This window comes from Sulfitobacter sp. D7, from assembly GCF_003611275.1.
GTDB lineage: Bacteria > Pseudomonadota > Alphaproteobacteria > Rhodobacterales > Rhodobacteraceae > Sulfitobacter > Sulfitobacter profundi.
The window spans coordinates 1-115,343 of sequence record NZ_CP020694.1 but is presented as its reverse complement, the minus strand read 5'-3'; the positions used below and the strand labels follow the sequence as shown (position 1 = coordinate 115,343).

Annotated in this window: 97 protein-coding genes (1 of these 97 running past the window's edge); 56 read left to right on the top strand and 41 right to left on the bottom strand. The window is 59.1% G+C overall.

The window, feature by feature from the left end; translation table 11 throughout:
* The 4 genes in view from mnmG to B5M07_RS00470 are tightly spaced (at most 12 nt apart) and all read left to right on the top strand, a layout consistent with a single transcriptional unit that may run on beyond the window.
* A protein-coding gene (gene mnmG, locus B5M07_RS00485; RefSeq protein WP_120352104.1) for a tRNA uridine-5-carboxymethylaminomethyl(34) synthesis enzyme MnmG crosses the window boundary here: on the top strand, positions 1 to 1,848 show its 3' portion. The gene continues 15 nt to the left of window position 1, outside the view; 1,848 of the gene's 1,863 nt are visible here — the last part of the coding sequence; the start codon falls outside the window, past its left edge; it ends in the stop codon at positions 1,846 to 1,848.
* The gene (rsmG, locus tag B5M07_RS00480) at positions 1,845 to 2,450 is read left to right on the top strand and encodes a 16S rRNA (guanine(527)-N(7))-methyltransferase RsmG (protein WP_120349798.1); all 606 of its coding nucleotides are present in this window, start codon (positions 1,845 to 1,847) and stop codon (positions 2,448 to 2,450) included. Before mnmG ends, rsmG begins: the two co-directional genes overlap by 4 nt.
* The gene (locus B5M07_RS00475; RefSeq protein ID WP_120349797.1) at positions 2,443 to 3,240 is read left to right on the top strand and encodes a ParA family protein; all 798 of its coding nucleotides are present in this window, start codon (positions 2,443 to 2,445) and stop codon (positions 3,238 to 3,240) included. Before rsmG ends, B5M07_RS00475 begins: the two co-directional genes overlap by 8 nt.
* A 12-nt stretch (positions 3,241 to 3,252) precedes the next feature.
* A complete protein-coding gene (locus B5M07_RS00470; protein WP_120349796.1) occupies positions 3,253 to 4,152 on the top strand; it encodes a ParB/RepB/Spo0J family partition protein in 900 nt (299 codons plus the stop codon).
* Here the strand turns inward: B5M07_RS00470 and hemW are convergent.
* From hemW to rph, 3 genes are read right to left on the bottom strand one after another with little or no spacing between them, the layout of a single operon-like run.
* Positions 4,149 to 5,303 (bottom strand): radical SAM family heme chaperone HemW, encoded by a 1,155-nt coding sequence (gene hemW, locus B5M07_RS00465; protein WP_120349795.1) that lies wholly within the window; start codon positions 5,301 to 5,303, stop codon positions 4,149 to 4,151. The genes B5M07_RS00470 and hemW overlap by 4 nt on opposite strands.
* Positions 5,296 to 5,907, bottom strand: a complete 612-nt coding sequence (gene rdgB, locus B5M07_RS00460; protein WP_120349794.1) for an RdgB/HAM1 family non-canonical purine NTP pyrophosphatase — start codon at positions 5,905 to 5,907, stop codon at positions 5,296 to 5,298. The genes hemW and rdgB overlap by 8 nt, the downstream gene beginning before the upstream one ends.
* Complete coding sequence (gene rph / locus B5M07_RS00455) at positions 5,904 to 6,617, bottom strand: ribonuclease PH (RefSeq protein WP_067630810.1); 714 nt, start codon at positions 6,615 to 6,617, stop codon at positions 5,904 to 5,906. The genes rdgB and rph overlap by 4 nt, the downstream gene beginning before the upstream one ends.
* Positions 6,618 to 6,727: 110 nt before the next feature.
* On the opposite strand from rph, the gene hrcA reads away from it, so the two are divergent.
* Both hrcA and B5M07_RS00445 read left to right on the top strand, forming a co-directional pair.
* Positions 6,728 to 7,792, top strand: coding sequence for a heat-inducible transcriptional repressor HrcA (gene hrcA, locus B5M07_RS00450; protein WP_120349793.1), 1,065 nt, complete (start codon positions 6,728 to 6,730; stop codon positions 7,790 to 7,792).
* Positions 7,793 to 7,801: 9 nt separating this feature from the next.
* The gene (locus B5M07_RS00445) at positions 7,802 to 8,365 is read left to right on the top strand and encodes a nucleotide exchange factor GrpE (protein WP_067630818.1); all 564 of its coding nucleotides are present in this window, start codon (positions 7,802 to 7,804) and stop codon (positions 8,363 to 8,365) included.
* Positions 8,366 to 8,394: 29 nt separating this feature from the next.
* Here B5M07_RS00445 and mutS read toward each other — a convergent pair whose 3' ends face one another.
* The gene (gene mutS, locus B5M07_RS00440; RefSeq protein ID WP_120349792.1) at positions 8,395 to 11,016 is read right to left on the bottom strand and encodes a DNA mismatch repair protein MutS; all 2,622 of its coding nucleotides are present in this window, start codon (positions 11,014 to 11,016) and stop codon (positions 8,395 to 8,397) included.
* 194 nt (positions 11,017 to 11,210) lie between these two features.
* Between mutS and B5M07_RS00435 the strand changes: the two genes are divergently transcribed.
* Together B5M07_RS00435 and B5M07_RS00430 are read left to right on the top strand one after the other, a co-directional pair.
* Positions 11,211 to 13,469 (top strand): NADP-dependent malic enzyme, encoded by a 2,259-nt coding sequence (locus B5M07_RS00435; protein ID WP_120349791.1) that lies wholly within the window; start codon positions 11,211 to 11,213, stop codon positions 13,467 to 13,469.
* Entirely contained in the window at positions 13,469 to 14,344 is an 876-nt protein-coding gene (locus B5M07_RS00430; RefSeq protein ID WP_120349790.1) for a ribokinase, read from the top strand. Before B5M07_RS00435 ends, B5M07_RS00430 begins: the two co-directional genes overlap by 1 nt.
* 16 nt (positions 14,345 to 14,360) lie before the next feature.
* Here B5M07_RS00430 and msrA read toward each other — a convergent pair whose 3' ends face one another.
* Positions 14,361 to 15,026: a peptide-methionine (S)-S-oxide reductase MsrA gene (gene msrA, locus B5M07_RS00425; RefSeq protein ID WP_120349789.1), complete on the bottom strand. Its 666-nt coding sequence runs from the start codon at positions 15,024 to 15,026 to the stop codon at positions 14,361 to 14,363.
* A 155-nt stretch (positions 15,027 to 15,181) separates the two neighbouring features.
* On the opposite strand from msrA, the gene B5M07_RS00420 reads away from it, so the two are divergent.
* Positions 15,182 to 15,880, top strand: a complete 699-nt coding sequence (locus tag B5M07_RS00420) for an HAD family hydrolase (protein WP_120349788.1) — start codon at positions 15,182 to 15,184, stop codon at positions 15,878 to 15,880.
* Between the two features lie 67 nt (positions 15,881 to 15,947).
* Entirely contained in the window at positions 15,948 to 16,361 is a 414-nt protein-coding gene (locus tag B5M07_RS00415; RefSeq protein WP_067622268.1) for a DUF7282 domain-containing protein, read from the top strand.
* A 145-nt stretch (positions 16,362 to 16,506) separates the two neighbouring features.
* On the opposite strand, the gene B5M07_RS00410 is transcribed toward B5M07_RS00415, so the two are convergent.
* Positions 16,507 to 17,733 carry an argininosuccinate synthase gene (locus tag B5M07_RS00410; protein ID WP_120349787.1) on the bottom strand — a complete coding sequence of 409 codons (1,227 nt, stop codon included), beginning with the start codon at positions 17,731 to 17,733 and terminating at the stop codon, positions 16,507 to 16,509.
* Positions 17,734 to 17,857: 124 nt separating this feature from the next.
* Between B5M07_RS00410 and ilvA the strand changes: the two genes are divergently transcribed.
* Together ilvA and B5M07_RS00400 are read left to right on the top strand one after the other, a co-directional pair.
* The gene (ilvA, locus tag B5M07_RS00405) at positions 17,858 to 19,090 is read left to right on the top strand and encodes a threonine ammonia-lyase IlvA (RefSeq protein ID WP_205570886.1); all 1,233 of its coding nucleotides are present in this window, start codon (positions 17,858 to 17,860) and stop codon (positions 19,088 to 19,090) included.
* Positions 19,091 to 19,179: 89 nt separating this feature from the next.
* Positions 19,180 to 20,448 (top strand): PP2C family protein-serine/threonine phosphatase, encoded by a 1,269-nt coding sequence (locus B5M07_RS00400; protein WP_120349785.1) that lies wholly within the window; start codon positions 19,180 to 19,182, stop codon positions 20,446 to 20,448.
* Here B5M07_RS00400 and B5M07_RS00395 read toward each other — a convergent pair.
* Positions 20,445 to 20,882, bottom strand: coding sequence for an NUDIX domain-containing protein (locus tag B5M07_RS00395; protein ID WP_120349784.1), 438 nt, complete (start codon positions 20,880 to 20,882; stop codon positions 20,445 to 20,447). The two genes, B5M07_RS00400 and B5M07_RS00395, sit on opposite strands and share 4 nt — an antisense overlap.
* A 76-nt stretch (positions 20,883 to 20,958) precedes the next feature.
* On the opposite strand from B5M07_RS00395, the gene hslO reads away from it, so the two are divergent.
* The 7 genes from hslO to B5M07_RS00360 all read left to right on the top strand — a co-directional run bounded on the left by hslO (position 20,959) and on the right by B5M07_RS00360 (position 29,394).
* Positions 20,959 to 21,933, top strand: coding sequence for an Hsp33 family molecular chaperone HslO (gene hslO / locus B5M07_RS00390; RefSeq protein ID WP_120349783.1), 975 nt, complete (start codon positions 20,959 to 20,961; stop codon positions 21,931 to 21,933).
* 1 nt (position 21,934) lies between these two features.
* Positions 21,935 to 22,531: a CoA pyrophosphatase gene (locus B5M07_RS00385; protein ID WP_067622284.1), complete on the top strand. Its 597-nt coding sequence runs from the start codon at positions 21,935 to 21,937 to the stop codon at positions 22,529 to 22,531.
* Positions 22,528 to 23,688 carry a CCA tRNA nucleotidyltransferase gene (locus tag B5M07_RS00380; RefSeq protein WP_120349782.1) on the top strand — a complete coding sequence of 387 codons (1,161 nt, stop codon included), beginning with the start codon at positions 22,528 to 22,530 and terminating at the stop codon, positions 23,686 to 23,688. Before B5M07_RS00385 ends, B5M07_RS00380 begins: the two co-directional genes overlap by 4 nt.
* 165 nt (positions 23,689 to 23,853) lie before the next feature.
* The gene (locus tag B5M07_RS00375; RefSeq protein ID WP_120349781.1) at positions 23,854 to 25,692 is read left to right on the top strand and encodes an ABC transporter ATP-binding protein; all 1,839 of its coding nucleotides are present in this window, start codon (positions 23,854 to 23,856) and stop codon (positions 25,690 to 25,692) included.
* Entirely contained in the window at positions 25,689 to 27,521 is a 1,833-nt protein-coding gene (locus B5M07_RS00370; RefSeq protein WP_120349780.1) for an ABC transporter ATP-binding protein, read from the top strand. The genes B5M07_RS00375 and B5M07_RS00370 overlap by 4 nt, the downstream gene beginning before the upstream one ends.
* A 37-nt stretch (positions 27,522 to 27,558) precedes the next feature.
* Positions 27,559 to 28,782, top strand: a complete 1,224-nt coding sequence (locus B5M07_RS00365; RefSeq protein ID WP_120349779.1) for a class I SAM-dependent RNA methyltransferase — start codon at positions 27,559 to 27,561, stop codon at positions 28,780 to 28,782.
* A 114-nt stretch (positions 28,783 to 28,896) separates the two neighbouring features.
* Positions 28,897 to 29,394 carry a L,D-transpeptidase family protein gene (locus B5M07_RS00360; protein ID WP_067936483.1) on the top strand — a complete coding sequence of 166 codons (498 nt, stop codon included), beginning with the start codon at positions 28,897 to 28,899 and terminating at the stop codon, positions 29,392 to 29,394.
* Between the two features lie 67 nt (positions 29,395 to 29,461).
* Here the strand turns inward: B5M07_RS00360 and B5M07_RS00355 are convergent, their stop codons facing one another.
* Complete coding sequence (locus B5M07_RS00355) at positions 29,462 to 29,959, bottom strand: CAP domain-containing protein (RefSeq protein WP_067627909.1); 498 nt, start codon at positions 29,957 to 29,959, stop codon at positions 29,462 to 29,464.
* Positions 29,960 to 30,126: 167 nt separating this feature from the next.
* Here B5M07_RS00355 and B5M07_RS00350 point away from each other — a divergent pair, with 167 nt between their 5' ends.
* Together B5M07_RS00350 and B5M07_RS00345 are read left to right on the top strand one after the other, a co-directional pair.
* A complete protein-coding gene (locus B5M07_RS00350) occupies positions 30,127 to 30,738 on the top strand; it encodes a L,D-transpeptidase (protein ID WP_067627906.1) in 612 nt (203 codons plus the stop codon).
* A gap of 141 nt (positions 30,739 to 30,879) precedes the next feature.
* Positions 30,880 to 31,062: a hypothetical protein gene (locus B5M07_RS00345; RefSeq protein WP_067261136.1), complete on the top strand. Its 183-nt coding sequence runs from the start codon at positions 30,880 to 30,882 to the stop codon at positions 31,060 to 31,062.
* A 104-nt stretch (positions 31,063 to 31,166) separates the two neighbouring features.
* Here B5M07_RS00345 and hemH read toward each other — a convergent pair whose 3' ends face one another.
* Both hemH and B5M07_RS00335 read right to left on the bottom strand, forming a co-directional pair.
* Positions 31,167 to 32,240 carry a ferrochelatase gene (gene hemH / locus B5M07_RS00340; RefSeq protein WP_120349778.1) on the bottom strand — a complete coding sequence of 358 codons (1,074 nt, stop codon included), beginning with the start codon at positions 32,238 to 32,240 and terminating at the stop codon, positions 31,167 to 31,169.
* Between the two features lie 51 nt (positions 32,241 to 32,291).
* Positions 32,292 to 33,110 (bottom strand): SAM-dependent methyltransferase, encoded by an 819-nt coding sequence (locus B5M07_RS00335; protein ID WP_120352103.1) that lies wholly within the window; start codon positions 33,108 to 33,110, stop codon positions 32,292 to 32,294.
* Between the two features lie 14 nt (positions 33,111 to 33,124).
* Between B5M07_RS00335 and B5M07_RS00330 the strand changes: the two genes are divergently transcribed.
* Genes B5M07_RS00330 through B5M07_RS00315 form a run of 4 tightly spaced genes read left to right on the top strand, consistent with a single transcriptional unit; the run spans position 33,125 to position 35,433 of the window.
* Entirely contained in the window at positions 33,125 to 33,856 is a 732-nt protein-coding gene (locus B5M07_RS00330) for a ComF family protein (protein ID WP_120349777.1), read from the top strand.
* A gap of 37 nt (positions 33,857 to 33,893) precedes the next feature.
* Positions 33,894 to 34,154, top strand: a complete 261-nt coding sequence (gene grxC / locus B5M07_RS00325) for a glutaredoxin 3 (protein WP_067627897.1) — start codon at positions 33,894 to 33,896, stop codon at positions 34,152 to 34,154.
* The gene (locus tag B5M07_RS00320) at positions 34,151 to 34,981 is read left to right on the top strand and encodes a carbon-nitrogen hydrolase family protein (protein WP_120349776.1); all 831 of its coding nucleotides are present in this window, start codon (positions 34,151 to 34,153) and stop codon (positions 34,979 to 34,981) included. The genes grxC and B5M07_RS00320 overlap by 4 nt, the downstream gene beginning before the upstream one ends.
* Before the next feature lie 11 nt (positions 34,982 to 34,992).
* Positions 34,993 to 35,433: a MarR family winged helix-turn-helix transcriptional regulator gene (locus tag B5M07_RS00315; RefSeq protein WP_067627893.1), complete on the top strand. Its 441-nt coding sequence runs from the start codon at positions 34,993 to 34,995 to the stop codon at positions 35,431 to 35,433.
* On the opposite strand, the gene ubiG is transcribed toward B5M07_RS00315, so the two are convergent.
* The gene (ubiG, locus tag B5M07_RS00310; protein ID WP_120349775.1) at positions 35,408 to 36,178 is read right to left on the bottom strand and encodes a bifunctional 2-polyprenyl-6-hydroxyphenol methylase/3-demethylubiquinol 3-O-methyltransferase UbiG; all 771 of its coding nucleotides are present in this window, start codon (positions 36,176 to 36,178) and stop codon (positions 35,408 to 35,410) included. The two genes, B5M07_RS00315 and ubiG, sit on opposite strands and share 26 nt — an antisense overlap.
* Before the next feature lie 48 nt (positions 36,179 to 36,226).
* On the opposite strand from ubiG, the gene pip reads away from it, so the two are divergent.
* From pip to infB, 6 genes are all read left to right on the top strand, one after another.
* Entirely contained in the window at positions 36,227 to 37,195 is a 969-nt protein-coding gene (gene pip, locus B5M07_RS00305; RefSeq protein WP_120349774.1) for a prolyl aminopeptidase, read from the top strand.
* Positions 37,192 to 38,058: an ABC transporter substrate-binding protein gene (locus B5M07_RS00300; RefSeq protein WP_120349773.1), complete on the top strand. Its 867-nt coding sequence runs from the start codon at positions 37,192 to 37,194 to the stop codon at positions 38,056 to 38,058. Before pip ends, B5M07_RS00300 begins: the two co-directional genes overlap by 4 nt.
* Positions 38,059 to 38,210: 152 nt before the next feature.
* Complete coding sequence (gene rimP, locus B5M07_RS00295; protein WP_067627882.1) at positions 38,211 to 38,789, top strand: ribosome maturation factor RimP; 579 nt, start codon at positions 38,211 to 38,213, stop codon at positions 38,787 to 38,789.
* Entirely contained in the window at positions 38,789 to 40,417 is a 1,629-nt protein-coding gene (gene nusA, locus B5M07_RS00290) for a transcription termination factor NusA (RefSeq protein ID WP_120349772.1), read from the top strand. The genes rimP and nusA overlap by 1 nt, the downstream gene beginning before the upstream one ends.
* 20 nt (positions 40,418 to 40,437) lie before the next feature.
* Complete coding sequence (locus B5M07_RS00285) at positions 40,438 to 41,058, top strand: RNA-binding protein (protein WP_120349771.1); 621 nt, start codon at positions 40,438 to 40,440, stop codon at positions 41,056 to 41,058.
* A gap of 9 nt (positions 41,059 to 41,067) precedes the next feature.
* Complete coding sequence (gene infB / locus B5M07_RS00280) at positions 41,068 to 43,536, top strand: translation initiation factor IF-2 (RefSeq protein ID WP_120349770.1); 2,469 nt, start codon at positions 41,068 to 41,070, stop codon at positions 43,534 to 43,536.
* A 9-nt stretch (positions 43,537 to 43,545) separates the two neighbouring features.
* On the opposite strand, the gene B5M07_RS00275 is transcribed toward infB, so the two are convergent.
* The 5 genes from B5M07_RS00275 to B5M07_RS00255 form a co-directional block, all read right to left on the bottom strand.
* Positions 43,546 to 44,352 carry a metallophosphoesterase family protein gene (locus B5M07_RS00275; protein ID WP_067627869.1) on the bottom strand — a complete coding sequence of 269 codons (807 nt, stop codon included), beginning with the start codon at positions 44,350 to 44,352 and terminating at the stop codon, positions 43,546 to 43,548.
* Positions 44,349 to 45,266 (bottom strand): diacylglycerol/lipid kinase family protein, encoded by a 918-nt coding sequence (locus B5M07_RS00270; protein WP_120349769.1) that lies wholly within the window; start codon positions 45,264 to 45,266, stop codon positions 44,349 to 44,351. Before B5M07_RS00270 ends, B5M07_RS00275 begins: the two co-directional genes overlap by 4 nt.
* Positions 45,267 to 45,586: 320 nt before the next feature.
* Entirely contained in the window at positions 45,587 to 45,985 is a 399-nt protein-coding gene (locus tag B5M07_RS00265) for a (deoxy)nucleoside triphosphate pyrophosphohydrolase (protein ID WP_067627863.1), read from the bottom strand.
* A gap of 4 nt (positions 45,986 to 45,989) precedes the next feature.
* Entirely contained in the window at positions 45,990 to 47,216 is a 1,227-nt protein-coding gene (gene argJ, locus B5M07_RS00260; RefSeq protein ID WP_120349768.1) for a bifunctional glutamate N-acetyltransferase/amino-acid acetyltransferase ArgJ, read from the bottom strand.
* Between the two features lie 3 nt (positions 47,217 to 47,219).
* Positions 47,220 to 48,068: a peptidylprolyl isomerase gene (locus B5M07_RS00255; protein ID WP_120349767.1), complete on the bottom strand. Its 849-nt coding sequence runs from the start codon at positions 48,066 to 48,068 to the stop codon at positions 47,220 to 47,222.
* Positions 48,069 to 48,241: 173 nt separating this feature from the next.
* Between B5M07_RS00255 and secA the strand changes: the two genes are divergently transcribed.
* From secA to B5M07_RS00240, 3 genes are all read left to right on the top strand, one after another.
* Positions 48,242 to 50,944, top strand: coding sequence for a preprotein translocase subunit SecA (secA, locus tag B5M07_RS00250; protein WP_120349766.1), 2,703 nt, complete (start codon positions 48,242 to 48,244; stop codon positions 50,942 to 50,944).
* Between the two features lie 102 nt (positions 50,945 to 51,046).
* The gene (locus B5M07_RS00245; protein WP_120349765.1) at positions 51,047 to 52,018 is read left to right on the top strand and encodes a hypothetical protein; all 972 of its coding nucleotides are present in this window, start codon (positions 51,047 to 51,049) and stop codon (positions 52,016 to 52,018) included.
* Between the two features lie 19 nt (positions 52,019 to 52,037).
* Positions 52,038 to 53,597, top strand: coding sequence for a phosphate ABC transporter substrate-binding/OmpA family protein (locus B5M07_RS00240; protein WP_067939590.1), 1,560 nt, complete (start codon positions 52,038 to 52,040; stop codon positions 53,595 to 53,597).
* Between the two features lie 12 nt (positions 53,598 to 53,609).
* Here the strand turns inward: B5M07_RS00240 and radC are convergent, their stop codons facing one another.
* The 3 genes from radC to dnaK all read right to left on the bottom strand — a co-directional run bounded on the left by radC (position 53,610) and on the right by dnaK (position 57,636).
* Positions 53,610 to 54,323: a RadC family protein gene (gene radC, locus B5M07_RS00235; RefSeq protein ID WP_240791566.1), complete on the bottom strand. Its 714-nt coding sequence runs from the start codon at positions 54,321 to 54,323 to the stop codon at positions 53,610 to 53,612.
* A gap of 164 nt (positions 54,324 to 54,487) precedes the next feature.
* Positions 54,488 to 55,636: a molecular chaperone DnaJ gene (dnaJ, locus tag B5M07_RS00230; RefSeq protein WP_120349763.1), complete on the bottom strand. Its 1,149-nt coding sequence runs from the start codon at positions 55,634 to 55,636 to the stop codon at positions 54,488 to 54,490.
* Positions 55,637 to 55,716: 80 nt separating this feature from the next.
* On the bottom strand, positions 55,717 to 57,636 hold the full coding sequence (gene dnaK / locus B5M07_RS00225) for a molecular chaperone DnaK (RefSeq protein ID WP_067939593.1): 1,920 nt from the start codon (positions 57,634 to 57,636) through the stop codon (positions 55,717 to 55,719).
* Between the two features lie 207 nt (positions 57,637 to 57,843).
* On the opposite strand from dnaK, the gene B5M07_RS00220 reads away from it, so the two are divergent.
* Entirely contained in the window at positions 57,844 to 58,446 is a 603-nt protein-coding gene (locus tag B5M07_RS00220) for an alpha-ketoglutarate-dependent dioxygenase AlkB family protein (protein ID WP_120349762.1), read from the top strand.
* 51 nt (positions 58,447 to 58,497) lie between these two features.
* On the opposite strand, the gene B5M07_RS00215 is transcribed toward B5M07_RS00220, so the two are convergent.
* Both B5M07_RS00215 and B5M07_RS00210 read right to left on the bottom strand, forming a co-directional pair.
* Complete coding sequence (locus B5M07_RS00215; RefSeq protein ID WP_120349761.1) at positions 58,498 to 59,106, bottom strand: SH3 domain-containing protein; 609 nt, start codon at positions 59,104 to 59,106, stop codon at positions 58,498 to 58,500.
* Positions 59,103 to 59,927, bottom strand: coding sequence for an ABC transporter permease (locus tag B5M07_RS00210; protein WP_120349760.1), 825 nt, complete (start codon positions 59,925 to 59,927; stop codon positions 59,103 to 59,105). The genes B5M07_RS00215 and B5M07_RS00210 overlap by 4 nt, the downstream gene beginning before the upstream one ends.
* Before the next feature lie 116 nt (positions 59,928 to 60,043).
* On the opposite strand from B5M07_RS00210, the gene cysQ reads away from it, so the two are divergent.
* From cysQ to B5M07_RS00155, 11 genes are all read left to right on the top strand, one after another.
* On the top strand, positions 60,044 to 60,841 hold the full coding sequence (gene cysQ, locus B5M07_RS00205) for a 3'(2'),5'-bisphosphate nucleotidase CysQ (RefSeq protein WP_120349759.1): 798 nt from the start codon (positions 60,044 to 60,046) through the stop codon (positions 60,839 to 60,841).
* Positions 60,841 to 61,641, top strand: a complete 801-nt coding sequence (locus B5M07_RS00200; RefSeq protein ID WP_120349758.1) for a 3-deoxy-manno-octulosonate cytidylyltransferase — start codon at positions 60,841 to 60,843, stop codon at positions 61,639 to 61,641. The genes cysQ and B5M07_RS00200 overlap by 1 nt, the downstream gene beginning before the upstream one ends.
* Positions 61,638 to 62,915, top strand: coding sequence for a glycosyltransferase family 2 protein (locus B5M07_RS00195; protein WP_120349757.1), 1,278 nt, complete (start codon positions 61,638 to 61,640; stop codon positions 62,913 to 62,915). The genes B5M07_RS00200 and B5M07_RS00195 overlap by 4 nt, the downstream gene beginning before the upstream one ends.
* 61 nt (positions 62,916 to 62,976) lie before the next feature.
* The gene (gene galU / locus B5M07_RS00190; protein ID WP_067916371.1) at positions 62,977 to 63,870 is read left to right on the top strand and encodes a UTP--glucose-1-phosphate uridylyltransferase GalU; all 894 of its coding nucleotides are present in this window, start codon (positions 62,977 to 62,979) and stop codon (positions 63,868 to 63,870) included.
* A 17-nt stretch (positions 63,871 to 63,887) separates the two neighbouring features.
* Positions 63,888 to 64,871 (top strand): UDP-glucose 4-epimerase GalE, encoded by a 984-nt coding sequence (galE, locus tag B5M07_RS00185; protein WP_120349756.1) that lies wholly within the window; start codon positions 63,888 to 63,890, stop codon positions 64,869 to 64,871.
* Positions 64,864 to 66,060, top strand: coding sequence for a glycosyltransferase family 4 protein (locus B5M07_RS00180; RefSeq protein ID WP_120349755.1), 1,197 nt, complete (start codon positions 64,864 to 64,866; stop codon positions 66,058 to 66,060). The genes galE and B5M07_RS00180 overlap by 8 nt, the downstream gene beginning before the upstream one ends.
* 68 nt (positions 66,061 to 66,128) lie before the next feature.
* Positions 66,129 to 67,115, top strand: coding sequence for a glycosyltransferase family 2 protein (locus B5M07_RS00175; RefSeq protein ID WP_205570885.1), 987 nt, complete (start codon positions 66,129 to 66,131; stop codon positions 67,113 to 67,115).
* Positions 67,112 to 68,809, top strand: coding sequence for a DUF5927 domain-containing protein (locus B5M07_RS00170; RefSeq protein WP_120349753.1), 1,698 nt, complete (start codon positions 67,112 to 67,114; stop codon positions 68,807 to 68,809). Before B5M07_RS00175 ends, B5M07_RS00170 begins: the two co-directional genes overlap by 4 nt.
* 3 nt (positions 68,810 to 68,812) lie before the next feature.
* On the top strand, positions 68,813 to 70,240 hold the full coding sequence (locus tag B5M07_RS00165) for a nodulation protein NodH (RefSeq protein ID WP_120349752.1): 1,428 nt from the start codon (positions 68,813 to 68,815) through the stop codon (positions 70,238 to 70,240).
* 85 nt (positions 70,241 to 70,325) lie between these two features.
* Positions 70,326 to 70,982 carry a membrane protein YczE gene (gene yczE, locus B5M07_RS00160; protein WP_120349751.1) on the top strand — a complete coding sequence of 219 codons (657 nt, stop codon included), beginning with the start codon at positions 70,326 to 70,328 and terminating at the stop codon, positions 70,980 to 70,982.
* A gap of 172 nt (positions 70,983 to 71,154) precedes the next feature.
* Positions 71,155 to 73,344: an NADP-dependent isocitrate dehydrogenase gene (locus B5M07_RS00155; RefSeq protein WP_120352102.1), complete on the top strand. Its 2,190-nt coding sequence runs from the start codon at positions 71,155 to 71,157 to the stop codon at positions 73,342 to 73,344.
* A 574-nt stretch (positions 73,345 to 73,918) separates the two neighbouring features.
* Here the strand turns inward: B5M07_RS00155 and B5M07_RS00150 are convergent.
* The 7 genes from B5M07_RS00150 to B5M07_RS00120 form a co-directional block, all read right to left on the bottom strand.
* Positions 73,919 to 79,828, bottom strand: a complete 5,910-nt coding sequence (locus tag B5M07_RS00150) for a DUF3320 domain-containing protein (protein ID WP_120349750.1) — start codon at positions 79,826 to 79,828, stop codon at positions 73,919 to 73,921.
* A gap of 358 nt (positions 79,829 to 80,186) precedes the next feature.
* Positions 80,187 to 80,405 carry a DUF433 domain-containing protein gene (locus tag B5M07_RS19695; protein WP_368073832.1) on the bottom strand — a complete coding sequence of 73 codons (219 nt, stop codon included), beginning with the start codon at positions 80,403 to 80,405 and terminating at the stop codon, positions 80,187 to 80,189.
* 120 nt (positions 80,406 to 80,525) lie between these two features.
* Positions 80,526 to 80,789 carry a hypothetical protein gene (locus tag B5M07_RS00140; protein WP_120349748.1) on the bottom strand — a complete coding sequence of 88 codons (264 nt, stop codon included), beginning with the start codon at positions 80,787 to 80,789 and terminating at the stop codon, positions 80,526 to 80,528.
* Positions 80,786 to 82,576 (bottom strand): TniQ family protein, encoded by a 1,791-nt coding sequence (locus tag B5M07_RS00135; protein ID WP_120349747.1) that lies wholly within the window; start codon positions 82,574 to 82,576, stop codon positions 80,786 to 80,788. The genes B5M07_RS00140 and B5M07_RS00135 overlap by 4 nt, the downstream gene beginning before the upstream one ends.
* Positions 82,573 to 83,547 (bottom strand): ATP-binding protein, encoded by a 975-nt coding sequence (locus B5M07_RS00130; RefSeq protein ID WP_120349746.1) that lies wholly within the window; start codon positions 83,545 to 83,547, stop codon positions 82,573 to 82,575. Before B5M07_RS00130 ends, B5M07_RS00135 begins: the two co-directional genes overlap by 4 nt.
* A gap of 3 nt (positions 83,548 to 83,550) precedes the next feature.
* Complete coding sequence (locus B5M07_RS00125) at positions 83,551 to 85,515, bottom strand: Mu transposase C-terminal domain-containing protein (RefSeq protein ID WP_162931773.1); 1,965 nt, start codon at positions 85,513 to 85,515, stop codon at positions 83,551 to 83,553.
* On the bottom strand, positions 85,502 to 86,212 hold the full coding sequence (locus tag B5M07_RS00120; protein ID WP_120349744.1) for a hypothetical protein: 711 nt from the start codon (positions 86,210 to 86,212) through the stop codon (positions 85,502 to 85,504). Before B5M07_RS00120 ends, B5M07_RS00125 begins: the two co-directional genes overlap by 14 nt.
* 77 nt (positions 86,213 to 86,289) lie before the next feature.
* Here B5M07_RS00120 and B5M07_RS00115 point away from each other — a divergent pair, with 77 nt between their 5' ends.
* Positions 86,290 to 87,117 (top strand): hypothetical protein, encoded by an 828-nt coding sequence (locus B5M07_RS00115; RefSeq protein ID WP_120349743.1) that lies wholly within the window; start codon positions 86,290 to 86,292, stop codon positions 87,115 to 87,117.
* Positions 87,118 to 88,904: 1,787 nt separating this feature from the next.
* Here B5M07_RS00115 and B5M07_RS00110 read toward each other — a convergent pair.
* Genes B5M07_RS00110 through B5M07_RS00090 form a run of 5 tightly spaced genes read right to left on the bottom strand, consistent with a single transcriptional unit; the run spans position 88,905 to position 93,871 of the window.
* The gene (locus B5M07_RS00110) at positions 88,905 to 90,191 is read right to left on the bottom strand and encodes a TRAP transporter large permease (protein ID WP_120349742.1); all 1,287 of its coding nucleotides are present in this window, start codon (positions 90,189 to 90,191) and stop codon (positions 88,905 to 88,907) included.
* A complete protein-coding gene (locus B5M07_RS00105; RefSeq protein WP_120349741.1) occupies positions 90,188 to 90,712 on the bottom strand; it encodes a TRAP transporter small permease in 525 nt (174 codons plus the stop codon). The genes B5M07_RS00110 and B5M07_RS00105 overlap by 4 nt, the downstream gene beginning before the upstream one ends.
* Before the next feature lie 12 nt (positions 90,713 to 90,724).
* Positions 90,725 to 91,711: a TRAP transporter substrate-binding protein DctP gene (dctP, locus tag B5M07_RS00100; protein ID WP_120349740.1), complete on the bottom strand. Its 987-nt coding sequence runs from the start codon at positions 91,709 to 91,711 to the stop codon at positions 90,725 to 90,727.
* Between the two features lie 25 nt (positions 91,712 to 91,736).
* Complete coding sequence (locus tag B5M07_RS00095; RefSeq protein WP_120349739.1) at positions 91,737 to 92,690, bottom strand: hydroxymethylglutaryl-CoA lyase; 954 nt, start codon at positions 92,688 to 92,690, stop codon at positions 91,737 to 91,739.
* Positions 92,687 to 93,871: a CaiB/BaiF CoA transferase family protein gene (locus tag B5M07_RS00090; protein WP_120349738.1), complete on the bottom strand. Its 1,185-nt coding sequence runs from the start codon at positions 93,869 to 93,871 to the stop codon at positions 92,687 to 92,689. Before B5M07_RS00090 ends, B5M07_RS00095 begins: the two co-directional genes overlap by 4 nt.
* A gap of 84 nt (positions 93,872 to 93,955) precedes the next feature.
* Between B5M07_RS00090 and B5M07_RS00085 the strand changes: the two genes are divergently transcribed.
* The gene (locus B5M07_RS00085; RefSeq protein ID WP_120349737.1) at positions 93,956 to 94,891 is read left to right on the top strand and encodes a LysR family transcriptional regulator; all 936 of its coding nucleotides are present in this window, start codon (positions 93,956 to 93,958) and stop codon (positions 94,889 to 94,891) included.
* 474 nt (positions 94,892 to 95,365) lie between these two features.
* Here the strand turns inward: B5M07_RS00085 and B5M07_RS00080 are convergent, their stop codons facing one another.
* On the bottom strand, positions 95,366 to 96,043 hold the full coding sequence (locus B5M07_RS00080) for a TetR/AcrR family transcriptional regulator (protein WP_120349736.1): 678 nt from the start codon (positions 96,041 to 96,043) through the stop codon (positions 95,366 to 95,368).
* Positions 96,044 to 96,136: 93 nt separating this feature from the next.
* Between B5M07_RS00080 and dctP (B5M07_RS00075) the strand changes: the two genes are divergently transcribed.
* Positions 96,137 to 97,183, top strand: a complete 1,047-nt coding sequence (gene dctP, locus B5M07_RS00075; protein ID WP_205570884.1) for a TRAP transporter substrate-binding protein DctP — start codon at positions 96,137 to 96,139, stop codon at positions 97,181 to 97,183.
* A 320-nt stretch (positions 97,184 to 97,503) separates the two neighbouring features.
* On the opposite strand, the gene B5M07_RS00070 is transcribed toward dctP (B5M07_RS00075), so the two are convergent.
* Together B5M07_RS00070 and B5M07_RS00065 are read right to left on the bottom strand one after the other, a co-directional pair.
* The gene (locus tag B5M07_RS00070) at positions 97,504 to 98,178 is read right to left on the bottom strand and encodes an RES family NAD+ phosphorylase (RefSeq protein ID WP_205570883.1); all 675 of its coding nucleotides are present in this window, start codon (positions 98,176 to 98,178) and stop codon (positions 97,504 to 97,506) included.
* The gene (locus B5M07_RS00065) at positions 98,175 to 98,690 is read right to left on the bottom strand and encodes an MbcA/ParS/Xre antitoxin family protein (protein ID WP_162931772.1); all 516 of its coding nucleotides are present in this window, start codon (positions 98,688 to 98,690) and stop codon (positions 98,175 to 98,177) included. Before B5M07_RS00065 ends, B5M07_RS00070 begins: the two co-directional genes overlap by 4 nt.
* Before the next feature lie 131 nt (positions 98,691 to 98,821).
* Here B5M07_RS00065 and B5M07_RS00060 point away from each other — a divergent pair, with 131 nt between their 5' ends.
* The 7 genes from B5M07_RS00060 (at position 98,822) to B5M07_RS00030 (ending at position 107,920) form a co-directional block, all read left to right on the top strand.
* On the top strand, positions 98,822 to 99,130 hold the full coding sequence (locus B5M07_RS00060) for a helix-turn-helix domain-containing protein (protein ID WP_120349733.1): 309 nt from the start codon (positions 98,822 to 98,824) through the stop codon (positions 99,128 to 99,130).
* Positions 99,131 to 100,207: 1,077 nt separating this feature from the next.
* Positions 100,208 to 100,603 carry a hypothetical protein gene (locus tag B5M07_RS00055; protein WP_120349732.1) on the top strand — a complete coding sequence of 132 codons (396 nt, stop codon included), beginning with the start codon at positions 100,208 to 100,210 and terminating at the stop codon, positions 100,601 to 100,603.
* 13 nt (positions 100,604 to 100,616) lie between these two features.
* Positions 100,617 to 101,879, top strand: a complete 1,263-nt coding sequence (locus B5M07_RS00050) for a hypothetical protein (RefSeq protein WP_120349731.1) — start codon at positions 100,617 to 100,619, stop codon at positions 101,877 to 101,879.
* Positions 101,880 to 101,882: 3 nt separating this feature from the next.
* Entirely contained in the window at positions 101,883 to 102,848 is a 966-nt protein-coding gene (locus tag B5M07_RS00045) for a hypothetical protein (RefSeq protein ID WP_120349730.1), read from the top strand.
* A 711-nt stretch (positions 102,849 to 103,559) separates the two neighbouring features.
* Complete coding sequence (locus tag B5M07_RS00040) at positions 103,560 to 104,558, top strand: AAA family ATPase (RefSeq protein WP_120349729.1); 999 nt, start codon at positions 103,560 to 103,562, stop codon at positions 104,556 to 104,558.
* Between the two features lie 9 nt (positions 104,559 to 104,567).
* Complete coding sequence (locus B5M07_RS00035) at positions 104,568 to 106,922, top strand: S8 family peptidase (RefSeq protein ID WP_254693942.1); 2,355 nt, start codon at positions 104,568 to 104,570, stop codon at positions 106,920 to 106,922.
* A 308-nt stretch (positions 106,923 to 107,230) separates the two neighbouring features.
* On the top strand, positions 107,231 to 107,920 hold the full coding sequence (locus tag B5M07_RS00030) for a hypothetical protein (RefSeq protein WP_120349728.1): 690 nt from the start codon (positions 107,231 to 107,233) through the stop codon (positions 107,918 to 107,920).
* Positions 107,921 to 108,331: 411 nt separating this feature from the next.
* Here B5M07_RS00030 and gyrB read toward each other — a convergent pair whose 3' ends face one another.
* The 5 genes from gyrB to dnaA form a co-directional block, all read right to left on the bottom strand.
* On the bottom strand, positions 108,332 to 110,746 hold the full coding sequence (gene gyrB / locus B5M07_RS00025; RefSeq protein WP_120349727.1) for a DNA topoisomerase (ATP-hydrolyzing) subunit B: 2,415 nt from the start codon (positions 110,744 to 110,746) through the stop codon (positions 108,332 to 108,334).
* A gap of 79 nt (positions 110,747 to 110,825) precedes the next feature.
* Positions 110,826 to 111,446, bottom strand: a complete 621-nt coding sequence (locus tag B5M07_RS00020; protein ID WP_067940379.1) for a LysE family translocator — start codon at positions 111,444 to 111,446, stop codon at positions 110,826 to 110,828.
* Positions 111,443 to 112,540 carry a DNA replication/repair protein RecF gene (gene recF, locus B5M07_RS00015; protein ID WP_120349726.1) on the bottom strand — a complete coding sequence of 366 codons (1,098 nt, stop codon included), beginning with the start codon at positions 112,538 to 112,540 and terminating at the stop codon, positions 111,443 to 111,445. Before recF ends, B5M07_RS00020 begins: the two co-directional genes overlap by 4 nt.
* Positions 112,541 to 112,599: 59 nt before the next feature.
* A complete protein-coding gene (gene dnaN, locus B5M07_RS00010; protein WP_120349725.1) occupies positions 112,600 to 113,718 on the bottom strand; it encodes a DNA polymerase III subunit beta in 1,119 nt (372 codons plus the stop codon).
* 163 nt (positions 113,719 to 113,881) lie between these two features.
* The gene (dnaA, locus tag B5M07_RS00005; RefSeq protein ID WP_067622961.1) at positions 113,882 to 115,243 is read right to left on the bottom strand and encodes a chromosomal replication initiator protein DnaA; all 1,362 of its coding nucleotides are present in this window, start codon (positions 115,241 to 115,243) and stop codon (positions 113,882 to 113,884) included.
* Between the last annotated feature and the right edge of the window lie 100 nt (positions 115,244 to 115,343).

Here is a 115,343-nt window from a genome sequence, read left to right as displayed (position 1 = left end):
GTGATCGTGATCGGCGGCGGCCATGCGGGCGCGGAAGCGGCTCACGCTTCGGCGCGCCTCGGAGCTCATACCGCTCTTGTGACGATGGACCGGAGCGGCATCGGTGTGATGTCGTGCAATCCTGCGATTGGTGGATTGGGTAAAGGTCACCTCGTCCGCGAGATTGATGCGATGGACGGCGTTATGGGTCGGGTGGCAGATAAAGCTGGCATTCAGTTCCGTCTGCTGAACCGTCGCAAAGGCCCCGCGGTGCAAGGCCCGCGAGCCCAGGCAGACCGCAAAATCTACCGTACCGAGATGCTCAAAGAGATTGAAGGCCAAGAAAACCTCGATATTGTCGAAGGCGAAGTCGTGGATTTCGCGATGGATGGCGACACGGTGGCCGGGGTGGTACTGGCCGACGGCGCTACTATCCGAGCGACCTCTGTGGTGCTGACCACTGGAACCTTTTTGCGGGGCGTCATTCACATCGGCGACGTATCGCACCAGGGTGGACGAATGGGCGACAAAGCCTCCGTTCGGCTCGCTGAACGGATCGGTTCCTTTGGCCTTCCTATGGGACGGTTGAAGACAGGGACGCCGCCGCGCTTGGATGGCCGGACCATTAACTGGGATATTTTAGAAAAACAGCCAGGCGACGAGGAGCCTGTCGTATTTTCATTCCTCTCCAGAGAAGTATCTGCACCGCAGGTTGCCTGCGGGATAACGCACACCAACCGGAAAACTCATCAGATCATTCGCGAGAACCTAGATAGGTCCGCCATGTACGGAGGGCATATCGATGGTGTGGGCCCGCGGTACTGCCCATCTATTGAAGACAAGGTGGTTCGATTTGCGGATAAAGACTCGCATCAGGTTTTCTTGGAGCCTGAGGGCGTAGACGACCACACTGTATACCCGAACGGAATTTCAACGTCCCTGCCGGAAGACGTGCAAGAGGCCTACGTACGGAGTATGGTCGGGCTCGAAAATGCAATAATCCTCCAGCCCGGCTATGCCATTGAGTATGATTACATAGACCCCCGTGCTCTGTCTTCGACCCTCGACGTGCGTACCGTGCCGGGCCTCTATTTGGCGGGTCAAATCAATGGCACCACGGGTTATGAGGAAGCCGCTGCTCAGGGTCTCGTCGCAGGACTAAATGCTGCTTTGATGTCGCAGGGTAGGGACGCTGTGGCATTTGGACGTGCTGAGAGCTATATCGGCGTCATGATTGATGACCTGACGACCCGAGGTGTGAGTGAGCCATATCGCATGTTTACGTCCCGGGCGGAGTTCCGGCTGTCCCTACGCGCAGACAACGCTGACCAGCGCCTGACGCCCCTGGCAATCGAGCTCGGCTGCGTATCGGAAGCTCGCGGTAAGCTCTTTCAGCGTAAGCTGGCTTCTTTGGAGGCCTTTAAGGAGCAATTGCAGGCAAAAGATTGGACCCCGAAGGAACTCCTGGCAGGTGGTATTGCCGTCAATCAAGACGGTACTAAACGGAATGGTTTTCAGGTCCTCGCGTTTCCTGACGTTAAGTTCGAGGATCTTCTGTCGCTCGATAGTAGCTTAGAGATAGCCCCAAAAGAGGTACGACGCCAGATCGAGCGCGATGCGCTTTACGCGACTTATATTTCCCGTCAGCAGAAAGAGATCGATCTTCTCAAAAAGGACGAGGGCCTTCGGATCCCGCCTGATTTCATGTTCGACGAGCTTGCTGGGCTCTCCAATGAATTGAAGTCGAAGATCGCGGCGGCCCGGCCGGAGACGATGGCACAGGCGGCCCGTATCGACGGGATGACGCCAGCTGCCCTAACCTTAATACTCGCGCGGGTGAAAAGAGGAACGGGTAAGAGGTCTGCATGACGATAGAGAACGCCCTGAATGTTTCACGTGAAACATTTGACAAGCTGGCAGCTTTCGCTGAGCTAGTGCGAAAATGGAATCCGAAGATCAATTTGGTTTCCAAAAACAGCTTGGATGATCTCTGGCAACGTCATATCCTCGATTCCGTACAGGTTTTCGAACTTGCTGAGGGCGAGGGCCATTGGGTTGATCTTGGCAGCGGCGGAGGGTTTCCGGGAATCGTGGTTGCGATTCTCAATCAAGAAGCGCAGAATTTTCAAGTGACCATGGTCGAGAGTGATCAACGAAAATGCGCGTTTCTCCGTACCGCAATACGGGAACTTGGCCTGACCGCTTTAGTCAAAACCGAGAGAATCGAACAGTTGGATGGCCTTGGAGCCGATATATTGTCGGCACGGGCTCTTGCTGATTTGACGCAGCTTCTGGACTTCACTGAACTTCATCTGAATTCTGACGGTACCGCGCTCTTTCCCAAGGGACAGAATTGGCGAAGTGAAGACAGTGATGCTAAGCAAGTCTGGGCCTACGCGCTCGAAGCCGTAGAGAGCAAAACCAATCCGACTGCCGCTATTTTGAAGATTAAGGATATCACTCGTGTCTGACCTATCTCGTCCGGCTGGACCGAAAATTGTTGCTATTGCGAACCAAAAGGGCGGCGTTGGCAAGACCACAACCACGATCAACCTCGCGGCAGCGCTTGCAGAGGCGGGCAAGCGAATCCTCGTTGTCGATCTTGACCCGCAGGGGAACGCCTCTACCGGGCTTGGGATCGAAGTAGAGGATCGAGAGTTCACGACCTATGATCTTTTGCTTGACGACAGCTTGCCGCAGGATGTCATCCAGCGCACTGAAACGGACGGATTACTTATCGTTCCCGCGACGGTGGACCTCAGTTCTGCGGATATTGAGCTTTTCTCGAATGAGAAAAGGAGCTTCCTACTTCACGATGCGCTGCGGCAACCGGCAATGGATCAGTTTGAGTTCGACTATATTCTGATCGACTGCCCGCCATCTCTCAACCTACTGACAGTAAACGCAATGATCGCGGCGCATTCTGTTCTCGTGCCGCTTCAGAGCGAGTTTTTTGCGCTGGAGGGTCTTTCCCAGCTTATGCTTACGATCCGCGAAGTGCGGCAGAGCGGGAATAAAGATCTGAGGATCGAGGGCGTGCTTCTTACGATGTATGATAGGCGGAATAACCTGTCGCAGCAGGTTGAAAGTGATGCGCGTTCAAACCTTGGAGATCTCGTGTTCCAGACCGTCATCCCGCGGAATGTTCGGGTAAGCGAAGCGCCAAGTTTTGCGATGCCCGTTTTGAGTTACGATCCTACTTCGAAAGGGGCCCAAGCCTACCGCGATTTGGCGGCAGAGCTAACGAGAAACAATGGTTAATAAGGTGGCAGTATGGCAGATAAACAAGAGCGTAAACGGGGCCTTGGCCGGGGGCTTTCGGCACTGATGGCGGATGTAGCTGAGACAGAGAGCGTGGCCGCCAAGGGGGCCGCGGCGGCGGAGCAGTTCGTTCCGATTGAGCGGATCAAGCCGAACCCAGATCAGCCGCGTAAACGGTTTGAGCAAGAGCATCTGGACGATCTCGCCGCATCTATCAAGGAAAAGGGGGTCATTCAGCCCCTAATCGTGCGTGCGCTGGACAATGGCAACTTCGAGATCGTCGCTGGTGAGCGGCGCTGGCGGGCTTCGCAAATCGCGAAGATACATAGCCTTCCGGTTATTGTGCGCGAGTTCACCGATGTTGAAGTGCTCGAAGTTGCGATCATCGAAAACATCCAGCGGGCCGACCTGAACTCGGTCGAGGAAGCGGCGGGTTATCGTCAGCTGATGGATAAATTCGGGCACACGCAGGAGAAGATGGCAGAGGCGCTTGGCAAGAGCCGGAGCCATATTGCGAACCTTTTGCGTCTGTTGAACCTGCCAGATCCGGTGCAGGAAATGGTGCGTCAGAATGAATTGAGCGCGGGGCACGCGCGGGCGCTGATCCCGGCAAAGGACCCGATGAAATTGGCCCAGCAGGTCATCAAGGGTGGCCTTTCCGTGCGCGCAACCGAAGCGTTGGTCAAGAGAGATCAGGCTGGCGAGCGCGGTAATATGGTAAATAAAGAGCGCCTCTCGCAGCGCTCAGAGAAAGACGCCGATACTCAGGCGCTTGAAGGCGACCTGTCAGCTAACCTTGGTATGAAGGTTAGTTTGGACCATAAACCGGGCCAAGAAGCGGGTAAGGTGACGTTGCACTATACCACGCTTGACCAGTTGGACGAGATCTGCCGCCTGCTGGGCGGGTCTTAGGGCAAAAGCGTTTCGATCACGGCGTTTAGAACTATAACGCCTTGATCGGACACGGTTAATCTGCCTCCTTCGCGCTTTGCCATGCCAATATCTTGCAGGTGATCGACCGCCTTTTCGTCGATTTCATGCCCGGCGATATCGGCGTAGCGAACCAGATCGACGCCTTCTTTCAGGCGTAGACCCATAAGGAGAAACTCGGTCGCCTGTTCGCTTCGGCTGATGGCGGCGCGGGGTTTCTCCGCTTCGCCTTTTGCGACCCCATCAAGCCACCGTTGCGGATTGCTGTAGGCGACGGTTGCTAGTTTTTGTCCGCCAAGCGTCAGCCGTCCGTGCGCGCCGGGGCCGATACCGATGTAATCGCCATAGCGCCAGTAGATCAGGTTGTGACGCGATTGGGCGCCATCGCGTGCGTGATTTGAGACCTCATAGGCGGGCATGCCCATATCGTTGCAAATGTCGTGTGTCAGAGTGAACATATCCGCGCCCAAGTCTTCGTCGGGCAGGCCGCGCAGCTTGCCACGGGCGTAGCGGTCATCGAAAGCGGTGCCTTGTTCGATGGTCAGTTGGTAGAGCGAAATATGGTCTATCGCAAGCGATAGAGCCTGCTTTAGCTCGGCTTCCCATTGGGCCGCGGTCTGATCCTGACGGCCATAGATAAGATCGAAACTGACCCGTTCGAACGTATTGCGGGCGATGTCGAAAGCCGTCAACGCCTCTTTAGTAGAGTGCAGGCGGCCCAAACGCTTGAGATCTGAATCGTTGAGCGCCTGAATTCCCATAGAGACACGTGAAACGCCGGCTTGTCGGTAGGCGGCGAAACGGCCTGCTTCGACAGAACCGGGGTTGGCTTCGAGCGTGATCTCCAGATCATTTGCGGTGGGCCAGTGCCGCCGGATCGCGGCAATGATATCGGCCACGACATCCGGGTCCATCAGGCTGGGTGTGCCGCCCCCGAAAAAGACTGCGTTGAGGACGCGGCCCGGTGTCTCATCCGCCGCTCTCTGGAGCTCTGCCAGATAGGCATCACGCCAGGCGGTTTGGTCGATCCGGCGGCTGACATGGCTGTTGAAGTCACAATAGGGGCACTTTGCCTCGCAAAATGGCCAGTGGATATAGAGGCCGAAGCCGCCCTGTTGCCAATCTTCAGCCAAAACAGCCCGCAATCAATTTCGCAAAAGCATCGGCGCGGTGGCTGATGCTGTTTTTCTGTTCCGCGTCCATCTCGGCGAATGTGATGTCATGCCCATCGGGTTGGAACATCGGGTCATAGCCATGCCCTTGTTCACCCCGCATGGGCCAAACCAGCGAGCCATTTACCTTACCCGCAAAGACTTCGTCGTGGCCATCGGGCCAAGCCAGCACCAGCGTCGCGCAAAAGCGGGCGCGGCGCGGGTAGGGGGCGTTTTTTTCCTCCAGCAGGTCGCGCGTTTTGGTCATGGCCATGATGAAATCGCGGCCATTCTCGGTCTCTGCCCAGTCGGCAGTATAGACACCGGGGGCGTTGGCCAGCGCTTCGACCTCAATGCCGGAATCGTCGGCCAAGGCGGGCATGCCGGTGGCCTTAGCCGCCGCATGTGCCTTGATCCGGGCGTTGCCAACGAATGTGGTCTCGGTCTCCGCGGGCTCGGGCAGGCTCATCTCTGCCGCGCCGACGACCTCTACCCCGTGGGGCGCGAAAAGCTGGCGCATTTCGTCCAGTTTGCCCGCGTTATGGGTGGCGATCAGGATCCGGCTTTCGGTGAACTTGCGTGTCATGCGGTGACCGATTTCTGAATCGCGGCCAGTTCGCCGACGCCTTTTTCGGCCAGATCCATCAGCTGGTTCATCTGGTCGCGCGTATAGGTAGAGCCTTCGGCGCTCATCTGGACTTCGATCAGCTTGCCGGACCCGGTCATGATGAAGTTACCGTCAACGCCGGCCTCAGAGTCTTCGGGATAGTCGAGGTCAAGCACCGGCTGTCCTGCATAGATGCCACAGCTTACCGCGGCGACCGGATCAACCAGCGGATCAGAGACGACATCGCCCGCTTTCATCAGTTTGTTCACGGCCAACCGCAGGGCAATCCAACCGCCGGTGATCGACGCGCAGCGGGTGCCGCCATCGGCCTGAAGCACGTCACAATCGACAGTGATCTGACGCTCTCCCAGAGCGGAGCGGTCGACACCGGCGCGCAGGGCACGACCGATCAGGCGCTGGATCTCGACCGTGCGGCCCCCTTGCTTGCCCGACGCGGCCTCACGGCGCATTCGTGTATTGGTAGCGCGGGGCAGCATGCCGTATTCGGCGGTGACCCAACCCAGACCGGAGCCTTTGATAAACGGCGGCACGCGGTCTTCGATCGTGGCGGTGCACAGCACATGGGTGTCGCCCATCTTGATCAGGGCCGACCCTTCGGCGTGTTTGGTGAAACCTGTCTCGATCGAGACGGCGCGCATTTCATCGAGTTTCCGGCCAGAGGGACGCATGACATATCCTTTTTGATGTTGCCCGGGGATACCGCCCCACAAGGCTTTGATGCAACCCCGATTGACGTTTGCCCGGCTTGTACCTTTATTGGGGAAGAGAGCGAGCACCGATGAAAAACACGCCTGAATTGCTGAAAGACATGAACGACCGGTCCCGCGAAGTGTTTCGCCGGGTGGTCGAAGGCTATCTGGAAAGTGGCGATCCCGTCGGGTCGCGCACGCTGACGCGCGACTTCAGTGAAAAGGTTTCGGCAGCGACGATCCGCAATGTGATGCAGGATCTCGAATACATGGGGCTGCTCGACAGCCCGCATGTCTCGGCCGGGCGGATTCCAACCCAATTGGGGCTGCGGATGTTCGTCGATGGCATGATTGAGATCGGCGACCCGACAGAGTTGGACCGCGAAAAGATCGACGCGACGCTGGGCAATAACTCGTCCGATGTGGGCGGGCTTTTGGACCGGATTGGCTCTGCCTTGTCGGGGGTAACGCATGGCGCCTCCCTTGTGCTGACGCCGAAGCACGAAGCGCCGATAAAGCATATCGAATTCGTCTCTCTGTCACCTGATAGGGCCTTGGTTGTGCTCGTCTTTTCCGATGGCCATGTGGAAAACCGGCTTTTCACGCCTCCGCCGGGGCAAACGCCCAGTTCGATGCGCGAGGCGGCGAATTTTCTGAATGCTTTCGTTGAGGGCAAGACCCTCAGCGAATTGCAACGCAGCATCAAACAAGAGATCGCCAAACGCCGTCAGGAGATTGACGTCTTGGCCCAGCAACTGGTCGAGAGCGGTGCCGTGCTCTGGGACGCAGAAGGGGAGCATTCCGAACGCTTGATTGTCCGGGGCCGGTCGAATCTGCTGAGCGGAGAGGGGGAAGCCGAAGACCTCGACCGTATCCGCAGCCTCTTTGATGACCTTGAGCGCAAGCGAGACATCGCCGAATTCCTCGAACTGGCCGAAGACGGGGACGGTGTACGCATTTTTATCGGCTCCGAAAACAAACTTTTCTCACTTTCGGGTTCCTCTCTGGTCGTTTCCCCTTATATGAACGCTGATCGTAAGGTGATCGGCGCCGTGGGTGTCATTGGCCCGACACGCTTAAATTATGGACGTATCGTGCCGATTGTGAACTACACGGCACAACTGGTGGGAAAGCTGATTTCCGACCGGAACTAGAGGTGGAACATGGCAGAGCCGAAAGAAAACGACTTTTTGGACGAGATCGACAGCGCCGAAGCTGAAGAATACGCCGAAGACATGGCCGAGATCGACGAAGAAGCCCTTGCGGTGGAAGAGTTGCGCGCCGAGCGTGACCAATACCGCGACCGTTTCATGCGCGCGCTGGCCGATGCCGAGAACGCGCGCAAACGCTCCGACAAGGATCGGCGCGAGGCCGAGAACTACGGTGGCTCCAAGCTCGCCCGTGACATGCTGCCGGTCTACGACAACATGAAGCGTGCGCTGGAAACCACCACCGAAGAGCAGAAAGAGGCTTTTGGCCCGCTGCTGGAAGGTGTGGAGCTGACGATGCGCGAGTTGCTGAACGTCTTTAAAAAGCACGGCATCGAAGTGATCGCACCCGAAGTGGGCGACAAGTTCGACCCCAAGCATCACGAAGCGATGTTCGAAGCCCCGGTGCCCGGCACCGTCGCGGGCGAGATCATTCAGGTCGCCGCCGAAGGCTTCATGCTGCACGACCGTCTGCTGCGCCCCGCACAGGTTGGGGTGTCTTCGACCCCGGCGAGCTAAGCCCAGTCAGATATCTTTGAAAGAGGCGGTCAGGATTTGGCCGCCTCTTTCAGTTTGTAGATCAGCTCAAGCGCTTCACGGGGGGAGAGTTCATCGGGGATGATCTCTTTCAGCCTTTCCTCGACAGCCGATGTCGTCGCGGGCTTCGGCTGAGGAGTCGGGCTGACGGCGAACAGCGGCAGATCGTCGATCAGGGTCTTTTGCGTCGCGCCGCCTTCGCGCTCGCCTTTTTCCAGCGCCTCCAGCACCACGCGGGCGCGTGCGATCACCGGCGCAGGCAGGCCCGCCAGTTGCGCGACCTGCACCCCGTAAGACCGGTCTGCCGCGCCTTTGCGCACCTCATGGAGAAAGACGACCTCGCCCTCCCATTCCTTGACCGCTACCGTGGCATTGTCGACACCCGGCAGCTTGCCCGCCAGCGCCGTCATTTCATGATAGTGCGTGGCAAACAGCGCCCGTGTCCGGTTAACGTCGTGCAGATGTTCCAGCGTCGCCCAAGCGATAGAGAGGCCATCATAAGTGGCCGTGCCGCGGCCAATTTCATCAAGGATGACCAAGGCGCGGTCATCCGCTTGGTTCAGGATCGCGGCGGTTTCGACCATCTCCACCATGAAGGTCGAGCGCCCGCGCGCCAGATCGTCCGACGCGCCGACGCGGCTGAAAAGCTGGCTGATAACGCCGATATGGGCCGAGCTTGCGGGCACGAAACTGCCCATTTGCGCCATCAGCGCAATCAGGGCGTTCTGCCGCAGGAAGGTCGATTTACCGGCCATGTTCGGGCCGGTCAGCAGCCAGATGTTCGCGGCTTCGCCCTCGGCACTAAGGTCGCAGTCATTGGCGATGAAAGGCTCGCCCGATTGTTGGGTCAAAGCGCGCTCAACCACCGGATGCCGCCCGCCTTTGATGTCGAATGCCCGAGACATATCAACGCGCGGGCGGGTCCAATTCTCGCTCCGCGCAAGATCGGCCAGACCTGTCGCAAGGTCGACCTCGGCCAGCCCGGCAGAGGTTTGGCCAATCTCTGCTGCATGTTCCAAAATGGCACTCCGAAGGCTTTCGTAGAGCCGTTTTTCGATCTCCTGCGCATGGTTGCCAGCGTTGAGGATTTTCGTCTCCAACTCAGACAGTTCGACGGTGGTGAACCGCACTTGGTTCGCCGTTGTCTGACGGTGGATAAAGGTCTCTGACAGCGGCGGAGAGAGCATTTTTTCCGCATGGGTCGCGGTGCATTCGACGAAATAGCCCAAGACATTGTTATGCTTGATCTTGAGCGAGGAAATCCCCGTGTCAGAAACAAATTGCTGCTGCATGCCCGCGATTACGCCGCGCCCTTCGTCGCGCAACTCGCGCGCGGCGTCGAGGTCTCCATCGTGACCGGGCGCGATGAAGCCGCCATCCCGCACCATCAGCGGCGGTTCGGCGACTAAGGCTTGATCCAGCAGGTCGATGAGGTCGCCATGACCCTGCAAACCTTCGGCGGCCTCGCGCAGCAGATCTGGCAGTTCCTGTTGTGTTAGGCTCTGGTGTAAAGCCTCGGCTTCGATCAACCCGTTGCGGATCGCGGCAAGTTCACGCGGGCCGCCCCGGTCAAGCGAAAGTCGCGACAATGCGCGGTCGAGGTCCGGAACATTGCGCAGCCGACGGCGCATGTCTTCGGCAAGACGGGCATTCTCATGGGCAAAGCTGACCGCATCGGCGCGGGCGGACACCACGTCAACGACCCGCGAGGGGCTTGAGATCCGCCGTTCCAGCAGGCGCGCGCCCCCGGCAGTGACGGTATTGTCCATGATCGACAGCAAAGACCCGCCGCGTCCGCCATTCAGAGAATGCGTCAGTTCCAGATTGCGCCGGGTTGCCGCGTCGATCTGTACGGTACGCGCTTCGGCCTCTTTCTGCGGGGGGCGGAGCAGGGGCAGCTTGCCGCGTTGCGTGATTGTTAGGTATTCTATTACCGCTCCCATGGCCGACACTTCCGCGCGTGTGAAGCTGCCGAATGCCTCAAGCGTCGCGATATCAAACAGGTCGCAGACCCGCTTTTCCGCGCTGGTGCTGTCAAAGGCCGAGCGGGCCAAGCCCGTCAACGCGATCCCGAAATCAGAGACGACTTCGTGCAATTCACTCTCTTTCGCCTCAGAGACGATCAATTCAGACGGCGAGAGGCGGGCCAGTTCCGGCCCCAGACGAACCTGCGCCAAGGGCATCACGTGGAATGCGCCGGTCGATATATCGACCCATGCCATCGCGCAGGCGTCACGGACCTCGGCAAAGGCCGCGAGGTAGTTGTGACGGCGGGCTTCCAGCAGGCTCTCTTCGGTCAGGGTGCCGGGTGTCACCAGCCGCACCACATCGCGTTTCACGACTGACTTATAGCCGCGTTTCTTGGCCTCGGCGGGGCTTTCCATCTGCTCGCAGACCGCCACGCGAAAGCCCTTGCGGATCAGCGTCAACAGATAGCCTTCGGCAGCATGGACCGGCACGCCACACATGGCGATGTCCTTGCCCTGATGCTTGCCGCGTTTGGTCAGCGCGATGTCCAGCGCTTCGGCAGCGGCCACGGCATCGTCGAAAAACATCTCGTAAAAATCGCCCATGCGGTAGAACAGCAGCGCATCCGCGTGGTCCGCTTTAAGCTCAAGATATTGCGCCATCATTGGCGTTACTTTTTCTGTCTGCACGGCGGCCCCCTATTGCAGCGCGGACCCTACAAAACCCCCCGAAGCAGGGAAAGGGGGTGCAGGCGTGATGGGCGGCCTTTATCGGGCAATTTTGCTCTGACGCGGCGCTTGCGTTGTGCAGGCGTCCGATCGTGGCTAAGAAGATTCCAAAGCAAGGGAAGGGCCATATCGTGACCAGAAAGAACCGTATCACCTCTGAAGAGGCGCTTGCCTTTCACCTTGAGCCGACGCCCGGCAAATTCGAGATCTCGGCCACGGTGCCGATGACCACCCAGCGGGACCTCAGCCTCGCCTATTCCCCCGGCGTGGCGGTGCCCTGCGAGGCGATCGCGGAAAACCCCGAGACGGCCTATGACTACACCAACAAGGGCAATCTGGTGGCGGTGATCTCAAACGGGACGGCGGTGCTGGGCTTGGGGAACCTCGGCGCGCTGGCGTCCAAGCCAGTGATGGAGGGCAAGGCGGTTCTGTTCAAACGCTTTGCCGATGTGAACTCGATCGATATCGAGCTTGATACAGAGGATACCGAGGCTTTCATCAACGCCTGCAAGCTGATGGGCCCAACTTTTGGCGGCATCAACCTCGAAGACATCAAGGCGCCTGAGTGTTTCATCATCGAACAGCGTCTGAAGGAAGAGATGGACATCCCCGTCTTCCATGACGACCAGCACGGCACGGCGGTGATCTGTGCCGCGGGCCTGATCAACGCGCTGCATCTGTCGAGCAAAAAGATCGAAGACGTGCGCATCGTGCTCAACGGTGCGGGGGCGGCGGGCATCGCCTGTCTGGAACTGCTCAAATCGATGGGCGCGCGGCATGACAATTGCATCATGTGCGACACCAAGGGTGTGATCTATCAGGGTCGTACCGAGGGCATGAACCAGTGGAAATCGGCCCATGCCGCCAATACCGAGCTGCGCACGCTTGAAGAGGCGATGAAGGGGGCGGATGTGTTCCTTGGGGTTTCGGTCAAGGGCGCGGTGACGCCTACAATGGTCGCCTCCATGGCCGATAACCCGGTGATCTTCGCCATGGCGAACCCGGATCCAGAGATCACCCCCGAAGAGGCGCATGAGGTCCGTATGGACGCCATCGTCGCCACCGGGCGGTCGGATTATCCGAACCAAGTTAACAACGTGCTGGGCTTTCCCTATCTCTTTCGCGGTGCGCTGGATATTCACGCACGCGCCATCAACGATGAGATGAAGATCGCCTGCGCCCATGCGTTGGCGCAACTGGCGCGTGAGGATGTGCCCGATGAAGTGGCGCTGGCCTATGGCCGCACGCTGAGCTTTGGTCGCGACTATATCATCCCCACGCCCTTTGATCCGCGTTTGATCCACCGCATTCCGCCTGCCGTGGCCAAAGCGGGGATGGACACAGGGGCCGCCCGACGACCGATCATCGATATGGATGCCTATGAACTGGGTCTGAAGTCGCGGATGGACCCGACGGCGAGCATCCTGCGCGGCATCAACGCCCGCGCTCGGGCCAATCAGGCGCGGATGATCTTTGCTGAGGGTGATGATCCCAAGGTGCTGCGCGCGGCAGTGATGTACCAGCGTGCGGGTCTCGGCAAGTCGCTGGTCGTGGGCCGCGAGGATGACGTGCGTGCCAAGCTCGAAGAAGCGGGCATGGCCGACGCGGTGCGCGAGTTGGAGGTGGTGAACGCCGCCAATACACAGCATTTGGAAACATACAAAGATTTCCTTTATGGTCGGCTGCAGCGCAAGGGTTTCGACCGCAAGGATATCCACCGCCTTGCCTCTCGCGACCGGCATGTCTTTGCGGCCCTGATGCTGGCACATGGGCACGGCGACGGTCTGGTGACCGGGGCCACCCGCAAGTCGGCGCATGTGTTGGAACGGTTGAATCACGTCTTTGATGCAAATGCCGAAGCCGGAGCCGCAGGCATCACGGCGTTGCTGCACAAGGGGCGCATCGTCTTTATCGCGGACACGTTGGTTCATGAATGGCCCAATGAGAACGATCTGGCCAATATCGCCGAAAGCGGCGCGCGTGTGGCGCGGCATCTGGGGCTGGAGCCGCGGGTTGCCTTCGTCAGCTTCTCGACCTTTGGCTACCCCGTCTCGGAACGCGCCGAAAAGATGCACCTCGCGCCCGAAGTGCTCGATCGGCGCGGCGTCGATTTCGAATACGAAGGCGAGATGACCGTCGACGTGGCTCTGAACGCGGCCAGTCAGGCGAACTACCCGTTCTCGCGGCTGACGGGGCCTGCCAATATCCTCGTGGTGCCAGCGCGGCACTCGGCCAGCATCTCGGTCAAGCTGATGCAAGAGATGGCGGGGGCCACGGTGATCGGGCCGATCCTCACCGGCTTGGACAAATCGATCCAGATCTGCTCCTCCACCTCCACGGCGAATGACATTCTTAACATGGCCATTCTCGCGGCCTGCAAGGTGGGCTGATGATCTGGAACCTCGGCTCTATCAACGCGGATAACTTCTATCTGTTGCCCCATCTGCCGGGGCCGGGGGAGACGATTTCGGCCCGCAATTTTCGGCAAGGGCTGGGCGGTAAGGGGGCCAATATGTCGGTCGCCGCCGCCCGCGCCGGGACGCGGGTGATGCATGTCGGCGCGCTTGGGGCCGATGGCGGTTGGGCGCTGGAACGGCTGTTGGAATACGGGGTCGAGACGGCGCATATCACCTTGATGGAGGGGGTCACCGGCCACGCCAATATCGCCGTTGATCTTGAGGGCGAGAACAACATCGTCATTTTCCCCGGCACCAACCACGAAATCACCGATGAGATGATCGGCGCGGCGCTGAGTGAGGCCTCCTCTGGCGATTGGCTGTTGATGCAGAATGAGACCAACGGCCAGCGGTTCGCGGCTCGGACCGCAAAAACATTGGGCCTGCGGCTGGCCTATGCCGCCGCGCCTTTCGATGCAGCCGCGGTGACGGCGATCCTAGACCAGATCGATCTGTTGGTATTGAACGAGGTCGAAGCGGCGCAGCTTCGGGCCGCGACGGGGGGCGAGCTGCGGCAACTACCTGTCGATGACATCGTGGTGACGCTGGGCGCCGGGGGCTGCGAATGGGTCTCTAACAAGGCGCATCTGGTGGAAAGCTACCCCGCCTATCGGGTTGAGGCGGTGGATACGACCGGGGCGGGGGATACCTTTACCGGCTATCTGGTCGCGGGGTTGGACCGGGGGATGACCATGCCGCAGGCGATTGATCTGGCGATGCGCGCCGGGGCGCTGATGGTCATGCGCCATGGCACCGCGGATGTGATCCCCGACCTGAAAGAGATCCGGGATCACGATTTTCGTACCTAAGCGATCGGTGTCGCGGTTACTTCACAAAGGGTGCCGCGCTGCCCCAAAGCTGTTTCACACGGGCATCCCGGCCACAGCCGTTGCGGTAGCGTTTGTAGGCGACTGATTTTTTGACCGCCACGCCGACACTGCTGAAGGCCAGCCGCTCGCTGCTTTTGTAGTAGTCTTGGTGGTAATCCTCAGCCGGATAAAACGGCGCATCGCCAAGGATTGGGGTCACGACTTTGGCGCCGAGGGCGGTCTGCGCCTCGGCCTTTGCCGCCTCTGCAGCGCTTTTCTGGGCGGGGCTGCCCGCAAAGATCGCGGTGCGGTAGCTTTCCCCTCGGTCACAGAATTGGCCGCCCGCATCCGTCGGGTCGATTGAGCGGAAAAAGAGATCCAGCAGCGTTTTGCGGCTGACCACGTCTGGGTCGAACTGGATTTGCACGGCCTCATAGTGGCCAGTGTTGCCGCCGGTGACCTGTTTGTAGGTGGGGTTCTGGGTGCGCCCCCCGGCAAAGCCCGAGACGGCTTCTTTCACGCCTTTGACGGATTCGAAATCCGCCTCGACGCACCAGAAACAGCCGCCCGCGACGGTCAGCACCTCGGTTTGCGCTGCTGCGGCAGGACGGTTCTGCGTCGCGAGGCCCAAGGTGATGGCGAGGGTCAGAATGGCGGGTTTGAACATTGATTTTCGGAACATGATGGTCCTCCTCTGGCGTAGGGTTGCCGCTGGGGCTGAGATAGCGCAAGGCCGGGGCAGGGGAAGTCACGCGCTGGTGAAGGCAATTTACCACTTGGCGAGATGGCCCGTTCTTTCTAGCGTTCCGGGTTCAACGGCAATGGGGGAAACCTTTCATGCGAATTGCGATGTGGTCAGGGCCACGCAATCTAAGCACCGCGATGATGTATAGTTTCGGGGCGCGGCAGGACTTTACCGCGATGGATGAGCCTTTCTACGCGGCCTATCTGAAGGCGACCGGGTTGGAACATCCGATGCGCGACGCGGTTCTGGCAGCACAGGACCAAGACCCTGCGCGGGTGCCCTTAGGGTTTGTGCAGGACGGTGCGCGGCATCTTTATATGAAACATATGGCGCAGCATATGATTGACGGGTTTCCGCTGGACTGGGCGGAGGATTGTGTGAACATCCATCTGATCCGCCATCCCGCACGGGTGATCGCGAGCTACGCCGCGAAACGTGAAGCGCCCCGTTTGGCGGACATTGGATTTGACCGGCAGCTTATGCTGTTTGAGCGTTTGGGCGGGCTGGTCATCGACAGTGGCGATATCCGTGCGGACCCGGAGGGGATGCTGCGCAAACTCTGCGCCGCGATCGATCTGCCTTTCGACCCTGCGATGCTGCGCTGGCCTGCCGGACCACGCCCCGAGGATGGGGTTTGGGCCCCGCATTGGTATGGGGCGATTCATCAAAGCACCGGATTTGCCGGACCCGAGGGGGATTTGCCCCTGCTGAACGGGGCGAATGCTGAGGTTCTGGCCGCCGCCTTACCCTATTATGAGCAGCTATTTGCGGAACGTCTTAAAAAATTCTGAAATCTGCGAAACTTATTTTGGGTCGCTGTCGTGACTACGGCGTTATTTCAAACGGAGGGAAAACCAGATGAAAAAATTTGCAAGCACCGTAGTCGCCCTGTCCATGATCGCCGGTGGCGCATGGGCTGATGCTCATGCCATGGCAATGGTCGAAGCGTCGGGCCAAGATGTTTCGAATGGCGTCGTTAGCGCCGATAAAGTGATGGCAGGAGAGAATGGCTGGCTGGTCGTGCACCGCACCGATGCCGACATGAAGCCCGGCCCTGTTGTGGGCTATGCGCCGCTGCGTGCGGGGGAGAACACCGACGTGGTCGCGATCCTGCAAGAGGACGTGGCTTCGGGTGATATGCTGATGCTGATGGTGCATTCCGAAGATGGCGGCATGAAGACCGGTGTGTTCGAATACACGCTGGGCGCCAAGGAAGATGGGCCGATCAAGCCAAACGGCGAATTGGTGATGAAAGTCGTCACTGCCGATTGATTTGGCATTGATAGATGTAGAAAGGCCCGGGCGGAAGCGTCCGGGCCTTTTGCGTTTTTGTTTGGGGCCAGCCGCCGGGGGGCGCTGCCCCCGGACCCCCGCGGGTATTTAAGAAAGAATGAAGGGGGTCTAGGTCCCCCGTGTTTCAGCCTTTGGTGCGTTTGTCGCGGGCGGCGAGGAGTTTGAGCCGCAGGGCGTTGAGTTGGATAAAGCCTGCGGCGTCTTTTTGATCGTAGGCGCCGGCGTCGTCTTCGAAGGTCACATGGGCTTCGGAGTAGAGGCTGTGATCGGACCAGCGACCCACGGTGCGGACGTGGCCTTTGTAGAGTTTCAGACGCACGGTGCCGGTGACATGGGCTTGGCTTGCGTCGATGGCGGCTTGCAGCATGGTGCGCTCGGGGCTGTACCAGAAGCCGTTGTAGATCAGTTCGGCGTATTTCGGCATCAGCTCGTCTTTGAGGTGCATGGCGCCGCGGTCGAGGGTGATAGATTCGATGCCGCGGTGGGCTTCGAGCAGCAGGGTGCCACCGGGGGTCTCATAGATGCCGCGGGATTTCATGCCGACGAAGCGGCCTTCGACCAGATCGAGACGGCCGCAGCCGTGTTTGCCGCCAAGCTCATTGAGTTTGGTGAGGATCGTGGCGGGAGACATTGCTTCGCCATTGATGCTGACGGCGTCGCCGCGCTCAAAACCGATTTCGACATATTCGGGCGTGTTCGGCGCGTCTTCGGGGTTTACCGTGCGCTGGTAGACATAGTCGGGCGCGTCGATTGCGGGGTCTTCGAGGACTTTGCCTTCGGAAGAGGTGTGCAGCAGATTGGCATCGACGGAGAAGGGGGCTTCGCCGCGTTTGTCTTTTGCGACGGGAATTTGGTGCGCTTCGGCGAATTCCAAGAGTTTGGTGCGGCTCGACAGATCCCATTCGCGCCAAGGGGCGATGACTTTGATGTCGGGGTTGAGCGCGTAGGCGGCCAGTTCAAAGCGGACCTGATCGTTGCCTTTGCCGGTTGCACCGTGGGCCACGGCATCGGCACCGGTTTCTTCGGCGATTTCCACGAGGCGTTTGGAGATCAGCGGGCGGGCGATGGAGGTGCCCAGTAGGTAGAGGCCTTCATAAACCGCATTGGCGCGGAACATTGGGAAGACGAAATCGCGAACGAATTCTTCGCGCACGTCTTCGATGTAGATGTTCTCGGGTGCGATGCCCATCATCTCGGCTTTTTTGCGGGCCGGTTCCAGCTCTTCGCCTTGGCCGAGGTCGGCGGTGAAGGTCACCACTTCGCAGCCATATTCGGTTTGCAGCCATTTCAGGATGATCGAGGTATCGAGGCCGCCGGAATAGGCAAGCACGACTTTCTTAGGCGCGGACATGACGGGGTTCCTTTCAAGTTCGCCCTGCGAGGTAGCGGTTTTCGTGGGCGCGGGCAAGATTGAAGCCTGCGTTGACCTATGCAGGCTGCGCGCCTATCGACGAATGGCAGCAAGGAGAGCACAGATGGCGGATGAATTTGCACAGAAAGCACAGGCGGCGGCAGAGGCGCTGCGGGCATTGTTCCCGGCGACACCGCTGCTCCGCAATGAGCATCTGTCGGACCGCTTTGGCGCGGATATCTGGCTGAAGCGCGAGGATTTAAGCCCGGTGCGCTCTTACAAGCTGCGCGGAGCGTTCAATGCGATGCGCAAAGTGATCCCGGGGCAGGGGCTGTTTGTCTGTGCCTCGGCGGGGAACCATGCGCAGGGGGTGGCTTTTGCCTGCAGCCATTTCGGGGTGCGCGGCGTGATTTTCATGCCGGTGACCACGCCGCAGCAGAAGGTTCAAAAGACCCGGATGTTCGGGGGTGAGAATGTCGAGATCCGGCTGGTGGGGGATTATTTCGATGCCACCTTGGCGGCAGCACAGAGTTTTTGCCGGGACGAGGGCGCGCATTTCCTGTCGCCTTTTGACGATGATGACGTGATTGAGGGGCAGGCTTCTGTTGCTGTGGAGATTGCCGCGCAATTGGGCCGGGTGCCGGATCGGGTGATCTTGCCCGTAGGCGGCGGCGGGCTGTCTTCGGGGGTGGTCAGTTATTTTGGGGACGCCTGCGACTATACATTCGTCGAACCCGCAGGGGCTCCGAGCCTTGCGCGGGCGTTGGAGGCCGGGGCGCCGGTTGATGTCTCTCCGATTGATAACTTTGTGGATGGCGCTGCGGTGGCCAAGATCGGCGCGCGGACCTTTGAGCGTTTGCGCGGGGTGAACCCGGCGGATGTGGTGCATCTGCCGGAGGACCGGATTTGCGTGACGATCAACGAGATGTTGAATGTCGAAGGCATCGTTTTAGAGCCAGCAGGCGCGCTGTCGATAGATGCGCTGGGCGAGGTGGCCGATCAGATTGTCGGCAAGACGGTGGTCTGTGTGGCTTCGGGCGGCAATTTCGATTTCGAGCGTTTGCCAGAGGTCAAAGAGCGGGCGCAGCGCTATTCGGGCGTGAAGAAATATTTTATTCTGCGCATGCCGCAGCGGCCGGGGGCGTTGAAGGAGTTTCTGATGCTGCTTGGTCCGGAGGATGACATCTGCCGGTTTGAGTATTTGAAGAAGTCGGCGCGAAATTTCGGCTCTGTCCTCATTGGGATCGAGACGCGGCGACCTGAGAATTTTAAGCCCTTCCTTGAACAGCTGGGGCAATCCGGCTTTACCTATACGGATATCACCAACGACGAGACCTTGGCGCAGTTCGTGCTGTAGGCGCGCCCGACGCGGCGGATTTACAGAAGAATTCACGTTTCGGTAAGCCATCGCTGTTTAGATCAGCAGGCCTGTCAGGATCGTGTCGCATGAAATTGGATATCCCCAGCCTCTCTGAAGCGGTGGCGACGCCTGCTGTGTCGCCATTGATTTTGGTGGTTGAGGGGGATGAAACCCATCGGGGTTTTCTCTCGGCGTCTCTGAGGGCATGGGGGTATGAGGTGATCTCTGCCGCGTCGGGTGCTGTGGCTCTGACCCTTTGCGAGCGCCGTTTGCCTGATATTGTGCTCTGCAGTTGGGCGATGACGGGGCTGTCGGGGCTCGACGTCTGCCGGGCTTTCCGAAGCCTGTCGGAAGAGCGTCGTGGCTATTTCATTTTGCTCACCGACAGGCCTGAAGGTGGCGTGGTGACCCGCGCCCTTGATGCGGGGGCGGATGATGTGTTGATCCGGCCAATCGGTCCGCCGGACCTGCGCGCACGGGTCATGGCAGGGGAGCGTTTTCTGGTCATGCAGCGTGAGTTGACGCAGAAAAACAAGCTGATCACCGAAACATTGGATGTTCTTCGGCAGGTGCATGCGCTGATCGACAAGGATTTGATTGAGGCCAAGAAATTCCAGCAATCGCTGCTCCGCGAACGCTATCGCGCCATGGAGGGGGGCAATCTGTCGATGATGCTGCGCTCCGCCGGGCATGTTGGCGGCGATTTGGTGGGGTATTTCCCTGTGCGGCCGGGGGTCGTGGGGCTTTTCGGTTTGGATGTGTCGGGCCATGGCATCAGCTCGGCCCTGATGACGGCGCGGCTGGCCGGATATCTGTCGGCGTCGACGCCGGACCAGAACCTTGCGCTCACGCTATTGCCCGGGGGCAGCTATGCGGCGCGCCCCCCGGGGGAGGTGATCGAAGAGCTTAACGATCTTGTTCTTCATGAGATGGAGACGGAGCATTATTTTACGCTGATGCTGGCGATTGCCGACCTCACCACCGGGGAGGTCACAGTTGCGCAGGCAGGGCACCCGCATCCCGCTTTGCTGCGCGGCGATGGGCAGGTCGAACAGCCGGGCACCGGGGGCTTTCCTGTTGGCTTGCTCGCCGGGGTGGGATTTGAGGAATATAAGCTTCAGATGGCGCCGGGGGACAGGTTATTGATCCTATCGGATGGGGTGACGGAATGCCCCGATCCGGGCGGAGAGATGTTGGGCGAAGAGGGTTTGGCGCGGATGCTGGGTGAATTGCGCCGGTTCAGCGGTCCGGCGCTTCTCAGCGCGCTGGTCTGGAAGCTTTCCGAATTCGCGGGCAGCCGTGATTTCCCCGATGATGTTTCAGGGATATTGCTGGAGTATCAGGGCAACGTTTAGCGCAGGTGGCGTTGCAGAAACAGGCGGTCGCCTTCGTTTGCGAGGGTCGCCAATGCTTCGCTGGCCGATAGCACCAAGGTGGCGTGATGCGGCTCTGTCGGCGCGGCGATCTGGCGCACGGGATGCGCGACGTAGATATGGCAGAACTTTTGCGCCCAGAGGTCGTAATCCTTCATATAGGTAAAGCGACGGAACGCGCCCAATCGGCGCGGGCGGGCAATGCGCCAGCCGGTTTCCTCCAGCACTTCGCGGTGGAGTGCTTGGAGCGGGGATTCTCCCACTTCGATACCGCCGCCGGGCAATTGCACCTCGGTGTCTTGGGCCATTTCCAGCGTCATCAGAAAACGGCGTTGCAGCGGGAGAATGGCATAGACCCCGGGCCGCGGTGTGTAGCTTTGGCCGGGCTGTGGTGTCTCACCTGTACGTCGGATCATCTGCTGCCCCTTTTTCCATGGGTTGCTGCGCCTATATAGACGCGGTATGCCAAGCGGCCCCCGATAAGGAAACCCGATGACCCAAGGAACTAAAATCGCGTGGGACGATACCGTTCTGCCCTTTCAGCTTGATGATGTCGACATGCGCGGCCGCGTGGCGCGGCTTGATGGCGTGTTGGAGGGCATCCTGAAGCAGCACGACTATCCGCCGCAGGTCGAAGCCTTGGTGGCCGAGATGGCGTTGTTGACCGCATTGATCGGTCAGACGATCAAACTGCGTTGGAAACTGTCGCTACAGGTGCAATCCAAAGGTGCCGTTCGGATGATCGCGACCGATTACTACGGCCCCGAAAAGGAAGGCGAGCCTGCGCGCATCCGCGCCTATGCCAGCTATGATGCGGATCGGCTGACCGATGACGCCCCGTTTGAACAGATCGGCGAAGGCTATTTCGCGATCATGATCGACCAAGGCAAAGGCATGACCCCCTATCAGGGCATCACGCCACTGGCTGGCGGGTCTTTGGCTGCCTGTGCGGAAGCCTATTTCGCCCAGTCCGAGCAGTTGCCGACCCGCTTTTCGCTAAGCTTTGGCAAATCGTCGGGTCCGGGCGAGCCAGAGCATTGGCGTGCTGGTGGCATCATGTTGCAACATATGCCCAAAGCCTCGCCACTATCGGCGTCGGGCGAAGGGACGGGTGAGGTCCTCAAGGCCGATGATTTGGTCGAAGGCGACGAGGCCGAGAATTGGAACCGCGTGAACATCCTGCTCGGCACGGTTGAGGATCTGGAGCTGATCGGCCCCAGCGTACCGCCGACCGATCTTCTGTTGCGATTGTTTCACGAGGAACAACCGCGGGTATATGATGCCCAACCGGTCCGTTTCGGCTGTACCTGTTCCGAAGACCGCGTGCGTCAAAGCCTGTCGATCTACTCGGCCCGCGACATCGAAAAGATGACGACCGATGATGGCCGAGTGACCGCCGACTGCCAGTTCTGCGGCGCGCATTATGACCTTGATCCGGCCACGGTCGGTTTCGACGCCAAGGCCTAGGGTGAGCGACCGGTTCCAATCCTTTCGCGAGGCGCTTGCCCAGACTGGGGTGGAATCCTCCGATTTCGATCTGAACCCGGAGGTCACCCTGCCCGAGGGGCGCAGTCTGCGGCCTGCGGGTGTGCTCGCCCCGGTGGTGGATACCGGAACGCGGCTGGAACTGATCCTGACCAAGCGGTCTTCGGCGCTGAAACATCACCCCGGGCAGATTGCCTTTCCGGGGGGTAAACAAGACGGCGGCGATGCGGATGTCATCGCCGCCGCCCTGCGCGAAGCGCGCGAAGAGATCGGCCTGCCGAGCGACATCGTAGATGTCTTGGGTGTTCTTCCGGCCCATGAGACGGTCACCGGCTTTAGCGTCACCCCCGTGATCGGCTATGTGACGCGCGATTTCACCGTGGTGCCAGAACCCGGCGAGGTCGAAGAGGTGTTTCGCGTACCGCTCGACCATGTGCTGAACCCCAGCAACTACCTTGTGCATTCCCGGCGTTGGCGGGGCCAGCGGCGGTATTATTACGCTGTTCCCTATGGCCCCTATTACATCTGGGGCGCGACCGCGCGTATGTTGCGGGCATGGGCGACCCGCATGAACACATGATTCCAACCACGACGCGATGGTTACATGACGCAGACGCACAGCGGGTTTGCCGCGTGGTGCAGGATGGTGGGCACCGTATCTATTTCGTCGGCGGTTGCGTGCGCGACGCGCTGTTGGGTCTGCCGGACAGCGATGTGGACCTCTCCACCGATGCGACACCTGAAGCGGTGATGGCGCTGGCCAAGGCCGCCGGGGTCAAGGCCGTGCCGACAGGGATCGACCATGGCACGGTAACGCTTGTGTCGGGCGGCAAACCGTTTGAGATCACCACCTTTCGGCGCGATGTGGAAACCGATGGCCGCCGGGCTGTCGTGGCCTTTTCCACCGATATCGCCGAAGATGCCCGCCGCCGTGATTTCACGATGAACGCGCTCTATGCCACGCCCGAGGGCCGTGTGATTGACCCGTTGGGCGGCCTGCCTGACCTGTACGCGCGACGGCTGCGTTTTATCGAGGATGCAGGTCAGCGTATCCGCGAGGATTACCTGCGCACCCTGCGCTATTTTCGCTTCATGGCGTGGTATGGCGACCCGGAGGCGGGGCCGGAGCCGGAGGCGCTGGATGCCATCGCGTCGAATTTGGATGGGTTAGAAACGCTTTCGGCAGAGCGTGTCGGGCAGGAGTTCAAAAAGCTGCTCCGCGCGCCGGATCCCGCCCCCGCCTTGGCGTTGATGCGGCAAACCGGTGCCTTGCCGGTGCTTTTGCCGGGGAGTGATGACCGCTGGCTATCCATGCTGGTTCATTTTGAACAAATGTTGGGGCTTGAGCCTGACTGGCTGGTTCGGCTGGCCGCGCTGGGCGGGGAAGCCTTGGCGGATCGTCTGCGGTTGAGCAAGGCAGAGGCCAAGCGCCTGACGTTGCTGCAAGAGCAAGGCTTTGCCGGGCCACCGCTGGCCGAACTTGCCTATCGTCATGGGGCAGGGATCGCCCGTGGCGCTGCAATGCTACGCGGCGCTATGGCAGAACAGATGCCCGAAACCACCGTGTTAGAGACGATTTCGAACGCCGCCACTGCCCGTTTTCCGGTAATGGCCAAAGACCTGATGCCAGCGTTCAAAGGCCCGGCCTTAGGGCAAGAGCTTGCCCGGCTGGAGCAAATCTGGATCAACTCCGGCTTCACCCAGACCCGCGCGGAGTTGCTGCGAAAGTCCAGCTAGGTCGACATCGCGCGGAAATTCGGCTATCCAAACCGCATTACAAGGGAGATGGGCGAGATGTACCGCGGGATCTGGTTTAGCTAAGCTGGCATAACCATTGCCCCTTTGCGGCTTTGCTATTGGGCATTGCCGCGTATTTTGCACGTCTATTTCCAAGGTCTCCCCATGTTTCGCTTTTTCGAAAACCTCGTTGATCCCTATGTTGCCTATCGGGAAAAGGATCATCCGCCGCAGGGTCTTTGGCCCTTTTTGCGGGACTACGCGCAGCCGTTTAAAATGGTCTTTGTCCTCGCCGGGGTGATGGCGATCCTTGTCGCAGCGATCGAGATCGGTTTGATCTACTATATGGGCCGTATCGTTGACCTGCTCGGCAGCGACCCCGCGCAGATGTGGGAGGACTATGGCACCGAACTGACCCTCGTGGCCCTTGCCGTGCTGTTCCTGCGGCCCTTGGTGCAGGCGGTCGACGTGATGCTTCTCAACAATGCGATCCTGCCGAACTTTGGCACCCTGATCCGCTGGCGGGCGCATCGGCATGTGTTGCGGCAATCCGTCGGCTGGTTCGAGAATGATTTCGCCGGGCGTATCGCCAACCGGATCATGCAGACACCCCCGGCAGCGGGGGAGGTGATCTTTCAGGTTTTTGACGCGATCTCTTATTCGCTGGCCTATATGATCGGCGCGGCGATCCTGTTGTCCACCTCTGATATCCGCTTGTTAGTGCCGCTTTTGGGGTGGTTTATCCTCTACGCTGGCTTGGTGGCATGGACGATCAAACGGGTCGGGCCTGCGTCCAAGGCGGCGTCGGACGCGCGGTCTCAGGTGACGGGGCGCGTGGTGGATGCCTATACGAATATCCATTCGGTCAAGATGTTCGCGCATCATGATTTAGAGGTCGACTTTGCCGGAGAGGCCATCGAAGAGGCGCGGCGTACCTTTCAGGGCGAGATGCGGATTTTCAGCATCATGGACGTGGTGCTGACCCTTCTTAACGGCATGTTGATCGTGGGTATCGTCGGTTGGGCGCTGGTGCTTTGGATGGCGGGCGAAGCGAGCGTCGGCGTCGTGGCCGCTGCCGCCGCGCTGGCGCTGCGGCTTAACTCAATGACCAGTTGGATCATGTGGGCGCTGTCGAGTTTCTTCCGCGAACTGGGTGTCGTGGCCGAGGGGATGGAGACCATTGCCCAGCCCCTCGCCCTGACCGACCGACACGATGCGCCCCCCTTGAAGCTGACCGAAGGCCGGATCGAGATGGCAGGGCTAAGCCATCATTACGGGCGCGAAAGCGGCGGGATCCAAGGTATCGATATCACCGTGCAGCCGGGGGAGAAGATTGGCCTTGTTGGCCGCTCTGGCGCAGGGAAATCGACCCTCGTGAAACTGATGCTGCGGTTCTACGATGCCGAAACAGGTCAGATCCGGATCGACGGGCAGGACATCGCACAGGTGCGGCAAGACAGTCTGCGGCGGCATATCGGTGTCGTGCAGCAGGATTCATCGCTGCTGCACCGCTCGGTGCGGGAAAACATCCTTTATGGCCGCCCTGATGCAACCGAGGCTGAGATGATCGCGGCTGCGAAACAGGCGCAGGCGCATGAGTTCATCCTTGATCTGACTGACCCGGAGGGGCGGGCGGGCTATGAGGCACGTGTCGGTGAACGGGGTGTGAAGCTTTCCGGCGGGCAGCGTCAGCGTATCACGCTGGCGCGGGTCATCCTGAAGAACGCGCCGATCTTGCTGCTGGATGAGGCGACAAGCGCGCTCGACAGTGAGGTGGAGGCGGTCATTCAAGAAACGCTCTATGACATGATGGCGGGCAAGACGGTCATCGCCATCGCGCACCGCCTGTCCACGATTGCCGAGATGGACCGAATTCTGGTTTTGGATCAGGGCCGTATTGTCGAAGAAGGCACCCATGACGCGCTTTTGCAGAAAGCTGGCCTATATGCAGCCTTCTGGCACCGTCAGTCGGGCGGTTTTCTCGCATTGGATGACAAGTCGTGAGCATTTCGAACTGGATCAATCCGTTTCACCCCGCCGATGGCCCGCCGCCGCAAACGCTGGGGGCTTTCATGCGCTGGTGCCTGTCGGGCGCTTGGCCGGTGCTCTGGCTCGCGGCCTTTCTGTCGGCAGCCGCCGGCGCGATGGAGGCGGGCACGGCGTGGATTTTGGGCAAGGTCATCGATGCCACGGTCAGCACGGGCCCAGAGCGGTTTTTCGAAGGCAGCAGTCTGGTGTTAGTACTGGGCGCGGTGGCGTTCTTTCTGGTGGCGCGGCCTGTGCTGTTCGGCCTGTCCTCGGCCTCGAACGCGATCATGGTGCAGCCCAATGTCAACCCGCTGGTGCTGTCGCGTTTGCACCGTTGGACGCTGGGGCAGAACGTAAATTTCTTTGACGAAGACTTCGCCGGGCGTATCGCGCAAAAGCAGATGCAGGCGGCGCGGGCGGTGACGGACGTGGCGGCTGAGGTGATCAACGTGGTGGCCTTTGCGCTCGCCTCCCTCGTGGGGTCGGTGGCGCTGCTTCTGGCGATCGATTGGCGCGTGGCGGTTGGGTTTTCGGTCTGGCTGGTCATGTATCTGGCGCTGATCAACTGGTTCTTGCCGCGCGTGCGCAAGCGGGCGGCGGGCCGTGCCGGGGCGCGGGCGTTGGTGTCGGGGCAGGTGGTGGATACGATCACCAATATCAAAACGGTGAAACTCTTTGCCCATGCCGATCACGAGGACCGCGCAGCGCTTTCCGCGATGCAAAGCTTTCGGGCCCGGGCGCTGGAGTTTGGCTATCTCGCCGCAGGGTTCCGTTTGGCGCTGATGAGCCTTGCCGGGCTTCTGCCGGTTCTGCTGTTGGGCGGCACGATCCTGCTGTGGCAGCGCGGCATGGCGAGCGAGGGGGATATCGTGGCCTCGGGTGCCATCGCGATCCGTATCGCGCAGATGACCGGCTGGGTGTCTTTCACGCTGATGGCGATCTATTCCAACATTGGTGAGGTCGAAGACGGGATGCGCACCCTGACGCCGCGCGTGCGGTTGGATGATGGGCCTGATGCGCAGGAATTGGTCGTGGAGGCCGGGCAGATCGAACTGCGCGACCTCGGCTTTGCCTATGGCCGCCAGACGGGTGGGATCGACCAAATTTCACTGACCATCAAACCGGGCGAGAAGCTGGGGATCGTTGGTGCCTCGGGGGCAGGGAAATCGACCCTCGTTGCGCTGCTTTTACGGCTCTATGAACCGGAACAGGGCAAGATCGTGATTGACGGAATGGATACATCGGAAGTCACGCAAGAGAGCTTGCGGCGCAATATCGGCATGGTCACGCAAGAAACCGCGATGTTCAACCGTTCGGCACGGGACAACATCCTTTACGGGCGGCCCGATGCGACCGAGGCCGAGGTTATCGCGGCGGCCGAACGTGCCGAAGCGCATGAATTCATTCAGGAACTCGAGGATCACAAAGGCCGCCGCGGCTATGACGCGCATCTGGGGGAGCGTGGGGTGAAGCTTTCGGGTGGGCAGCGTCAGCGCATCGCCTTGGCCCGAGCGATCCTGAAAGACGCGCCCATACTGGTGCTGGACGAGGCGACAAGCGCGCTGGATAGCGAAGTTGAGGCGGCCATCCAGCAGACCCTAGACCGCGTGATGGAAGGCAAAACCGTGCTGGCCATCGCCCACCGCCTATCGACCCTGACAGAGATGGACCGCATCATGGTGTTGGACGCAGGCCGCATCGCAGAGATCGGCAGCCATGCTGATCTGCTTGCCCAAGATGGGCTTTATGCACGCTATTGGCATCGTCAGTCAGGCGGGTTTCTGGATGTGAGGGCGGCGGAATAGGCTTTCGCTGTGGCCTTTGCCGCGCTATGGGCAGGCTATGACAGAACATCACATCTTGCGCCTTGGCCACCACGGCGACGGCATCGCCGAAGGTCCGATCTTTGCTCCGATGACCCTGCCGGGGGAAACCGTCAGCGGTGAGGTCGAGGGCCAACAGCTGCGCGACGTGCGGATCGTTACGCCGTCAGGACAGCGGGTCGCGCCGCCGTGCCGCCATTTCAAATCCTGCGGGGGCTGCCAGTTGCAGCATGCCGCAGATGATTTCGTGGCTGCGTGGAAGGTTGATGTGGTGCGCAATGCGCTGTCGGCGCATGGGTTAGAGACAGAATTTCGCCCCATCCAAACCTCACCCGCGCAATCGCGCCGCCGGGCCACCTTTGCTGCGCGCCGCACGAAAAAGGGCGCCATGGCGGGGTTCCATGGCCGCGCTTCCGACGTGTTGATCGAGGTGCCGGGCTGTCAGTTGGTCGACCCCGCGCTTTTGCCGGGGTTGAAGGTTGCAGAGGAACTGGCGCTGATCGGCACCAGCCGCAAGGCCGAATTGGCCGTGACCGTGACGCTGTCGGAAGAGGGGCTGGACGTGTCGGTTGCCAATGGCAAACCGCTCGATGGGCCGCTGAGGCAACAGTTGGCGCAGACCTGTGAGGCTTTGGCGCTAGCACGGCTGACTTGGAATGGCGAGGTGATCGCGATGCGTGCGCCGCCCGCGCAGCGCTTTGGCAACGCAGCGGTCACGCCCCCGCCGGGCGCGTTTTTGCAAGCCACCCGCCATGGCGAAGCGGCCCTGCGCGCCGCCGTCGTGGATGCCGTGGGGGAGGCCGAGACCGTGGCGGACCTGTTCGCAGGCTGCGGGACCTTCGCTTTGCCACTGGCGCAAAAGGCGCGGGTTCATGCGGTTGAGGGCGATGCCGAGATGATCGCCGCGCTTGAGGGCGGCTGGCGACGGGCCAAGGGGGCCAAACCGCTCACCGTTGAGACACGCGATCTGTTCCGCCGTCCGCTCTTGCCGGATGAATTGGCCAAGATCGACGCCGTCGTACTGGACCCGCCCCGCGCCGGGGCCGAGGCGCAGGTGGCCGAGATCATCCGCGCCGGGGTGCCGCGCGTGGCCTATGTTTCTTGCAACCCGGTCAGCTTTGCCCGTGATGTGCAAAATATGGTGGCGGCAGGGTATCGGCTGGACTGGGTGCAGGTCGTGGACCAGTTTCGCTGGTCGTCGCATGTGGAGCTTTCTGCTTGCCTGACACTGCCGGAAGGTTAGGCAAAAGGGCTGCATTTGGCTCGGCTCATCACCTCTTTTTGAATGAAATTAATCCCTCATTGTGGTAGCTCAGGTAAAAAGGGCCGGAATGGCCGGGGCTTTGAGGGCACAGTGATGAAGCGCAGGACAATGATACTTGGCGGCACCGCTATGGTGGCGCTTGGGGCGTGCAGCAACAGTAAATTCAAACGATACAATGGTCCCGAAGTGACCTATGTGGTTGTGAACAAAAGCCAACGTCGCATGATGCTGTTGCATCATAACCGCGTGTTGGAAGACTATCCGATCAAGCTGGGCTTCGCTCCTGTGGGTCACAAGACCTTTGAGGGGGATGGGCGCACGCCCGAAGGGCTGTACCGAATCGACCGTCGCAATCCGAACAGCCGCTTTCATCTTTCCGTCGGGATCGATTACCCCAACGCACGGGATATCGAGACCGCCCGCGCCATGGGCAAAAGCCCCGGCGGCGATATCTTTATTCACGGGCAAAAAGACCCGCGGCAGAAAGAAAAGACCGATTGGACTTGGGGCTGTATCGCGGTCACCAACAAAGAGATCGAAGATGTCTATGCGATGGTGCGCGATGGCACGCCGATCCTGATCACACCCTGATCACCGGGTCGGTTAAAACGAAACCGGCCCCCGCAGGGGCCGGATAAACCGCTTGTTCAGCGAAAGATCAGTTGCCGACGACCAGCGTCCACCAGATCTTGCCGCCGTTTTCCTGATACCAAGAGAAACCCATCTGACGGCCATCGGGTGCCATCAAGATGCGGCGGGTGTCTGGCTGCTCCATCCAGGCGGCGAGGGTCTCAAGCTCGGTCTCATAGGTTTCCGAGATGACTTCGCCGACCAGACCGCCGGTATAGCCAACGCGCTGGATACGGTCGATCGGCGACGACCCGTCAGAGCCGAAGTGCCATGGACGGTTTTGCACCGACATATCGCGCGAGTGGGTCGCGGCGGCGGCGTTCAGTTTGGCATCCAGCGCCAAAGGCGTGACCCCAGCCGAGCTGCGCAGCGCATTCACCGAGTCGAGCATACGGAATTGGATTGTACCCGCGTCGGAACGGCTGATGCGGTAGGAACCGCCGGCTTTGCCGCCACTCGTGCTGGACGGGGCACAGGCAGACAGCGCAACCGTCAGCGCCAGCAGGATGGACAGGATACGGATCATATGAGCGCTCCACGCAATGAGATTTTTTCTGCCTTACATCGGGGCGCGTTGCAGTTCAAACGCACATAGGCGTGACTCTGCCGTATGGGGCCGGTTTCAATTGAAACTGCGTCTTTCGAGCCATATATATGGCGTTAATTAGCATAATTTCAGTTTGGAGACGCTCCATGTCCGCTCACCGTTTTTCGATTAAGAGCCGCCGTGGCTTTCTGGCTGGCAGCGCCGCGATGCTTGCCACACCGGCGCTGGCGCAAAGCACCTCTTCTTTCAACTCCTCCGCGACGACCGAGACAGAGCGCGATCTGACTGAATCGGTCCAGCGCAATGTCTCGAGCTTCCGGATGTTGGATTGGCGCCCCTATTTCAGCAACACGCGCAACGGCGCGGTGCTGGTCGATATCGACAGCCGGGCGGTGCATTACTGGTCCGAGGACCAGAGTGTTTACAAACTCTACCCCTCGTCGGTGCCGCTGACCGAAGATCTCACGCGCCGGGGCCGCACCCGTGTCATCAAAAAGGTCGAGGGGCCAAGTTGGCGTCCCACGCCTTCCATGCTCAAGCGCAATCCCGAGTGGCCGCCCTATGTCGGGCCCGGCCCGGATAACCCGCTGGGCACCCATGCGCTGTACCTCAGCTGGACGTATTACCGTATCCACGGAACCCATGACACAAGAAAAATTGGCCGCAAGTCTTCCAATGGTTGCATTGGGCTCTATAACGAACATATCGCCGAACTTTTTGCCATGACAAAGGTCGGCACGCAGGTGTTGCTTATTTGACGACATCCCCCTGATTCCTTGATGCAATAGCTGATTCCGGGTTTGCAAACTTTTGCCGATACTGTTTAGAACGAGATTACGAGGTAAGTCTTGGGTGCGTGTATGTATATGATACAGCACGCCTATTCTGGAGGTTATGTTATGAAGAAACTCGTTCTCGCCGCTGCTCTGTCCGCTGCTGCATCGACTGCTTTTGCTGGTTCGCTGGCCGAGCCGATCGTCGAAGCACCGGTCATCGTGGAAGAAACAACAGGTTCGTCCTCGGGCATCCTGGTTCCCCTGATCCTGCTGGCACTGGTTGCCGCAGCTGTTGCTTCCGACTAATCGGAACTGACGATCAAACGGAAAAGGCGGTGCAATGCACCGCCTTTTTTGTATTCTGCGTATGGCTTTGAAAAAGGGGCCGCCGCAGCGACCCCAAGGCGGGCTTAGACCCAGCCAGCCAGATTTTCACTGATGATCGTGGTCAGTGCCTCGATATGCGCGGCATCATCGTTCAGGCAGGGGATATAGGTGAAATCCTCGCCGCCGGCCTCTTCAAAGCTTTCCTTGATCTCTTCGTTGATCTCTTCGAGCGTTTCGATGCAGTCGGCCGAGAAGGCAGGCGCGCAGACGGCGATGCTTTTCTTGCCAGCCTTGGCCTGTCGGGCGACCTCTTCGACCGTATAGGGTTGCAGCCATTCCTCGGGGCCGAACTGCGACTGGAAAGTCGTCATGATCTCGCTGTCGCCCCAGCCCAGACGCTCTTTCAGCAGGCGCGTCGTTTTCTGACATTGGCAATGATAGGGGTCGCCCTCCATCAGATAGCGCTGCGGCAGACCGTGGTAGGAGCAGACCAGCAGGTTGGGCTTTTTGTCCTTCGCGGCATAGGCACGCTCAACCGATTGGGCCAGCGCTTCGATATAGTCGGGGCGGTCGAAATAGGGGGCAACGGTGCGCGACGCAGGCTGCCATTTCTCTTTGGCCAGCGCGGCAAAGAAAGCGTCATTCGCCGTTGCGGTCGTGGCCCCGGCATATTGCGGATACAGCGGGAAAAACAGGATCTTCTGGCACCCTGCGGCGGTCATCGCTTCGACCTTGGACCGGGTCGATGGGTTGCCGTAGCGCATGGCGTAATCGACCATCACATCGTCACCGTAACGCGCCTGCAGCGCCGCCTTGATCTTGGCAGTCTGCGACTTGGTGATCGTCGCCAGCGGGCTCTCGTTCTCGGCCTCGTTCCAGATGGATTTATAGGCCGCGCCGCTGGTGAAGGGGCGTTTGGAAAGGATCACCGTCTGCAACAGTGGCTGCCATTTCCACGGGCTGTAGTCGATCACCCGGCGGTCCGAGAGGAACTCGCTTAGGTAGCGGCGCATCGACCAATAGTCATAGCCGTCCGGCGTGCCGAGGTTGGCGAGCAGGACGCCAACCTTGGGACGCGGGACTTTGGGGTGGTCGTTGGGGCCGTGTTCCGGTTGGCCGGAGTCTGGTTGGGCGGATTGGGGCTGGGCTGCCTGCATGGGGTTTCCTCGCATATGATCCGCGCAGAGATAGCCGCTTTGCAGATTGGGTCAATCGGGGAGCGGCTCCTCGCGACTATTCAGCGCATCTGCAAGCCGCTGTTGGGCCGATCCGGGGCGCAGGGGTTTCTGCTGGCTTTCATCCGGTGCCCACCCGGCGAGGAAGATCATATCGAAGGTCGCGGTAACCCGGCCTGATGCGGCGGTGAAGTGGGTGGCGTAAAGCTCTGCCGCGCGGGTCAGAACCGCGCGGCCCGTGGGGCGGCGCAGGCGGGCTTGCAGGGCGTTGGTCTCACCCATCTCGCGCAGGTCGCGCATCAGGGCCCAAGCGTTTTCGTACTCCACGGTCAGCGGTTGGCTATCGGCCACCGGCAGCGCCAGTCCGGCGCGTTGCAACAGCGCGCCAAGGTCGCGCAGTTCCCCCATCGGGGCGATGCGCGGCGACAGGCCGCCGGTCACTTCGGCTTCAGCTTGGCCAAGGCAGGCGCGCAGTTCATGCAGGGTTTGCCCGCCAAGCGCCACGGCGTGCAACAGCCCATCGGGCCGCAGCGCACGGCGGCATTGGATCAGCTGGCCGATCGGGTCATTCGCCCAATGCAGCCCCATGGCGTGGATCACCAGATCATGGGCCTGCGGTTCCAGCGCCAGCACTTCGGCCTCGGGGATAATCTGGGCCTCGGGGAAGGCGGCTGCCCAGACCTGCGGGAAAGCGGTCACGATGGCTGGAGCGGTAAACGCTTTCTTAACCAATCCCACCCGATCCTGAACCTCATCGGCGGCTGCCTGTTGCAAGAACATGCCCCGCACCGTCGCGCGGGCGCGGCGGTGGGCGAGGGCCTTGGGGTCGGTCAGTGTGGGCTGTGCTGTCATGAGGAACACATAGAATGCCGCCACGGGGACTTCAAACAGCAGTATCACTGATCTATCCGCCCCGCTGTTTGGGCTGCGGCGGTTTGGTCGATGCAGATTTTGGGCTTTGCGGCACCTGTTGGCGCGACACGGGCTTTATCGGTGGCACGGTCTGCGACGCCTGCGGCGTGCCGCTGCCGGGCGGCGGTGATGTGGCTTCACCGCATTGTGATGCTTGTCTTGCCACGCCGCGGCCTTGGGCACAGGGCCGCACGGCGCTGCTCTATCGCGATATGGGGCGCAGGCTGGTCTTGGCGCTGAAACACGGTGACCGCCAAGAGATCGCGCGCCCGGGCGCGCGGTGGATGGCGCAGGCGGCGCAGGGCCTCTTGCCTGATACGGCTCTGATCGCGCCGGTTCCGCTGCATTGGCGGCGTTTGCTGAAACGGCGCTACAACCAATCCGCCTTGCTGGCCAAAGCCCTGTCGGCTGAAACCGGCCGCAGTTGGTGTCCCGATCTGTTGCAGCGCGTCCGGCACACGCCGTCGCTGGATGGGTTGGGTCGGGCGGAACGGTACAGCGTCCTGCAGGAAGCGATCGCAGTTCATCCGCGGCGGCGACACCGTATCATCATGCGACCGGTGATTTTGGTGGACGATGTGTTCACCTCTGGCGCTACACTGACCGCCTGCACAGAGGCATGTCTTGCCGCCGGTTCCGGCCCCGTTTTCGTGCTGGCACTGGCGCGCGTGGCCAAAGAGACCTAGATCACTGTGCAACGTTAACTGTTCAAAGGGTGATCCTATGCAACCTGTCGAAATCTATACGTCGCCGCTCTGCGGTTTTTGTCATTCCGCCAAACGCCTGCTGACCCAGAAGGGAGCGGCCTTTGATGAGGTCGATGTGCTGTCAGAGCCAGAGCGCAAGCAAGAGATGATCCAGCGTGCAGGCGGGGCCCGCACCGTGCCGCAGATCTTTATCGGGGACGTGCATGTGGGCGGCTGTGATGAACTTTATGCGCTGGACCGTGCGGGCAAACTCGACGCGCTGCTGCAAGACAGATGAAAATCGCGCTGCTGCAACTCAACGTCTCGGACGATCCGGCCGCCAATCTGATCGAAACCCGCGCCTTGTTGCGCGAGGCGGTGGCGGGCGGGGCAACGTTTGTCCTGACGCCTGAGGTGACGAATTGCGTCAGCACCAGCCGGCGCCACCAGCAAACCGTGCTTGCCTATGAAGAAGACGATGCCACCCTCGCCGCCCTGCGCGAAGAGGCGGCGAAGGCGGGCATTTGGCTGCTGATTGGCTCACTCGCGCTCAAGACGCGGGGCGGCGATGGGCGTTTTGCCAATCGGTCTTTCCTGATCTCCCCGCAGGGAGAGATCGTGGCCCGTTACGACAAGATCCATATGTTCGACGTGGATATCAGCGCGACCGAGACCTACCGCGAATCCGCAGGCTATCGCCCCGGTGACAAGGCCGTGGTGGCCGAGACGGCTTTTGGCAAGATCGGCATGTCGGTTTGCTATGACATGCGCTTTCCGTCGCTTTATCAAGCGCTTGCAGAGGCGGGGGCGCGTATCCTCACGATGCCTGCGGCCTTCTCTCCGGTGACGGGGGCCGCGCATTGGCACAGCCTGCTGCGGGCGCGGGCGATTGAGAATGGCTGCTATGTGTTGGCCCCGGCGCAGACCGGCACGCACGCCAGTGCCGGACACAAAACCCGCGATACCTATGGGCATTCGCTGGTCGTGGCCCCTTGGGGGGAGGTTGTGCTGGATGCCGGGACGGCCCCCGGCGTTTACTTTTGTGACATGGACATGGAAGAATGTAACAAGGCCCGCGCCAAAGTGCCCAGCCTTGCCAACCGCCGCCCCTTTGCCGCGCCCTGACCGGACCTAAGATGACCGACGATAAAAACACACTTGCGATCATGCTGTTCGGTGAATTGCTGGCCGCCGATCAACAGGTGCGCAGCCGCCTCACGCGGGTTCTGCCGCGCGGGATGGAGATCTCGCATTTTTCGGTGCTGAACTCTCTGTCGTGGCACGGCGGCGAACGCTCGCCCGCGCAATTGGCCGAGACTTTCAACGTCACCCGCGGGGCGATGACCAACACGCTGAGCAAGCTGGAATGGGCCGGTTACGTCCATATCCGCCCCGATTGGGATGACGCGCGGCGCAAGATGGTCGCGATCAGCCCTGCCGGGCGGCAGGCACGGGATGCAGCGGTGAACGCGATCACGCCGATGATTTCCAACGTGGTGGATGATCTGGGCGAAGAGCAGGTCCGCGCCACGCTGCCGATCCTGCGCGCGCTCAGGCGTCAGTTGAGCCAGGGTTGAGGCCCGGATTAAGGCTTGCGGTGACGTAGTTCACGCTCAGATCCCGATCCGACAGACGCCAAGACCATGCGACGGGGTTGAAGACGAAACCCTTGCGGTCCACAGGCTCCAATCCGGCGCGGTTCAGCAGGTCAAAAAGTTCATCCGGCGTGATGAACTTGTTCCAGTCATGCGTGCCCTTGGGCAGCCAGCGCATCACATGCTCTGCGCCCACAATCGCCATCATAAAGGACTTAGGATTGCGGTTCAGAGTCGAACAGATGTGCAGCCCGCCGGGTTTCAGCAGGCGGCGGCAGGCGATCAGGTAGTCGATGGGGGAGGCGACGTGTTCGACGACCTCCATATTCAGCACCACATCGAATTTCTCACCCGCCTCGGCCATCGCTTCGGCGGTGGTGTGGCGATAATCAATCTCCAGCCCCGACTGCTGCGCGTGGATTTGCGCGACGGGGATGTTGCCCGCCGCCGCATCCGCGCCGACCACCTCGGCCCCCAGCCGCGCCATCGGTTCCGACAGCAATCCACCGCCGCACCCGATGTCGAGAATGCGCAGACCCTTAAACGGCGCCTCGGCAGTCAGATCGCGGTCAAACTCGCCCGCGATCTGGCTGGTGATGTAATCCAACCGGCAGGGGTTCAGCATATGCAGCGGCTTGAACTTGCCGTTCAGATCCCACCATTCGGCGGCCATCGCCTCGAATTTGGCGATCTCGGCGGGGTCGATGGTTGATTGATCCGCTTGCATTCTGATCTCCCTGTGCTCTTTTGGGTTCAATGACTATATAGGGCGGCAATGGACAAGTATCCCGACCAAAAACGCGACGCAGCGCATCTTTATCCGCCGGTTGAGCCTTTCGACCAGCGGATGTTGTCTGTGGGGCAGGGGCATCAGGTCTATGTCGAACAATGCGGCAACCCCGATGGTATCCCCGTTGTCGTGTTCCATGGCGGCCCCGGCGGCGGCTGTAGCCCGGCGATGCGGCGTTATTTCGATCCCAAGGTTTACCGGGTGGTACTGTTCGACCAGCGCGGCTGTGGGCGCTCCACCCCGCATGCGTCGGTCACGGACAACACGACATGGCATTTGGTCGCGGATATCGAGCTGATTCGCAGCACACTCGGCATCGACAAATGGATGGTTTTTGGCGGCTCTTGGGGCGCGACGCTGGCGCTGATCTATGCCCAAGCGCATCCAGAGGCCGTGCGCCATCTGATCCTGCGCGGCGTGTTCCTGATGACGCAGGCCGAGCTTGATTGGTTCTACGGCGGCGGGGCCGGGCGGTTCTGGCCCGAACTTTGGGCGCGGTTCGTCGATCTGATTCCCGAAGACGAGCGTGACGATCTGATTGCGGCGTATCACCGGCGGCTATTTTCCGGTGATCTGCGGGTCGAGCAGGACTATGGCCGCGCATGGGCGGCTTGGGAGAATGCGCTGGCCTCGGTTCATTCCGATGGCGTTTCGCATGGCGGTCCTTCGGCCTATGCGCGGGCGTTCTCGCGGTTGGAGAACCATTATTTCACCAACAATGGATTTTTGGAGTTCGACGGTCAGATCCTCGAACATATGGGCCGCATCGCGCATATCCCGGGGGTGATCGTGCAGGGGCGTTACGACATGATCTGCCCGCCTTCGGGCGCCTATGCGCTGGCCGAACGCTGGCCCAATGCCGATCTGCGGATGATCCGCAACGCGGGTCACGCCCTGTCAGAGCCGGGGATCAGCGCCGAATTGGTACGGACCATGGATAGGATTGGCCAGTGACGCGCGGGCGCAACTCTCTGCTGGATCGCCGGGCGCTTTTCACCACCGGTGCGGCTGCGGCTTTGCTGGCCGCGACAGGTGCCAGCGCCGGAGAGCCACCCCGGCGCGGGGGCCGTCTGCGGCTGGCGCTTTCCGGTGCCACCCGAGATGATACTTGGGTCCACGGCGACGGGCTGTTCATGCAGGTCGCGCGGCAGGGCATGATCTTTGACACGCTGACCGAAGTGGCGGGCAACGGCATCCTCAAGGGTGAGTTGGCGACCGGCTGGCAAGCGAGCGAGGGTGCGCGACAGTGGCGGTTTGATCTCCGGCCCGATGTGCGGTTTCACGACGGCAGCCCGCTGACTGCCCGCGATGTTGTGGCCAGTCTGCAAAGAGTACTGCCTCAAACTGAAATTTCCGCGCAGGGTGCCCTGCATGTGCAGATCACCCTGCCCCAAGCGAATCCCGGTCTGCCGCTGTTGCTGTCCGAACCGCGCTATGTGATCCGGCCCGCCCACGCCCCCGAGGCCGGGATCGGCACTGGGCTTTACAGTCTGCGGCGCTTTTCCGCCGGGCGTCAGGTTTTGGCCGAGCGGGTGGAGAGCCATTACAAGGACGGCACTGCCGGTTGGTTCGATACGGTCGAGCTTGTCTCGATCCCCGCGCGGGACGTGCGCGCGCAGGCATTGAGCGAAAGGCTTGTTGATGCAGCGGATTTACCCGCGCGGCCCCGCTATCGCGATCGGGGCGATGTGACGCTTCAGACCGACAGCGCCGGTGAGGTCAGCGCATTGTCGGGCGATCTGCGCCAACCGCCGAACCCCGGACGCCAAGCGCCGATGGACAACCTGCGCGCGCCCGAGCGGTGGTGGTTCGGCTGAGAGGGGTTGCAGTTTCAGGCTTTCCGGCCTATATCCCCTTTCAACAGCGGCGCTTTCGGGTCCAAACCGAAGGCTCCACCGATCTTGAACACGGGCCGCGCGCCCGTTTTTTTATGCCTGAACGAAACTGCCTGATTTAAATTGGATGTCTCATGTCGAATGACCTGATTGCCAAAGCTGCCATTGACCGCCGTCTGGCCGAGATCATCACCCCGGTGATCGAGGACATGGGCTTTGAACTGGTGCGCGTCCGCCTGATGTCGGGCAAGTCCACCATCCTGCAAGTCATGGCCGACCGGCCTGATGGCGGGATCGAAGTGGATGAATGCGCCAAGATTTCGCAGGCCATCGGCGCGGTTTTGGATGTTGAAGACCCGATTTTGGACGAATATGCGCTTGAGGTTTCCAGCCCCGGCATCGACCGCCCGCTGACGCGGCTCAAGGATTTCGATGCCTTTGAGGGCTATGAGGCCAAGATTGAGACCACCGAATTGATCGATGGCCGCCGCCGCTTTAAGGGTGAGCTGGCTGGCGTTGAAGGTGGCGAAGTGCTGATCAACGTCGAAGAAGGCACCATTGGCTTGCAGTTCGACTGGCTCAGCGATGCCAAGCTGGTGCTGACCGACGACCTGATCAAAGAAATGCTCCGCCAGCGCAAAGCGTCTGGTGCGATCGACGAAAACGAATTTGATGATATCGAGACTGAAGAGTCTGCTGAGGGAGACACCTAATGGCCATTACATCTGCAAACCAGCTTGAGCTGTTGCAAACCGCCGAGGCGGTGGCGCGCGAAAAGATGATCGACCCCGGTCTGGTCGTCGAAGCGATGGAAGAATCCCTCGCCCGTGCCGCCAAGTCCCGCTACGGCGCCGAGATGGACATCCGGGTCGACATCGACCGCAAGACCGGCAAAGCGACCTTCACCCGCGTTCGCACCGTGGTCGAGGACGAAGAGCTTGAGAACTATCAGGCTGAGTTCACCGTCGATCAGGCCAAGCAATACATGGCCGACCCCAAGGTGGGCGACACCTACGTCGAAGAAGTGCCCCCGGTTGAGATGGGCCGCATCGCGGCGCAGTCGGCCAAGCAGGTGATTTTGCAGAAGGTCCGCGAAGCTGAGCGTGACCGCCAGTTCGAAGAATTCAAAGACCGCGCCGGTACCATCATCAACGGTCTGGTCAAGCGCGAAGAATACGGCAACGTCATCGTCGATGTGGGCGCTGGCGAAGCGATCCTGCGCCGCAACGAGAAGATTGGCCGCGAAAGCTATCGCCCGAACGACCGTATCCGCGTCTACATCAAAGACGTGCGCCGCGAGCAGCGCGGCCCGCAGATTTTCCTGAGCCGTACCGCGCCTGAATTCATGGCCGAGCTGTTCAAGATGGAAGTGCCGGAAATCTATGATGGCATCATCGAGATCAAGGCCGTCGCCCGCGACCCCGGTTCGCGCGCCAAGATCGCTGTGATTTCGCATGACGGCTCCATCGACCCTGTCGGTGCCTGCGTCGGTATGCGCGGTAGCCGCGTGCAGGCCGTCGTGAACGAGCTTCAGGGCGAGAAGATCGATATCATTCCGTGGAACGAAGACCAGCCGACCTTCCTTGTGAACGCGCTGCAGCCTGCTGAAGTCTCGAAAGTGGTTCTGGACGAAGAAGCCGGAAAGATCGAAGTGGTCGTGCCCGAAGAGCAGCTGTCGCTGGCGATTGGCCGTCGTGGGCAGAACGTGCGTCTGGCCAGCCAGTTGACCGGCCTCGATATTGACATCATGACCGAAGAGCAGGAAAGCCAGCGCCGTCAGGCCGAGTTTGAACTGCGCACCAAGCTGTTCATGGACAACCTCGATCTGGACGAATTCTTTGCCCAGCTTCTGGTCTCCGAAGGCTTCACCAACCTCGAAGAAGTGGCCTACGTCGAAGTCGACGAGCTGCTGGTCATCGACGGTGTGGACGAAGACACCGCTGGCGAGTTGCAGGCCCGCGCCCGCGACGTGCTTGAAGCGCAGAACAAAGCGGCGCTTGATAACGCCCGTGCGCTCGGTGTCGAAGACAGCCTGGTTGAATTTGAGGGTCTGACCCCCCAAATGTTAGAAGCGCTGGCCAAGGACGACGTGAAGACCTTGGAAGATTTCGCCACCTGTGCCGATTGGGAACTGGCTGGCGGTTGGACCACGGTCAACGGCGAGCGTGTTAAGGACGATGGCGCGCTTGAGCCCTTTGAGGTCAGCCTTGAAGACGCCCAAGCTATGATCATGACCGCCCGTGTCATGCTGGGCTGGGTCGATCCGACCGAGCTTGAAGCCGATGCGGACGAGGACGACGTAGAAACAGACGGCGAAACCGCCGAGGAGGCCGAGGCCTAAGCGGGCCTCGGGGGTTGCACATGGGACGCGGTGGCGCCTCGAATGACCGTTCAGACGGTGCGGAACGCAAGTGCATCGCCACGGGCGACGTGCAGCCAAAACACGGGTTGATCCGTTTTGTGATCGGCCCGGACAATCAGGTTTACCCAGATATTTTGGGTAAACTGCCGGGCCGGGGCATCTATGTCTCGGCTGACCGTGCCGCGCTGGAGCTTGCGGTAAAGAAAAAGGCCTTTGCTCGGTCGGCGAAACAGCCGGTCACGCTGCCAGACGGGTTGATCGACGAAGTCGAACAACAATTGGCGCGCCGGGTGGTGGACTTGATCTCGCTCCAGCGCAAGGCAGGCAAGGCGGTCGCCGGCTACGAAAAGGTCAAAGGTTGGTTGCAAACCGAAGAGGCCGAAGTATTGATACAGGCCGTAGACGGGTCAGGGCGCGGTAAGTCCAAGCTGAGCACCCCACACTATGGCCATTACATCGGTTGGTTGACAGCCGATGAATTGGGTTTGGCATTCGGTCGCCAAACTGTGATACATGGGGCGCTCGCCTCTGGTGGACTCACGCAACGTGTTGTAGAGGAAGCCGGACGACTTAAAGGCGTGCGCGTAAACGAGGGTGGCAACGGCCATCCGAAAGGATAGACGAGCTTCATGAGCGATAGTGACGGCAAGAAAACATTGGGTCTGCGCGGTGGCGCACGTCCGGGGAATGTAAAGCAAAGCTTTAGCCACGGGCGTACCAAAAACGTTGTGGTCGAAACCAAGCGCAAGCGTGTTGTGGTGCCCAAGCCGGGTGGCCAGAAACCAACCGGGCCGGGCGCCGGGCCGATTGGCGATCCCAAGAAGCGCCCCGCAGGCATCACCGATGCCGAGATGGAGCGTCGTCTGAAGGCCGTTCAGGCCGCCAAAGCTCGTGAGGTTGAGGAAGCCGCCGCGCGCGAGGCCGAGGAAAAGGCCCGCGCCGAAGAGCGTGAGCGCCGCCGGGCCGAGATCGAAGCCAAGGAACGCGAAGAGCGTGAGCGCGAAGAAAGCCTTAAAGCCAAGGCCGAGGAAGACGCCCGCCGCAAGGCAGAGGCCGAAGCCGCTGCCGCAGCGCCTGCGCCCGAACCTGCCGCATCACGCGAGCCGGGCAGCAAGCCCGCGCCCGCCGCCACGCCGCGCAAAACCACGGACCGTGACCGCGACGACAGCAAGAAGCGCAGCAAAGGTGGCGACAGCCGCCGCGCGGGCAAGCTGACCGTCAATCAGGCACTCGCCGGTGGCGAAGGTGGCCGTCAACGTTCCATGGCGCAGATGAAGCGCAAGCAGGAACGTGCCCGTCAAAAAGCGATGGGCGGCCAAGTCGAGCGTGAAAAGATCGTGCGCAACGTCAATCTGCCCCCGGCAATTGTTGTATCCGAGCTTGCCAACCGTATGGCCGAAAAGACCGGCGCTGTTGTAAAAGCGCTGATGCAGAACGGCATGATGGTCACGCAGAATGAAACCATCGACGCGGATACCGCTGAACTCATCATCGAAGAGTTTGGCCACAAGGTTGTGCGCGTCAGCGACTCTGATGTCGAAGATGTCATCAAAGAGATCGTAGACAAGCCCGAAGACCTGCAAGGTCGCCCCCCGGTCATCACGATCATGGGCCACGTTGACCACGGTAAAACATCGCTGCTCGACGCGATCCGTAATGCGAAAGTGGTTGCTGGCGAAGCCGGCGGGATCACCCAGCACATCGGTGCCTATCAGGTCACGACCGACAATGGTGCGGTGCTGTCCTTCCTCGACACACCCGGCCACGCCGCCTTTACCTCCATGCGTTCGCGCGGGGCTCAGGTAACGGATATCGTGGTTCTGGTGGTCGCGGCGGATGACGCCGTGATGCCACAGACGATCGAGGCGATTGCCCACGCGAAAGCGGCCAAAGTGCCGATGATCGTGGCAATCAACAAGATCGACAAACCTGCCGCCAATCCCGACAAAGTCCGTACCGATCTGCTTCAGCACGAAGTCATCGTCGAGAAGATGTCCGGTGATGTGCAGGATGTCGAAGTTTCGGCCGCAACGGGCCAAGGTCTGGACGAACTGCTCGAAGCCATCGCGCTGCAGTCTGAAATCCTCGAACTCAAGGCGAACCCGAACCGGGCCGCTGTGGGCGCGGTGATCGAAGCGCAGCTGGACGTGGGCCGCGGCCCCGTGGCGACCGTGCTGGTTCAGAACGGCACGCTGCGTCAGGGCGATATCTTTGTCGTGGGTGAGCAATACGGTAAGGTCCGTGCGCTGATCAACGACCAAGGCGAGCGCGTCAAAGAAGCCGGGCCATCGGTGCCGGTTGAGGTGCTTGGCATCAACGGCACGCCAGAGGCCGGTGACGTATTGAACGTGACCGAAACCGAAGCGCAGGCCCGGGAAATCGCCGAGTATCGCGCCAACGCCGCCAAGGACAAACGTGCCGCTGCCGGTGCTGCCACCACGCTGGAGCAGCTGATGGCCAATGCCAAGGCGAACGAAGACGTCAGCGAGCTGCCGATCTTGGTCAAAGCCGACGTGCAGGGTTCTGCCGAAGCGATCGTTCAAGCGATGGAGAAAATCGGCAACGACGAAGTCCGCGTTCGGGTTCTGCACTCCGGTGTGGGCGCGATCACCGAGACGGATGTCGGTCTGGCCGAAGCTTCCGGCGCACCGATCATGGGTTTCAACGTGCGTGCCAATGCATCGGCGCGGAACACCGCGAACCAGAAGGGCGTCGAAATCCGCTACTACTCGGTCATCTATGACCTTGTGGATGACGTGAAAGCGGCTGCGAGCGGCCTGCTGAGTGCCGAGATCAAAGAGAACTTCATTGGCTATGCCAACATCAAAGAAGTCTTCAAGGTCACCGGTGTGGGCAAAGTCGCAGGCTGTCTGGTCACCGAAGGCGTCGCCCGCCGCAGCGCCGGTGTGCGTCTGCTGCGCGACAACGTCGTGATCCACGAAGGCACGCTGAAAACGCTCAAGCGCTTCAAAGACGAAGTGCCCGAGGTTCAGTCCGGTCAGGAATGCGGCATGGCATTCGAGAACTACGATGACATTCGTCCTGACGATGTGATCGAGATTTTCGAGCGCGAAGAAGTGACCCGCACATTGGCCTAAGCCAAGCGCTTACAAGACAAATTCCCCAGAGGCCCGGTCAAATTGCCGGGCCTCTGCTTTTGTGAAGGCCTTTTTGCCGTCGTCAAAGCTGATCCGCGCAAGGTTGACGTGTAGGGGCGAGATATCGATCAAATTGAAATCATTCGGCTCCCCCCGCTGTCGCGACGACAGGCTGGTGCCCGCGTGCAACTGGATCGCTAGATGGCCGTCATGCTCCGGTGCCGGGTGGGCAAAGGTGCCTGCGTGCCAGATGTGCAGATGGCCTGACAGGATCAGGTCCGCGCCGCAGTCCAGAAGCCGTTTCAAGGCCCGCTGCGCGCCCGGAATGGGCCGCTTGTGGGTTTCATTGGGGTGATCCAGCGGGTGGTGGCATACCGCAATGCGCAACGTGTTCTTTCCGCCGCGCGAGAGGGCACGGCAGGCCCGCCCCAAACGGCGCAGGCCCAGTTTGCCAGTCTGCCATTTGAAGCGGTCGACGGTGTTGATCCCCACAGCGACGAAATCCGCGCCTTCGTGCACCGGGGTCAGATCGTGATGGATCCAGCGCCGGTAGTAACGCCATGGGGCCAAGAACCGGGTAAAGGGCCGGTGCAGGGGGATGTCGTGGTTGCCCGGCACGCTCAAGACAGGCGCATTGATCCGGTCGATAAAGGCCCGCGCCGCACGGTATTCCTTTTCCCTCGCCCGCTGGGTCAGATCGCCCGAGATGATCACCAGATCGGGGTCATAACCGTTCACGGCCTCCAACAAGGGCATAAGAAGGTCGGGCCGGTCCTTGCCGAAGTGCAGGTCGGATAGGTGGATCAAGCGGCTCATCGCACGTCCTTTCCAGAGGCGCGGGGGACGAAAATATGGATGGGAGAGGTCGCACGGGTGAGCCTATAGGGGCCCTTCATCACTGCGATCTCTCCGTCCCGCGCGACATATCGTTTGCGCTGTTTCATGCGTATTTCGATCTCGGACCCGCAGAGCATTTCATAATCGGTATGATGTTTCGCCATGCCCGTGGCCAACGCCACCGCATGGCGCAGCAGGCCAAAGCGGTAGGTATCGGGGGCGACCAGCAGCACCATATCGCCGCGCGCGATACAGTCTTGCCCGGCCAGACCCATTTGATCCAATTGAAAGGCGTTGTTGACGGCAAATACAAGCGGGGTCCGGAGGTCGGTCTCTTTGCCGTCGACCACAATGGTCAGCTTGAGCGACGTACGGAAATCTATCAAGGCTTTGATCACCGACCAATAGGCGGCGATCCGACTGCGGCCCCAGCGGCGATAGATGCCCTCCCGTGTCTTGAGGATCGCCGGGTAGGCGCCGATGCTGGCATTGTTCAAGAATGTCTCACCGTTGATCGTCGCCACATGGACCGCGCGGCTTTCGCCGCCTGCGATGACATCAACCGCCTCTTGCAGGTCTTCTGGGATGCCCATCGACCGCGCGAAATAGTTGAAGGTGCCCTGCGGGATGATGCCCAGCGGGCGGTCTTGGTCCTTCATGGCCGAGGACACGCCAGAGATCGTGCCATCCCCCCCGGCCACGGCGATGATGCCCTCGGCCATAGACAGGGCTTGACGGGCCGCACTGGCCGGATCATTCCGTTTGTCGATGTGAATGAATTCTGCCGTGATCCCGTGCCGCGCAAAGGCGGATCGGATGGTGCTTTCGGCTTGGTCACCGTTTTGACGGCCCGAACCGCGGTTCAGGATGACAATAGCGCGCTTCGATGACATAAAATCCCCTGCCAAATGCTCAGGGGAAACGCGGTGGAACGCCTATTTGTTCACCTAAATAGGCGTTCCACGCAGATTTTTCAGACTGGTTTGCCTTCGAAAATCTTACCGTCGACTTGAACGGCCATGCGACCGCCCGCCAACATTTTTACAAAAATACCCTGAACGTAAATGGAACTTCCGATTGCGATGGTTCTCAACATGTCGGCACCCTTTCATACAGATGTTACAACTCTGCCTCAGTATGATGCGCTTTGGGTTAAAAAATCCGCAACATGCTGAGTGATTGGGGATCACTAGTGCAATTCTGCCACTCTAGGCTAGAGCCAATCACGCAATATTGATATGAGCGGCACGTCTGCTTCGGGCATCGGATAGCCGCGCATTTCATTGGGACGTACCCATTTCAGGGTCTGCCCTTCGCGCGAAACCGGGGTGCCGCCCCATTTGCGACAGGCAAAAAGCGGCATCAGCAGATGAAAATCACTGTAGCTGTGGCTGGCAAAGGTCAGCGGCGCGAGACAGGATGCCCATGTCTCGATCCCCAACTCTTCGTGCAACTCCCGGATCAACGCCGCCTCTGGCGTTTCACCGGGTTCGATCTTGCCGCCGGGAAACTCCCATAGGCCCGCCATTGGCTTGCCTTCTGGCCGCTGTGCCAAAAGCACCCGGCCATCGATGTCGATCAAGGCCGCCGCGGAAACGAGCACTGTTTTCATAGGGTCAGGACCGGTAGTCGGCGTTGATGTCGATGTAGCCGTGGGTAAGGTCACAGGTCCAGACGGTGCAGCGGCCTTCGCCGAGGCCCAGATCAACGCCGATGACGACATTCTGGCCCTTCATATGGGCGGCGGCATCCTCTTCGGAATAGTCGGGGCTGCGCCAGCCGTCGCGGGCGACTTCGATATCCCCAAAGCGGATCGACAGGCGGTCGCGGTCTGCCGGAGCGCCTGATTTCCCGATGGCCATGACGACGCGGCCCCAGTTGGGGTCTTCACCAGCAATGGCGGTTTTGATCAGCGGCGAATTGGCGATGGCCATGGCGTGGACCTTGGCCTCGTCATCGTTGGAGGCACCGGTGACGGCCACTTCGACGAATTTCTGCGCGCCTTCGCCGTCTTTGACGACCTGATGTGCAAGGTCCATCATCACGTCACGCAGCGCCGCGTCGAAGGCTTCGTTGTCAGCGACCTCGACCCCGGAGGCCCCCGTCGCGGCCATGATCAGCGCGTCAGAGGTTGAGGTATCGCTGTCGACGGTGATGCAGTTGAATGTCGTCTCGGTATGGGTCGAAAGGCGGTGTTGCAGCGCATCTGTCGCGATTACCGCATCGGTAAAGATATAGACCAGCATGGTGGCCATATCGGGCGCGATCATGCCCGAGCCTTTGGCGATCCCCGCAATAGAGACGGTTTTGCCGTCGATCTCTACGGTCGCGCTGGCGCCTTTGGGGAAAGTATCCGTTGTCATGATGGCCCGCGCGGCGTCTTCGATGCCGGCAGGGTCGAGTTTTGCGTGGAGATCGCCCAGCACGGCGGTGATCCGTTCGTGGGGCAGGGGTTCGCCGATGACGCCGGTGGACGACGTGAAAACCCGCGATTGCGGCACGCCGCAGGCTTCGGCGGCGGCGGCGGTAATCGCCTCGACCGCGTCGGTGCCGCCCCGCCCGGTAAAGGCGTTGGCATTGCCGGAGTTCACGACGATGGCGGCGCCCTCATCCGAGGCACCGCCGATTTTTGCCTGGCAGTCCAGCACCGGGGCCGCGCGGGTGGCAGAGCGTGTGAACGCCCCCGCCACAGCACTGCCCGGTGCCAGCTTCGCCAACATCACATCGGTGCGCCCTTGATAGCGGACGCCAGCAGCGATGGTGGCGAATGTCACGCCGTCAATAACCGGAAGGTCGGGAAAACGGGCCGGGGCGAGCGGCGAGACAGCCAGTGATTTACCCATGGGTCAGTTCAGCCATTCAATGTTTTTAAGAACAGTTGGGTCGATGCCTTCGGCGGCGCTGCGGTCAACCTCGGCGGCCTCGGTCAGGCTTTCGATAGCTGTCTGTACCTTGGTTTGGCGCACTTGGGTTTCAAGCTCTTCGCGCACGTCTTCAAGCGCGGGCGCTTCGCCGGTGCGGGTCTCGTTCAGCTTGATAACATGCCAACCGAACTGGGTTTCCACCGGCTCAGACACGCCACCTGCTTCCATGCCGGCGACGGCTTCTTCAAACTCGGGGACCATCATGCCGGGGCCAAACCAACCCAAGGAACCGCCACCGGGGCCGGAGGGGCCGGTCGATTTTTCTTTGGCAACTTCGGCAAAGTCCGCACCGCCGTCGAGTTCAACCTTGATCGCGTCGGCTTCTTCCTTGGTTTCGACAAGGATGTGCGAGGCATTGAATTCCTGCTCAGGCTCGGCGTCTTTGTACTGCGCGTCATAGGCGGCTTGCAGTTCTTCGTCGCTGACATCTTCGGCCATAACGCCTTCGATCGCCTCACCAGCGGTGAGCGAGCGTGTCTCGTTTTCGATCGACAGGGTCACGCGCGGCGGCAATTCGCCAGTAAAGCTGTCGGCAAGGGCTGTCTGCTGCACAAGCTGATCGAGGATCCCTTGGAACAGCACGTCATCAGGCAGTTGCTGATACTGCTGGGGCAGGGTGGCACGCGCCACGAGCATATGGCCAAGCGTGATTTCAGTGTCGTTGACGGTGGCAACAACCGTGTCGACACCCGGTTCGTCTTGGGCGGCTACAGGCAGCGCCACAGCGGCGGCAAGCGCCAAAGACGACAGAAAAGTGAGGGGTTTTTGCATGGTTGGGTCCAATCGCTTCCTTCGTAGCAGGGCTGCTACATTGACAGTGTATGGCACGCCCCTTACATCGCCTTATGGCGCTGAGAGGCGCGGGCTCATCCACTATCTATGGGCTGCCATGGCGCTCGGCAACCAGATCGGCGCAAGACATCATAACTTCGGCGGGAGATTACATGCTGGGTATCGGAACAATCGCCAAAAAGGTCTTTGGCACGCCAAACGACCGGATGATCAAGGCGACCCGTCCGCTTGTGGCACGGATCAATGCGCTGGAGCCTGAATTCGAAAAGCTAAGCGACGACGAGATCAAGCTGCGCACGGAAGAGTTGGCCAAACGGGCCAATGCGGGCGAGGACCTTGACGATCTGCTGCCCGAAGCCTTTGCCAACTGCCGCGAGGCTGCGCGCCGCACCCTTGGCCTGCGCGCCTTCGACACCCAGCTTCTGGGCGGCATCTTCCTGCATCAAGGCAATATCGCCGAGCAGAAGACCGGTGAGGGCAAGACCCTGACCGCGACCTTCGCGGCCTACCTCAACGGGCTCACGCATAAAGGCGTGCATGTGGTGACGGTGAACGAATACCTCGCCAAACGTGACGCCGAATGGATGGGCAAAGTCTTTGGCGCGTTGGGTCTGACCACCGGGGTCGCCTATTCCGGCATGCCCGAAGATCAAAAGCGCGCGGCCTATGCCTGCGACGTCACCTATGCCACCAACAACGAGTTGGGCTTCGACTATCTGCGCGACAACATGAAGTCGAACCTGTCGGACATGCTGCAGCGCGGGCATAACTTTGCCATCGTGGACGAGGTCGACAGTATCTTGATCGACGAAGCGCGGACGCCGCTGATTATCTCTGGCCCCTCGCAGGACCGCTCGGAGATGTATCAGATCATCGACACGCTGATCCCCTCGCTGACCGAAGAGCATTACGAGCTGGACGAGAAAACCCGCAATGTGACCTTCACCGATGAGGGCAACGAGTTCCTCGAAGAGCAACTGCGCGCCCGTGATCTGATCGAAGAGGGGATGACCCTTTATGATCCCGAAAGCACGACCATCGTGCACCACGTCAACCAAGGTCTGCGCGCGCACAAGCTGTTCCAGCGCGACAAAGATTACATCGTCCGCGATGGCGCGGTGACGCTGATCGACGAATTCACCGGTCGCATGATGCCGGGCCGCCGCTTGTCGGATGGTCTGCACCAAGCGATCGAGGCCAAAGAGGGCGTTGATATCCAGCCTGAGAACGTGACCCTCGCAAGCGTTACCTTCCAGAACTACTTCCGTCTTTACAACAAACTGGGCGGCATGACCGGCACGGCCCTGACCGAAGCCGAGGAATTCGCCGAGATTTACGGCCTTGGCGTTGTCGAAGTGCCGACCAACGTGCCGATTGCCCGTGTCGACGAAGACGATGCCGTTTACCGCACCGCGCGCGAAAAATACGAGGCCATGATTGAAAAGGTGAAAGAGGCCCACGCCAAGGGTCAGCCTTGCCTTGTCGGCACCACCTCGATCGAAAAGTCTGAACAGCTCAGCGCCATGCTGACCGCCGACGGGATCGAGCATAACGTGCTCAACGCCCGCCAGCACGAGCAAGAAGCGCAGATCATCGCCGAAGCTGGCAAGCTGGGCGCCGTGACCATCGCCACCAACATGGCGGGCCGCGGCACCGACATTCAGCTGGGCGGCAACGTCGAGCTGAAAGTGCTCGACGCGCTGGATGCCGATCCGGAGGCCGATCCGGCCAACATCCGCGCCCAGATCGAAGCGCAGCACGCCGAGGAAAAGCAAAAGGTCCTAGAGGCCGGTGGCCTTTACGTACTGGCGTCCGAGCGTCACGAGAGCCGCCGCATCGACAACCAGTTGCGGGGCCGTTCGGGCCGTCAGGGCGATCCGGGCCGCACCTCTTTCTTCCTGTCGCTCGAAGATGACTTGATGCGTATCTTCGGCTCGGAACGGCTGGAGAAGGTGCTGACCACGCTGGGCCTGAAAGAAGGCGAAGCCATCGTGCACCCTTGGGTGAACAAATCGCTGGAGCGCGCGCAGGCGAAGGTCGAGGGCCGCAACTTTGACATCCGCAAGCAGCTTTTGAAGTTCGACGACGTGATGAACGAGCAGCGTAAAGTGATCTTTGGCCAGCGCCGCGAGATCATGGAGGCGGACAACCTCAATGAGATCGTCACCGACATGCGCGAGCAGGTGATCGACGATCTGATCGACACCTATATGCCGCCCAAAACCTACGCCGATCAGTGGGACACCCAAGGTTTCTATGCCGCGGTGATCGAACAGCTCAACGTCGACGTGCCGATCATCGCATGGTGCGAAGAAGACGGTGTGGATGATGACGTGATCCGCGACCGTCTGATGCAAGCCACGGATGAGCTGATGGCCAAAAAGGCCGAGGCTTTCGGCGAAGAGAACATGCGCAACATCGAGAAACAGTTGTTGTTGCAGGCCATCGACACCAAATGGCGCGACCACCTGCTGACGCTGGAGCATCTGCGGTCGGTCGTGGGCTTTCGCAGCTACGCGCAGCGCGATCCGCTGAACGAATATAAGAACGAAGCCTTCCAACTGTTCGAGACGATGCTCGACAGTCTGCGGCAGGACGTGACCCAGAAACTGGGGCAAATCCAACCGATGAGCGAAGAGCAGCGTCGCGAGATGATGCAGGAAATGGCCACCCGTCAGGCCGCCATGCAGGCCGCTGCCACCGAGGCCGCAGATGAGGCATCTGAGCAGGCCGAGGCTGCCGCACCGGGCTTTGACGAAAACGATCCGTCCACATGGGGCAACCCGGGCCGGAACGATCTCTGCCCCTGCGGTTCTGGCAAGAAGTTCAAGCACTGCCACGGCCAGATCACCTGAGCCGCGACATCTTTTCGCCCATAACTCGGCGTTTCAGGGCCATACCCCGGCCCTGATCCCCGCTCATAAAGTCTCCAACGAATCCGTTGAAGGAGACTTGTCATGTGGCGCACTAAAGAAATTCTGACGGCTGTCGGCACTCTCACCTGTGCCGTGGGCATCGGCTATGTCATGCAAAGCTCTGACACGGCGCAGCAGCGTTATGGCGCGGCTGAGGCGCAGCGTCTGGTGGCCGACAATGGCGCGCTGCTCGAAGTTGAGGGCATCACCCTGACCTCTGCCGCGCTGGACAGTCCCATCGCGTTGCCGACGCTGGATGACCGGGTGGTCAAAGCCGCAGCCCCTCAAAGCCTGCCGCCCGCACCTGAGAGCCACAGCACCGCGATCCCCGCGACCTGCGATATCATCGCCACTGCAGACGCCGTGGCCGCCGCTATGGTGAAGCTCAGCTTGGATGCGGCCTGTCTGCCGAATGAACGGCTGACCGTGCACCACAACGGCATGATCTTTACCGAAGTCACCGATGACAAAGGGCGGTTGTCCGTCTCCGTCCCGGCCCTCGCGGAAGAGGCTGTGTTCATCCTTGCCTTTGGCAATGGTGACGGCGCTGTGGCGCAGACCACCGTGCCCGAATTGTCTGATTTCAACCGTGTCGTGCTGCAATGGAAAGGCACCGCGGGGTTTGAGCTTCACGCCCGTGAGTTCGGCGCGGATTACGGCGATGCGGGCCATGTCTGGTCCGGCGCCCCGCGCGATATGACCGCTGCCGTTCTGGGCGAAGGCGGCTTCATGACCCGCAATGGCGACACCGACACCGCTGAGCCGTTGATGGCCGAAGTCTATAGCTTCCCGGTCGCCAAAGCGGCGCAGGAGGGCGATGTCGCGCTCAGTGTCGAGGCAGAGGTGAGCGAGGCCAACTGCGGGCTTGAGATCGAAGCCCAGGCGCTGGAATTGCGTGGCGACGATCCAGTGAAAACCCAGAACTTGACCCTCGCCGTGCCGGAGTGTGATGCGGTTGGCAACTTTCTGGTGTTGAATAATTTGCTCCAAGACCTGAAAGTCGCGCAGAACTGACGCAACCGGGTAGGTCTTGATGAACGGGTTGAAACGTGCGGCGATCAGCGCCGCACTTTTGCTTTTTACGGCGGTTACGGGCGCGGCGCAGGATATCGCGCTGACCTCGCGCGATGGCAGCGTTGAACTCAGCGGCACCTTGCTGGGCTTTGACGGCGAATTCTATCGCGTCGAAACCGACTACGGCGAGCTGACCGTCGACAGCAGTGGCGTGTCCTGCGCCGGGCCGGGTTGCCCCAACCTTGAGGATTTCGTGGCCGAGGTGCGGTTCTCGGGCTCGGCGACCATGGGGGCGGTGCTGATGCCCGCGCTGATCGAAGCCTTCGCGGCGCGGCAGGGCTATACGGTCAACCGCGAAGACGGGGAAGGCGGACGTTTCGCGCTTCTGCTTTCGCGTCAGGATGATGGCAAACTGGCTGCGCGATTTGATTTCCGGGCGACCAACACCAACGAAGGCTTTGCCGATCTTCTGGCGGATGAGGCCGATGTGGTGATGGCCCTGCGCGAAGTGCGCCGCGAGGAGCGGATAAATGCCCGCGAGTTGGGGCTGGGCGATCTGACCGGCGCCAATCGCAGCCGGGTGCTGGCGCTTGATGCGGTGGTGCCTGTGGTTGCCCCGTCCAATCCGGTGAAACAGATCTCGCCGTTGACCTTGGCCCGGGTGTTTTCCGGTGAGATTAAGAACTGGCAGCGCCTAGGTGGGCCGGACGCGCCCATTGAACTGCATCTGCCCACCGCCGACAGCGGCTTGAGCCAAGCCATTGTGGATCAGGTATTAACGCCCGCCGGGCTGGAACTGAGCGGCGATGTCACGCGCCACACCATGCCCGACGCGCTGGCAGAGGCGGTCGCGCGGGATGTCTTTGCCCTTGGGATCACCAGCTATGCCGAACAGGGCGGGACCGAGGTGCTGACCCTTGGCGGCAACTGTGGCTTTGCGCTGGATGCCGCGCGGCGCACGATCAAGACCGAAGACTACCCGCTGACCGCGCCGATGTTCCTCTATTTCCCGGCGCGTCGGCTGCCGCTGATCACGCGCGAGTTTCTGGCCTTCACCCGCGGCCCCTCGGCGCAGATCGTGATCCGTAGGGCCGGTTTCGTGGATCAAACGCCCGAAGAAATCCCGGTAGAGGAACAGGGCAACCGCTTTGCCAATGCCATTATCACGGCGGGGATCGAAACCCCGCTGGAAGAATTGCAGCGCATGACGGCGACGTTGGTGCCGATGGCGCGGCTGACGACCTCTTTCCGGTTCGAGGCAGGCTCGATCCGGCTTGACGCGCAGTCGCGCTCTAACGTTCAGCAATTGGCGCGGGCGCTGGAGCAGGGGCAATATGACGCGCGGCGGTTGATGTTCGTGGGCTTCAGCGATGGAGAGGGCGTAGCGAGGGCCAACCGCGAGATCGCGCTGCGCCGGGCCGAGGCAGTGCAACGTGCCGTCAGCGCCGCCGCGGTGACCGCCAACCTGTCGCGGATCGATCTGCGGGTAGATGCCTTTGGCGAGGCGATGCCGATTGCCTGCGATGACAGCGAATGGGGCCGACAGGCCAACCGGCGGGTCGAGGTTTGGGTGCGCTGAGGAGCGCGGGCGTTACAGGTGTCCTTCGCTCCGAAAACTCAGCTCGCGCGATTTGCCGATGATCAGATGGTCATGCAGGGTCAGTCCCAAGGCGTCACAGGCGGCGGCGACCTGCCGGGTCATGTCGATGTCTGAGCGTGACGGGCTGGGGTCGCCCGAGGGGTGATTGTGGACGAGGATGATCGCGCTGGCGTTCAGTTCAAGCGCGCGTTTTGCAACCTCGCGCGGATAGACCGGGACGTGATCGACCGTGCCTTTTGCCTGTTCCTCATCCGCGATGAGGATGTTCTTGCGGTCTAGGTAGAGCACGCGAAACTGCTCCATCTCCAGATGGGCCATGGTGGTGTGGCAATAGTCCAGCAGAGCGTCCCAAGAGGACACGATATGCCGCTGTAGCACCTTCGCCCGGGCCAGCCGCTGGGCCGCAGCCTCAACGATCTTGAGCTCGACAATCACCGCTTCGCCAACACCTTTGATATCGCGCAGGCGGGTGGCTGGGGCTGTGATGACGCGGTTAAAGTCACCGAACCGGTCCAGAAGTTCACGCGCCAGCGGTTTCACATCACGGCGGGGGATGGCGCGGAAAAGAACAAGCTCCAGCATCTCATAGTCCGGGATGGCGGCGGCGCCCCCATGGACAAAACGGCTGCGAAGGCGCTGGCGGTGGTCTGCAATATAAGAGGGTTGTTTGCCCGTATTGGACGGCGGTCTGCGCGCTTCATCCATCAGGAAGGGAAGGGGCTGATCAGCCAAGGTTCTCGGGGCACGGGTCATGACCAGAGTCTTGCGCGAAGGTGGTTAGGATTCGGTTAACAGGGTTTTGACGTCCTATTTACCTTGTGCACCTAGGGGTGCGGGTGAGGCGCGCGATACGCCTCACCCGGCCAAATTTAACCCTTCATCGAATCCCAGAAGGATTTGACGGAAGAGAAGAAATTGCTGCTTTCCGGGTTGTTGTTCTGGGCTTCGCCCTCAAACTCCCGCAGCAGTTCTTTCTGTCTGTTGGTCAGGTTCACCGGGGTTTCCACCGCCAGTTCGATGATCATGTCACCGACGCCACCGCCTCGCAGCGGGGGCATGCCCTTGCCACGCAGACGCATCTGGCGACCCGATTGGCTGCCTGCAGGGATCTGCACGCGGCCACGACCCCCGTCGATGGTGGGCACTTCGATATTGCCACCCAAGGCGGCCGTGCTCATCGACACGGGAACGCGGCAGAAAAGGTTCGGCCCGTCACGCTCAAAGAGCTCATGTTCGGCCACCTCGATAAAGATATAGAGATCACCCGACGGCCCCCCGCGCATGCCCGCTTCGCCCTCACCGGCCAGCCGGATGCGGGTGCCGGTTTCGACGCCTGCGGGGATGTTGACCGAGAGCGTGCGCTCTTTCTCAACACGGCCCGCGCCACGGCATTTCTTGCAGGGGTTCTTGACGATCTGACCCATGCCAGAGCAGGTGGGGCAAGTACGCTCAACAGTGAAGAAACCCTGCTGCGCGCGAACTTTACCCATGCCCGAACAGGTGGGGCAAGTTGTCGGCTCTGCGCCGCCCTCGGCACCGCTGCCATCACAGGAGTCGCACTGGACAGAGGCCGGAACGGTGATCGACTTTTGCATGCCCGAGAAGGCATCTTCGAGCGAGATGCGCAGGTTGTAGCGCAAGTCGGCACCGCGTGCGGCACGGCGTCCGCCGCCACCCCCACGTTGGCCCATGAAGTCACCGAAAAGATCGTCAAAGACGTCGGAAAAGGCCGAAGAGAAATCGCCCTGACCGCCGCCCATGCCGCCGCCGGGGCGCCCGCCGCCCATGCCACCTTCAAAGGCGGCGTGGCCGTAGCGATCATAGGCCGCTTTCTTGTCGTCGCTTTTCAGCACGTCATACGCTTCGCCCACTTCTTTGAACTGGGCTTCGGCGTTTGGATTGTCTTTGTTGCGGTCGGGGTGAAGGTCTTTGACCTTGCTGCGGTAGGCCTTCTTGATCTCGTCGGCAGAGGCCCCTTTGGCAACGCCAAGCACCTCGTAGTAGTCACGTTTTGCCATGGGTTATCATGCTCCTGCGCTGGAACGTGATGGGCCGGCCCGTCTGACGGACCGGCCCTTTCACAGGTTCCGTTTCACGCTTACGCGCGCTTGTCGTCGTCCAGATCTTCGAACTCGGCGTCGAGGATGTCGTCGTCGCCACCCTGCGATTGCTGAGCATCCGAAGGCTGCGCCGTATCGTCGTTGCCTTCTTCCTGAGCGTTCTTATAGATAGCTTCGCCCAGTTTCATGGCCGATTCAGTGACGTTCTGGATGCCGGATTTGATCTTGTCGGCGTTGTCGGTTTCCAGTTCGTCTTTCAACGCGGCAATGGCCAGTTCGATCGCTTCGACGGTGGTCGGGTCAACCTTGTCGGAATGCTCTTCCAGCGACTTCTCGGTCGAGTGGATCAGCGATTCCGCTTGGTTTTTCGCTTCGATCAGCTCGCGGCGGGATTTGTCCGCCTCGGCATTTTCTTCGGCGTCTTTCACCATCTTGTCGATATCCGCATCCGACAGACCACCCGAGGCTTGGATCGTGATCTTCTGCTCTTTGCCGGTGCCTTTGTCGAGCGCGCCAACCGACACGATGCCGTTGGCGTCGATGTCAAAGGTCACTTCGATCTGCGGCATGCCGCGTGGGGCAGGCGGGATGTTCTCAAGGTTGAAGGCACCGAGCATCTTGTTGTCGGCAGCCATCTCACGCTCACCTTGGAAAACCCGAATGGTCACAGCGTTCTGGTTGTCTTCGGCGGTCGAGAAGACCTGAGACTTTTTCGTAGGGATCGTGGTGTTACGGTCGATCAGGCGGGTGAAGACACCACCAAGGGTCTCAATGCCCAAGGACAGCGGTGTCACGTCCAGCAGAACCACGTCTTTGACGTCGCCTTGCAGAACACCGGCCTGAATGGCGGCACCAAGGGCCACAACTTCGTCAGGGTTCACACCCTTGTGCGGCTCTTTACCGAAGAACTTGGTCACTTCTTCTGCGACTTTCGGCATCCGGGTCATACCACCGACCAGCACGACTTCGTCGATGTCGGAAGCCGAGAGACCGGCATCCTTCAGCGCGGCGGCGCAGGGCTTCATCGACGCTTTGATCAGGTCACCCACAAGGCTTTCCAGCTTGGCGCGGGTCAGCTTCATCACCATGTGCAGCGGCGAGCCGTCTTTGCCCATCGAGATGAAGGGCTGGTTGATCTCGGTCTGGCTGGAGGAAGACAGTTCGATCTTCGCTTTCTCGGCAGCTTCTTTCAGACGCTGCAGGGCCATCTTGTCTTGCGTCAGGTCGACGCCGTTGGCCTTTTTGAACTCATCCGCAAGGTAGTTGACGATGCGCATGTCAAAGTCTTCACCGCCGAGGAACGTGTCGCCGTTGGTGGATTTCACTTCGAAGAGGCCGTCGTCGATCTCAAGGATGGTCACGTCGAATGTACCGCCGCCAAGGTCATAGACCGCGATGGTTTGCGTGTTCTCTTTGTCGAGACCGTAGGCCAGCGCGGCAGCTGTCGGCTCGTTGATGATCCGCAGCACTTCGAGACCGGCGATCTTGCCGGCGTCTTTGGTGGCCTGACGCTGGGCGTCGTTGAAGTATGCGGGCACGGTGATAACGGCCTGCGTGACTTCCTCACCCAGATAGCTTTCTGCGGTTTCTTTCATCTTACCAAGGATGAAGGCTGAGATTTGGCTTGGGGAGTATTTCTCACCACGGGCTTCGACCCATGCGTCGCCGTTGCCGCCATCAATGACGTTGAACGGCATGTTCTTTTTGTCTTTGGCCAGATCCGCATCGTCGTTGCGGCGGCCGATCAGGCGCTTAACGCCAAAGACAGTGTTTTCTGGGTTGGTGACCGCCTGGCGTTTCGCCGGCTGGCCGACAAGGCGCTCATCGTCGGTGAAGGCGACGATCGACGGCGTTGTGCGCGCGCCTTCGGCGTTTTCGATTACGCGCGGCTGGCTGCCATCCATGATGGCGATGCAGCTGTTGGTGGTGCCAAGGTCAATACCGATTACTTTGGACATGTTTCGATCCCTCTTTGAATCTAAGGCGATGACACGAGGCGCGGACCCGTTTCGGCATCCTGCCCCGATCTGTTGACATCGAAGACCACGTGCCTTCGACGGTTCGGAGCGTATATAGGGAGGGTATTTGCACCCTGCAACCATTGGCTGGTCAGGATGGTCGCGATTCCGTGATGTTTTTGCCAAACGAGTGAGGAAGAAAGAAAAATGACTGCTTTGCGCCTGCGGGGCTTCGATATCCACAAAGAATTTCTGGGAAGGGCGGCCCAGCAGGAGGTGCTGGACGCGGTGCGCGGTGTGGTGCGCGAGGCGCCATTCTTTCGCCCCGAAGTGCCGCGCGGCGGGCGCATGTCGGTCCGGATGAGCGCCGCGGGGCGCTATGGTTGGTTCTCGGACCGGCGCGGCTATCGTTACGTCACCGAACATCCCGATGGCCAGCCATGGCCCGAGATCCCCGCACCGATTCTGGCGATCTGGGACAAGTTGACGGGGTTAGAGCGTCGTCCCGAATGCTGCTTGATCAATTACTACGATGCCGATGCGCGCATGGGGCTGCATCAGGACCGGGATGAGGCGGACTTTCAGTGGCCCGTGGTCTCGGTCTCTTTGGGGGATGACGGGTTGTTTCGGATCGGCAACCTGACCCGAGGCGGCAAGACGGAATCGATCTGGCTGCAGTCAGGCGATGTGGTGGTGATGGGCGGAGAGGCACGGTTGACCTACCACGGGGTGGACCGGATCAAGCCCGGCACCTCGACCCTGCTGCCCAAAGGAGGGCGGATCAATTTGACGCTTCGTGTGGTGGAGTGACGTTTTCTTTTGAAGAAAACGGCGACGGACTTTTTTGAAAAGTCCGTCGTTTCAGCGGCTGAGCGAACAGCATCCCGTTTGGTGTTGCCAGCCATCATTTCCATGCAAAAGAAGGTCGACCGCAAGCCCATAGGCGCGGTCAGACATGCCATCGCTACAGGCACGCGCCGTAAGCGCGGCAATGGCCGCGCCCTGCGGCCCCTCGGCGATCATGTGAAAACTGTCGCGCCGCCCCTGCGCCGGGCCAGACTGCGTGATGCGGTAATCGCGTGCGCCGCCCGCCATGGCATCATAGCTCAGCGTCTCGCCGGTCACCTCAAAAAACCAAAACGGCTCCGTCCCGCCGCAATGGGCCACGGGTGGCATCGCACCGGCCCATTGGCCCGGTTGCCGGGTGAGGAAACGCAGAGAGACCCAGCCGCCCCCTTCGCCCGTATTGATCAAGCCCCAGCCGTGATGGTCGTCGGGGCGGATCACTTCGATGTTCTGCGCATCAGGCTCAAAACTGCCGATGATCGGGGCGCTGGCGCTCGGGGCTTGGCGAATGTTCAACACGTCATGCGCCGCGACACCGCTGACGTCATGCAGGGCGGGCCATGCCTCCTGCGTCGCCCAAACAGGCAGCGTCCAGAGGCAGAGAAGGATCGCCAGCAGTCTCACCGCCGGGCATTCCAACTGATCGACGCATGGCGGCGGGTATAGAATTCGCCCATCAGCCCGATCATCAAAAGCACCAGACCAACCCAGAGCGGGTATTCCCAACTGCTGTAGCGCGGGTTGTAATTGATGAAGGCAAAGCCGCGCGCCTGATCGATGCTGTGAAACAGTGGGTTCCAATCAAACATCGCCAGCATATAGCCGGGCAGAGAGTTGGCGAGGAACATCTTGCCCGAGGCGATCATATTGGCACGTTGATAGACGGTCGAAAAAATCGTCACGAAGGACGGAAACCACGGCTTGATCGCCAGCATCACCAGCCCAAGCGCACAGCCGGTAAACCACGCGGTGAGCATCATCCCGAAAGCGGCAAAGGGCTGATCGATGGAGATCGGGGTCACCGCCACATGGTAAATAAACAAGATCACAAAGAGCGACAGCACCTGAATATAGAGCGACCCGACCGCCGCCGAAGCGATGGCGATGATCGTATTCATCGGGGCGTGCTGCATCATCGGGCTTGCCGGCCCCTCTGACCCGGCGACCGCGCCCAATGCCTTCACATGGGTGAGGTAGAGAAAGATGCCAGACATCAGATAGACAAGAAAATCACCGCGTACGGCTGACCCGCGCATCCCGAGGATCGAGAACATCACATAGAAGGCCAGCACGAACATCACCGTTTGCAGCATGTTCATCGCGATGGCGATGAAGGCGTTGTTGTGCTGTTTGCGCACGTTGCGCACCACGGAATGGTAAACCAACTCTGCAATGGAGAGAGCCGAGCCGAAGCCGGATTTCGGCTTTCTGGAGGATTGGAACATGCGCGTGTCCTTGACGAAGCCCTAACGTGGCACGGAATTCTTGCTGTTCCGTTAGCTGCACAGCATAAGGGAAACGGTTAATTGAAGCAACGACAGCCCGCAGGGCCGGAGGCAAAATGGATTACGAGAAATTGGTCGCAGAAATGCGGCGGCTGGCATTGGAAGCCGGGGATAAGATCATGGAGATCTATGGTCAGGATGATTTCGAGGTGAAATCGAAATCCGACGACAGCCCCGTCACCGCCGCCGACGAAGCCGCCGATGCGATCATTTCCGAAGGGCTCCGCGCTGCCTTTCCCGATGTCATGCTGGTCACTGAAGAACAGGCCGCAACCCATACCGCCAAGGGCGATACATTTCTCATCGTTGACCCGCTTGATGGCACCAAGGAATTCGTCCACCGCCGCGGGGATTTCACGGTGAACATCGCGCTGGTCGAAGGCGGCGTGCCGACGCGCGGCGTGGTCTATGCCCCTGCCAAATCCCGGATGTTCTTTACCCAAGCCGACGGTCAATCGGTCGAGGAGACGGGCGCATTTGCCAAAGGGCAGCTTGGCGAAACCAAGGCGATTTCAGTCTCTAATCCAGACAACACGGCCCTGATGGTCGTCGCCTCCAAATCACACCGCGATCAGGCGACTGACGATTACATCGGCAAATACGGCGTGCGGGACATGACCTCGGCAGGGTCGTCGCTGAAGTTCTGTCTGGTCGCGACCGGAGAGGCCGATCTCTACCCGCGTTTGGGCCGCACGATGGAATGGGACACCGCCGCAGGCCATGCGGTGCTGAACGGGGCAGGCGGCGCAGTGGTGCGTTTCGATGACCTCACTCCGCTGGCCTACGGCAAGGAAGATTTCGCCAACCCCTTCTTCATCGCCCATGCACCGGGTGTTGAGCTGAAGGCGGGCTGATGTCTGTTCTGATCGTCATCCCCGCCCGCTATGCCTCCACCCGCTATCCCGGCAAACCGCTTGTGGCCCTCACCGGGGCTACGGGGCAAAAACAGTCCCTGATCGAGCGCAGTTGGCGGGCCGCCAGCGCGGTTTCGGGCGTCGATCGTGTGGTGGTGGCCACCGACGACGACCGCATTCGCGAGGCCGCAGAAGGTTTCGGCGCCGAGGTCGTGATGACTTCGGAAGCCTGTGCCAACGGCACCGAACGCTGCGCCGAAGCTCATGCCGCGCTGGGCGGGGGCTATGACATCGTGGTCAACCTGCAAGGCGACGCACCGCTAACGCCGCATTGGTTCGTCGAAGGGCTGGTGCAGGGGTTGAAAGACAATCCCGATGCCGAGATCGCTACCCCGGTGCTGCGTTGCGACGGTGCCACGCTGAACAGTCTTCTGGGCGACCGTAAGGCGGGCCGCGTCGGGGGCACGACGGCGGTTTTCGGGGCCGATAATCAGGCGCTCTATTTCTCGAAAGAGGTCGTTCCCTATACCGGAAAGCCCTACGCAGAGACTGATATGACCCCGGTTTTCCATCATGTCGGTGTCTATGCCTACCGCCCCGACGCGCTGGCGCGCTACCCCAGCTGGCCTGTCGGCCCCTTGGAGCAGTTGGAGGGGCTGGAACAGCTCCGTTTCCTTGAGAATGGCCGTCCGGTGCTCTGCGCCGAGGTTGAGGCCAAAGGCCGCGAGTTCTGGGAATTGAACAACCCCGAGGACGTGCCGAAGCTCGAAGCCATGATGGCGAAAATGGGTCTGGAATGACCACCACCCCCGTCAGTGCCACGCTAAAAAGCGGCGTGCCTGTCAGCGTCGTGATCGTCAGCCGGGACCGGCCCGAGGCATTGCGGCGTTGTCTGACGGGGGTGGAGCTACTTCAATACGCCCCTTTCGAAGTCATCGTCGTGGCCGATCCCGCAGGGATCACCGTGGCCCGCGACATGGTCTTTGCCGAGGCCCTAAAGCTGGTCACTTATGACAGGCCGAACATCTCTGCCGCGCGCAACCTTGGGATCGCCGAGGCCGCGGGAGAGATCGTGGCCTTTATCGATGATGATGCCGTGCCAGAGCCGCTGTGGCTGCGCCACCTGCTGGAACCTGCGCAACGGCCCGGCGTCGCGGCGATGACCGGTTTCGTCCGGGGGCGAAACGGCATCTCGTTCCAATACCGCGCGCGCCAACTGAACGCTTTGGGAGAGCCGGAAAACCTTGATGTAGACCCCGAAACGCCCAGCATTCTGCACCCTCCGCCCGGGGGGGCAATCAAAACCGAAGGCACCAATATGGCCTTTCGGCGCGATGTCTTGGTGGAGGTGGGCGGTTTTGACCCGGCCTTTCATTACTATCTCGATGAAACCGACCTGAACATGCGACTGGCGCGGGCAGGCCATGCCACCGCAATCGTGCCGCTGGCCGAGGTCCATCACGGTTTCGCCGCCAATGCGATGCGCAGCGCCAACCGCGTGCCGCGTGATCTTTTCGATATCGGGGCAAGCTGGGCCGTGTTCCATCGCAAACATCTGGCCCCGCAGGACCGTGCCGCGCAATGGGCGCACCTTCGCGCGGCAGAGCGCCGCCGGTTGCTGCGCCATCTGATAAGCGGTGGGTTAGAGCCAAGCGATGTTCCCCGTCTGCTGCGCAGACTGGATGAAGGCCACGCCGAGGGGCTAAAGCGCCCCATCGTCAGCACCACCGTACCGCGCACAACCAACAGCCCCTTTTGCCCCTTTCCCGCCCGCCCGCGGCGCAGCGTGGCGATCTTCACCCGGCCTATAAAACTGGCACGAGACCGGGCAAAAGCTGCAAAACAGGCGCAAGCCGGAGAGATCGTTACCCTGATCAGCCTTTCGCCAACGGCGCTCTACCATCGCGTTGCCTTTGATCCGACCCACGCTATTTGGCTGCAAACAGGTGGAATATTCGGAAAATCCGCCCGGGATGACGCGGTTTTTCGCTTAAGGCGGCGGTGTGATCGGCTGAAAAGAGAAGTTAAGCGAGTTGCCAAACAGCGCGGTTTCAGCGATGATCGTAGCCGTTAAAAAGACGCAGGTGGATTTACCGTGGCGTTCTGTATTTTTCGAATAAGTTGTAAGGATTAACATGCGCAAGAAGGTAACAAAGGCGGTTTTCCCTGTCGCAGGTATGGGGACACGCTTTCTGCCCGCCACCAAATCGGTGCCCAAAGAGATTATGACCCTCGTTGACCGCCCCTTGGTTCAATACGCAATCGATGAGGCGCGGGCGGCCGGGATCAAAGAGTTCATCTTCGTGACCTCGCGCGGCAAAGGCGCGTTGGAGGATTATTTTGACCACGCCCCGCAGCTTGAGCAGGAGTTGCGTAAAAAGGGCAAGACAGAGCTTCTTGAGACGCTTCAAAGCACCAATATGGACAGCGGTGCGATTGCTTACATCCGCCAGCATAAGGCGCTTGGGCTTGGCCATGCGGTCTGGTGCGCCCGCCGTTTGATCGGCAATGAACCTTTTGCTGTCATGCTGCCTGATGACGTGATCGCGGCGGAAAAGCCCTGCCTCAAGCAGATGGTCGAAGCCTATGAGGAAACCGGCGGCAGCATGGTCGCCGCGATGGAGGTCGAGCCATCCCGCGCGTCTTCCTACGGCATTCTCGACACCAGCGAAGAGCGCGGCGATATGGTGAAGGTCAAAGCGATGGTAGAGAAACCCGCCGTCGACGAAGCGCCGTCGAACCTTGCGGTGATCGGGCGTTATATCCTCTCGCCGAACGTTTTGAAGAACCTCAACAAACTGAAATCCGGCTCGGGTGGTGAGATTCAGCTGACCGATGCAATCGCCCAAGAGATCGAGCAAGGCCGTGATGTCTATGGTTTCCGGTTCCGCGGGCAGCGGTTCGATTGCGGCTCCAAGGCGGGCTTTCTTCAAGCGACCGTGGCCTTTGGTCTCGCCCGTGAGGAATTGCGCGACGATCTTTCGGCCTATCTGCAAAGTATTTCCCAAATCGACCGGGCCGCGCAGTAAGGTCGGGAAAACGCAAAATGGAAAAGGTATTGGTAACGGGCGGAGCGGGCTATATCGGCTCGCACGCTTGTAAGGCATTGAAAGCGGCGGGCTTTATCCCCGTCACATTCGATAATCTGGTGACAGGCTGGCGCGATGCCGTGAAATTCGGCCCCTTTGAGCAAGGCGATCTGCTGGACCGCGCGCGGCTGGATGAGGTCTTTGCGAAACATCAGCCCATTGCGGTGATGCATTTCGCCGCCCTCAGCCAAGTGGGGGAGAGCATGGCGGAGCCGGGGCTTTACTGGCGCAACAACGTCAACGGGTCTCTCACGCTGATCGAGGCGGCAGTCGCCGCAGGCTGCAAAGGCTTCGTCTTTTCGTCGACCTGTGCGACCTATGGCGATCAGGATAACGTCGTGCTGGATGAGAACAGTGCGCAATATCCGATCAACGCCTACGGCGCATCGAAACGCGCGATCGAAGACATCCTGCGCGACTTTGAGGCGGCCTATGGGCTGCAGCATGTGATCTTTCGCTATTTCAACGTGGCCGGGGCGGACCCCGAAGGCGAAGTGGGCGAGTTCCATCAGCCAGAGACGCATCTGATCCCCCTGATGCTGGATGCGATTGCCGGAAAACGCGCGGCGCTGACTGTTTTCGGGGATGACTATGACACCCCCGACGGCACCTGTATTCGGGACTATGTGCATATCTGCGATCTGGTCGATGCCCATGTTTTGGGTCTGAAATGGCTTCAGGACGGGAAGGGCAGCCGCGTGTTCAACCTTGGCACCGGCAGTGGCTTTTCGGTGCGTGAAGTGCTCGACCATAGCCGCGCTGTGACCAATCAAACGGTGCCCCATGAGATCGGCGCGCGCCGTCCGGGGGATTGTACCAAACTTGTGTCAGGCTCTTCCCGCGCGGAAGAGGAGTTGGGTTGGGCGCCCAAGCGCTCGACCTTGGACAAGATGATTGCAGACGCTTGGAAGTGGCACCAGACCGGCCACTACGATGGCTGAACCCGCCGCGCGACTCTTGGACCTGACGCGCAGTTTGCGTCGGGTCGGGCGGGGCGCGACGGGGGTTGATCGGGTCGAACTGGCCTATCTCTCACATCTTCTGACAGGTGACGCACCGCTCTTTGGAGTGGCGCGCACGGCTTTGGGCTATGTCTTGCTGGACCGCGACGGGATGCGGGGCTTTCATGATCGGCTTGAAGGTCGCGTCCCTTGGGGGCGGGCAGACCTTCTGTCGCGCTTGCCACGGGGGCGTAGTGTGGCTTTAACACAGGCGGAAAGTGACCTGAGGCGCTTGGCGAGGGGGCGTTGTCTGCCTGCCGGGTTGCCGTCACTGCTCGCGCGGCATCTGCCACCGGGCTTTGCCTATCTCAATGTCGGCCACAGCAACTTGACGGACCGGGTTCTGGGCGGCGTAAAAAAGGCGCAGGGCCGGATTGCGGTTCTTATCCATGACGTGATTCCGCTAGACCATCCCGCCTACCAGCGTCTCGGCACGGTCGCGCCGTTTCGGGCCAAGATTGACCGGGTGTCTGCGCAGGCCGATCTGGTGATCTACAACTCGCAAGACACGCGCCAGCGCAGCGAGGCGCAGATGCGGGGGCGGATTCCCCCTGCCGTTGTCGCGCATCTGGGTCTCGACATGCCCGCGCCCGATGGCGGTGAACTGCCTGCGGGCCTGCCGCCAGAGCTTCCCTATTTCGTGGTTGTAGGCACCATCGAGCCGCGCAAGAACCATGGTTTCTTGCTGGACCTATGGCAGCAGATGGGCCCTAACGCGCCGCTGCTACTGATCTGCGGCGCTCGGGGGTGGAACAACAGCGCGGTCTTTGACCGTCTTGATCGGCTGCCTCCGGGCGGCTCTGTGCGCGAGTTCTCAAGCCTCAGCGACGCCGGATTGGCCGCATTGGTGCAGGGCGCGGCGGGGATGCTCTTTCCCAGCCACGCAGAGGGGTTCGGCCTGCCGCCCGCCGAGGCGCTGAGCCTTGGATCGCGTGTTTTATGCAACGATTTACCAGTCTTGCACGAGGTCTTGGGCGACAAAGCCGTTTACGCGGCCCTGAGCGAGCCCTATTCATGGATCAGAACAATCGAAGAATGGGCCGCATCTGTGCCAGACCCGCGCCCCGCGACGACTTTTATCGCGCCAACATGGGCCGAACACTTCAAGACCGTGTTAAAGTCGACGTGATAGCGCGGTAGAGAAGCGGTCAGATCCGATAGGTAAGGGGCGGTTTGGGCTTAATTCAGTCATATCGATTGCGGCTGCAACGCAAGCGCTGGCGCATCCGCGCCTTCCGCAAACGGCGCGAGTTGACCCGCGTGGCGAACCGCACCGCCCAGATCAAACGCGACGATATCCTTGTGTTCTGCACGCAGCGCAACGAACGCATCCGGCTGCCCTATTTCCTGAAATACTACCGCGAGATGGGCGTCGGACACTTCTTCTTCGTCGATAACGACAGCACGGATGGCTCGCTCGACTATCTTGCCGAGCAACCCGATGTGTCGGTCTGGAGCGCCAAGGCCAGCTACAAGCGCGCGCGCTTCGGCGTCGACTGGCTGAACTGGCTGCAGATGAAATACGCCCATGGCCACTGGGCGCTGACGGTCGATCCCGATGAATTTCTGGTCTATCCCTTTTGCGACACGCGGCCCCTGCGGGCGCTGACCGATTGGCTTGATGCGTCGTCGATCAAAAGCTTTTCCGCGATGCTGCTGGATATGTATCCCAAAGGGCGGCTTGACGAAGAACCATACCAAGCGGGCCAAAATCCGATTGAGATTGCGTCGTGGTTCGACAGCGGCAACTACACCATTTCGCGCAATCGGCGGTTTGGAAACCTCTGGATTCAGGGCGGGCCACGGGCGCGGGTGTTCTTCCCCGATGAACCCGCCAAGGCGCCGGCGTTGAACAAGGTGCCGCTGGTCAAATGGGACCGGCGCTATGCCTATGTCAGCTCAACCCATATGCTGCTGCCGCGCGGGCTTAATCAGGTCTATGACGAATGGGGCGGAGAGAAAGCCTCGGGCGTGCTGCTTCATGCCAAGTTCCTCGACACCTTCGGCGCCAAGGCGGCGGAGGAGTTGCAGCGCAGCGAGCATTACGCGGCTTCGGTGGAATACAAAGCCTATGCCGCGCAGCTAAAGGACGACCCGCAGCTATGGTGCAAATGGTCGGAGCGTTACATCAATTGGCGGCAGCTTGAGATTCTCGGCCTGATGTCCAAGGGGAACTGGGCATGAGCGTCGGGATCGTCATGCTGGTGCACAACGCCTTTGACCGGGCCGAGCAGGTCGCCCGCCACTGGGCCGCAGCGGGCTGCCCGGTGGTGATCCACATCGACAAGGCCGTGCCCCGGCGGGCGCATGATGCTTTCGTGGCGGCACTCTCTGACCTGAAGGATGTGCATTTCAGCCCCCGCAAACGCTGCGAATGGGGCACTTGGGGGATCGTTGCGGCCTCTCAGGGGGCGGCGGAATTGATGCTGTCGCGCTTTCCCAAGGTGCGCCATGTCTATCTGGCCTCGGGTTCCTGCCTGCCGCTGCGCCCGGTGCAGGAATTGATCGACTATCTTGAGGACCGCCCGCAGACGGATTTCATCGAAAGCGCCACCACGGCGGATGTGCCCTGGACGGTGGGCGGGCTGGACGAAGAGCGGTTTACCCTGCGTTTCCCCTTCTCTTGGCGGCGCAACCGCTATCTGTTTGACCGCGCGGTCGAGATGCAGCGCCTGCTGGGGTTAAAGCGTCGGATGCCGCGCGGGATCGTGCCGCATATGGGCTCGCAATGGTGGTGTCTGACCCGGCGCACCCTGTCGGCGATCCTGCAAGACCCCGACAGACCGACCTACGACAAGTTTTTTCGCCACGTCTGGATCCCGGATGAGAGCTATTTCCAGACCCTAACGCGGCTCTATTCCAGCAAGATCGAAAGCCGGTCGCTGACCCTGTCGAAGTTCGATTTTCAGGGCAAACCGCATATCTTTTACGACGATCACCTGCAGCTATTGCGCCGTTCGGATTGCTTTGTCGCACGCAAGATTTGGCCCCATGCAGACAGGCTCTATCAAGCGTTTTTGACGGATTCGGCCGGTGCGCTGAAAAAGACCGAACCGAACCCCGGCAAGATCGACCGCATCTTTGCCAAGGCCGTGGAGCGGCGGACCCGTGGGCGCGCGGGGCTCTATATGCAAAGCCGCTTTCCCAATGAGGATTGGGAGAATGGCGTCACCGCTGCGCCCTATTCTGTGTTTCAGGGCTTTGCCGAGATTTTTGAGGATTTCGAACATTGGCTGAGCCGTGCCAGCGGGGGGCGCGTGCATGGGCATCTCTTTGCGCCCGACCGGGTTCATTTCGCCGACGGGCAGGCCGCGCTGAACGGTGCCTTGTCGGACAATCCGGTGCTGCGCGATCACAATGCCAGTGCGTTTTTGACCAACCTGATCTGGAACACCCGTGGCGAACGTCAGTGTTTTCAGTTCGGCCCGATGGACAACCAAGACATCAATTGGCGCGTCGCCAAAGACCCTAACGCGCATATTTCGGTCATCACCGGCGCATGGGCGGTGCCGCTGTTCCGCTCGAACCTCGATTTCGCCGATATACGCCGTCTGGCGGCCAAGCTGCAAAAGACGGAAAGCACGCATATGGACATGCTGCACTCGCCCTATACCAAGGCGCGCGTGCGGGTCTGGACGATGGCGGATTTCATCGAAGCGCCGATGGAGCCGCTGCAAGAGATCCTTGATGAGATCGGCCGCCCCCGCCTGCGCCGCCTGTCAGAGGCGCCGCGCATGGTTGATCTGAACGGTTTCGGCCAGTTCCTGCAGAACCTCAAGAACCAAGGCATGCACCCCTATCTTGTCGGCGATTTCCCTGTCGCCCGCGGTGGCAGTGCCGATGCCAAACCCTCTCCCAAACCCTATCTGGTGAAATAACCCATGCGCGACAAATTCGACAGTTTCGTGGTCTTCGCCGAGATGCGGACCGGGTCAAATTTTCTGGAGGCGAACCTAAACGCTTTCGCGGGGATCGCCTGTCATGGAGAGGCCTTTAACCCTTTCTTCATGGGCTATCCCAAAAGCGAGCCGATCTTAGGGGTCGATCAGGCCACGCGGGACGAAAACCCTAAAAAGTTGCTGGCGGCGATCCGGGGGCAACAGGATGCCTTGGGCGGCTTTCGCTATTTCCACGATCATGATCCGCGCGTATTCGAGACCATCCTCAAGGATCACCGCTGCGCGAAAATCGTGCTGACCCGCAATCCGGTCGACAGCTACGTCAGTTGGAAGATCGCGCAGGCGACCGGGCAGTGGAAACTGACCGATATGAAGGCGCAGAAGGTGGCGCAGGCGGTCTTTGACGCCGATGAGTTCAGCACACATCTGGACGCCTTGCAGCGCTTTCAGATCACGCTGCTGAACCGCTTGCAGACTTCGGGCCAAACGGCGTTTTACGTGGCATACGAAGACCTGCAAAGCGTTGAGGTGATGAACGGTCTTGCGCGCTACCTCGGTGTGGATGATCAGTTGGAGGCGCTGGACAAAAACCTTAAAAAGCAGAACCCCAGCCCGATCTCGGCCAAGGTCAGCAACTATGACGAGATGCTAGAGGCGCTGGCGCGGTTGGACCGTTTCGATCTGACCCGCACCCCCAATTTCGAGCCGCGGCGCGGGCCGAATGTGCCCTCCTACGTGGCGGCGGCGACCAGCGGGTTGATCTATCTGCCGATCAAATCCGGGCCGCAGGATCAGGTGTTGGATTGGCTGGCCGCCCTTGATGGTGTCCCGCGCGAGGCGCTGCGCGATAAGATGTCGCAAAAAGAACTGCGTCAGTGGAAGCGCAAAACGCCGGGGCATCGTGGCTTCACCGTGCTGCGCCATCCCGCCCGACGGGCGCATGATGCTTTTTGCCGCCACATCCTGACCACGGGCGAGGGCAGCTATCGCCAATTGCGCAACACGCTGATGCGCCGCTACAAGATGCCGCTGCCGAAAGATGGCCCCGATGCTGGCTATGACCGGGATGCGCATCGCACCGCCTTTGTCGCCTTTCTGAAATTTCTCAAAGGCAATTTGGCCGGTCAGACGTCGATCCGGGTGGATGCGGCATGGTGCTCTCAGGCCCAAGCCATCGCGGGGTTCGGAGAGTTCTGCCTGCCGGATCGCATCATCCGCGAAGAGGATCTGGCCAGTGAACTGCCCGCTTTGGCCGCGGGCCAAGGCCATGTGACCACCCCCGCCGTGCCTGCGGCGGCGGAACCCGGTCCTTTCACGCTGGCCGATATCTATGACGATGAGATCGAGACGCTGACGGCGGATGCCTATCAAAAAGATTACATGACTTTCGGCTTCACCCGCTGGCGCTGAGTTGGCGGTGGATTGACCTTGCCGGGTTTGGCGTAAACTGGAACAAGGATGCATCCTGAATGCATCGCCAAAGGTCGCGCCGCCCGTGAGTTTCCTGTCTGTCACCTCTGTCCCGACATTGCGCTGGAGTTCGCCCAAGGCGTTCACCCTTAAGCCGCCCTTTGCCTCGATGGTGTTTCTGATCCTCGGGCTGGTCATGTTCGGCTTGGGCGAGGCGCTTTTGGTCAATGCAGGCGTCGGTGTCAGCCCTTGGACCGTCTTTGCCGAAGGGGTGACCAACATCACGGGTTGGAGCCTTGGGCTTGCCACGTTCCTTATCAGCGCCACGGTGCTGCTGCTTTGGATCCCGCTGCGCCAGACGCCGGGCATCGGCACCATTCTGAACGCGGTGATCGTAGCACTGGTGTTGGAATATGCGTTGCCGATCCTGCCGCGGTTTGACAGCTATCTGGCCAATGTAATGCTGGCGCTGACCGGCGTCTTTGTGACCGGCTTTGGCGGCGCGATCTATCTTGTGGCCAACCTCGGCCCCGGCCCGCGCGATGGGCTGATGACGGGGCTGCAGCGGGTGACGGGCAAACCCATCGCCCTTGTCCGCATGAGCATCGAATTATCGGTCGTGGCGATTGGCTGGGCCTTGGGCGGGACGCTGGGCCTTGGCACGCTGCTTTTCGCGGTCGGCATCGGTCCGGCCATGGCCATCGGGATGCAGATTCTGCAAACGCGCAGCGTGACCCGCTGAGACTCAGGCGCGGGACCCGGGGGGATGCGCTCCATCGAAGCATGCCGAAAGGCTGAAATCCGCTAGTTCCGCATATTTTCCCGAAACGACCCTACCGCATACTGCGGTATACCGTCGACCTTCGCCGCCTCTTCCGCTATCAGGGCACCAAATGCAGCAATTTGGAGCAATCATGTCCGATATCATCTACACCAAAGTTGACGAAGCGCCGGAGCTGGCCTCTGCGTCGCTGTTGCCAATCATCAAGAAATTCGCCGAAGCCGCTGGTGTGAGCGTCGGCACGAAAGACATCAGCCTTGCGGGCCGTATCCTTGCGACCTTCCCCGAGCATCTGACCGAGGCGCAGCGCCAGTCGGACGATCTGGCGGAACTGGGCCGTCTGGTAAAGACGCCCGAAGCGAATGTCATCAAGCTGCCGAACATCTCTGCCTCCGTGCCGCAGTTGGTCGCGGCGATCAAAGAGCTTCAGGCCCAAGGCTATGCGCTGCCCGACTACCCAGAAGAACCCAGCACGGACGAAGAAAAGGCCGTGCGCGCCAAATATGATGGCATCAAAGGGTCGGCTGTGAACCCGGTCCTGCGCGAAGGCAACTCTGATCGCCGCGCGGCCAAGGCCGTCAAAAGCTTTGCCCAGTCCAACCCGCACCGCATGGGCGACTGGCAGTCGGACAGCAAGACGCATGTATCGTCGATGTCCGGCAATGATTTCTTCTCCAACGAAGTTTCCGCCACGCTCGATGCCGCGAGCGGCGCAAAGATCGTGCTGGAAACCGCGGATGGTGAGACGGTTCTGAAAGACGGGCTTGAGTATCCTGCGGGCACCGTGGTCGATGCGACCTTCATGAGCGCCGCGGCACTCAAGGACTTCCTCAACACCCAGATCGAGAAAACCAAAGAAGACGGCATTCTCTTCTCGCTGCACCTCAAGGCCACGATGATGAAGGTCTCTGACCCGATCCTGTTCGGCCACGCGGTCAAAGCCTACCTTGCACCGGTGTTTGAAAAGCATGGGCAAAAGCTCAAGGAACTGGGTGTGAACCCCAATTCCGGCCTTGGCGACCTGCTGGAGCGCGTGAAAGGCGAGACGGAGATCATGGCCGACATCGACGCCTGCATGGAAGACCGTCCGCCGATGTATATGGTCGATTCCGACAAGGGCATCACCAACCTGCATGTGTCCTCCGATGTGATCATCGACGCCTCGATGCCCGCGCTGATCCGCGCTGGCGGCAAAGGCTGGGGCCCGGACGGCAAGGAACACGACGCCAACTGCGTGATCCCCGACAACTCCTATGCGCCGGTTTACGACGAGGCGATCAACTTCTTCAAAGAGAACGGCAAGCTTGATCCGGCAACCGCAGGCACGGTGCAGAACATCGGCCTGATGGCGCAAAAGGCCGAGGAATACGGCTCTCACCCCACCACGTTTGAACTGGCCGAGGCAGGCACCGTCAAGATGATCCTCGACGATGGCACTGTGCTGCACCAGCACAAGGTCGACGCTGGTGATATTTGGCGCTCTTCCTCCGCGCGCAAGGCACCGATTGAGGATTGGGTGAACCTCGCCATCTCGCGTCAAAAGGCCGAAGGCTGCCGGGCGATCTTCTGGCTGGACGAAAGCCGCGCCCATGACGCCGAACTGATCTCCTACGTGAAGCCGATCCTTGAGGCCCAAGGCGTGGCCGATAAGTTCGAGATCATGGCCCCCCGCGAAGCCACCCGCGCCTCGCTTGAGACGATCACCAAAGGCGAGAACACGATTGCCATCACCGGCAACGTGCTGCGCGATTACCTGACCGACCTCTTCCCAATCTTGGAATTGGCGACCTCTGCCAAGATGCTGTCGATCGTGAAGCTGATGAACGGCGGCGGTTTGTTTGAAACCGGCGCGGGCGGTTCGGCCCCCAAACACGTGCAGCAGTTGGTTGAGGAAAATCACCTGCGGTGGGATAGCCTTGGCGAGTTCTGCGCGCTTGGTGAAAGCCTGATGTTCCTCGCCGACGCACGCGGCAACGAGAAGGCGCGCGTGTTGGGCAAAGCGGTCGAGACCGCGACGCAGGGCATCCTCGACCACGGCCGTTCCCCTTCGCGCAAGGTGGGTGAGCCCGACAACCGCGACAGCCACTATTGGTTCGCGCGCTATTGGGCCGAAGCGGTGGCCGCGCAGGGTGATGACGCAGGGCTCGCCGCAGAGTTCGCCCCCATCGCCAAAGAGCTTGCCGCTAAGGAAGCCGACATCCTCTCTGAGCTTGCGGCGGCCCAAGGTGCTGCTGTCGATCTTGGTGGTTACTATCACACCGACGCGAACAAAACTGCCCGCGTGATGCGCCCCTCCGAGACGCTGAATGGCATCATCGGGTAATTAGCCTGATATAAACAAATCCGCCGCGTAGCTGTCTGAGCTACGCGGCGGATATCCGTTTCAAGAATTTGAGCAGAGCGAAAGCGCGTCTTTGCGCCTGCCTACTTCCCCCCCTTGTAGGGGCGCGCGTATCTTTGCGCGTCGATCACCATATATCAATGACTTAGCCATGAAATTGAGCACATATCTTTGCGCCGTTTGAGCGCATAACTTTGCGCGCATATCTGGTGCTAATGTAGGTGCTGGCCCTGAGGTATGACGGCATCGAGGCTGAGCTTTGTGCTTCCTTTTTTGTCGGTATAGCGACATTATTTTACCCACTATACCGGTATATCGGGCGAAATACTGAAGATATCGCATATGCAAGCCATCAGGTCGTATTTCAAGAAACTATGCTTGGCGGACATTTGACGCGCAGTTTCAGTTACAGACAAATCCGAAAAATTGTCTGTAACTACGCAGGAGCAGCGATCACATTAAGCGCCGCAAGGGACAGTGGGAGGTCTCTGTCGCTCATGCGTCCGGCATAACCTTGCAATTGGCTGTACCTCTTGAATGCCTCCGCTCTGAAGAACTACGGATCGCAATCTCGATTTTCCTGTGGAGCGTCCGCGACTGGCTTCGAAGTAGATTCCTTCCGCCATTCGAGGCAGGCTTCAAGATAGCTTCGACTGTCGGCTGTCAAACGCTGCAAGCCTGCCAGACGCGATAAATCGCGAGCGGGGTCGTCGCTTTGTTCAAGCGTCGTTGCATTGGCATCATAAAGCCAGGCAAATTCTGCGCGCGAGATGTCGCGGATATTGCGATTGAGGTCAGTCTGGAACGGCACACGATTTGAGTGACTTCCCTTGCTCCATGCGAAATCGATGCCATCCGCATTGTGGACATCGATGCGCGCCAAGGCCGCGCGCACCTGCTCAACGATACGTCGCCCGGTACGTTGCCATCCATGTTTTTGAGCGACGCGCCGGGAAAGGAGAGTCACTGGAAGTGGCCCTTCCTTTTCGACGACATCCTCTATGAGACGTGCAAGGCGCGGGATGTAGGCCACATCGTAGAATTGCTCCGGATCGGGGGTTGGATCTCCGACTTCTTCGGTAGCGACAGCTTCTATTGAAACATGTTCTGGCTGGTTAACGTCTGCAACAAGAGGCTCTTCGCGAGGTTCAAGTAGATCCGTTATTGGATCAGGCACTTGCTCCAGTTTCACCGGAGCTGTCACGGTTTCAGTTGCATTATTTTGTTCGACAGTTTCGATGTCGTCGGTCGGCAGTTCCTCACCAAATGAAGTAACTCGGGTGGCATCTTCTTCCGCCCGCCTTGCCCGGTCGTCGTCCAGATGGGTCGTAAGCGTGTCATGGATACGCTCCACAACGGCCTTTGGGTTCTTGAACCAATCAGTCGACCAGATACGCAAAATCGTCCAGCCGAGGTTTTCCAGAACGGCTTGTCGTACTTTATCCCGGTCTCTGGCCGTGGCAGACCCGTGATAGGTCGCCCCATCGCATTCGACCCCTGCAAGGTAGACGCCCGCATGATCAGGATGCACGACGCCCAAGTCGATACGGAAGCCGGAGACCCCAATTTGCGGTCGTAGTTCCCAACCTTTCGCCTCGATGGCCGCTTTGATGGCCGCCTCAAAGACGTTCTCCACAGGGCCGAGCGAACCATCGTCTTGCGAAGGAAGTGCAACTGGCCCACGCGCCGCGAAGTCCAGGAAACCCTTAAGGTGCTTTACGCCAAGGGCCTTTGTGCGGGTCAAATCGATCTGATCCGCACGAACCGAGGCAAAGATGTGCAACTCCTGCCGGGCGCGGGTAATAGCTACGTTCAGCCGCTTCTCCCCACCATCGCTATTGAGAGCACCAAATGCCATCGAAAGCTTACCTGCGTGATCCGGACCGAAGGTGATCGAGAACAGCATGATGTCGCGTTCGTCCCCTTGGATGTTTTCCAGATTTTTAACGATGACGGGTTCTTCGCGATCGTCTTCAAAGAACCATTCCAGTTCGGGGTTCTTGCGGCGCTCCTCATCCAGCAGGTCGAGGATCAGCCCTTGTTGCTCACCGTTAAAGGTGATGACGCCAAGCGTGAGGCGCTCTTCTTCAGGCAACATGAGCCATTCTGTCAACCGGCGCACAACCATACGGGATATGGCTCGGGCCTCGTCCTCGTTAGTGCGTCCCATGCCACGGGCATAAGTGCCATTTATCTGGTGCAGCTTTACTGCTTGGGATTCCGTGGCTGGTGACGGAAAGGTCACCAGTCTCCCGCCATAGTAATGCCAGTTGGAGAATGCGATCAGTGATTCATCCCTGCTCCTGTAGTGCCAGTCAAGTTGCTGGGTCGGGATACCCGCAGCCGACACCTCGTCAAGAATCGAAGCGAGGTCTTTTTCGCTTTCTGGCAGATCCTCTTCGGGGTCATCGTTGCGACCAAAGAAGTTGGTGGGGGGCAGCTGCTTGGGGTCGCCAACGATAATGGCTTGCCGGCCTCGTGCTATGGCGCCAATCGCGTCCCAAGTTGTGATCTGAGACGCTTCGTCGAAGATTACGACGTCAAAGGCAGCTTGCCCCGCAGGCAGGTATTGCGCGACAGACAACGGCGACATCAGCACACATGGTGCGAGTTTGGTGAAGGTATCAGGCATTTCTGAAACCAAGAATCGGATCGGCATACTGGGGCGTTGCAGGCCGAGCTGGTGGCGCAGGGTCCCCAGCTCGGATTTACGAGCCACGCCATCGCGAGCGGGTAAACCATGCCGGATGCGGTGAAGGACTTGCCCTGCTGCTATCTCAGTAGCACGATCGTCGAGGGCGCGGAACTTGTTGATTGCGTCCTCATGGGACCAATGGGAAAAGCCCCGCAGCACTGCTTCTGCGTCCATGGCTTGCGGCAGCCACCACTGGGCGTAGGCCGTAGTGAAAGCTTCTTCGACGGCACCAGTCAAAGTTCGGGCTTCAACAGTTTCGACCAGAGAGGTCAATCCTGCACCGCAAGCTTGATTGCGGACGTTGATCCAACGCGTCCAGTCCTCCAACGCCTCGCGGTTCTTCAACGTTTGATCAAGCAGCTGGGTGAGGTCATCAAATGAATGCGTTGTCGGGTCGGTGCCTGCTACTTGCTGGAAGGCATCCGCCTGAGCGATCCAATGCTTATGAAGCCTACTGAAGCCATCCAGGGCGGTCCGTAGGTCGCCAGTCTCGCGGCGTGCCAGTGTGAGTTTGACTTGAGCCCATCGTGAGTGATCCGAGACCTTTGACGACAGCGGGTCGGTCACCGCTCTGAATTGCTGCGCCTCACCGATCAACTGGGCCAAACGGGTGGCGTCGGTTGCGGCCTTTTCGAAAGCGGGACAGCTGGACAATGCAATGGTCTCGATGTCGCCGTTGATCCGCCGCAAGGCGTCGAGACCGGCAATGTCGTTACTCGGATCAGCCTTGCCACCTGTAGCGTAGGTCTGCAGCAGCTTTCGCACTGCGGATTTGGCGAAGGTTGTGAATGGCCAGAACTTGGTTTGGGCACGCCGCCAGTCAGCATCCATCTGGTCGAGCGGCATCGTGCTCAGTCGATCCAAAGGATAACTTGCCGATAGTGCCTCGGACGCGGTGCGATACGCGTCCAACATTGGGGCAAGTCGTTCACTTTCCTGGACCGCATTCGACAGGTCCGCCTCCAAGCCCCAGCTTACATCGGAACCGTTGGCCGGCCATCCAGAAAGCGCCACCAATTCTTCAAGCCGGTCCTTGTTCAGAGCATCTTCAGTTAACCCACACAAAGCAGTTAAGGCGGTCGCGTGCTCTGCCACCTCACGAGTGGCCTTTCGCAGGTTCTCCGAGCGCGACAAAAGCTCAGTTTGCCAGCCGAAAGACCACTCTTCGGCACCGACCAGTGGCAAAGCTGGGCGGTCCTGAACAATTTGGTGACAGCGCCCGACCGCCTCGGCCAAGGTACTTAAATGCGCATAGCTCTCGGCATCGTGGGCATCCTTGTTGTCAAAGGACAGCTCAAAAGAAACCTCCGCGCGCGCAGCATGGCCCACCGCTTCATAGACACTGAAGCCCTGCGTACCCTTGCGATGAAGGGCCGCAACGTACTCATTCAACTGAGTGCGTTTGATCGAAAGGTCATCAGTCACTCGGATCCATTCGGCCTCTGAAACTTCGCCCTGTCGATCCCAGCTACGCCCCAGTTGATTGAGCACAGACTTTCGGTCTGCCTTGTTGGAATGGAGTTCCAAGACCGCGTCGCCAAGCCCATGCGCCGACAAGCGACGATGTACGACGTCCAGCGCCGCGGACTTCTCGGCAACGAAAAGAACGGTCTTTCCAACAGCGAGACACTGCGAAATGATGTTAGCGATAGTCTGGCTTTTACCGGTTCCTGGAGGGCCGATGAGGACAAAATTATGCCCGTCCTGTGCAGCAAGGACGGCCGACAACTGTGAAGAATCCGCAGGCAACGGCGTGAACATATCTCGTGGTGCGACCCGTCGATCCACATCAACTGCTGAGGGAAGTGCGGCCGCACCTTCGGCAAGGAATGGTTCGGTTGGATTGTCGACGAGGTGCTGTACCAATGCATTGTTGCGCAGGCTATCCGTCCGCTCTACCAGGTCTTTCCACATCAGGAACTTGGCAAAGGAGAAGGTTGACATAGCCAGCTCCTCCACCACCTCGAACCCCGCGACGTCGCGCACTTTGCGCCGCATGATTTCGAATATCAGCGGCAGGTCGTAGCCGCTCTCATCACGCGGCAACTCCCCCTCGAGTTCTGGGATATGAAGGTCGAAGTCGCGCTTGAGAAACTCGAGGAGAGTCGCGTTCAGGCGGACATCATCCTCGTGGTGCTCGATGATGAACTCGGATTGGGCAGAGCGACGCGATACCTTCACGGGGATAAGCAATAATGGTGCACGGTAGCTGCGTGTATCGGTGTCAGTCTTTTTCCAGCGCAGGAAGCCTGCGGCGAGAAACAATGTATTAGTCCCGCCTTCCTGCATGTCGCTCTTGGCCTTGCGAAAAAGGCCGAGAAGGCGGTTGTTTGTATCTTTTCCTGTTAATGGGACAGCCAGTTGTCCTTTGGCAAAGGCATCGCGCGCGACTTCTTCGAGCAGCTTAGGTTCTTCCTTGTTTAGCAGGTCACGCTGTCCGACTGGGTCTTCGTCCTTGAGAGCAAGAGCTTTGAATTTCTTTCCGTCGGCCAGTTGGTCTTCAAGACTCGAAACGTCTGGACAGACAAAGGGGATAGTTTGCTTGGTATCGCGAAAATTCAGCAAGCGGTTGCGCAGGGACAGATCCAGCAGCTTACGTTGCCAACGGGAAATCCGATCTTGTGGCGTCTTCGGCTCTTCATCTACGAGATCACCTGGCAGGAAATCGAAGGCCAGCGGCTTTGGCAAGGCTGGGGGCGCAGCTTCGATCTGTTCAGCTTCTGGGTTTGTCTCGGTGCTGTGAGAGGCAAGCGGCCTGATGCGCGCGACGCGGGCCCGCCGAACATCAACGGTCAATTGGAAGGTATGCTCATTGCGTTCGGCCGTCAGGTCACGTCCTACGCTGACTGCCTGCTCCAAACCGATAGTTGGTCGCTTTGTTAGAAGTGTCGTCTCCATGGTGATAAATTCACGGGCGTCAATGGCCTTGCGCACAGTCATCACATCAGGTTCCGTCACCTGACCGAAATCGCGTTCGGTTAGCCAAACACCTGCCCAAGCGTGACCCTCAGAAAATAGAACCACTGAGTTCAACCCAGCCGCTTCGAAGCACGCAGCAAGCAACAAGGAACTGTCCAAGCAGGTTGCAAGCCCTTCAGATTTAACGCGCGCAGGGCTGCGAACCTTCTGACCGCGTGTTTCAAAAGACGCTGGAGGATAGGCATAGGTCAATCCAAGCGCGGTGGTCGCAGACCAGATTGCTCCCACGAGCATCCACACACGCCTTGGATCTTTCGACTGGTAGCCGTCAATTGCGCCGCTTTGTCCGCCGCGCTCCAGCAGACGACCGGCCTCCTTCAGGATGGCTGCCACCACCGCATCGTTGGGCGAGACATAAGCAGCCAGCAGATGGGCCATATCTCCGATGCCGCCCCATTCGTCCCGAGCCAGCATTTCGATGCGACGGTCTTCGCGAAAGAGTTCCGTGTCATCGGCAGATACCGTCAATTTCAATTGGCCAAACTCTGCCTCGTTCAGCCCGGATAGGAGCGCGTCATTCAAGGGCGTTTCGAGGTCAGACAGCTTCCGTTCTTCGCCTGGGCCAAGCCGATCCAGCGTCCAGGTTTTCGGCTTGATGACTGAAGGCGTGCTCTCAATCTTAATAGAAAGGTTCTTCAGTGGCGCATCTGTCCCATTGATCAACTTAATCTTGCGAAGAATCGAAACGCCGTTTTGGGCGGAGGAGAAATTGATTTTCTCCGCCGTAGAGAAAGTTACGGTGAGGTTCTGATCTTCCTCGGCTGTGCTTATTGGATCAATGATTTCTGACATAATGCAACTCTTGATAAGTATGGCTCGATGCTGCACACGCTGCTCTGCGTGTCAATCTGTAGTGAAGGTGTGCTTTCTAACGATTAGACTTGAACTACAGAAATGGTTCGCAGTTCGGAGAGTTTGATAATTGTCCTTCGAGCATCCCTTGCAGAGCTATGAGCATAGGAAAATCGCATCGGTCGCAAAAAAAAATGAGGCTCGCACCAATGGGTCGTTTCGATTTCCATGGGGATCAAGGCAGAAGAAGCTACTTCTTTGATGGGCCGCTTCGAGCCAATGACATCATGGCCCGCCGAAGGTGCACGCTGCAGCAGAGGTTTAGGTGGCCCTTTCCAGGTTGCCAGAGTGAACAAACTCAACCTGGGACGTTACTGAGCGGGTGAGCCCTTGCATATAGGCTTGCCTGTTTAAGATGCTCTGCCGACAGGCTGGGAAAATTCTCCCAGATGTAGAGAACAGTTTCAAACTTGCAGAGATCCGCTAATTCGAAAACGCGAATCCGCGTTCCGCGCATGACCGGTATCCTACCGCTGATTTCAGCATCGAATTGGACTGCAGCCTCGGCCCTTGCCAATTAAGCCATTCTGGCAACTGCCTTCGCGACCGAGTCAGGCAAATCAATTCGCAATATGCCTTACTTGATTACATCTTACTTCGAAGAGCCTTTCGCTACATCGCCCATTTCTCTTAGCAATTAACGGCGGAGCCGACGACTAAGAAGGTATCCGCCCGCCAGTTCAAAATGTCCAATTGGGCGTGCGATTGGCTTGAGCAGTGGTTGGGAACCAATAGCAGCCTTCTTGGATCTGGAAAGTACAGACTTGGGAAGACCACCCTCCTTGATCATCTGGAGTACAACCTTGCGATCCCCTTCAACAATCGCGGCGATTTCATCTATATTGAGGGGGCGTAAGATCGACTGTGGCAAGTTTGAAAATGTCATGAAGTTAAATGTCATGTCACGGCCTTTAGCGCTGAAGCCAAGTCGGAGAGTTTGAGGAGGTGACCACGCCAAGCTGTGCCATCCTGAAAAGCTCCGATGGTCTCAATGCCGATATCTGACAGTTTGACCATAAGATGGCGGGCGGATGTGCCAAGCTGGCCCGCAAGTGTTGAGACAGGCACATATTCCATCTGGAAAATGCACAGGGCTTCGTGGCTGATGCTACGGCCGACCTTGCCAGCATGGGGAAACTCTTCGTGCTGGATCAGGCCTTGTTTGCACCATTGCGCGACACATTGGTCCTTCCAGCCTGTCAGCTGGGCAACCTTTTGAATGGTGAGACCTGACCCATGGCGCACGTCAGCGATGATTGCGTCGATCTCTTTGCTGGAGAACCGAAGTCCAGCGAAGCATCCATCCGTGGAGCCCATTGTGGGGCGAAGGCCGCCGTCTGAGATACGGCAAAATACTTCCTTTAATGCAGCCGCATCTGTGGTGAATCGAAGGTTCAATTCTTTGAGGGAAACGGTTGCGCCATCAACCTCAACTGCAGTCGAGGAGATATCGTCGACGAACCGTTTGATTGCAACACTATCGTATTGGCCATCCACCAACGATGGCAAAGTCTCAGGAATGAACCGTGCTATGAGCCCTGCTTCAGCAAGAAGGTCGTATTGTTTGCGCGATATACCAAGGACCTCCCTTGCTGTAGTTTTGTCGATGAAACGCTGCCTGTCTTGCGCAATCTCAGCTACGGTATCGCGATGGATCATCGTGTGTCGGTGCCCGAAGCCCGATGCATATTTCTTCCCGGGGATGCGTTTTTTTGCCACCGCATCCACAAGACGGTCTGCACGGATGTGCAAAATTTTTGCTGCCTCTGCAGCACTGACCCAATTCCGCATATCAGAAGGGGCGCCGGCTCCCCCTGCATAGGCACCATCAAACTCACTTTGGACGACCTTTCCGAGGGTAGCATGAAAGTCATTGTATGCTTGACCGTCGAATGAGTTCAGCCGTTGGTACCACTTACCAAGCCGCATGGGTGCGGTTGGGGCACCGGAGTTTGACAACCGTGCCGATACTGCACACTCGAACTTTGTCGGCCAGTCACAAAAGGTAGAGAATACTGGTTCGAGAAAGAGAGTAGCCTCCGCCAAATTTTTAGGGAGTGGCGTCTTTCCCTGTTTGCCGGTCTCGGTTTCGACTTCGGCGCTTGCCAAAAAGTATACGAATTCCCCAATGTCTTCCGGCGTGCGAAACGCCAAAGCAGGAGGCAGCATAGATCGAGACGGGTGCATGTCGCCGGAGATTAGCGCTGACAAAGCGACCTCCGCTTCCAGCGCTTTGTTCCGAGGCAAGCGGTCGAGCGGACAGCCGCAATGGCAGGTATCGTACCCGCCGCGTCCCGGCATGAAGTTCTCACCACACATCGGGCATTCATCGGCGAGCCTCAAACTATGCTCAGAGCAGGCCGTCACAAAACTGTGTCGCCATGAATGATGATGCGGCCTACCTTCCGAGATGCAATCCGGACATATGGGTGCGCTATGGTGGCGTTCGAATCTCCAGTTTCGGGTTGGGATTGACGGTGTTGCGGAAGGAAGAATATCTCCGAGAGTACCCTTCGGGAGTTCGAGCAGCCCTTCTACTTCCAGGGCGTCCTCGATGAGCGGTCGACCGTAACGCAAACCAAAGGAGCCGAGGAAGTCAGATACGTCAGGCCACATTTCCGCTTCAGCAAAGCGGCGCAGATAGCCTTCCAAGCTCTCGGATTGGTCAGGTTGAACCAGAATGCTCATATCATCGCACCCTCTGCCCAGGATGCCTCCAAACCGGCGATAGATTGAATTGGGAAATCGAGGCCGGCCTCGCTCATGACGCTCGCGAATGAGCGATGGAGCTCAACTTCATCCGGTTCTTCGTCGTAAAAGAAAGAGGAAACAGGAATGCCGGATTGCTGCATATTGCTTGCCGCTTTCACAAAAGTGGCAAGCGTCAATTGTTTCGAGTCACGTGCTGCTATAGCGCATGACTTGAACAACCGCAGCATCATCGGCACGCGACCACCGGAAGCCCCGTACAGGCGCCGCACAATGTCGTCGAACTCCGGCACCAGAAAGAACCCTGAGTGTTCAAGGCTTCCGATTGCAGCGTCGACCGCGCCTGCGAATCCGTCACGATCGTCTTCGTCCTGCCAATCGTATGGTTTGAACAGAACTGTGCCGTTCGCTCTATCGCGAAGCTGTTCATTCTGGTCGATGATTTGCTGGAAACGCGGGAGACCGCTCAGGATCAAACTCACGCCGGTCTCGTCGACAAGATATTTGAGGTGGTCTGCCGCTGCACGAGGCGAGAGATTAGCACCGCGTTCAATGAAGTGATTGGCTTCGTCGAAAACGATGACCTTCATTTCGCGCTCTTTGATTGCGCGAAACAGCCGATCCCGCAAAAGCTTGGTCTTGTCCGCCTCCCGAGTGCGGAAACCCATGGCCTGCAAACCAGCCGCATAGATCTCGCGGCCGCTTACTTGGGCGGGTAGGCTTGCACGAACAACCTCCTTCATAGGAAACAGCGCACAAGCATTACCGGACCTTTCGACCAGTCGGTCCACGACTGCTGATTTGCCGACCCGTGTGGGTCCCAAGAGGGGTATAATACATCCGGCTTTGGGGTCCTTCGCAGCGAGAAGGTCTTCAACCGTCTGAGCTGTAGTGCTGAGCGCATCATGAATGATGCGGTGGCTAAAAAGTGGAAGTGTGGCTTTCGACATGATCTACTCCATTTGCTCGATTGTCGGACGCTCGGACCTGCGTCTGACTGGGGCCTTTGGAGTAGGTTGGTTCGCTCTCTCGACAGCGGAAGTCTGGCTGCGTGGCGGGACTTTGGAATTGTCCAAAATTTGCTGGTGTTTGCGTCTCATGGCTTCTTTGGCACGTGCAGATTTCAAGGATTGAACTTTCCCGCGCCCAATTTCTTCGGCTCGCGTTTGTGCCTCCAAAGCCAATTCCATTGCCGTTGATCGTGCTTTTAGGTCTGCCTTCTTGGTCTCTTGACTTACCGTCCGCATGCGCTTTGCATCGGCAAAGCTGACTGCGGCAACATCATCGGATTTTGCAGGTACAATCAGCGGAACAGCCAAGCTTTCATGTATCACCGCGATTTCGCGGCAATCGGTGGGATCGTACCTGACATCAAGCGATCGCCGGACACCGATATGTTTAATCAGCTCGCCGAGCTCTGGTGAGTGAAAAAGCACACCTTCCACTTCAATCCCATAGTGCCACACCTTCCGAACTGTCTTTTCGACCATGAACCATTCTGTGATATCTTCTGGTACTGGAGGTAAGACCGCTTGGCTTTGTAGGCGTTTCCAACTTTGCATGGGGGATTCGGCGACGCGTAACGGCGACTGGATTCTGCGGCGGACTTTTGTGGCATACACATCGTAAAGCCATTTCATGACGAGGGCTTCCAACTGTTCGATTGTTAGGCATGCTTCCAGCATTCCTTTCTCAGTTCGTTCCTTGTCGGGAAGTTCTTTGGTGTGGGTCGAGCCCGCAAGTGTTTGGAGATACTCGCTCAGTTCTCGATTGAACCTTTCGACGAAAGGCTTTTTCTCAGGGCAGCCTGGAGCGTTCTTTGCCCATTCTGCACCGGATTGCTCAATGAGCCTGGAAAGGTGCCCACCACTGTTTTCTGAGCCTTGGTCAGAACTAATTATTTGAGGCACCCCGGTCATCTCGAAGCGGTTTTCAATGTTATACTTTTCGAAAAAGGCATCACCGCGGTCGGTCATAACATCTTTGATAGTCTGGACCGTCAATTCTTCCCGCGGTGCCGAAAGGCTGATGCGCAGGCCGACGGGAAAACCTGTCACCGCATCGACTGCTATGCTGAACGTCGGTCGGCCAATACAGGTTCGATCAACTCCCATCAGATGGATGTTTCCTGTTGTGCAGTCCACTTCAACAAGATCGAACGGCATCTGAACTCTATGAAAGAACTGAGCCTGCAATTTCAGCTTCTTTGCCGTTTCAGAATCGTGCCGGTAGGAAATGACGTCATCAACCCGCAGTTTTCTGAGAACCGCTTCAAGGCTGCGCTTACCATGCGGGTTGAGCTGCTTTTGGGTGTCGGCCTTATGCTTTTCGTACCAAGCTTGTTCATAGCGATATGCAACCAAGTCTGAGAGTTTTCCTGTAGAAATTCTATCGTTTTTCAGATAGATTTCTTCGAGGGCCGCCATTGCGATTTCCTCGTACAGTTCGTCGTACCGTTCTCCATGATTCCCTTTAAGGTGAGTCTTCGGTAGAAGCGCCGACCTACCGTCCTTGGATTTACACTGCTTCCAGTGTTGTAATGTTCTGAGACCGAACTGCGCTGGAACATATCGAATGAACCGTGGATTTTCACGAAGTTCAGTACCGATTATCTCGGCTGACTTTCTGGCCGAGTTCCCGGCGCGACGTAGCTCGTCGTCTCGCCGGATCGCATGAAGTTTCATACTTTGAGCGACGCGTGCATGTTCATCCGGAATAAAGCCTGCGGTTGGTTCTATGTTCAGGGGGGAGGCATGCCCACCCGCGATGAGGCGACGATATTCTTCTTTTCCAACCTCGCATAATTCACCGCAGCACTTTCGTAGGACCACAGATTGGTCCCTTTCAGCAATGCATTCGAGCTTCTCGGAACTGCCATTTCGGATGCCCAACTCGGCTAAAACGTCATTGTAGGCCAAGGGGTAGCTCCATGAGGTGCCTGGGCAACCCTTTTGAACTGCGGATCACTGTCTGCTGGGAGATGCGTTCGTCCTGTACATCACAGGTTACTTCACCATGAGCCAGCGCTGCGAGGATGTTCCGTTGAGAATGCCCCTTTTTGACCAGATCAGTGATATTCGCGCCTGTATCGGTATCTTTGCGAAGTTTTGCTGTATCAGGACCCTTTGGCACTGCTGACTTTGAGATGTTCAAAAGCCGCATATTCCGGACAAATGTTTCCGGCAGGCATGAGTCATCTATTATTATGAGGCGGTGACCGTAGCGGGCCAAGACACCAGGATAGCCCAAAATCTTAGGGTTCATTTCGATTAGGGCGGAATGCTTCACTTCGATAAAGACCGGGCCTTTGGGAAGGCTTGCTTTGAAATCTGGTGTGTATTCGACCGGGCGGTTGCCGTTTTCGGCGGCTGCTAAGCGAAGGTGCTCTTTGGACGGATAGGCGCGTCCTGTCGCCAAGTCGAAACACACCGGCTGAGAACGAATATCCGCGACCCTCGGATCAAGACCCATAACAATCGCAGCGCTTGCTTCCAACCGGCTTTCAAGCTGCATCAAGCGCCCGGTAGCGCCCGGTGTAGTATAGTGAGCTTTCTTTTGCTGCCCGCGCTTTTGAATTCTGCGTGCCGTCGGCGCTGATTTGAAGTCAACTCTCATTGCTGTTCCCCTGAGTCGTTAGTAGTACTAAACTATTTTGCTCTGTTTTGAGAGTCATTTCTTGATATAATGTTTCCATGAACGCTCCCACTAAGCTTGAAGCCTTTGCTTCAGATCCAAATTGGATGTCGTTTGCCAAAGCGCTGATGTCGGCTTTGGAGACACCCGAGGCATACAATTTCGTCGACGGTAACCAGTTGCTCGCGGCTGTAGCTCTCCTCCGCGGCGTTGATGCATCGAGCCTTCGCAATCCTCTTGCAGCAGTAAGTTGGATGAAAACGCATGCGCCGGAAGCACTGGAAGCAGAAAACGACGGTATTGCCATGACCGGCGTGTTGCTGCTTTCTCAAATATCATTTTATGACAATAAGTTAGCTGCCAGCCTCGCCACGAAATTTTTTGGCGGCGAACTCTCTCGAACACAGATCCGAGAGGCTCTGAAAGGTATTAGGGAGAAAAAAGGCGGTCGCGGAATATTGGCCCATGAGCGTGTGAGACAGGCGGTGGCCTTTGAAGCCGCCGTGGCGGCGTTCCTGAATAACAACCCTGATGTCTTGGAGCTTGGAAGTGGCATCAGTATTACCGAAGGAACCCGAAGCTCCAGAGTACCAGTTGATTTTGCTGTGTTACGGAACGGTAAGCCGATTGCTGCCATTGAAGTGAAATCATATCGTCAGAAAAGACACCAGCGATACTTGCTTGAAACGCTTGGAATGGCGGCGCTGGCCGCCCGGGAGCATTCCAAGACCGTTTTGGTGTTGCCAGAAAGCTGGGGAAGCTCAGTCGATCTCATGACCAAGCTCATTGAGGACCTAAAAATCGCCGATGTCAAAATCGCTATTTTCAAAGATGGAGATGGCGTCGGAAATCCTGGAGAGTTCCATTATGTCTTCGGCTCGTGGTAGGTATTACCGACGAGGGTAAGGTCGCAGCTGCGACATGCGTGCCTGCGCCATCCACTTCTAAATAGGTGAGGAGCTACGGTCTCGGGGCGTCGTCCGTACTGCCAGCAACCCGAACTGCGACCTTGCTGAACACCTGTTTTGCGCAGCGTTTGGCGGGACGCAGGACCCGAATGCACAGCGCGGGTTTGGTATGACCGAGCCGGACGAGACGCGCTTTCAGAATAAGGGGCGGCGGGTCCCTCGGCGCAATACCTCACGCCAGCTATCGGCAATCTATAACCTTACGGGCGGGCACTTCGACATATTGGCGTGCGTGATTCCAAAGATGACGTCTGCTTGATTAGGGCGGCGCTGATCCTACGCAGTTTACCGATTTTATAATAGGTAAGCGTCTTGCTGGACTTAATGGCTCACGTCCCCCGGTACACTTTTTTCGGCTTTTCATCGACCAAAGCGTTGAGATGCCAGCTGTCCGCGTCCTCAACTGCCTCAATATCAAACGACCGGCACTCGTGAGCAGACTTATTGGCAGTATGCGAACGTAACCCTCCATGAATGTCTGGGGTGAACTTACCACAACTTCGGCGTCAGCCCACCAATTTGCGATCGTCCCTGTGCATCGTGGCAGAGTCCAGGTCGATGTTGACCTGCGCGACGATACCCGCCAGGTGCTTGCACTATTCAGTGCGACAGGGAGCCTTCGCGGCATAGATCATCACGGTTACAGTGCTGAAATGCAGAACCAACCGCCTCCAGACTACTGCGATAAGTTGGCATGGTCCGCGAAGTAGGATAGTGGCACCGTATAGTGGCGAAAAATATCAAAGATAGTTGAATTATCATTTAATTTCAATTTTGTAGGTTTGTTCGTCAGTGGCAAGAAAAATCCTCCAGGTGACTGATTTCCTTTTCATTCTACTTCATATCAATCGCGTAAGTGCCGAGAGAAGAATATGAATTGGTTGCCTGATACATCGCTGGCTATTTGGGGTCATTCAAGTTTGTGGTTTTCGCAACCGGGTTCCCTGTGATGAGATGAGAAAGTAACCTTTAGTTGATTGTCTCGACAGGAACCAATTCCAGAATTGGCGTACAGCAGGGGTGAACCCATCAGCTCCGCCGGAATAAGGTGATAGGCAAAAAAAATTTGAGTTACGGCCTATTGGGCTGGAGAACACCCCGCTTTCCAACGCCTTTCCTACAGGCCATGAGGCGAAAAGAGATACTCATAGTGTTTGATTATATGAAGCAAAGCTGATCACGTTGTGGTTTCGCCTTCTTAAACAATGGCTGCCGATCAAGGTGACATGCAGACGTAGGTATTTCCCGAGGGCCCATCTACGAAGTGCTGATGATGTGTTTTTCAAATGAGAGTTCTCTACCTTCGGGGTCAATTGGGCGTTGTTATAAGTGCGACGGTTCCAATCATATCGATCTGAAAAGATTGTTCGACTTAGGCTCAGGCGTCGATTTTTTCAGGCGTTTGGGGCCAGTAGAGGCGCTACATATCTGCAGAAGGGGCGGGAAGGAGACATTCGCTGCAATCAGTGTGGAAGTCCGCTTTGCGAATTTAGCGCCAAATAGGAGCCGTTTCTCCTAAATGTGCTTTTGGCACTTCGGGGATGCGCTGACTTGGTAAACGGGCGGCAAGCGATCCATTGCTACACCATTGGCAATGTTTTCAACGGGACTGCGAATGGCAAGGAGTGTCAAAATGAATGCTGGTATTTGCTATTGGATGATTGAGCCGGTCAAATTGTATAACCGGCTCGGTCGGCCGTATTTTCCTACCGGCCAAATCCGGCAGCAGTTGGCAGCCATGTGGCCAGCTCCGGTACAGCGATAAGCAGCGCGAGGCCGGCGATCATGATGATCACGAACGGAGCTGCACCACGCACAATCGTCGCGAGCGGCGCGTTCGAAATACCCTTGATCACGAACAGGTTCATACCGACTGGAGGGGTGATCATTGCCAGTTCGAGGTTGATCATCAGCAAGATGCCATACCAGATCGGATCAATGCCAAGGGCAATCATTGTCGGCAACAGGATCGGTGTCGTGATCAGGATGATCGCAATGGATTCGAGGAACATGCCAAGCACAAAGATCAGGACCATCACCACAAGAACGAAACCGATCGGACCAAGGCCAAAGCTTGCCACGGCCTCGGTCACGCCGACCGGAAGACGGACCAGCGTGATCGCATGGCCGAACATCGCTGCACCCGCGATGATCATGAAGACCATCATCGAGGTTCGCATTGTCGAATAGGCACACGCCCACAGGTCACTGAACCCGAAATTGCGATAGACCAGCACCGCGACCAGCAGCGCATAAAGGGAACCGGCGGCGGCGGCCTCGGATGCGGTGAAGATACCAAAATAGATACCGCCCATCACGACCGGTGGCGCAAGCAAAGCCCAGACCGAACGCCGAAAGGCAAAGACTGCGGCAGGCCAGCCGGCCCAGTCGGGGGTGTTGATTCCGTCGCGCCCACGGGCCTGGATCATGCAATAGGCCGAAAACATCAGTGCCAGCATCAGCCCCGGGATGATCCCGGCCAGAAACAACGCACCAATTGACGCCTCCGACACGATTGCATACAGGATCATCGGCCCGGACGGCGGGATCAGAATACCCAAGGTGCCGCCTGCTGCCACGACCCCCAAAGCATCCCGTTCGGCATAGCCAAAGCGTTTCATCTGCGGGATTGCGCTGGATCCGATGGAAAGCGCCGTTGCAACGGAGGAACCGGAGATCGCAGCGAATATGGTGCACGCCAGCACCGTGGCGACGCCGAGGCCGCCCTTCACATGACCGATGACGGTGTGGGCGAATGTATAGAGGTCGTCGATCACCTTGGCCCGGATCATCACCTGCGCCATGAACACGAAAAGCGGGATGGTGCTGAGGACCGGTTTATCGAGCTGGGTAAAAACAGCATCGCCCAATCCGTCTATATCCCCTTCGACGATCATCATGATGGCGCTTGCAGACAGGCCAAGGGCGGCAAAGATTGGAATGCCCGTGAGCAGAAGCAGGATTAGCCCTGCAAAGACAAAGATAATGGTCATTGAGGCAGCCCCCGTAAAGAGCGGTAAAGGCCAAGCGCTGCGGTCAGGAAAAGCAGGGCCATCCCAAGGACAACCGGCACCTGCGGAATCCACGTCGCGATTTCGATATAGCCGACAGAATATGACCCGAAACTATGGGCGAAAGCGATGCTGTCCCATATCGACACGCCGACGATGGTGGAAAATGCCATGACCGACAGGTTTGCCAAGACCCTTTGCAGACGGGCCAGGCCGGGGCGCAACTGGGCCGACACAAGGTCGATCGCGATGTGATCCCCGCGCCGCAACGCCTCGGCCGAGCCGAGCATGATAAGCGTCACCAGCAGATAGCCAATCATTTCGTCGCTCCATTGCAGCGGGCTGTCGAACAGGTAGCGCCGGATCACGGCAATCACAATCTGGACAAGGATCACAAGGATCAGCGCCGTGCTGAGCATGCCGCAAAAGCGGACAAGACAGGTGATGATGCGGTCTGGGAAGATGGGAGCATTGGCTGCTCCCACCTTTTTGTTTTCAATCATGATCCGACCGGCTCACATCTTGGCAATCAGATCGAGAAGCGTCTGGCTGTCAGCATCTCCTTCGCCGAACGATTTGTCGAAAGCAGGCCGCATGACAGCTTCAAGTTCCGCGTTCTCTTCTGGTGTGGCGATATGCACTTTCACGCCTTTTGCCTCGAGCTGGCTCGGACCTTCTGCGGCGGCTTCGGTCGAGGCTTCGATCGCCCATTCCGACGCTTTCATGCCAGCCTGCGTGAGGGCGGACTTGGATTTATCCGAGAGCCCGTCGTAGAAATCGGGGTTCAGGTAACCGTGCAAATAGGCCGACAAGACAGGGACGACGGTAAAGGCATCCTGCACTTCATAGTATTTACGCGACACGGCGGCAGCAACGTCAGTGATCGCACCGTCGATAACGCCGGTGGCCAGTGCCTGATACACTTCGGACCCGGGCATTGCCGTGGGTGTTGAGCCAAGCGCGGACAGGGCCGCATCAAAGGGCGGTGTCACACCACGCATCTTCAGGCCGGCAAAGTCTTCTGGCTTGACCAGCGGCGCACCGTTTGTGGTGAAGACAGAGGTGTTGGTCTGGAACAACCAGACGACGTTCTTGACGCCTTTCTCCAGCAGCTTTTCTTCAAGGAAGCTTGCGGCCTCCGAAGTTGGCCATTTCTTCCAGATTTCGATGTCACCAAAAGCATAGGGTGCGACGGTCACGTTCATAATCGGCAGCGTTTTGCCCCATTGAAAGTTCAGCGAGAATGCACATTCGATGTCGCCCTTGGCGGTTGCCACGATGTTTTCGCGCGCGCCAACAAGGCTGTCCGCGCCGAAAATCTGCACGTCGATCTCGCCTTCGGAAAGGCTTTCGACCTCGGCGGCCCAACGGTCGACAACCTTGGCGATGTGGTGCGCAGGGGGCAGCTGGTGGCTGCACCGCATTTCCGTAGCGGCCTGTGATGCCGGCGCGGAAACCGCAAAGATTGCAGCCCCGATGGCTGCTGATTTAATATATTTCATTGTTGTTTCTCCTCCCAGTTACAACTCAGACCAAGGATTTGGCCTGCCAATTTGCGTTCTTCGGTGGTCCTGCGCGGTGCAGGGCCCCGTGGAACATTTCACCCGGCATCGCCTCCCCTGCGATGCGCCGGGCGTCTTTCAGTCTGTCCAGATCAATTCCCGTGGCAAAACCCATAGACTCGGACAAAAATACGATATCTTCGAACACGACATTGCCGGTCGCCCCGGGCGCAAACGGGCATCCGCCCAATCCGCCAAGCGATGCATCGATCACCCGCGCACCGTTATCCAGCGCTGCCGCCGCATTGGCGACACCCATGCCCCGCGTGTCGTGAAGATGGATGATAAAAGGCTGGCCGCCGCAAAGCTTCTCCATCCGCGCACAAATCGCGCCAACAGCCTTTGGCCCGGCGTAGCCGACTGTATCCGCGATCCCGACGATATCGGCACCTGCATCAAGACAGGCCGCGGCCAGACGGAGAACCTCTTCGGGGTCGACATTTCCTGCGATGGAACAGCCAAGCGCCATCGCGATCCCGGCGTTTACCAGCTTGTCGGGGGCGTTGCGGTCGCGCATGGTGGCAACGTTGCGCACCAGATCCACCGCGGCATCGCGCGAGCGGCGCATGTTGGCCTGGCTGTGTTCTTCGGTCGCGGAAACAACGCAGACCAATTCGCGGATCGCGCTTTGCACTGCGGCCTCGGCCCCTCGTTCGTTTAGGGTCAGCCCCGCCGAGTGGATGTCGAGCCGTTCGCCCGCAGCAATCATCGCGTCAATATCGGCAAATTGGGGGAAACGGGTGGCGGGCAGGAATGATCCGACCTCGTAATGACCCACACCTGCGGCGCATTCTGCTTCAAGCCAGGCGATCTTGGCCTCGGTCGAGGGCAGCGACTTGGTAATCTGAAGCCCGTCACGCAGACCGACTTCGCGAAGGGTCACGCGGTCGGCGGGGTAAATGGAGCTGGCTCGGGTCATGCTGCTGTCTCTACACCGCAGGCGGCTGCGATTTCAGCCTCGCTGAGCCCGGCAGCCGAAAGAACAGCGTGGGTATCCGCGCCGATTGCGGCGATGTCGAGGTTTTCGCCCACCACCGGTTGATCGTCGATCTCGAAGGGCATAGCGGGCGCACGGTAGGTGCCGCCTTCGGGCAGGGAGGATGTGAAAAGCCCGCCGGGGCGTGTCACATGGGGATCGTCGTACATCTCGGCCGGGCGGTGGATCGGCGAGAAGGGGATGCCAGCGTCTTCGAAGGCTTCGAGGAGATCGGCAAAGGACCGGGTGCGCACAGCCGTAGCGACCACCGGTATGGTGCGGTCGCGGGCGTCGATCTGCTTCATCCGGGTTTGCAAATCGGGATCGTCGAGCAACGCCTGCAGCCCCAAAATATCGCACAGCGTTACCCACTGGCCTTCTGTGACGGCACCGATAAACATCTGCTTTCCATCCGAGGTGTCAAAGATATCGTAGACCGGCCATGAAAACTCCCGTTCGGGCATCGGCGGGGCCTCGCGGCCTTCGATGTCGAATTGCACCATATGCTGGGCCACAAGAAAAAGGCAGTTTTCAAAAAGCCCGGTGCGCAGCACGTGACCCTTGCCATCTTTCTCGCGTTGCAAAAGGGCAACCAGAACCGCGAAGGCACCAAAAAGGCCGCCCATGATATCATTCGCCGATGATCCGATCCGCAAGGGACGTCCGGTAGGGCCGGTCATATAGGCCATGCCGGTCATCATCTGCACAACCTCGTCCATCGCGGTCCGGTTCTCGTAGGGGCCCTTGAGGAACCCCTTGAGGGATGAAACGATCAGACTGGGATAGCGGGCCTGCAATACGTCGGGGGCGAACCCCATCTTGGCCAGGGATTGATCGCGGAAATTCTCAACAAAGACGTCCGCCCCTTCAAGAAGCCGATGCAGCGCATCTTTTCCGGCATCCGATTTCAGGTCGAGCGTGATGCTCTTTTTGCCGCGGTTGAAGGTCGGGTAGAAGCCCCGTCCCATGCCAGTCAACGCGCGGGTTTTGTCACCCTCGGGCGGTTCGACCTTGATGACTTCGGCACCAAGCATCCCCAGAAACATGCCGCAAGACGGCCCCATGATCATATGCGTCATTTCAACAACGCGTAGTCCGGCAAGTGGCCTAATGTCTGTGGTCATGAAAACTCCTCCTGAAACAGTCATAGCCAAAGTCGTGTGAACGAGATATTATAATGTTTCGAAGAAACCCTTCTGAAAAACAGAATGCTTGATACACGCCAGCTTCAATATTTCAACGCGATTTACGAATATGGGTCACTGGCGCGTGCCTCGACCCATCTGCGGATCGCGGCATCAGCCCTTAGTCATCACCTGGCCCAAATGGAGGCGCGATTCGGAAAGCCGCTCTTTCGGCGCAAGCCCAGGGGCATGGAGCCAACAGCCGCCGGACACCGGCTTTACGGGCACGCCCGCTCGATCTTGCGCGCCATGGCCGCAGCCGAAACTGATCTGACCGATGCTGTCGACAAGATTTCGGGGCCGGTATCGGTGGGCATGTCCTTTTCCGCGGTCAAGGCGATCGGAGTCGCTTTTATCACGCAGGTGGTGCGCGATTTCCCCAATGTCCAACTGGCCCTGACCGAGAGCCTGTCCGGCGCAGCGCTTCCGCATCTTCTGGCTTCCGACGTCGATCTGGCGCTGATCTACAATCCGCCTGTCGACCCGAACTTTGAGTCAGAGCCGGTGCTTGAGGAAAAGATGTTCTGCGTGGGGCGCACCGATATCATCGGGGATACCGATGATCCGATCACCTTTGCCAAATTGCTGGACCTACCGATCATCCTGCTACGGCAGGGGGTATCGGCGCGCGCGATCATGGATGATGTGGGATTGTTGAAAAAGATCGAGGCAAAAGCGATCCTTCAGATGAATTCCGTTCAGGCCATCGCAGGGTCGATCGAGGCGGGTCTTGGGTGCATCATCGGTACGCGGCTTTTCATGCACGATCAGCTTGAACGCGGCACCGTCCGCGCCCGTCCGATTATCGCGCCCGAGCTGTCACGAACCCTTTATCTTTGCCGCCTGGCGTCCCGGCCTCCGACCTTTGCCACCGAAGCTATTCGGCAACTCCTGATCAATCACGTTAGGGATGCTGTCCTATCGGGGGCTTGGGATGCCCAGTTGTTTCAGCGTTCTTGAAAGCGCTCTTGGCAGCGCCCATCCGGATAACCGGAATTTCCCCAAATATTGATATCACCCGCACTTCGCCATGCGATCTGAGGGGGTGGTCTTCGTCAAATGTCTGGCAGACCTCATTCGCTATTGATTGCGCATTCAGATTGAAGGAGCCTGACGAATGACTTCCGGAAAATCATCGCATCAGTACCTTCTGAAGGTCTTCTTGTCCGAGTTAATCTGAACGGGACATTCGCTCTTATACGTCTGAATGGCGGCTCTGGGCCGTTCGCGTCGATCGACACCAAAAGGGGCGGAGAGCTGACCTTCGCTGCGGTTTGCATCAAGTTCTGCTATGCGGACAAAGTAGACGTTCAATGCAAGTGCGCCAATGTCCGGTTCGGCGAACTGTTCAACAATCAATCGGTAGTTTGACAGAACATATTCATATGAGAGTGCGAACCAAACCCGTCACTATCATAGCAGGACGAGCGGGCTTCAGTGAGAGACGTTCGAGCGCTGCACTGCCGATATATGAAGGTAACCACGGCATAATGCCAACAATTGGATATGTAACATTTCTACCATCTCGGGCTCGGCACCAAACTCGAAAACCGCTCTTGTGGTTCCGTTCATGGCTGTGAGCAGAGTGAACGCTATCTCCGGCAAGTTCTCAAAGGTGGCATCACGCGCGCTACCGAGCAATGATATGCAGGCTGTCTGAAGGCTCTTGGCGGTTCCAAACCTTAGCTCATCAGTATCCAATTCGTCGGCAATTTTGTACAGCGCTCGTGTCACATCAGGGTGGCGTATCTTGATGTCGAGGAAGGCAGTCACAATGCCCTGTGTGATGTTGTCGATCGGTTCGTTCCAATGCCGGAAACACGCAGCCTCAAATTCGTCGACAAAAATCGTTAGATGCTGATGGACCACCGCATACATCAGCGCCTGCTTGTGAGGGAAATACTGGTACATTGTCCCGACCGAGACTCCAGCCTTCTCAGCCACCCGGGTAGTTGTCAGCCGGTGCCCGCCATCGGTCAGCAAAACCTGAATGGTCGCCTCAAATATTGCATCAACGGTTGCCGCTGATCTGGCTTGCGTCGGTGTTTTTCTTGGCCTGAGCGTCTCAGGATGTGTTGTTTTCATATGCGAATTCCAAAGCTGAATAATCATTCATATACTGCACCAAATAGCTTCACAACGGCCCAAATTCGCGCTGCCAGCTGCGACCGAAAATCACGGCCTATCAAAAGAACGGAGATTCAGATGCGAACGATACACCTGCCCCAAAAAGCCTTGTGGGCGCTATTGGCAACCTCGGTGATGTCCACCGCAGCATCCGCCGAAACCATTCTCAGATACTCCGATCATCAGCCGTTGGATCAGATGCGCACGACGTTTCTTAAGGAGGTGCTTTTCCCGGCGATTGAGCAGGAATCGAATGGACGACTGAAAATTGAGGACCATTGGGATGGCGAGCTTGCTGCTCCCTATGATGCCTTAGGCGCGGTCAGTGAAGGAGCGGTAACCGACATCGCCACCGCGGTCCCAGAATACACCGCCGACTCACTCCCTCTGCATCAAATATTCAAGAGCTTTCCAGTCGGTCCGACCGGCGACGCGCAGGTTTCTTTCTTCCGCGAGGTTTATGCCGAGGTTCTGGAATTCTCCGAAGAGTTAGCGGATAACAACGTTATCCCGATCTTTTTGGGCACAGGGTACCCTGTAGCATTTTTCAGTGCCGAGCCGCTGGCATCACTCGATGAAATCGGTGGAACCACTTGGCGCTCCGCCAGCTTCTGGCATCTCGATTTCCTTCGCAACATTGGCGCAGAGTCGGTGCGAATACCGTGGGGACAGCAAGTTTACGATGCGTTCGCTGCGCGTACCCTCGACGGGCTGATGGTCAACGTTGACAGTGGATACAATCTTAAGGTCTACGAACAGGCACCTCATGTGCTGGTATCCCAGGAACTTTGGCTGGGCCACCTCTATCCTGTGGTGATGAACCTCGACACCTGGAACGGACTGTCACAAGAGGACAAGGCCGCCATTCAGCGGGCTGCGGAAACCGCATATGCGGCCTTAGGTGCTGAGATGGATCGGAGTTACGATGCTCAGTTGAAGGATTTGGAAAAACTTGGCGCCACAGTGCGAAGGCTGGACGAAACGGAGATAGAAGCCTTCTCCACGGCGAGCCGTTATCTTGACGTACAGACGGGCTGGGTCAGTGAACAGGAAAGCAGCGGCGCATCCAACGCAGGCCTTGTAGTGGAAAAGGTCAGCACCATTATGCGGCATGCTATGGACTGAAAGGTGTTCCGTTCACCTTTTTTTGCCTGATCTCCAATAACGTGAACGGCCCGCGGCTGAGCGCTGAGACCTTCGCATGAAGCAGCCATTCGCCGCATCGCGCAAAATGATTTATGTTGGGCGCAGCTCGGACCTTCGCTGCGTTGGCCACGAAAGTCAGCTGCGGGCCGTTCTTGTCGAACCAGTATTTTCTGCAACTGCTAATACCTCCGCCAGTCACTCGGTTACTTTGGCTCTGAACTGCCGATCGCGGCATCGAGAAGGAACCACCAGTTTTGCTTAACGTAGGATTTAGTACTGAGCCGGGGCAGACCCCATGATCAGGAGAGCTGACGCACAACCACCCGACCGGTTCGGGGCACTTCGATCCTGAGGTGCTGCGCCTGCGCCACATTCTGGATAAGGGGCGGGCGAAAGCAGACCCAGTTTTCATGTCCGGGGTGACGCACGCTTTCATAGCGGATACCGGCGCGCGTGCTTTCAGCCCGGACGCGTCCTCCGAAAGCCTGCGCTGCAGGGTAACTCGTATCGTCGGGATTATGATATTTCGGATGCGCTCCGAAAATGTCGACGTAGTCTCCATCAAGGTCCGCCTTATATTGGCGATACGTCTCGGATTTCTGCGTCAACGCGCTTAGCGCGATCTCCTTGCGCAGCCCATTGGCAACCTCCAGAAGCGCGGTGTTGGGATGGGTCGAGCCATACCACGCCCCGAGGCTCGCATCAGAAAACCGCAGACCGCCGGGCGATCCGTGCAGAAACGCCGCCATGACGACGCTGGCATTCGGGACGCCATACACCCATTCCGCGCGGGGCAAACGCGCGAGCCGTGGGCTTACAAGGCGGTCGTTTGTCCAGCCTTCCAGTTCCATGACAGCCTCGAGGTCGTCGGGGGTGGCGACCGCGTCAAAGGTGGGGATCGGCGGAAACCGTGAGGGGATAAGGCGTGTTGTGCCCGCAGGTGCGGAAGATGTCGCGTAGTCTGAAATCTTCATGCAAAGACAAGATCGTCTTCGGTGACCGCCTCAAAGCTGCCCTCCGGTGCCCCAAGCCCCATATTGCCGCCGCGCCAGGCGTCAAGATACCGGCGCACGGTCATGAGACCGTCGTGCCCGCCTTCCAGCATATAGGCCATAGGCGAAGCGCCGGCGAAGAGGGTGCCCTGATGGGGCCCCTTCAGCCAGACCAACGCCTGGTTCTCATCTTCAAAGAGAATGGTCAGCGCCTTGTAGATACCAAGTATAGCCGAAATCCGTAACAGCGTATCAAGAGGCAGGGTCAGCGGCTGCTGTTCACGCGCCTTCTTCATCCATTGATGATAGGTGGAGCGGCCTGGATCACCCAGGATGGCAATACGATCCGCTTCGCTCATTTCGAACCGATCAGCGATTTCCCGGAAGGCGCGCAAGCCCGGCGCGCTTGTCCGCTCGCGATCTCCTCGGGAGATGGTACGAAATTGCACGGCCTCGGGGGAAACCGAAGTGTTCGAAAAACTTGCAATCTGCATATCGAGCCTCTTTTGTCTACTTGCAGACATACAGTCTGCATGTGGACAAATCAATAGCAGGGGAGTTTTGCATCCTTTGTGATGATCGCCTCGACCGCTCGACACGCGATGTGCTGAACCTCGTGCATTAAATGGACGCCATCGGGGCAACATTGCGTATTTTTGAACCGGAAGTCACCACGGCGGGTAATATGACTCGCATGGTTATCACCGTTCTCGGCGTGGTGGCCGATATGGAGCTGAAATTCATCCGCGATCGCCAGCGCGCGGGTAACGAGGCAGTCAAAGTCAAAGGTGTCTACGAGGGGCGGCAGAAGAGGGTAAACGATGCGGAATTTCGCAGACTCGCAGCCAAGGGCGTTGCAAAGGCCCAGATCGCCCGCGATCTCGGCGTGTCCCGCATGACCGTTTACCGAGCGCTGGAGAGCCGAGACACCTAAGCAGACATACAACTCAAATAAGGCCAGCGAACGACATGCGGACACAGCAGGCTTTCGAGTTTCGCCAAGCATAGATTTGCCGGGCCCAGTTCAGCTTCTGTCGCGCTCGGCCCAGACTGCTTCGCTGCAGGAATTTAGGCGTGCGACCTCAAGCACTGGCTTCCGCGGGCCAGAACTGCTGGACCAGAAAGATGGTAGTCGCAAGAATCACCGCTGCGTCCAGTCCATTGCCGCGCCAAAAAAAGACCAGATCAAGCTGGCCGCAATCAGGCCAAGAAGAAAAAGTGAGCCTTGTCGAAGCTTTTGATTTCCTAATCAACCACGCGCAAACAAATTGCTCGGTGACAACGCAAAGTAGAGCCACCCGACCCCAAGCATCATGGCAAAGCAGGCTGCCTCCTCAGACTGCGCTGAGATGGACAACGCTTGCGACTCCGGAGGCAAGCGCGATGGCTTCAAAGCAAAGCGACAGATTAGCGGCGACGATAAGGGGATCGAACGAGCGTCGACAATTTCCCAAGAACGCCATCGCAAGTGCTGCGAACCCGGCGCCAAGATAAAACCGATGTGCGATGTCGAGCCCAAACCCGGCCTGAGTATGAAAAGACGATAAGAGGGGCGAACTCCGCCAAGAGCAGGGGCCAGTCAATAGATTTTGAACGGTCTACTATCATTTCGGTAGTAGACTACGGATCTCGCCGCAGGCAAAGACATTGCGATATGTCTGGTTTGGGCTCGAAACCTCTGATGGTGGCAACAAGTACTGAGATCTGATGAGCGGACAGAACTGACGTTCGCTGCAGGCGCCCAATTTCTCCTGGGTTTGCCAATACCTCCGGGATGAGGGGCGGGAAGAAGACATTCGCCGCAGCTGCAAGGGGCCAGCTGGATGCTCTGAGAAGCGGACTTTCGCAAAAGCACAACATGTGTACGGCTACGAACCAATATCAAAGCTTGCCCCGCGAACGAAATTCGCTTTTGCGATAACGTCTCGAAATACCTATGTTGTGGGTTCTGCATCTAAAGAAATAATCGGAATTAGCCGACGGTTTCGTCGTGGGTCATGCGAGGGGCGCTATGGAGCATTTATACATTGCCGACACTAACCTATTTTTTGAGGCCAAGCGCTTGGAGGATTTGCCATGTGCAGAACTCAGAAATGATCCTATCGTTATCGGCCTGACTAAACCGGTTCAGGCGGAGATTGATCGCCATAAGAAGGGCACGGGAAGAACCCGGAAACGGGCTTTGGAAACGTTTGGTCGGGTCCGCGCGATGCTGCAACATCGCCAAACCGAAATCGTAATCCAAGAGGCCGCTCCGCGCGTCGTCTTGCGCCTAATGACAAACGCACGCCCCGATCCCGAACACGCGGACACTTTGGACTATGAAGCTGTGGATGACCGGATTGTGGGTATCGTCTCGGAACTGTCCAAGGACCAAAGTTTTGCGTCGGTCAAAGTGATGAGATGACGGCGGGGTGGCAATGACGGCCTCTGCATTGGGTGTAGAGTTCCACCTTCTGGAGGACAGTTGGAAGCGTGAACCAGCTATGTCGGACAAGGATCGCCAGATTGCCGACCTTGAAAAGGACATTGCGGCCTATCGGTCACAGGAACCGGTCATCCAGATTGAGGATGCGACAGACGCAGAGATTTCGGCCCATGTCGTGCGGAAAGTTCCTGACGCACTTTTTCCTGACCAAGTGGATGAGTTAGTAAAGCGGCTTGAAGCAGCCCACCCTAAGGTGACTGATTTTTCAGTTTCGGAAACCCGCGTCGAAAGCGATGGGGCAGAGATATCTTACATCGCACCCAGCGACGAAGATGTGTCAGAATACAAGACCACCGAATATCCGAAATGGCTGTCACAATGCCGATCCGACCTCGAGCGATTACATGAGGGCCGCGAGGAACGAGAACCATCAGTGACGGTTCGCGTTGCACTTCGTAATGTCGGGGCACGCCCCGCATCCAAACTGCGCATTCCATTCGAGGCGCAGGGCCAATTGTTCATAATCCGGCGATCACGCGAGATTGATGTAGAACACGATCAGCCGACGAACAATCCGGCTGTGACGCGGCTTTCGATACCCCCTGTTGCCCCAAAGGCCGAAAGGGTGGTGAAGCGCCCGCCGAAGCCACAATCTGCGCGGTTCACCGATATTGCCGAGTTGTCGCGTTCAATGGGCGGCAGTGTTGATCTGGCCAACCTTGGGTTTGCAAGACCCGGATCGGTGCTGGACGCTGCTGCGCGCGCTGGATCAGTCTTTGACAATTTACACCAAAGCGGCGTTTTTGATGATCTGACCCGCGGGAGTTCCGCGATCCAGCAGGCACTTGGCCTGCAAGCGGAACACCAAAGATTGCAGGACCTTATTAGTCCTTCGCATCTGAATACGTTGACGGGGCCGGACCAGCGGGTCTTCATGGACCCAATCGTTCCGCGACACCCGATAATACCCACACACGATCCTGAGGGCTATTACTATGATGATTGGCCTGAGGGGCACCCTGTTAGGACTGGGGCGCTGACATGCGATTTATTCCGTCACCAAGGCGAGGCCGAGTTCTTCGACGTGGAAATATCTTTCCCTGAAGAGGGCGATATTACTGGAGCAGTTTTATGCCGAGTGGAGGCTGAGAATTTGACCAAGCCAGTTGAAACACTGATACGAGTGGGCCGGACCGTGGAGCATTTCGCCGTACTGAATGTGGCCCAAGATCTAATTGAAGCAGTGGGGAACTGACCCATGTCCGCACTATTCCAGAACGCCGTTACGTCGCTTCGCATGGGAATCGAAGATTTCCAGACCGGCGAGGACGACCGGATGATTTCATCCGCCCGGAACTATTATGCCGGCCTTCTGCTGCTGGCTAAAGAATGTCTTGTCAGGGCGGCGCCGAACGCTGACCCCATGCAGGTGATCGGCGCAAAGGTGAAACCGATTTCGGATGGTGCGGGTGGCGTTGCGGCTGCGCCGGACGGCCCCACCACCATCGGCTTTCACGACCTTAAGAAACGATTTTCCGACTTCGGTTTGCCGTGGCCGGATGGCGATCTTCAAAAGCTGGTGGGTATGCGGAACCAGCTTGAGCACCATCACCTGAAAGAGCCGGTGGCGGCGCTTTCTGAGGCGATTGCCTCTTCATTTCCCATGGTCGTCGATTTCTTCGCGATCCTGGGGGAAGACCCGAAAGCTGAACTCGGAGACACTTGGGACGTGATATTGGGACGGCACGATGCGTTCAAGAAGGTGCAGGCCGTTTGTCTGGCCGAACTCGAGCCGATTGATTGGTACATTGACCCTGGCAGCCTTGATCGGATGTCCTGCCCGAATTGTGGATCATCACTGATTGGGCAGGAAGATTCGGGTAACACTGATGTTGAACGCTTTCATGCGAAGTGCGCTCAATGCGGTGATTTATTCGACACTGAAGACTCGATTCGAATGGTCGTGGATGCCGCCTTTGGAGCCGACAACTACATCGCCGCGACAGAAGGAGGCGAGCCGGTCATTAACGATTGTCCAAATTGCGCCATACCGGTTGCCTACGTGCAAAATGGCGACGCGAACGGATGCATCGCATGCGGCTTCGTGCTTGACGAAAGTTGTATCCGGTGCGGGGCGGGCATTACGCTGGACGAATATACGATGTTGGGTAGTGGGCTATGTGGCTACTGCAATCACATGTCTGAAAAGGTCATGCGTGAGTAACTATTCTGAATGGCCAATAGAACTTCCCATAAGTCATAGGAAAGACCAGTTTGCATCTGGGTGTTAATTACTCTGGCTTTACACTGTCCAGCTTCCTCGCCTTTTGAGATCTACGGCAAACAGAAAAACTGAAAGTCGAGATATGGCTGCTTTCGGTAAGCTGCACTCCAGCAGCGGCTCAGTCGCTCAAAGTCCGGTTCGGACCGTTCATAACTTTGAGAACAGAGGGCAGATTGCTGACATTCGCTGCGCGTGTGAGCCAGTCTTGCCGCGAAGTAGGGAGCCGACATTCAGAGTGGACCGCGAACGAGGTGGTTCTGTAGCGCCACTTGACGGCGCCGAGCGCATTCTGCAAATGCGGCAAGGTGCGCGACTGGCGGCTTCGACCTCATGGCTGCGGGTGCAAGCAGGAGGTTCTATTTGAGTCGACACGCTCGTCGCCGCAGCGCTCGGAAATCTGGAACCGATGCTGTTGCAGCGATCAATCCTTTCGCCCAGACGCGCCCGGGTACGCGTACTTGACGAAAGCGACCCCTTTTTGCAGGGCCATTTCGGCCTGCGCCTATTTACGCAAATTGACTGGGTTGGCCTCAAGTACCGCGTCTGCATGCATTTCCATCACTCAGTCTTGCTATGAAGCCTCCAAGGCTTCAATAATAGTTGTCAAGGCCCGTCCCGAGCAGGTAGGGAGGGGAAGACGAGGGAGATGAAATGGCACGCGGCGAACTGATGAAAAAGCTCCTAACGAGCTACGGTCGGGATGACAAATTCCGCACCGTAGTTGAGCAGATCATCGGGGAGGAGGAGCGCAAGGGCAATCGAGTGCTCGCGAGCTCCTTGCGCAAGTCACTTGATCGCCTCGGTGAAGGTGCGGCCCAAACGGCTCCTACAAGTAAACTCCTGCCCTTCCCGGACGAAGCCCGCGAGTTCATCCAGCGGGTGGAGCCACAGCGCACACCCGCAGAGCTGCACCTGTCGCAGGAGAATACGGAACTTTTCGCCGGCATAATCCGCGAGTTCCGGCAGGCGGATCGCCTACGCCGCCATGGTCTTGATGTACGATCTAAGCTTCTCTTCTGCGGCCCGCCTGGCACAGGCAAGACCATGTGCGCGGAGGTGTTCGCCGGTGAACTGGGACTACCTTTTTTCCACGTACGCCTCGACAGCCTCGTGTCGTCATATCTCGGTGAGACGGCCACCAACATCCGCAAGACCTTCGAGTTCGCACGGCGTCAGCCTTGCGTCCTCTTTTTCGACGAGTTCGACGCGCTTGCGCGCTCGCGAGAGGAGGCGACCGAGACCGGTGAGTTGCGCCGTGTGGTCAACAGTCTTTTGATGTTCATTGAGCAGATCGAGCCCGGCGGGTTTCTGATCGCCGCGACGAACCTCGCGGGCCAGCTCGATCAAGCAATTTGGCGGAGATTCGACGAGGTGGTCTGGTTCGATCTACCCGACGCGCAGATGATCGAAGCCTATCTGCGCCACGCCTTCCGCAACGTTTCGACGTCCATTGATCCGGCTACCTATGTTGATCGCCTAACGGGTAGTTCCTATGCAGAACTGGCTCGGATTACCCTACAAGCGATCAAGCTGTCGATATTGGATGGCAACACGGGTGTAACGGACGGCCATCTACGTTCAGCCCTGCGCAATTCCGAACGCCGGCGAGCGAGGGTTTGTGAAGGTGGCGCTGGTGCCACTTCCGTATAGGAAAGCGGGATGGCCCAGCTCGACCACCTGCAACTGATCCGTGCCCGCGTGCCGATCGCACGCCGCAAGACCGGCGGCGGCGGTGCCCCACCCGGACGAGGCGGCGGTCATGGCGGTGCCCTCCGGGCGGAGACCCAAGCTGCGGTGGCGAAGCAGCAAGACGCAAAGCCAGCTGCCTTCGTCGATCCTTCTCTACTCCTTCGCGTCCAAGTGGATGGGCATATCGCAGAGAGCGATTGGGAGAGGCTTGGCCTCTCGGTTGTCTCCACCGATGCGGATCGCACTGTCCTGCTCTTCTCTTCGACGGGCGACTTGACTGAGTTCATGGACCGCCTCAGCAAGTTCGACGCACCGCCTGCCAACCCGGATCAGAAGAATCCTAACTACGCCGGCCTCGTAGGACGAATTGATGGGATAGGTGGGCTCGCCCCGCGGGATCGACTTGGACCGAAGATCAAGGCGGAGGGTTTCACCGAAGTTGAGGACCTTCAGGACGATGTTCGGTACGTCCTCGACATTGAACTTTGGGAGTTCGGCACGCGGCCCCAGCGCGAAGCCAAGGTGGCGGAGATCGAACATTTCCTTATCGCCCAAGGCGGGGCCGTATATGATACCTATATCGGCCCCTCCATCACCGTAATGCGCGCGGAAGCGACGGGTCGCGGCCTCCGACCTCTCCTCGGCGTGCCCGAGATCGCGATCATCGACCTACCCCCGAAGCCGGATCTCGAAGCCCAGCCAATGGTGGCTTTGGACGTGGGCGGGGTACCACCTGTCCCTGAGCCCGCAGACGGTGCGCCGGTTATTGGCGTCCTCGACAGCGGTGTGAATGCTCATCCCCTACTGAACGGGCTCGTTGTTGGTCGTCACCTCGGCGAGGGCATTGTGGGCGCGGCCGATGTTTGGGGACACGGCACATCTGTCGCAGGAGCGGCACTTTTCGGTGATTTACGCGACGCGATTCCGAGGGGGGGCCTGGAGCCGGTCGGACGGCTGGCCGTGGCCAAGGTCGTGGGCGACAATGGCCGGTTCCCGGAACGACGCACTGTGCCCCGCGTAATGGATACGGCAATTCGCACGCTACACGCGGACCATGGCTGTAGGCTGTTCGTACTGTCTCTTGGCGATACGAACGCGAACCTTGCCCAGGGTCGCGTCGGACCCTGGGCCGCAACCCTTGACGCGCTCGCTCGCGAGCTCGACGTACTAATTGTCGTCTCCGTCGGCAATCGTGGACGGCCGAGACCCTTCATGGCAGCTACGTCCGAGGAGTTGGTAACCGTATACCCGACCTACTTGCTTGAGCCTGAAAATCGGTTGGCCGAGCCCGCGGGCGCCGCGAACGTCATTACGGTCGGTTCGGTGGCGGGAGGGACCGGCCTCGACGCCCGGCATGCGCATGATGCAAATGTTCGACCGATTACGCACGAATGGGGCGAGCCCTCGCCTTTCACAAGGGTCGGACCTGGGGCAGGCGGTGTGCGAAAGCCCGATGTCGTCGATCTCGGCGGCACAGCCGTCTTCGACGTGCCTTCGGTCAGCTTGGCCGGCGCGCCGCGTCTGCCCGCAGCGGGAGTGATCACGTTAAATCATCGCTACACCGAGCAGTTCCTAACTGCCGCCGCGGGCACATCCTTCGCCGCGCCGCTGTTGATCCACAAGGCCGCGCGCCTGCTACGTCGCATGCCCGATGCGTCTGCCAACCTCTTACGAGCGCTCCTCGTGGGCGCGGCGCGCTCGCCTGATGCCTTTGACCGACGGTTGACGGCGATGACCGCCGCCGAGCGCGTCAGGATCGGAGGCAACGGGGTCGTTGACCCCAGCCGCGCCGCGTACTCGGATGATCATCGTGTCGTTCTCTACGCCGAGGACGCCTTGGAGATGGATCAATTCGCGGTGTATCGCTTACCCATCCCACCTGAGTTCAGAACGGGCGGGGACCGTACGATCCGGGTCTCCCTCGCCTACGACCCACCCGTCCGCCGCACCCGTAATGACTATCTCGGCACCAAGATGGATTTCCGCCTCCTGCGCGGCATCGACGAGGCAGAGCTCTTTGAGCACTTCCGCGATAGAGACAAGGCTTTGGAGGGGGCTGCGCCAGCCGTGCCAGGGAGGTTTAAGTGCAAGCTCCAGCCCGGGGCGGACGAACGCGCGAGTAACACGCTTCAGACGGCCTCCGTCACTTTTAAGCGTGATACGGAGGAGTATGGCGAGGTTTACTATCTCATCGTGCGGTGCCTGTCCCATTGGGCGGTGGACCAAGTTTTTGATCAGCGGTTCGCCGTCGTCGTGGAACTTGAGCATCAACCGGAGATCAGAATTTACAACCGCGTTCGTGAGCGCGTGCAGGTACGAGGCTGAATTTGGGCACCACTGCTATCGGAAGGCGGGACGGTTTCTCCACTCTTGTTTGAGGCAACCGAACCTTCCTCCATAGCGCAGCCAAAGCCCGTCTCCTCATCCTTGCCGACCTTGGCCTGCCAGACGACGTTGCACGCCGCTATGGGTGACCGGTTCGGGGAAGCTGCACCGCAGCGATACCCAACCTTGCGAAGGTCCGTTGAGGGCCGGTCAAAAAGAACCTGAATAGAGAAGGATGCTGTTTGCCCTGCCTAAATTGCGGAAAACCCAAGACCATAGAGGCACATCTGATCCCCAAAGCATTCGTGATGGAGGTGAAAGTTGATCGCGGTGAGCAACACTTGATTGTTCACAAGGGAAGCCCTCATCCAAAGATGAGCCATACTGGCATCTACGACAAAGATATTCTTTGCGGGGATTGTGACAATATACTTGGGCGCTATGAATCCTACGCATTAGACTTATTTCGAAAAGTCCGGACGCTATCTCTCAGCGCAGGGAAGATCGTAAGCATGGGCGGCGTGGACGGTGACATGCTGGTACGTTTTGCCTCAGGTATTGCTTGGAAATATGCTGTCACAATGCCTGACAAGGGACGTATCGACATCGGTCCTTACAAGGATACCCTTAGGATGGTCGCGCTCAGTGGCGGACAAATTCCCAATTCTATTGATGTCACGATTGCGCGCATTATCGAACTTGATGGCGACGTCTATTACTATCGCACCCCTATGCCAGATAGGAAGGAAGGAGTGAACGTCGTAAGGTTCTGCCTTGGCGGATTTCTCATCTTACTCAAAATCGACAAACGGCCACCGGGTAATTGGCTGCCGGAGGAATGTTGGTTGCGAGGGCGCGAAAAAGGAGCCTTTGTAACTCTCCCAGCCGAACATGTCGAAGAGGCAACGCTGCACGCAGAGCTCGCGAACCGTACACCTGTGCGTCGGTTTTTCGGAAAGATACGAGAGCGCTCAGCCCGGAATTCAAAGCAAGGTTAATGTGGTTTGAATTCCACCGTTTTTTTGGATGTTGCGTGCCAGCTCGAATGGCCGCAATGCGGACTGCGACCGCAGCATTTTGATTGTCTGGCGAAAGGCAGCAATGGGCCGTAATCGCCGCCTGCCCTAAACGAATGTAATTGTAAACATAAAACGAGGAGCCGATTGGGGCGGTGCGAAAGGGTCCGGTTCAATGTCATGGGCAATGGGCATGGAGTGTTTGAAGGCTAATTGGAATATTCACTCGGATTTGAAGGGGGAGGTGGCAAGCCTGGCGCGATCCTATAAGCCATCCATATTTGAGTGAATCAAATAAGTTATTGAATTAACAGGATTTCCGAATATTTGGCTGCATCTGCGACGCGCAAACTTATGCGCGCCACGCAATTTTATATGCTTCCCTACACCCCTTTAAAAATCCAGGTTCTCCACGCTCAGCGCGTTCTGCTGAATGAACTCGCGCCGTGGCTCGACCACATCCCCCATCAGCTTGGTAAAGAGATCATCCGCCTCGGCCATGTCCTCTACGCGGACCTGCAGCAGCGTGCGTGCATCGGGGTCTAGGGTGGTTTCCCACAGCTGATCCGGGTTCATCTCGCCCAGACCCTTGTAGCGCTGCAACGACAGGCCCTTTTCGCCTTCGGCGAGGATCGCTCCGAGCAGGTCCATGGGGCCATAGATCATCTGGCTGCGGTCCTTGCGGATCAGCTTGGCGGGCTGGTCATAGACATCTTGCAGGTGCTGGGTGAAGCTGCCGGATTTCTTCGCCTCGCCCGACCGCATCATGCGGCCATCAAGCGTGCGCACCTCCTCTACGCCGCGCAGGATGCGGGCGAGGCGGATGCCGTGATCTTGGGTGATGCGGCCCTGCCAGCCACGCTCGTATTCCAGCGCGATCAGGTTCAGACGGTCGGCGACCTTGTCGGCCACGCCTTGCAGGTCGCTGTCCACCGCGCCATCGACAAAGGCCCCGGCGATGGCGGCCTGTTCAAGGATATGGCGCGGGTAATGGGTTGGGAAGGCTTCCAGCACGCGCTTGAGTTGGCGCGCCATGTCGACCACGCGGGTGAGGTCTTGGCCGGTGATCTCTTCGCCGTTGCCTTGGCGCAGCATGGCACCGTCGACGCCCTGCTGGATCAGATATTCCTCCATTGCGGCCTCATCCTTGAGATAGACCTCGGACTTGCCGCGCGACACTTTGTAGAGCGGCGGCTGCGCGATGTAGAGGTGTCCGTTCTCAATGAGTTCGGGCATCTGGCGGTAGAAGAAGGTCAGCAGGAGCGTGCGAATATGCGCGCCGTCGACGTCGGCGTCGGTCATGATGACGATCTTGTGGTAGCGCAGTTTGGAGAGGTTGAACTCATCCCGCCCAATGCCAGTGCCGAGCGCCATGACAAGGTTGCCGATCTCTTGGCTGCCCAGCATCCGGTCAAACCGGGCGCGTTCAACGTTGAGGATTTTACCTTTGAGCGGCAGGATCGCTTGAGTCTGACGGTCGCGTCCGGTCTGGGCAGAGCCGCCGGCGCTGTCCCCCTCGACGAGGAAAACTTCGGTCTTGGAGGGGTCTTTCTCCGAGCAGTCCTTGAGCTTGCCCGCGAGGAAGTTTACATCCATCGCCGTCTTGCGACGTGTCAACTCGCGCGCCTTGCGGGCGGCTTCACGGGCCTGCGCGGCCTCGACGATCTTGCCGACGATCTGCTTTGCCTCGTTGGGGTTTTCCTCGAACCACTCGGCGAGCTTTTCGTTCATCAGCCCTTCGACCGCGGGGCGCACTTCGGACGACACCAGCTTGTCTTTGGTCTGGGAGGAGAACTTCGGATCCGGCACTTTGACCGAGAGCACGCAGGTCAGACCCTCACGCGCGTCGTCGCCGGTGAAGTTGATCTTTTCCTTTTTGGCGATGCCGCTGGTTTGAGCGTAGCCGTTGATCGTGCGTGTCAGCGCGCCGCGAAAGCCCGCCATATGGGTGCCGCCATCGCGCTGCGGGATGTTGTTGGTAAAGGGCAGCACATTCTCGTGGTAGCTGTCGTTCCACCACATCGCCACTTCGATGCCGATGTCGTCCCGCTCCCCGGTGATGAAGATCGGCTCGGGCATGACGGAGGTCTTGTGCCGGTCAAGGTATTTGACGAATTCCTTCACGCCGCCTTCGTAGAACAGTTCTGTGCGCAGCGGCTCGACGGGGCGTTCGTCGTTCAGGATGATCCGCACGCCGGAGTTCAGGAAGGCCAGTTCGCGCAGGCGTTTTTCCAGCGTTTCGAAGCTGTATTCGAGGTTCGAGAAAGTCTCGGTCGAGGCCATGAAGCGGACCTCGGTGCCGGTGCGGTCCGTCTCGCCCACGACTTCGAGGTGCTTGGTGGTGAAACCACCCTCAAACCGTGCGACATGTTCCTTGCCCTCGCGCCAAATGCGCAGTTCCAGCCAGTCCGACAGGGCGTTCACAACCGAAACGCCAACCCCGTGCAGACCGCCCGAAACCTTGTAGGAGTTGCTGTCGAATTTACCGCCCGCGTGCAGCTGGGTCATGATGACCTCGGCGGCGGAAACGCCTTCTTCTTCGTGGATGCCCACCGGAATCCCGCGCCCGTTGTCGCTGACCGAGACGCTGGAATCCTCGTGGATTGTGACTGTTACCGCGTCGGCATGACCGGCCAGCGCCTCATCGATGCCGTTGTCCACGACCTCATAGACCATGTGGTGCAGGCCCGAGCCGTCATCGGTGTCCCCGATATACATGCCGGGGCGTTTGCGAACAGCCTCCAACCCTTTGAGAACCTTAATGGAATCGGCGCCGTATTCCTGTGGTGTCTGCGCGGTATCGGACATGCGGAAATAACCCTTCTCGTTTGCCCGATTTATAGTGTTTTCGCCCGGCATTGTCACGCGAATGACACAAGATTTTGTGTCAGGTGAAGGGGATGATCAGCCCCACGAAAATGAGCATCCCGCCCGAGATCAGATTGATCCGCCGCAGGGTGCGCGGGGCGGTCAGAAAACCGCGCAGGCGGCCCACCAGCAGCGCGATCACAAGGTTGCCGATAAGCGGCACGATGACCGAGGCGGCGAGGATTAGCCCGATGTCGGGCCCGGTGACTTGGCGCAGATCAAAGAAGCCGGGCAGCACGCCCATGTAGAACAGGACCGCCTTGGGATTGCCGAGGATCGCCACCAGCCCCGCAACGAAACCCGACCACATCCCGGGGCGGGTGAGGCGGCTGTCGGTACTGATCTGCGTACCCGCCTGACGGATCAGGCCAATCCCCATGGCGATGAACACCAGCGCCGCAGTCCAGCGCAGCACCTCCATCACCGTGTCAAAGGCCGAGACGATCCATGTGATCCCCAGCACCGCCACCAGCGGCCAAAGCATGTCACCAATCGCCACGCCGAGCGCCAGCGGCCATGCCGCCTGAAACCCGCCCGAAAGGGCACGGGCCATCATTGCCAGCCAAACCGGGCCGGGGGTGAGGAACAGGATCAAGAGCGCGCCGCAGTAAAGCAGCAGATCGGCGGGGGTAAGGGTCACGGTCGCCGCTCCACCTGCGAAAGGCCGTCCTCTTCGGTGACCTCAACATATTGCGCCCGCGCGCCAAGGCTTTCGAACAGTTCAGGCCCGGTGCCGGTCATCCAAGCCTGCGCGCCAAGCGCGGTGATCTCGTCGTAAAGCGCCGCGCGGCGGCTCGCGTCGAGATGGGCGGCGACCTCGTCCAGCAGCAGCAGCGGCGGCGCGCCGAAGTCGGCGGCGATGGCGCGGGCATTGGCAAGGATGAGCGAGACCAGCAGCGCCTTCTGCTCTCCGGTGGAGCAGTCCCGCGCGGCGATGCCCTTGGCGGCATAGGTGCCCTCCAGATCGGCGCGGTGCGGGCCGATGAGCGTGCGCCCGGCGGCAAGGTCGCGCATGCGGTTGTCCGAGAGCGCAGCGCGCAGGGCATCGGCGCTCTCGGGCATGTCGTTCAGCAGCGACAGCGTCGCGATGGGGAAAGCAGTCTGGGCCTCTGCCTGCGCCGCCTCAAGGGCTGCCAGCGCCTGTAGGCGGTTGGCGTGAATCTGCGCCCCGGTTTCAGCCATGCGGGTCTCAAGCGCTGTGTACCACGCAGGCTCGCGCACCATGTCCTTGAGCAGCCGGTTGCGCTCGCGCATGGCTTTCTCGTAGCTCAGTGACAGGTCCGCATGATCGGGCAGCATCGAAAGCGTCACCCGGTCTAGAAAGCGCCGCCGCCCCTCGGCGCCTTCGATCCAAAGCCGGTCCATGGCGGGGATCAGCCAGAGCAAGCGGGCAATGCGACCAAGCGCCGTTTGTGCGGACGCCTTGCCGTCGATCTTGGTCTGCCGTGCCGCGCCCGCTTCGGACCAGATGTCGACCTCATGCAGCACCGTGGGGCCGTGCAGCAGCCCGGTCACCTTCCAGCCCAAAGCCTCGGGCCGCCGTGCCATGTCTTGCGCGCTGGTGCGGCGCAGCCCGCGACCCGGCGACAGCAGCGAGATCGCTTCGATGACATTGGTCTTGCCCGCGCCATTGGGGCCATAGAGCGCGACGGGGCGCGCATCCACGTCGATCACCGCCCGGCGGTGCGAGCGGAAATGCGAGAGGCCGAGGTTGGAAAGATACAGTTGCGCCATTCAGACCCCGTTTTCTTTGAAAGAAAACGGCGCGGGAATTTCAAAAATTCCCGCCCAACTCACACGCGCATCGGCATGACGACGTAAACCGCCGAAGTGTCATTGCCTTCGCGCATCAGGGTCGGGTCGCCAGAGGAGTTGAACAGGAAGACGGCGTTCTCGCGGTCCACTTGGCTTGCGATCTCAAGCAGGTATTTGGCGTTGAAACCAATCTCCAGCCGCTCGTCGGCATAGGCCACGGCCAGCTCTTCTTCGGCGGCGCCGCTGTCAGGCGCGTTGACGGACAGCACCAGACGGTCTTCGTCCAGTTGCAGTTTTACGGCGCGCGAACGCTCGGAACTCACGGTCGCCACACGGTCCACCGCACGGGCGAAATCCGCGGCGTCGACTTCCATCTTGCGGGTGTTTCCCTGTGGGATCACGCGGGTGTAATCGGGGAAGGTGCCGTCGATGACCTTGGAGGTCAGGGTGATGGCGGGGGTGGCGAAACGGATCTTGGTCTCCGACACGGACACCGCGATTTCCATCTCGTCATCATCCAGCAGCTTGCGCAATTCGCCCACGGTTTTGCGCGGCACGATGACGCCGGGCATTTCAGCCGCACCCTCGGGCATCTCGGCGTCGATCCGGGCGAGGCGGTGACCATCGGTCGCCACGCAGCGCAGCGCCTTGCCGCCTTCGGCATCCGCGATATGCAGGTAGACACCGTTCAGGTAATAGCGCGTCTCTTCGGTGGAGATGGCAAATTTCGACTTGTCGAACAGGCGGCGCAGCACCGGGGCAGGGGCCGCGAAGTTCGAGGCATATTCCGAGGACGCCATCACGGGGAAGTCCTCACGCGGCAGGGTCGCCAGCGAGAAGTTCGAGCGGCCCGCTTCGACAGTCAGGCGGCCAGCGGCGGTATCGGCGGTCAGGCTGATCAACGCGCCATCGGGCAGTTTGCGCACGATTTCATGCAGCAGCGTGGCCGAAACGGTGGTGGCGCCAGCGCGCTCAACCTGCGCGGAGACCTTGTCGACCACTTCGATATCCAGATCGGTGGCGCGGAAGGAAACATCGCTGCCCTCGGCCTCGATCAGCACGTTGGCGAGGATCGGAATGGTGTTGCGGCGCTCGACCACGGATTGGGCTTGCGAAACGGCCTTGAGCAGTGCCGCGCGTTCGATGCTGAATTTCATATGCCTTCTCCCATACCGATTGCCGGGAGAGGCAAACTACCCGGTTCCCACGCTTACACAAGAACTTTTGTGGCTTTGTTTAAGTGAATGCAAGAGGGGCGCAAGCTGCGCCCCCGATCGCTGTTTAACCGTGTCCTGAGGACAACCCCTCAGGCCGCTCAGCTTAGGATTCGAGCGCCCGGCGCAGCAGTTCCAGATCCTCGGCGATCTGCCCGTCCGAGACCTTGAGCTCTTCGATGCGGCGCACCCCGTGCATGACGGTGGTGTGGTCGCGCCCGCCAAAGCGGCGGCCGATTTCGGGCAGGGAGCGGCTGGTCATCTGCTTGCACAGATACATCGCCACCTGACGCGGGCGGGCATAGCTGCGCAGACGCTTGGGGCCGATCATGTCGCTCAGGCGGATGTTGTAGTGATCCGAGACCTTGCGCTGGATTTCCTCGACCGAGATCTTGCGCTCGGAGGCGCGCAGCACATCGGCCAGACAGTCCTGCGTCAGACCCATGTCGATCTCACGGCCCACGAGCGAGGCGAAGGCAAAGAGCCGGGTCAGCGCGCCTTCGAGAACACGCACGTTCGAGGTGATGCGATGCGCGAGGAATTCCAGTACACCATCGGCCACTTCGAGGTCCGGATAGGTCTTGCGCTGCACTTCGACCTTGCTTTGCAGGATGCCGAGGCGGAGTTCATAGTCCGTCGGGTGCAGGTCAACGATCAGGCCGCATTGCAGGCGTGACTTCACCCGGTCTTCGAGGTCTTTGATCTCCCCCGGTGCGCGGTCGGCAGAGATGATGATCTGTTTGTGCTGGTCCACAAGCGCGTTGAACGTGTGAAAGAACTCTTCTTGGGTGGAATCTTTGCCCGCGATGAACTGCACGTCATCGACCATCAGCACGTCGACCGAACGGAAGATCTCTTTGAAGTCCATCATCTTGCGGTCGCGCAGCGCCTGAACGAAACGGTACATGAACTGCTCAGCCGAGAGGTAGAGTACATTCATCTCAGGCTTACGCGCGTGCAATTCGCGCGCGATGGCGTGCATAAGGTGCGTTTTACCCAAACCAACGCCGCCATAAAGGAACAGCGGATTGAAGGTGACTGGGCCGCCTTCGGCGACGCGGCGGGCGGCGGCGTGGGCCAGTTCGTTGGGCTTGCCGACGACGAAATTGTCAAAGCTGAAGCGCGGGTCAAGCGGGGCGGTGCTCAGCTGGGTGTTGGCGGCGGGTTTCACGGCAGCCGTGGTCTGACGCGCAGCCGGGGCAGGCTTTTCGGCGGCAGGGCTGGGTTGCTGATTCAAGGCAAAGTTCAAACGGGTGGCATCAGTGCCCGCCGTGTTGATCTCATGCAGGATCAGATCCGAGAAGTTCTGGCTGACGTAGTTCCCAAAGAAATTTGTCGGCACTTTGAGTGTCACGATTCCGTCTTCAACAGCGCCGGGCACAAGCGGTTCAATCCAGGTGGTGTAGTTGTTCTGCCCCACCGTCTTTAGAAGCCGCTCTTTGATCTCGCCCCAGTGATCTAATGTCATCGTGCCTTACGTCCCGCTTTGCTTTTCGCACAGAGGCCGAGTGGATCCCGGCCCTCAATATTGTTTCACCCGGCAACAGGTCATCCACCCGGTCCCACGC

Coding starts and splice junctions, on each gene's coding strand:
- rsmG (WP_120349798.1), top strand. CDS start 1,845: ATGACGATAGAGAACGCCCTGAATGTTTCACGTGAAACATTTGACAAG.
- B5M07_RS00470 (WP_120349796.1), top strand. CDS start 3,253: ATGGCAGATAAACAAGAGCGTAAACGGGGCCTTGGCCGGGGGCTTTCG.
- rdgB (WP_120349794.1), bottom strand. CDS start 5,907: ATGACACGCAAGTTCACCGAAAGCCGGATCCTGATCGCCACCCATAAC.
- rph (WP_067630810.1), bottom strand. CDS start 6,617: ATGCGTCCCTCTGGCCGGAAACTCGATGAAATGCGCGCCGTCTCGATC.
- hrcA (WP_120349793.1), top strand. CDS start 6,728: ATGAAAAACACGCCTGAATTGCTGAAAGACATGAACGACCGGTCCCGC.
- B5M07_RS00445 (WP_067630818.1), top strand. CDS start 7,802: ATGGCAGAGCCGAAAGAAAACGACTTTTTGGACGAGATCGACAGCGCC.
- mutS (WP_120349792.1), bottom strand. CDS start 11,016: ATGATGGCGCAATATCTTGAGCTTAAAGCGGACCACGCGGATGCGCTG.
- B5M07_RS00430 (WP_120349790.1), top strand. CDS start 13,469: ATGATCTGGAACCTCGGCTCTATCAACGCGGATAACTTCTATCTGTTG.
- msrA (WP_120349789.1), bottom strand. CDS start 15,026: ATGTTCCGAAAATCAATGTTCAAACCCGCCATTCTGACCCTCGCCATC.
- B5M07_RS00420 (WP_120349788.1), top strand. CDS start 15,182: ATGCGAATTGCGATGTGGTCAGGGCCACGCAATCTAAGCACCGCGATG.
- B5M07_RS00415 (WP_067622268.1), top strand. CDS start 15,948: ATGAAAAAATTTGCAAGCACCGTAGTCGCCCTGTCCATGATCGCCGGT.
- B5M07_RS00410 (WP_120349787.1), bottom strand. CDS start 17,733: ATGTCCGCGCCTAAGAAAGTCGTGCTTGCCTATTCCGGCGGCCTCGAT.
- ilvA (WP_205570886.1), top strand. CDS start 17,858: ATGGCGGATGAATTTGCACAGAAAGCACAGGCGGCGGCAGAGGCGCTG.
- B5M07_RS00400 (WP_120349785.1), top strand. CDS start 19,180: ATGAAATTGGATATCCCCAGCCTCTCTGAAGCGGTGGCGACGCCTGCT.
- B5M07_RS00395 (WP_120349784.1), bottom strand. CDS start 20,882: ATGATCCGACGTACAGGTGAGACACCACAGCCCGGCCAAAGCTACACA.
- hslO (WP_120349783.1), top strand. CDS start 20,959: ATGACCCAAGGAACTAAAATCGCGTGGGACGATACCGTTCTGCCCTTT.
- B5M07_RS00380 (WP_120349782.1), top strand. CDS start 22,528: ATGATTCCAACCACGACGCGATGGTTACATGACGCAGACGCACAGCGG.
- B5M07_RS00375 (WP_120349781.1), top strand. CDS start 23,854: ATGTTTCGCTTTTTCGAAAACCTCGTTGATCCCTATGTTGCCTATCGG.
- B5M07_RS00365 (WP_120349779.1), top strand. CDS start 27,559: ATGACAGAACATCACATCTTGCGCCTTGGCCACCACGGCGACGGCATC.
- B5M07_RS00360 (WP_067936483.1), top strand. CDS start 28,897: ATGAAGCGCAGGACAATGATACTTGGCGGCACCGCTATGGTGGCGCTT.
- B5M07_RS00355 (WP_067627909.1), bottom strand. CDS start 29,959: ATGATCCGTATCCTGTCCATCCTGCTGGCGCTGACGGTTGCGCTGTCT.
- B5M07_RS00350 (WP_067627906.1), top strand. CDS start 30,127: ATGTCCGCTCACCGTTTTTCGATTAAGAGCCGCCGTGGCTTTCTGGCT.
- B5M07_RS00345 (WP_067261136.1), top strand. CDS start 30,880: ATGAAGAAACTCGTTCTCGCCGCTGCTCTGTCCGCTGCTGCATCGACT.
- hemH (WP_120349778.1), bottom strand. CDS start 32,240: ATGCAGGCAGCCCAGCCCCAATCCGCCCAACCAGACTCCGGCCAACCG.
- B5M07_RS00335 (WP_120352103.1), bottom strand. CDS start 33,110: ATGACAGCACAGCCCACACTGACCGACCCCAAGGCCCTCGCCCACCGC.
- B5M07_RS00330 (WP_120349777.1), top strand. CDS start 33,125: ATGCCGCCACGGGGACTTCAAACAGCAGTATCACTGATCTATCCGCCC.
- grxC (WP_067627897.1), top strand. CDS start 33,894: ATGCAACCTGTCGAAATCTATACGTCGCCGCTCTGCGGTTTTTGTCAT.
- B5M07_RS00320 (WP_120349776.1), top strand. CDS start 34,151: ATGAAAATCGCGCTGCTGCAACTCAACGTCTCGGACGATCCGGCCGCC.
- B5M07_RS00315 (WP_067627893.1), top strand. CDS start 34,993: ATGACCGACGATAAAAACACACTTGCGATCATGCTGTTCGGTGAATTG.
- ubiG (WP_120349775.1), bottom strand. CDS start 36,178: ATGCAAGCGGATCAATCAACCATCGACCCCGCCGAGATCGCCAAATTC.
- pip (WP_120349774.1), top strand. CDS start 36,227: ATGGACAAGTATCCCGACCAAAAACGCGACGCAGCGCATCTTTATCCG.
- rimP (WP_067627882.1), top strand. CDS start 38,211: ATGTCGAATGACCTGATTGCCAAAGCTGCCATTGACCGCCGTCTGGCC.
- nusA (WP_120349772.1), top strand. CDS start 38,789: ATGGCCATTACATCTGCAAACCAGCTTGAGCTGTTGCAAACCGCCGAG.
- B5M07_RS00285 (WP_120349771.1), top strand. CDS start 40,438: ATGGGACGCGGTGGCGCCTCGAATGACCGTTCAGACGGTGCGGAACGC.
- infB (WP_120349770.1), top strand. CDS start 41,068: ATGAGCGATAGTGACGGCAAGAAAACATTGGGTCTGCGCGGTGGCGCA.
- B5M07_RS00275 (WP_067627869.1), bottom strand. CDS start 44,352: ATGAGCCGCTTGATCCACCTATCCGACCTGCACTTCGGCAAGGACCGG.
- B5M07_RS00270 (WP_120349769.1), bottom strand. CDS start 45,266: ATGTCATCGAAGCGCGCTATTGTCATCCTGAACCGCGGTTCGGGCCGT.
- B5M07_RS00265 (WP_067627863.1), bottom strand. CDS start 45,985: ATGAAAACAGTGCTCGTTTCCGCGGCGGCCTTGATCGACATCGATGGC.
- argJ (WP_120349768.1), bottom strand. CDS start 47,216: ATGGGTAAATCACTGGCTGTCTCGCCGCTCGCCCCGGCCCGTTTTCCC.
- B5M07_RS00255 (WP_120349767.1), bottom strand. CDS start 48,068: ATGCAAAAACCCCTCACTTTTCTGTCGTCTTTGGCGCTTGCCGCCGCT.
- secA (WP_120349766.1), top strand. CDS start 48,242: ATGCTGGGTATCGGAACAATCGCCAAAAAGGTCTTTGGCACGCCAAAC.
- B5M07_RS00245 (WP_120349765.1), top strand. CDS start 51,047: ATGTGGCGCACTAAAGAAATTCTGACGGCTGTCGGCACTCTCACCTGT.
- B5M07_RS00240 (WP_067939590.1), top strand. CDS start 52,038: ATGAACGGGTTGAAACGTGCGGCGATCAGCGCCGCACTTTTGCTTTTT.
- radC (WP_240791566.1), bottom strand. CDS start 54,323: ATGGATGAAGCGCGCAGACCGCCGTCCAATACGGGCAAACAACCCTCT.
- dnaJ (WP_120349763.1), bottom strand. CDS start 55,636: ATGGCAAAACGTGACTACTACGAGGTGCTTGGCGTTGCCAAAGGGGCC.
- dnaK (WP_067939593.1), bottom strand. CDS start 57,636: ATGTCCAAAGTAATCGGTATTGACCTTGGCACCACCAACAGCTGCATC.
- B5M07_RS00220 (WP_120349762.1), top strand. CDS start 57,844: ATGACTGCTTTGCGCCTGCGGGGCTTCGATATCCACAAAGAATTTCTG.
- B5M07_RS00210 (WP_120349760.1), bottom strand. CDS start 59,927: ATGTTCCAATCCTCCAGAAAGCCGAAATCCGGCTTCGGCTCGGCTCTC.
- cysQ (WP_120349759.1), top strand. CDS start 60,044: ATGGATTACGAGAAATTGGTCGCAGAAATGCGGCGGCTGGCATTGGAA.
- B5M07_RS00200 (WP_120349758.1), top strand. CDS start 60,841: ATGTCTGTTCTGATCGTCATCCCCGCCCGCTATGCCTCCACCCGCTAT.
- B5M07_RS00195 (WP_120349757.1), top strand. CDS start 61,638: ATGACCACCACCCCCGTCAGTGCCACGCTAAAAAGCGGCGTGCCTGTC.
- galU (WP_067916371.1), top strand. CDS start 62,977: ATGCGCAAGAAGGTAACAAAGGCGGTTTTCCCTGTCGCAGGTATGGGG.
- galE (WP_120349756.1), top strand. CDS start 63,888: ATGGAAAAGGTATTGGTAACGGGCGGAGCGGGCTATATCGGCTCGCAC.
- B5M07_RS00180 (WP_120349755.1), top strand. CDS start 64,864: ATGGCTGAACCCGCCGCGCGACTCTTGGACCTGACGCGCAGTTTGCGT.
- B5M07_RS00170 (WP_120349753.1), top strand. CDS start 67,112: ATGAGCGTCGGGATCGTCATGCTGGTGCACAACGCCTTTGACCGGGCC.
- B5M07_RS00165 (WP_120349752.1), top strand. CDS start 68,813: ATGCGCGACAAATTCGACAGTTTCGTGGTCTTCGCCGAGATGCGGACC.
- B5M07_RS00155 (WP_120352102.1), top strand. CDS start 71,155: ATGTCCGATATCATCTACACCAAAGTTGACGAAGCGCCGGAGCTGGCC.
- B5M07_RS00150 (WP_120349750.1), bottom strand. CDS start 79,828: ATGTCAGAAATCATTGATCCAATAAGCACAGCCGAGGAAGATCAGAAC.
- B5M07_RS00140 (WP_120349748.1), bottom strand. CDS start 80,789: ATGACATTTAACTTCATGACATTTTCAAACTTGCCACAGTCGATCTTA.
- B5M07_RS00135 (WP_120349747.1), bottom strand. CDS start 82,576: ATGAGCATTCTGGTTCAACCTGACCAATCCGAGAGCTTGGAAGGCTAT.
- B5M07_RS00130 (WP_120349746.1), bottom strand. CDS start 83,547: ATGTCGAAAGCCACACTTCCACTTTTTAGCCACCGCATCATTCATGAT.
- B5M07_RS00120 (WP_120349744.1), bottom strand. CDS start 86,212: ATGAGAGTTGACTTCAAATCAGCGCCGACGGCACGCAGAATTCAAAAG.
- B5M07_RS00115 (WP_120349743.1), top strand. CDS start 86,290: ATGAACGCTCCCACTAAGCTTGAAGCCTTTGCTTCAGATCCAAATTGG.
- B5M07_RS00110 (WP_120349742.1), bottom strand. CDS start 90,191: ATGACCATTATCTTTGTCTTTGCAGGGCTAATCCTGCTTCTGCTCACG.
- B5M07_RS00105 (WP_120349741.1), bottom strand. CDS start 90,712: ATGATTGAAAACAAAAAGGTGGGAGCAGCCAATGCTCCCATCTTCCCA.
- dctP (WP_120349740.1), bottom strand. CDS start 91,711: ATGAAATATATTAAATCAGCAGCCATCGGGGCTGCAATCTTTGCGGTT.
- B5M07_RS00095 (WP_120349739.1), bottom strand. CDS start 92,690: ATGACCCGAGCCAGCTCCATTTACCCCGCCGACCGCGTGACCCTTCGC.
- B5M07_RS00090 (WP_120349738.1), bottom strand. CDS start 93,871: ATGACCACAGACATTAGGCCACTTGCCGGACTACGCGTTGTTGAAATG.
- B5M07_RS00085 (WP_120349737.1), top strand. CDS start 93,956: ATGCTTGATACACGCCAGCTTCAATATTTCAACGCGATTTACGAATAT.
- B5M07_RS00080 (WP_120349736.1), bottom strand. CDS start 96,043: ATGATTATTCAGCTTTGGAATTCGCATATGAAAACAACACATCCTGAG.
- dctP (WP_205570884.1), top strand. CDS start 96,137: ATGCGAACGATACACCTGCCCCAAAAAGCCTTGTGGGCGCTATTGGCA.
- B5M07_RS00070 (WP_205570883.1), bottom strand. CDS start 98,178: ATGAAGATTTCAGACTACGCGACATCTTCCGCACCTGCGGGCACAACA.
- B5M07_RS00065 (WP_162931772.1), bottom strand. CDS start 98,690: ATGCAGATTGCAAGTTTTTCGAACACTTCGGTTTCCCCCGAGGCCGTG.
- B5M07_RS00060 (WP_120349733.1), top strand. CDS start 98,822: ATGGACGCCATCGGGGCAACATTGCGTATTTTTGAACCGGAAGTCACC.
- B5M07_RS00055 (WP_120349732.1), top strand. CDS start 100,208: ATGGAGCATTTATACATTGCCGACACTAACCTATTTTTTGAGGCCAAG.
- B5M07_RS00050 (WP_120349731.1), top strand. CDS start 100,617: ATGACGGCCTCTGCATTGGGTGTAGAGTTCCACCTTCTGGAGGACAGT.
- B5M07_RS00045 (WP_120349730.1), top strand. CDS start 101,883: ATGTCCGCACTATTCCAGAACGCCGTTACGTCGCTTCGCATGGGAATC.
- B5M07_RS00040 (WP_120349729.1), top strand. CDS start 103,560: ATGGCACGCGGCGAACTGATGAAAAAGCTCCTAACGAGCTACGGTCGG.
- B5M07_RS00035 (WP_254693942.1), top strand. CDS start 104,568: ATGGCCCAGCTCGACCACCTGCAACTGATCCGTGCCCGCGTGCCGATC.
- B5M07_RS00030 (WP_120349728.1), top strand. CDS start 107,231: ATGGAGGTGAAAGTTGATCGCGGTGAGCAACACTTGATTGTTCACAAG.
- gyrB (WP_120349727.1), bottom strand. CDS start 110,746: ATGTCCGATACCGCGCAGACACCACAGGAATACGGCGCCGATTCCATT.
- recF (WP_120349726.1), bottom strand. CDS start 112,540: ATGGCGCAACTGTATCTTTCCAACCTCGGCCTCTCGCATTTCCGCTCG.
- dnaN (WP_120349725.1), bottom strand. CDS start 113,718: ATGAAATTCAGCATCGAACGCGCGGCACTGCTCAAGGCCGTTTCGCAA.
- dnaA (WP_067622961.1), bottom strand. CDS start 115,243: ATGACATTAGATCACTGGGGCGAGATCAAAGAGCGGCTTCTAAAGACG.